Source organism: Nostoc sp. PA-18-2419 (assembly GCF_005869855.1).
In the GTDB taxonomy this organism is placed as follows: domain Bacteria; phylum Cyanobacteriota; class Cyanobacteriia; order Cyanobacteriales; family Nostocaceae; genus Nostoc.
The window spans coordinates 115,344-230,686 of the sequence record NZ_SZNH01000009.1; the positions used below are offsets into that span (position 1 = coordinate 115,344).

General features: G+C 39.6%; 105 protein-coding genes, 1 tRNA gene, 2 pseudogenes, 1 CRISPR repeat array and 3 riboswitches (2 of these 112 cut by a window edge). Of the genes and pseudogenes, 57 read left to right on the top strand and 51 right to left on the bottom strand.

The genetic code is table 11. The features are described 5' to 3' along the window. Together FCR06_RS11755 and FCR06_RS11760 are read right to left on the bottom strand one after the other, a co-directional pair. A protein-coding gene (locus FCR06_RS11755; RefSeq protein WP_138499792.1) for an alpha/beta fold hydrolase crosses the window boundary here: on the bottom strand, positions 1-782 show its 5' portion. Its footprint begins 40 nt before the window's first position; the window shows 782 of its 822 coding nt (coding positions 1-782); the start codon lies at positions 780-782; the stop codon falls past the left edge of the window. Positions 783-906: 124 nt separating this feature from the next. Then, positions 907-1,299 carry a carboxymuconolactone decarboxylase family protein gene (locus tag FCR06_RS11760; RefSeq protein WP_138499794.1) on the bottom strand — a complete coding sequence of 131 codons (393 nt, stop codon included), beginning with the start codon at positions 1,297-1,299 and terminating at the stop codon, positions 907-909. A 230-nt stretch (positions 1,300-1,529) separates the two neighbouring features. On the opposite strand from FCR06_RS11760, the gene FCR06_RS11765 reads away from it, so the two are divergent. The 4 genes from FCR06_RS11765 to FCR06_RS11780 all read left to right on the top strand — a co-directional run bounded on the left by FCR06_RS11765 (position 1,530) and on the right by FCR06_RS11780 (position 4,730). After that, on the top strand, positions 1,530-2,522 hold the full coding sequence (locus FCR06_RS11765) for an ATP-binding cassette domain-containing protein (RefSeq protein ID WP_138499795.1): 993 nt from the start codon (positions 1,530-1,532) through the stop codon (positions 2,520-2,522). A 132-nt stretch (positions 2,523-2,654) separates the two neighbouring features. Continuing rightward, complete coding sequence (locus FCR06_RS11770) at positions 2,655-3,020, top strand: hypothetical protein (protein ID WP_138499797.1); 366 nt, start codon at positions 2,655-2,657, stop codon at positions 3,018-3,020. Between the two features lie 72 nt (positions 3,021-3,092). Continuing rightward, positions 3,093-3,911: an ABC transporter permease gene (locus FCR06_RS11775; protein ID WP_138499799.1), complete on the top strand. Its 819-nt coding sequence runs from the start codon at positions 3,093-3,095 to the stop codon at positions 3,909-3,911. 72 nt (positions 3,912-3,983) lie between these two features. Further along, complete coding sequence (locus FCR06_RS11780) at positions 3,984-4,730, top strand: ABC transporter permease (protein ID WP_138499801.1); 747 nt, start codon at positions 3,984-3,986, stop codon at positions 4,728-4,730. A 363-nt stretch (positions 4,731-5,093) separates the two neighbouring features. On the opposite strand, the gene FCR06_RS11785 is transcribed toward FCR06_RS11780, so the two are convergent. Continuing rightward, entirely contained in the window at positions 5,094-5,747 is a 654-nt protein-coding gene (locus FCR06_RS11785) for a DUF3386 domain-containing protein (RefSeq protein ID WP_138499803.1), read from the bottom strand. Between the two features lie 100 nt (positions 5,748-5,847). Here FCR06_RS11785 and FCR06_RS11790 point away from each other — a divergent pair, with 100 nt between their 5' ends. Further along, on the top strand, positions 5,848-6,519 hold the full coding sequence (locus FCR06_RS11790) for a LuxR C-terminal-related transcriptional regulator (RefSeq protein WP_138499805.1): 672 nt from the start codon (positions 5,848-5,850) through the stop codon (positions 6,517-6,519). Positions 6,520-6,733: 214 nt separating this feature from the next. Next, positions 6,734-7,156: a hypothetical protein gene (locus FCR06_RS11795; RefSeq protein ID WP_138499807.1), complete on the top strand. Its 423-nt coding sequence runs from the start codon at positions 6,734-6,736 to the stop codon at positions 7,154-7,156. Between the two features lie 206 nt (positions 7,157-7,362). Here the strand turns inward: FCR06_RS11795 and FCR06_RS11800 are convergent. Then, positions 7,363-7,692 (bottom strand): annotated as a pseudogene (locus FCR06_RS11800) (type III-B CRISPR-associated protein Cas10/Cmr2); the annotation flags it as partial. A 938-nt stretch (positions 7,693-8,630) separates the two neighbouring features. Here FCR06_RS11800 and FCR06_RS32545 point away from each other — a divergent pair. The 5 genes from FCR06_RS32545 to cas2 all read left to right on the top strand — a co-directional run bounded on the left by FCR06_RS32545 (position 8,631) and on the right by cas2 (position 11,993). Continuing rightward, positions 8,631-8,795: a hypothetical protein gene (locus tag FCR06_RS32545; protein WP_189523387.1), complete on the top strand. Its 165-nt coding sequence runs from the start codon at positions 8,631-8,633 to the stop codon at positions 8,793-8,795. A 616-nt stretch (positions 8,796-9,411) separates the two neighbouring features. Then, the gene (locus tag FCR06_RS32550; RefSeq protein WP_189523388.1) at positions 9,412-9,567 is read left to right on the top strand and encodes a hypothetical protein; all 156 of its coding nucleotides are present in this window, start codon (positions 9,412-9,414) and stop codon (positions 9,565-9,567) included. 48 nt (positions 9,568-9,615) lie between these two features. Beyond that, positions 9,616-10,022: direct repeats of the CRISPR family, unit length 36 nt; unit sequence GTTTCCATTAATTCCACTTCTCAGAAGAGAAGCGAC. 291 nt (positions 10,023-10,313) lie between these two features. Beyond that, complete coding sequence (gene csx18, locus FCR06_RS11810; RefSeq protein ID WP_138499809.1) at positions 10,314-10,595, top strand: CRISPR-associated protein Csx18; 282 nt, start codon at positions 10,314-10,316, stop codon at positions 10,593-10,595. 129 nt (positions 10,596-10,724) lie between these two features. Continuing rightward, on the top strand, positions 10,725-11,714 hold the full coding sequence (gene cas1, locus FCR06_RS11815; protein WP_138499811.1) for a CRISPR-associated endonuclease Cas1: 990 nt from the start codon (positions 10,725-10,727) through the stop codon (positions 11,712-11,714). Continuing rightward, positions 11,715-11,993 carry a CRISPR-associated endonuclease Cas2 gene (gene cas2, locus FCR06_RS11820; RefSeq protein WP_138499813.1) on the top strand — a complete coding sequence of 93 codons (279 nt, stop codon included), beginning with the start codon at positions 11,715-11,717 and terminating at the stop codon, positions 11,991-11,993. It abuts the gene before it with no gap. Positions 11,994-12,079: 86 nt separating this feature from the next. Here cas2 and FCR06_RS11825 read toward each other — a convergent pair whose 3' ends face one another. From FCR06_RS11825 to FCR06_RS11835, 3 genes are all read right to left on the bottom strand, one after another. After that, a complete protein-coding gene (locus tag FCR06_RS11825) occupies positions 12,080-13,060 on the bottom strand; it encodes an aldo/keto reductase (RefSeq protein ID WP_138499815.1) in 981 nt (326 codons plus the stop codon). A 440-nt stretch (positions 13,061-13,500) separates the two neighbouring features. Further along, positions 13,501-13,920: a thermonuclease family protein gene (locus FCR06_RS11830; RefSeq protein WP_138499817.1), complete on the bottom strand. Its 420-nt coding sequence runs from the start codon at positions 13,918-13,920 to the stop codon at positions 13,501-13,503. Positions 13,921-14,016: 96 nt separating this feature from the next. Beyond that, positions 14,017-14,562, bottom strand: a complete 546-nt coding sequence (locus tag FCR06_RS11835; protein ID WP_138499819.1) for an HD domain-containing protein — start codon at positions 14,560-14,562, stop codon at positions 14,017-14,019. 294 nt (positions 14,563-14,856) lie between these two features. On the opposite strand from FCR06_RS11835, the gene FCR06_RS11840 reads away from it, so the two are divergent. The 11 genes from FCR06_RS11840 to FCR06_RS11890 all read left to right on the top strand — a co-directional run bounded on the left by FCR06_RS11840 (position 14,857) and on the right by FCR06_RS11890 (position 27,712). After that, the gene (locus tag FCR06_RS11840) at positions 14,857-17,787 is read left to right on the top strand and encodes a filamentous hemagglutinin N-terminal domain-containing protein (protein WP_189523389.1); all 2,931 of its coding nucleotides are present in this window, start codon (positions 14,857-14,859) and stop codon (positions 17,785-17,787) included. Positions 17,788-17,945: 158 nt separating this feature from the next. Further along, a complete protein-coding gene (locus tag FCR06_RS11845; RefSeq protein WP_189523390.1) occupies positions 17,946-20,690 on the top strand; it encodes a CHAT domain-containing protein in 2,745 nt (914 codons plus the stop codon). 306 nt (positions 20,691-20,996) lie between these two features. After that, a complete protein-coding gene (locus tag FCR06_RS11850; RefSeq protein ID WP_138499825.1) occupies positions 20,997-22,157 on the top strand; it encodes a phosphotransferase in 1,161 nt (386 codons plus the stop codon). Between the two features lie 25 nt (positions 22,158-22,182). Beyond that, the gene (locus tag FCR06_RS11855; RefSeq protein WP_138499827.1) at positions 22,183-23,295 is read left to right on the top strand and encodes a T3SS effector HopA1 family protein; all 1,113 of its coding nucleotides are present in this window, start codon (positions 22,183-22,185) and stop codon (positions 23,293-23,295) included. Beyond that, complete coding sequence (locus tag FCR06_RS11860; RefSeq protein ID WP_138499829.1) at positions 23,292-24,305, top strand: aldo/keto reductase; 1,014 nt, start codon at positions 23,292-23,294, stop codon at positions 24,303-24,305. The genes FCR06_RS11855 and FCR06_RS11860 overlap by 4 nt, the downstream gene beginning before the upstream one ends. A gap of 41 nt (positions 24,306-24,346) precedes the next feature. Further along, positions 24,347-25,147, top strand: a complete 801-nt coding sequence (locus FCR06_RS11865; RefSeq protein WP_411267997.1) for a peptidylprolyl isomerase — start codon at positions 24,347-24,349, stop codon at positions 25,145-25,147. A gap of 837 nt (positions 25,148-25,984) precedes the next feature. Beyond that, positions 25,985-26,167: a hypothetical protein gene (locus FCR06_RS11870; protein WP_138499831.1), complete on the top strand. Its 183-nt coding sequence runs from the start codon at positions 25,985-25,987 to the stop codon at positions 26,165-26,167. A 118-nt stretch (positions 26,168-26,285) separates the two neighbouring features. Further along, positions 26,286-26,468 carry a hypothetical protein gene (locus FCR06_RS11875; protein ID WP_138499833.1) on the top strand — a complete coding sequence of 61 codons (183 nt, stop codon included), beginning with the start codon at positions 26,286-26,288 and terminating at the stop codon, positions 26,466-26,468. Positions 26,469-26,553: 85 nt separating this feature from the next. Then, the gene (locus FCR06_RS11880) at positions 26,554-26,760 is read left to right on the top strand and encodes a hypothetical protein (protein WP_138499835.1); all 207 of its coding nucleotides are present in this window, start codon (positions 26,554-26,556) and stop codon (positions 26,758-26,760) included. Positions 26,761-26,834: 74 nt separating this feature from the next. Next, on the top strand, positions 26,835-27,038 hold the full coding sequence (locus tag FCR06_RS11885) for a hypothetical protein (RefSeq protein ID WP_138499837.1): 204 nt from the start codon (positions 26,835-26,837) through the stop codon (positions 27,036-27,038). Between the two features lie 428 nt (positions 27,039-27,466). Further along, on the top strand, positions 27,467-27,712 hold the full coding sequence (locus tag FCR06_RS11890) for a hypothetical protein (RefSeq protein WP_138499839.1): 246 nt from the start codon (positions 27,467-27,469) through the stop codon (positions 27,710-27,712). Between the two features lie 123 nt (positions 27,713-27,835). Here the strand turns inward: FCR06_RS11890 and FCR06_RS11895 are convergent, their stop codons facing one another. The 9 genes from FCR06_RS11895 to aat all read right to left on the bottom strand — a co-directional run bounded on the left by FCR06_RS11895 (position 27,836) and on the right by aat (position 41,304). After that, positions 27,836-28,582, bottom strand: a complete 747-nt coding sequence (locus FCR06_RS11895; RefSeq protein WP_138499841.1) for a peptidylprolyl isomerase — start codon at positions 28,580-28,582, stop codon at positions 27,836-27,838. 162 nt (positions 28,583-28,744) lie between these two features. After that, positions 28,745-30,304 (bottom strand): HlyD family efflux transporter periplasmic adaptor subunit, encoded by a 1,560-nt coding sequence (locus FCR06_RS11900; protein ID WP_138499843.1) that lies wholly within the window; start codon positions 30,302-30,304, stop codon positions 28,745-28,747. A 31-nt stretch (positions 30,305-30,335) separates the two neighbouring features. Next, positions 30,336-33,107: a peptidase domain-containing ABC transporter gene (locus FCR06_RS11905; RefSeq protein WP_138499845.1), complete on the bottom strand. Its 2,772-nt coding sequence runs from the start codon at positions 33,105-33,107 to the stop codon at positions 30,336-30,338. 10 nt (positions 33,108-33,117) lie between these two features. Next, a complete protein-coding gene (locus FCR06_RS11910) occupies positions 33,118-33,708 on the bottom strand; it encodes a helix-turn-helix domain-containing protein (RefSeq protein WP_138499847.1) in 591 nt (196 codons plus the stop codon). Positions 33,709-34,072: 364 nt separating this feature from the next. After that, positions 34,073-34,819: a DUF928 domain-containing protein gene (locus FCR06_RS11915; protein WP_138499849.1), complete on the bottom strand. Its 747-nt coding sequence runs from the start codon at positions 34,817-34,819 to the stop codon at positions 34,073-34,075. 139 nt (positions 34,820-34,958) lie between these two features. Beyond that, positions 34,959-37,376 carry a CHASE2 domain-containing protein gene (locus tag FCR06_RS11920; protein ID WP_138499851.1) on the bottom strand — a complete coding sequence of 806 codons (2,418 nt, stop codon included), beginning with the start codon at positions 37,374-37,376 and terminating at the stop codon, positions 34,959-34,961. Further along, positions 37,373-38,587: a DUF1822 family protein gene (locus FCR06_RS11925; protein ID WP_189523391.1), complete on the bottom strand. Its 1,215-nt coding sequence runs from the start codon at positions 38,585-38,587 to the stop codon at positions 37,373-37,375. Before FCR06_RS11925 ends, FCR06_RS11920 begins: the two co-directional genes overlap by 4 nt. Positions 38,588-38,655: 68 nt before the next feature. Next, entirely contained in the window at positions 38,656-40,119 is a 1,464-nt protein-coding gene (locus FCR06_RS11930) for a sigma-70 family RNA polymerase sigma factor (RefSeq protein ID WP_189523392.1), read from the bottom strand. A 609-nt stretch (positions 40,120-40,728) separates the two neighbouring features. Next, on the bottom strand, positions 40,729-41,304 hold the full coding sequence (aat, locus tag FCR06_RS11935; protein ID WP_138499857.1) for a leucyl/phenylalanyl-tRNA--protein transferase: 576 nt from the start codon (positions 41,302-41,304) through the stop codon (positions 40,729-40,731). An 89-nt stretch (positions 41,305-41,393) separates the two neighbouring features. Here aat and FCR06_RS11940 point away from each other — a divergent pair, with 89 nt between their 5' ends. Continuing rightward, positions 41,394-41,723 carry a hypothetical protein gene (locus tag FCR06_RS11940; RefSeq protein WP_138499859.1) on the top strand — a complete coding sequence of 110 codons (330 nt, stop codon included), beginning with the start codon at positions 41,394-41,396 and terminating at the stop codon, positions 41,721-41,723. A gap of 48 nt (positions 41,724-41,771) precedes the next feature. On the opposite strand, the gene rpsN is transcribed toward FCR06_RS11940, so the two are convergent. From rpsN to FCR06_RS11965, 5 genes are all read right to left on the bottom strand, one after another. Beyond that, positions 41,772-42,074: a 30S ribosomal protein S14 gene (gene rpsN, locus FCR06_RS11945; RefSeq protein WP_138499861.1), complete on the bottom strand. Its 303-nt coding sequence runs from the start codon at positions 42,072-42,074 to the stop codon at positions 41,772-41,774. Between the two features lie 200 nt (positions 42,075-42,274). Continuing rightward, positions 42,275-42,946, bottom strand: a complete 672-nt coding sequence (gene nth, locus FCR06_RS11950) for an endonuclease III (protein ID WP_138499863.1) — start codon at positions 42,944-42,946, stop codon at positions 42,275-42,277. Positions 42,947-42,966: 20 nt separating this feature from the next. After that, complete coding sequence (rseP, locus tag FCR06_RS11955; protein WP_138499865.1) at positions 42,967-44,067, bottom strand: RIP metalloprotease RseP; 1,101 nt, start codon at positions 44,065-44,067, stop codon at positions 42,967-42,969. 140 nt (positions 44,068-44,207) lie between these two features. Continuing rightward, a complete protein-coding gene (serS, locus tag FCR06_RS11960; protein ID WP_138499867.1) occupies positions 44,208-45,488 on the bottom strand; it encodes a serine--tRNA ligase in 1,281 nt (426 codons plus the stop codon). Positions 45,489-45,961: 473 nt separating this feature from the next. Beyond that, a complete protein-coding gene (locus FCR06_RS11965; RefSeq protein ID WP_138499869.1) occupies positions 45,962-46,540 on the bottom strand; it encodes a DUF3611 family protein in 579 nt (192 codons plus the stop codon). Positions 46,541-47,342: 802 nt separating this feature from the next. On the opposite strand from FCR06_RS11965, the gene FCR06_RS11970 reads away from it, so the two are divergent. Continuing rightward, the gene (locus FCR06_RS11970) at positions 47,343-47,690 is read left to right on the top strand and encodes a PadR family transcriptional regulator (protein ID WP_138499871.1); all 348 of its coding nucleotides are present in this window, start codon (positions 47,343-47,345) and stop codon (positions 47,688-47,690) included. 52 nt (positions 47,691-47,742) lie between these two features. Further along, complete coding sequence (locus FCR06_RS11975) at positions 47,743-48,273, top strand: cofactor assembly of complex C subunit B (RefSeq protein ID WP_138499873.1); 531 nt, start codon at positions 47,743-47,745, stop codon at positions 48,271-48,273. Between the two features lie 452 nt (positions 48,274-48,725). Here FCR06_RS11975 and FCR06_RS11980 read toward each other — a convergent pair whose 3' ends face one another. Beyond that, positions 48,726-49,043 (bottom strand): DUF3155 domain-containing protein, encoded by a 318-nt coding sequence (locus tag FCR06_RS11980; protein WP_073642719.1) that lies wholly within the window; start codon positions 49,041-49,043, stop codon positions 48,726-48,728. A 286-nt stretch (positions 49,044-49,329) separates the two neighbouring features. Between FCR06_RS11980 and FCR06_RS11985 the strand changes: the two genes are divergently transcribed. Continuing rightward, the gene (locus FCR06_RS11985) at positions 49,330-50,682 is read left to right on the top strand and encodes an ATP-binding protein (protein ID WP_138499875.1); all 1,353 of its coding nucleotides are present in this window, start codon (positions 49,330-49,332) and stop codon (positions 50,680-50,682) included. Positions 50,683-50,723: 41 nt separating this feature from the next. Here FCR06_RS11985 and FCR06_RS11990 read toward each other — a convergent pair whose 3' ends face one another. The 4 genes and pseudogenes from FCR06_RS11990 to FCR06_RS12000 form a co-directional block, all read right to left on the bottom strand. Then, the gene (locus tag FCR06_RS11990; protein ID WP_138499876.1) at positions 50,724-51,965 is read right to left on the bottom strand and encodes an S-layer homology domain-containing protein; all 1,242 of its coding nucleotides are present in this window, start codon (positions 51,963-51,965) and stop codon (positions 50,724-50,726) included. A gap of 832 nt (positions 51,966-52,797) precedes the next feature. Then, a pseudogene (locus tag FCR06_RS32555) lies at positions 52,798-53,442 on the bottom strand (S-layer homology domain-containing protein); the annotation flags it as partial. Positions 53,443-54,941: 1,499 nt separating this feature from the next. Further along, positions 54,942-55,073, bottom strand: coding sequence for a hypothetical protein (locus FCR06_RS34235; RefSeq protein WP_262984663.1), 132 nt, complete (start codon positions 55,071-55,073; stop codon positions 54,942-54,944). Positions 55,074-55,091: 18 nt separating this feature from the next. Then, the gene (locus FCR06_RS12000; protein ID WP_138499878.1) at positions 55,092-55,772 is read right to left on the bottom strand and encodes a conjugal transfer protein TrbI; all 681 of its coding nucleotides are present in this window, start codon (positions 55,770-55,772) and stop codon (positions 55,092-55,094) included. A gap of 432 nt (positions 55,773-56,204) precedes the next feature. On the opposite strand from FCR06_RS12000, the gene FCR06_RS33515 reads away from it, so the two are divergent. From FCR06_RS33515 to FCR06_RS12025, 6 genes are all read left to right on the top strand, one after another. Continuing rightward, entirely contained in the window at positions 56,205-56,441 is a 237-nt protein-coding gene (locus tag FCR06_RS33515; RefSeq protein ID WP_138500019.1) for a hypothetical protein, read from the top strand. A 144-nt stretch (positions 56,442-56,585) separates the two neighbouring features. Continuing rightward, positions 56,586-56,739: riboswitch (cobalamin riboswitch) on the top strand. A gap of 487 nt (positions 56,740-57,226) precedes the next feature. Next, positions 57,227-59,059 (top strand): N-acetylmuramoyl-L-alanine amidase, encoded by a 1,833-nt coding sequence (locus tag FCR06_RS12010; protein ID WP_138499880.1) that lies wholly within the window; start codon positions 57,227-57,229, stop codon positions 59,057-59,059. An 82-nt stretch (positions 59,060-59,141) separates the two neighbouring features. Beyond that, positions 59,142-59,285, top strand: a riboswitch (cobalamin riboswitch). Beyond that, positions 59,259-59,468 (top strand): hypothetical protein, encoded by a 210-nt coding sequence (locus tag FCR06_RS32245; RefSeq protein ID WP_148671501.1) that lies wholly within the window; start codon positions 59,259-59,261, stop codon positions 59,466-59,468. Its footprint overlaps the riboswitch before it by 27 nt. Before the next feature lie 110 nt (positions 59,469-59,578). Next, positions 59,579-59,989 (top strand): DUF1636 domain-containing protein, encoded by a 411-nt coding sequence (locus tag FCR06_RS12015; protein WP_138499882.1) that lies wholly within the window; start codon positions 59,579-59,581, stop codon positions 59,987-59,989. A gap of 75 nt (positions 59,990-60,064) precedes the next feature. Further along, positions 60,065-62,320, top strand: coding sequence for a 5-methyltetrahydropteroyltriglutamate--homocysteine S-methyltransferase (gene metE / locus FCR06_RS12020; protein WP_138499884.1), 2,256 nt, complete (start codon positions 60,065-60,067; stop codon positions 62,318-62,320). Positions 62,321-62,530: 210 nt separating this feature from the next. After that, entirely contained in the window at positions 62,531-62,914 is a 384-nt protein-coding gene (locus FCR06_RS12025; RefSeq protein WP_138499886.1) for a DUF4346 domain-containing protein, read from the top strand. A 96-nt stretch (positions 62,915-63,010) separates the two neighbouring features. Here the strand turns inward: FCR06_RS12025 and FCR06_RS12030 are convergent, their stop codons facing one another. The 4 genes from FCR06_RS12030 to FCR06_RS12045 form a co-directional block, all read right to left on the bottom strand. After that, on the bottom strand, positions 63,011-63,403 hold the full coding sequence (locus tag FCR06_RS12030; RefSeq protein WP_189523393.1) for an ester cyclase: 393 nt from the start codon (positions 63,401-63,403) through the stop codon (positions 63,011-63,013). A 327-nt stretch (positions 63,404-63,730) separates the two neighbouring features. Continuing rightward, positions 63,731-64,381, bottom strand: a complete 651-nt coding sequence (locus tag FCR06_RS12035) for a cysteine hydrolase family protein (RefSeq protein ID WP_138499890.1) — start codon at positions 64,379-64,381, stop codon at positions 63,731-63,733. Positions 64,382-64,782: 401 nt separating this feature from the next. Then, positions 64,783-65,841, bottom strand: a complete 1,059-nt coding sequence (locus tag FCR06_RS12040) for a ribonucleotide-diphosphate reductase subunit beta (protein ID WP_138500021.1) — start codon at positions 65,839-65,841, stop codon at positions 64,783-64,785. 150 nt (positions 65,842-65,991) lie between these two features. Further along, positions 65,992-68,286, bottom strand: a complete 2,295-nt coding sequence (locus FCR06_RS12045) for a ribonucleoside-diphosphate reductase subunit alpha (protein WP_223280111.1) — start codon at positions 68,284-68,286, stop codon at positions 65,992-65,994. A 225-nt stretch (positions 68,287-68,511) separates the two neighbouring features. Continuing rightward, a riboswitch (cobalamin riboswitch) is annotated at positions 68,512-68,655 on the top strand. 279 nt (positions 68,656-68,934) lie between these two features. On the opposite strand from FCR06_RS12045, the gene FCR06_RS12050 reads away from it, so the two are divergent. From FCR06_RS12050 to sbcC, 7 genes are all read left to right on the top strand, one after another. After that, positions 68,935-69,135, top strand: a complete 201-nt coding sequence (locus tag FCR06_RS12050) for a hypothetical protein (protein ID WP_138499892.1) — start codon at positions 68,935-68,937, stop codon at positions 69,133-69,135. Positions 69,136-69,358: 223 nt separating this feature from the next. Further along, the gene (locus FCR06_RS12055; protein ID WP_138499894.1) at positions 69,359-70,363 is read left to right on the top strand and encodes a methyltransferase domain-containing protein; all 1,005 of its coding nucleotides are present in this window, start codon (positions 69,359-69,361) and stop codon (positions 70,361-70,363) included. A gap of 7 nt (positions 70,364-70,370) precedes the next feature. Continuing rightward, entirely contained in the window at positions 70,371-71,636 is a 1,266-nt protein-coding gene (locus FCR06_RS12060) for an FAD-dependent hydroxylase (RefSeq protein WP_138499896.1), read from the top strand. 26 nt (positions 71,637-71,662) lie between these two features. Next, the gene (locus FCR06_RS12065) at positions 71,663-72,127 is read left to right on the top strand and encodes a hypothetical protein (protein WP_138499898.1); all 465 of its coding nucleotides are present in this window, start codon (positions 71,663-71,665) and stop codon (positions 72,125-72,127) included. 18 nt (positions 72,128-72,145) lie between these two features. Then, entirely contained in the window at positions 72,146-73,018 is an 873-nt protein-coding gene (locus tag FCR06_RS12070) for a class I SAM-dependent methyltransferase (protein WP_138499900.1), read from the top strand. Next, the gene (locus FCR06_RS12075) at positions 73,015-73,464 is read left to right on the top strand and encodes a hypothetical protein (RefSeq protein WP_138499902.1); all 450 of its coding nucleotides are present in this window, start codon (positions 73,015-73,017) and stop codon (positions 73,462-73,464) included. The genes FCR06_RS12070 and FCR06_RS12075 overlap by 4 nt, the downstream gene beginning before the upstream one ends. Before the next feature lie 472 nt (positions 73,465-73,936). Next, a complete protein-coding gene (gene sbcC / locus FCR06_RS12080; RefSeq protein WP_138499904.1) occupies positions 73,937-76,963 on the top strand; it encodes an AAA family ATPase in 3,027 nt (1,008 codons plus the stop codon). Between the two features lie 78 nt (positions 76,964-77,041). Here sbcC and FCR06_RS33520 read toward each other — a convergent pair whose 3' ends face one another. The 4 genes from FCR06_RS33520 to FCR06_RS12100 form a co-directional block, all read right to left on the bottom strand. Further along, positions 77,042-77,215, bottom strand: coding sequence for a hypothetical protein (locus tag FCR06_RS33520; RefSeq protein ID WP_223280112.1), 174 nt, complete (start codon positions 77,213-77,215; stop codon positions 77,042-77,044). A gap of 243 nt (positions 77,216-77,458) precedes the next feature. Continuing rightward, positions 77,459-78,862 (bottom strand): peptidoglycan-binding domain-containing protein, encoded by a 1,404-nt coding sequence (locus FCR06_RS12090; protein ID WP_138499906.1) that lies wholly within the window; start codon positions 78,860-78,862, stop codon positions 77,459-77,461. Between the two features lie 214 nt (positions 78,863-79,076). Further along, on the bottom strand, positions 79,077-79,589 hold the full coding sequence (locus tag FCR06_RS12095) for an SH3 domain-containing protein (protein ID WP_138499908.1): 513 nt from the start codon (positions 79,587-79,589) through the stop codon (positions 79,077-79,079). A 157-nt stretch (positions 79,590-79,746) separates the two neighbouring features. Next, positions 79,747-81,258 carry an AAA family ATPase gene (locus FCR06_RS12100; RefSeq protein WP_138499910.1) on the bottom strand — a complete coding sequence of 504 codons (1,512 nt, stop codon included), beginning with the start codon at positions 81,256-81,258 and terminating at the stop codon, positions 79,747-79,749. A 588-nt stretch (positions 81,259-81,846) separates the two neighbouring features. Between FCR06_RS12100 and FCR06_RS12105 the strand changes: the two genes are divergently transcribed. Beyond that, positions 81,847-82,077: a hypothetical protein gene (locus tag FCR06_RS12105; protein WP_138499912.1), complete on the top strand. Its 231-nt coding sequence runs from the start codon at positions 81,847-81,849 to the stop codon at positions 82,075-82,077. 592 nt (positions 82,078-82,669) lie between these two features. On the opposite strand, the gene FCR06_RS12110 is transcribed toward FCR06_RS12105, so the two are convergent. The 7 genes from FCR06_RS12110 to FCR06_RS12140 form a co-directional block, all read right to left on the bottom strand. Next, a complete protein-coding gene (locus FCR06_RS12110) occupies positions 82,670-83,188 on the bottom strand; it encodes a YceD family protein (protein ID WP_138499914.1) in 519 nt (172 codons plus the stop codon). A gap of 204 nt (positions 83,189-83,392) precedes the next feature. Beyond that, positions 83,393-83,908 carry a protein jag gene (locus FCR06_RS12115; protein WP_138499916.1) on the bottom strand — a complete coding sequence of 172 codons (516 nt, stop codon included), beginning with the start codon at positions 83,906-83,908 and terminating at the stop codon, positions 83,393-83,395. After that, entirely contained in the window at positions 83,905-85,164 is a 1,260-nt protein-coding gene (gene yidC, locus FCR06_RS12120) for a membrane protein insertase YidC (RefSeq protein WP_223280113.1), read from the bottom strand. The genes FCR06_RS12115 and yidC overlap by 4 nt, the downstream gene beginning before the upstream one ends. 217 nt (positions 85,165-85,381) lie before the next feature. Next, entirely contained in the window at positions 85,382-85,774 is a 393-nt protein-coding gene (locus tag FCR06_RS12125; protein ID WP_138499918.1) for a PH domain-containing protein, read from the bottom strand. Then, positions 85,761-86,183 (bottom strand): ribonuclease P protein component, encoded by a 423-nt coding sequence (gene rnpA, locus FCR06_RS12130; RefSeq protein ID WP_138499920.1) that lies wholly within the window; start codon positions 86,181-86,183, stop codon positions 85,761-85,763. Before rnpA ends, FCR06_RS12125 begins: the two co-directional genes overlap by 14 nt. Before the next feature lie 24 nt (positions 86,184-86,207). Then, positions 86,208-86,342 carry a 50S ribosomal protein L34 gene (gene rpmH, locus FCR06_RS12135; RefSeq protein WP_073642693.1) on the bottom strand — a complete coding sequence of 45 codons (135 nt, stop codon included), beginning with the start codon at positions 86,340-86,342 and terminating at the stop codon, positions 86,208-86,210. A 188-nt stretch (positions 86,343-86,530) separates the two neighbouring features. Continuing rightward, the gene (locus FCR06_RS12140) at positions 86,531-87,043 is read right to left on the bottom strand and encodes a DUF2808 domain-containing protein (protein WP_138499922.1); all 513 of its coding nucleotides are present in this window, start codon (positions 87,041-87,043) and stop codon (positions 86,531-86,533) included. Between the two features lie 806 nt (positions 87,044-87,849). Between FCR06_RS12140 and FCR06_RS12145 the strand changes: the two genes are divergently transcribed. From FCR06_RS12145 to FCR06_RS12155, 3 genes are all read left to right on the top strand, one after another. Continuing rightward, complete coding sequence (locus FCR06_RS12145; RefSeq protein WP_138499924.1) at positions 87,850-89,025, top strand: Re/Si-specific NAD(P)(+) transhydrogenase subunit alpha; 1,176 nt, start codon at positions 87,850-87,852, stop codon at positions 89,023-89,025. A gap of 80 nt (positions 89,026-89,105) precedes the next feature. Then, entirely contained in the window at positions 89,106-89,399 is a 294-nt protein-coding gene (locus tag FCR06_RS12150; protein WP_138499926.1) for an NAD(P) transhydrogenase subunit alpha, read from the top strand. Beyond that, on the top strand, positions 89,396-90,799 hold the full coding sequence (locus tag FCR06_RS12155) for an NAD(P)(+) transhydrogenase (Re/Si-specific) subunit beta (RefSeq protein WP_138499928.1): 1,404 nt from the start codon (positions 89,396-89,398) through the stop codon (positions 90,797-90,799). The genes FCR06_RS12150 and FCR06_RS12155 overlap by 4 nt, the downstream gene beginning before the upstream one ends. Before the next feature lie 154 nt (positions 90,800-90,953). Here FCR06_RS12155 and tcmP read toward each other — a convergent pair whose 3' ends face one another. The 4 genes from tcmP to petN form a co-directional block, all read right to left on the bottom strand. Further along, positions 90,954-91,352 carry a three-Cys-motif partner protein TcmP gene (tcmP, locus tag FCR06_RS12165; protein ID WP_189523394.1) on the bottom strand — a complete coding sequence of 133 codons (399 nt, stop codon included), beginning with the start codon at positions 91,350-91,352 and terminating at the stop codon, positions 90,954-90,956. A gap of 491 nt (positions 91,353-91,843) precedes the next feature. Further along, positions 91,844-94,951, bottom strand: a complete 3,108-nt coding sequence (locus tag FCR06_RS12170) for a GAF domain-containing protein (RefSeq protein ID WP_138499932.1) — start codon at positions 94,949-94,951, stop codon at positions 91,844-91,846. A gap of 155 nt (positions 94,952-95,106) precedes the next feature. Beyond that, positions 95,107-95,271: a hypothetical protein gene (locus FCR06_RS32560; protein WP_189523395.1), complete on the bottom strand. Its 165-nt coding sequence runs from the start codon at positions 95,269-95,271 to the stop codon at positions 95,107-95,109. A gap of 4 nt (positions 95,272-95,275) precedes the next feature. Then, a complete protein-coding gene (gene petN, locus FCR06_RS12175; protein WP_012408302.1) occupies positions 95,276-95,365 on the bottom strand; it encodes a cytochrome b6-f complex subunit PetN in 90 nt (29 codons plus the stop codon). 257 nt (positions 95,366-95,622) lie between these two features. On the opposite strand from petN, the gene FCR06_RS12180 reads away from it, so the two are divergent. From FCR06_RS12180 to FCR06_RS12195, 4 genes are all read left to right on the top strand, one after another. Next, positions 95,623-97,506 (top strand): ATP-binding protein, encoded by a 1,884-nt coding sequence (locus FCR06_RS12180; protein WP_138499934.1) that lies wholly within the window; start codon positions 95,623-95,625, stop codon positions 97,504-97,506. Positions 97,507-97,536: 30 nt separating this feature from the next. After that, a complete protein-coding gene (locus FCR06_RS12185) occupies positions 97,537-98,796 on the top strand; it encodes a sensor histidine kinase (protein WP_138499936.1) in 1,260 nt (419 codons plus the stop codon). A gap of 131 nt (positions 98,797-98,927) precedes the next feature. Further along, a complete protein-coding gene (locus FCR06_RS12190) occupies positions 98,928-99,362 on the top strand; it encodes a hypothetical protein (RefSeq protein WP_138500024.1) in 435 nt (144 codons plus the stop codon). A gap of 162 nt (positions 99,363-99,524) precedes the next feature. Then, positions 99,525-100,082: a 3'-5' exonuclease gene (locus FCR06_RS12195; RefSeq protein ID WP_138499938.1), complete on the top strand. Its 558-nt coding sequence runs from the start codon at positions 99,525-99,527 to the stop codon at positions 100,080-100,082. 88 nt (positions 100,083-100,170) lie between these two features. Here the strand turns inward: FCR06_RS12195 and FCR06_RS12200 are convergent, their stop codons facing one another. Beyond that, positions 100,171-101,103 (bottom strand): serine hydrolase, encoded by a 933-nt coding sequence (locus FCR06_RS12200; RefSeq protein ID WP_138499940.1) that lies wholly within the window; start codon positions 101,101-101,103, stop codon positions 100,171-100,173. Between the two features lie 9 nt (positions 101,104-101,112). Here FCR06_RS12200 and FCR06_RS12205 point away from each other — a divergent pair, with 9 nt between their 5' ends. The 3 genes from FCR06_RS12205 to FCR06_RS12215 all read left to right on the top strand — a co-directional run bounded on the left by FCR06_RS12205 (position 101,113) and on the right by FCR06_RS12215 (position 104,262). After that, positions 101,113-101,841: a C40 family peptidase gene (locus FCR06_RS12205; protein WP_138499941.1), complete on the top strand. Its 729-nt coding sequence runs from the start codon at positions 101,113-101,115 to the stop codon at positions 101,839-101,841. 35 nt (positions 101,842-101,876) lie between these two features. Then, positions 101,877-102,881: a glycosyltransferase family 2 protein gene (locus FCR06_RS12210; RefSeq protein WP_138499942.1), complete on the top strand. Its 1,005-nt coding sequence runs from the start codon at positions 101,877-101,879 to the stop codon at positions 102,879-102,881. A gap of 148 nt (positions 102,882-103,029) precedes the next feature. After that, complete coding sequence (locus FCR06_RS12215) at positions 103,030-104,262, top strand: MFS transporter (RefSeq protein WP_138499944.1); 1,233 nt, start codon at positions 103,030-103,032, stop codon at positions 104,260-104,262. A gap of 134 nt (positions 104,263-104,396) precedes the next feature. Here the strand turns inward: FCR06_RS12215 and FCR06_RS12220 are convergent. Then, positions 104,397-104,470: transfer RNA gene (locus FCR06_RS12220), tRNA-Arg, on the bottom strand. A 34-nt stretch (positions 104,471-104,504) separates the two neighbouring features. Here FCR06_RS12220 and moaC point away from each other — a divergent pair. Continuing rightward, entirely contained in the window at positions 104,505-105,014 is a 510-nt protein-coding gene (gene moaC / locus FCR06_RS12225; RefSeq protein WP_138499945.1) for a cyclic pyranopterin monophosphate synthase MoaC, read from the top strand. Between the two features lies 1 nt (position 105,015). Here the strand turns inward: moaC and FCR06_RS12230 are convergent, their stop codons facing one another. After that, a complete protein-coding gene (locus tag FCR06_RS12230) occupies positions 105,016-105,213 on the bottom strand; it encodes a DUF2795 domain-containing protein (RefSeq protein WP_138499946.1) in 198 nt (65 codons plus the stop codon). A 206-nt stretch (positions 105,214-105,419) separates the two neighbouring features. Between FCR06_RS12230 and FCR06_RS12235 the strand changes: the two genes are divergently transcribed. The 3 genes from FCR06_RS12235 to FCR06_RS12245 all read left to right on the top strand — a co-directional run bounded on the left by FCR06_RS12235 (position 105,420) and on the right by FCR06_RS12245 (position 106,454). Continuing rightward, complete coding sequence (locus FCR06_RS12235; RefSeq protein WP_138499948.1) at positions 105,420-105,677, top strand: 2TM domain-containing protein; 258 nt, start codon at positions 105,420-105,422, stop codon at positions 105,675-105,677. A gap of 120 nt (positions 105,678-105,797) precedes the next feature. Continuing rightward, on the top strand, positions 105,798-106,106 hold the full coding sequence (locus FCR06_RS12240) for a DUF3181 family protein (protein WP_138499949.1): 309 nt from the start codon (positions 105,798-105,800) through the stop codon (positions 106,104-106,106). A gap of 132 nt (positions 106,107-106,238) precedes the next feature. Beyond that, positions 106,239-106,454, top strand: coding sequence for an acetyltransferase (locus FCR06_RS12245; protein ID WP_138499950.1), 216 nt, complete (start codon positions 106,239-106,241; stop codon positions 106,452-106,454). Positions 106,455-106,567: 113 nt separating this feature from the next. Here the strand turns inward: FCR06_RS12245 and FCR06_RS12250 are convergent, their stop codons facing one another. Further along, positions 106,568-109,543 (bottom strand): ABC transporter substrate-binding protein, encoded by a 2,976-nt coding sequence (locus FCR06_RS12250; RefSeq protein WP_138499952.1) that lies wholly within the window; start codon positions 109,541-109,543, stop codon positions 106,568-106,570. A 22-nt stretch (positions 109,544-109,565) separates the two neighbouring features. Next, positions 109,566-112,583, bottom strand: coding sequence for an ABC transporter substrate-binding protein (locus FCR06_RS12255; protein ID WP_138499953.1), 3,018 nt, complete (start codon positions 112,581-112,583; stop codon positions 109,566-109,568). Positions 112,584-112,993: 410 nt separating this feature from the next. On the opposite strand from FCR06_RS12255, the gene FCR06_RS12260 reads away from it, so the two are divergent. Further along, entirely contained in the window at positions 112,994-113,485 is a 492-nt protein-coding gene (locus FCR06_RS12260; protein WP_189523396.1) for a hypothetical protein, read from the top strand. A 58-nt stretch (positions 113,486-113,543) separates the two neighbouring features. On the opposite strand, the gene FCR06_RS32565 is transcribed toward FCR06_RS12260, so the two are convergent. Continuing rightward, a complete protein-coding gene (locus FCR06_RS32565) occupies positions 113,544-113,837 on the bottom strand; it encodes a hypothetical protein (RefSeq protein WP_189523401.1) in 294 nt (97 codons plus the stop codon). Between FCR06_RS32565 and FCR06_RS12265 the strand changes: the two genes are divergently transcribed. Both FCR06_RS12265 and FCR06_RS12270 read left to right on the top strand, forming a co-directional pair. After that, the gene (locus FCR06_RS12265) at positions 113,725-114,060 is read left to right on the top strand and encodes a DUF6464 family protein (protein ID WP_138499955.1); all 336 of its coding nucleotides are present in this window, start codon (positions 113,725-113,727) and stop codon (positions 114,058-114,060) included. The two genes, FCR06_RS32565 and FCR06_RS12265, sit on opposite strands and share 113 nt — an antisense overlap. A gap of 238 nt (positions 114,061-114,298) precedes the next feature. Continuing rightward, positions 114,299-115,343, top strand: the 5' portion of a protein-coding gene (locus FCR06_RS12270; RefSeq protein ID WP_138499956.1) for an ABC transporter substrate-binding protein. Its footprint extends 218 nt past the window's final position; only the first 1,045 of its 1,263 coding nucleotides appear in the window; the start codon lies at positions 114,299-114,301; the stop codon falls past the right edge of the window.

The following is a 115,343-nucleotide window of genomic DNA, read 5'->3' on the forward strand; positions in this document are numbered from 1 at the left end:
AAAAAATTAAGCATGGCTGAAACCACAACTTCTGAAGACTCAATCAAAAAGCCATGACCACCACTGTCGAGGACTACAAGTTCAGCCTTGGGAATACCTTGAGCAAGTTGCTGGGAAAATTTTAACGGGGTGAGAATGTCTTGTTTTCCAACCAGAACTAAAGTAGGACAATGAATTTGTTGGAGGCGTTTTGTTGTGTCAAAGTCAAGCATGGCTCGGCTGTGATGAGAAAGTGAGTGAGTTGTAGGTGGGAAAGGATATCTGATAGCAAATTCAATCAGACCTTCAATCATTCCAGGAATTGAGTAAAATGTATCTGTAAATATCCAAGGCAATACGATTTTTTCATAAAGTTTCAAGTCTACATTCATCAGAAGGTTGCCCCAAGTTTCAATGATACTGTTGAATAATTCATCGCCTTTTGCTAAAGATGAAAGTAGCATCAAACTTTGTATTCTTTTCGGATATGCTAATGCTAACTCTTGGGCAATTTGACCACCCATTGAATGACCTGCTAGATGTACCTTGTCAATACCAATGTAATCCAACAATGCTGCAATATCTCCAGCCATTTGTTTAATGCTATAAGGACTTTGGGGAGCAGAACTCCGCCCCATACCTCGATTGTCTAGGCGAATGACTTGATAGTGGGGAATCAACGATGGCATAATCAGCGACCAATAACTATGATCGCAAAGAAAGCCAGCTATTAATAGCAAAGGCTCACCTGTTCCCTTAATATCGTAGAACAAATCAACTCCGTTAATTTTAACTTTTGGCATAGTCAATAATTCTATAAGTAGTTAATAAAATTATCTAAAAAGTTATTCATCACAAGAAACAAGAAATGATTGTGAGTTTCGGAAAATTTATAAAAATTTATTTTTTATTTTTTTGGAGGAATTTTTATGTTTTGAATCGTTCATCTACGGGAATCTGGTAGCCGTTGGCGAGACGGTTGGTCATGTTGGCAGTGGCAGCGATCGCCATTAGTTCCCCAAACATGGTATCATTCATTCCCTTGGCACGCGCTGCTGCTGTATGTGAGGCGATGCAATACTCGCAGCCATTTGTTGCACTCACGGCAATATAAATCAGTTCGCGCATCAATGGATCGATTTCACCCGGACTGGTCATCACTTCTTTCAACGTTTGCCATGTTCGTTGCAAGGTGGGAGGATGGTTAGCTATAGCTTTCCAGAAGTTGTTAATATAGTCATTCTGACGTGTGGCGCGGATATCGTCATATACTGCACGTACTTCGTCGCTGGCTTCTTCGTACTCAATTAGTTTATTCATATTTCTATTTAATTTAATCTCCCAATCAGTGCGAATACCTAAATTGTAATATAGCAGTCCAAAATGATTTGTGAAATATTGCTACTGTTAGGTGTCATTAGTTATTTGTCCTTTGTAATTACAAATGATAAAGGACAATTGACCAAGGACGTTTACAACGATAATTTTTATAACTCAAATAAAATTGCTATATAGAGCGTTTGACTAACAATAAAAGACCAGAAATATATATGCCTCAGATTTTTGTTGAAGACCTGAAAAAGACTTTTTTTGTGTCTGAACGTTCCTCTGGATTTTTAGGTTCAATCCGAGGGCTTGTGCAAAGAAAAACCAGAGTTGTTCATGCTCTAAAAGGAGTTTCATTTTCGCTTGAGCAGGGAGAACTCGTAGGATATATCGGCCCAAATGGGGCAGGCAAATCGACTACTATTAAAATTTTAAGTGGTATTTTAGTCCCATCCAGCGGAAAATGTATAATTGGCGGACGAACTCCTTGGAAAGATAGAATTCGCCATGTTAGTCGTATTGGAGTAGTGTTTGGTCAGCGATCGCAACTTTGGTGGGATCTACCAGTAATTGAGTCTTTCGATTTGTTGCGGGATATTTATCGCGTTCCTGATTCAGAATATCAAAATACACGCCAAGAAATGATTGATTTGCTTGGTCTTGAGAGTTTTCTCTCTACCCCTGTCAGACAGTTAAGCCTTGGTCAAAGAATGCGATGCGATTTTGCTGCCGCAATGTTACACAGACCGGAAATTTTATTTCTAGATGAACCGACTATCGGGCTTGATGCGGTTTCCAAGCTTGCGGTGAGAAAATTTATCAAAACACTAAATAGAACTCATCAAGTAACTACTATTCTGACAACCCATGATATGGATGATATCGAAGCATTGTGCGATCGCGTCATTATTATTGGTGGGGGTGAGATTCTCTGTGATGGAACTCTGACAGCGTTGCGTTCTCAAGTTTCCTCGCGTCGATACTTAAGAATAGACCTCATAAATGATGATTTTTTCTTTGAGGAAGAAGGAGTTAGTATCATCTCTAAAGAAGGTCGCACTGTAACTCTAGCCTTCGACCCCACAAAGCTTTCTGCTGCATCTCTAATTAGCAAAGTTACCTCAAAACACGAAGTTGAGGATCTCTTTGTAGAAAATCCACCGATTGAGGAAATAGTTGCTGAACTTTATGCGAAGTCAGGAGGAATTTTAGATTAATTTTTTATTAGTCACTTGTACTGAGAGAAGCCGTTGGTGCAGCCTCTTGTAGAGAAGTATTGGTCATTTGTCATTTATGATAAAGACGCATTAGGATGTTATGACTCAAGCTAATTCTGAGGTAAAAGCAAGATGAGTCTCAACGTTTTTATCCAAAAGTTGACTGATACAATCAAAAATGGAACTGAATCAGACATATTAGAACTGATATATTTCTCTGAAAATGCATTTGAAGAGTTTAATAATTTAGGTGGAAGCAATGTATTTAAAAAAATGCTCTTACTTGCATTTATTGGCTTGAAGGATAAAGACTTGCAAGTAACGATAAGTGAAGTTGAACTCTCAGAGTCACAGAGAGAGAGATTTTTAAAGAAGCTTGCTGACAAAGTAGAGCTTGAGTGTATTGTTAATCTAACCTATAAAGATGAATACACAAATAGTTCAACTTCTGCTCCTATTGGTAAAATTGGTGATACATATAAGCTAGTATTTTTTTAAAGCATCTATAAATAATACCTCTTTTCTAAATTATGAATTATTCTCGTTATCTTTTATCAATTTGCTATTAAGATGAAAGCATATTGGTCACTATTTATTGCCAGATTTACGTTGCTGCTGCAATATCGTGCTGCTGCCTTGGCGGGGGTTGCAACTCAGTTGTTTTGGGGGTTCGTAAAAGTGATGGTTCTAGAGGCATTTTTCACTCATACAACCTCTGCTCAACCAATAACTTTTCAGCAGGCTGTAGGATATGTGTGGTTGGGACAAGCGTTTTTAATAGCGATCGTTCCTTGGTCAGGCGATCGCGAGATTCAAGACTCGATCCGATCTGGTGGAGTAGGCTACGATCTGCTGCGACCCACAGACCTTTATAATTTTTGGTTTACTCGTGCTTTGGCGCTTCGCACAGCACCGATTATTCTTCGTGCTATCCCTCTTCTTTCTGTGACAATTTTTATTTTTCCGGCGATCGGGTTTTCAGAGCGATCGCTTTCTTTTCCACCGTCCTTTGCTGCTTTCATTGCCTTTTTTCTCTCCTTTATTGGTGGAATTCTACTTTCATCTGCATTGACTATGCTTCTTACTGTATCGATGATGTGGACACTTTCTGGTGAAGGAATTAATAGTATTCTTCCCACTTTAATTATTATTTTTTCTGGGATGATTGTTCCTTTACCACTTTTTCCTGAGTGGAGCAAGCCTTTACTAAATGCACTTCCTTTCTCAGGACTTATCGACCAACCTTTTCGACTTTTTACTGGTAATCTTCCACCAAATGCCCTATTTAATGTCTTGCTGCATCAATTTTTCTGGATATTTGCGATAGTTATTCTTGGACGTTTGCTTGTGATTCATGGTATTAAAAAGCTTGTAATTCAAGGAGGATGAGATAATTTGAGGATATTGTTTAATAATTTTTTACTCTACTTTCGATATATCTCTGTATCTTTAAAATCACAAATGCAGTACAAAGTGTCCTTCTTGCTTCAAGTTCTAGGACATCTTTTAGGAACTGTAGTAGAATTTTTTGGAATTTGGGCACTTTTTAGTCGTTTTAGTAGTATTGGTACGTGGACTTTGAGTGAAGTTGCCCTTTTTTATGGAATGGTTAATATTTCTTTTGCCTGTGCTGATGCTTTAGGACGAGGGTTTGATTCATTTGGACAAATAATTAAGAACGGTGATTTTGACCGTTTACTTCTTCGTCCCCGCACTACAGTGCTTCAAATTTTAGGTACAGAATTTACCTTGAAGAGAATCGGCAGATTTTCTCAAGGATTTGTCGTTATCTGCTGGTCGCTTTCAACTCTCCATATTTCTATTTCTCTTCAAACATTGTGGCTTTTGGCAACTTCATTTATTGGTGCAGTTGCACTATTTGTAGGTATCGTTATTGTACAAGCAACCCTGACATTCTGGACTATTGAATCTTTAGAGATTATGAATATTCTTACTTATGGAGGGGTAGAAACTGCTCAATACCCTTTTGCAATTTATAGCAAGTGGTTTCAAAGATTTTTCACTTACTTGATACCGCTTGCTTGTGTAAGTTATTTTCCTTTGCTTGCAGTTCTACAAAAGCAAGATACATTTTTCGTACCTTTGTGGTTTTGTTACATCTCTCCACTGGCAGGTATTTTATTTTTGATAATTACGCTTCAGCTTTGGAAATTAGGAGAGCGATACTATTGTTCAACTGGTAGCTAAGTAGGTAAGTGTAAAAATTTGTCCTTAAAACATAGCAATTGTGGTTAACAGATTTTAGAAGATAGTTGCGTCATTCGTTACTATGCGCTGAATAGGGCAGTTGACTCTTATATTGATTATAAGTAGATAGACATGATTAAATCTAAAATGTCATTGCGAGCGGAGCGGAGCGAAGCAATCGCAAAGTCTCTGGGATTGCTTCGCTTCGCTCGCAATGACAGAACATATTATATTTATTTATATCCATCAACTTATCTGAGAGAATCGCCTTTCAATTTTTGTAAATAAAAGCAGCAAAAAATCAAAGCGATCGCTCCTACAAAATAAAGAGCGATCGCTTTGATTTATGATACAAAATCGAACTTAAGCAGCAGGTTCCAACAATTTAATATCAGAAAAGACAAACTCTTGAATCGATACTTGTCCATCTATTTGGGTACGAATTTCTCGACGATTTAAGACGAAATAATCACCAACTTTTTCATATTCATCGGTAAATTCGCTTCTACCGCCCTTTTGTTCGCCAGTTTTGGGGTCTTGGTACACAGAATCATATGTGTGGGACAAGTAACCTTCGCCAGTATCGTGACTGCTAAAAGTGTCAATTGTCACAAAAGTACCATGAATCAGACGGTGAACGTGGCAGACTTCATTGTTGCGGACTTTGTATTTATCACCCTCAGCCTTACCACCAACTAAAAGTTCAACTGCACCTGTTTCGTCAGTCTTACCATAGCGAAAAGTATTGGTGCTGTGGGTATCTTCAAAGCTGCGACGGACGCGGTGAATTGCGATTTCCCATGCTTGGCCGTGAATTGCTTGCTTGGCTTGCTCGTCATCTACGTCCAAAACTTCAGCTTTAAGATTGGCTTTGATAATTACTTTGCCGGTGAAGACTTTATCATCATACTTATAGGTAATATTTGCGGTATAACCAGGGAAATTCTTGTCCCAGGTGTAGCGGTTCTCATAAGCAGCCCGGAAAAGTTCCTGAGCAGAGAGTTGTGTAACTGTCATGTGCTTCTCCTAGTCGCTACTGTAATTAGCGTTTTAGTTTTCTTGGTATTAGCATAGAAGTAATTGTTGAGGCTTGGATAGTCCCCAACTGGGTACACTTATGGTTAATTCTCTTCACGCCGTATTTCATGCGATCGCTAATGTCCAAAACGAGCCAGAATTAAGGCTAGCTCTGGCGGACAAAATTAGCGAGCATTTTGGCGTGCAAAATTGGGGTATCTATCTCCTAGACGAAGAATCAACGGCTGAGATTGATATTGCGAGCATTCCGGCAGTATGCTTAGAGAGCAATCCAGTGGGACGGTACGTGGTTGAGCGTCACGCGCCTGCTCACGAGCAGTTAATACTATCTCCAGGAGACTGGAAGCATTTTTGTTCGCGCCATGACCACGAACATGTCATGACCGGGCCAATTGTTTGTGATGGTCGTTTGATTGGAACGCTTAACCTAGCCCGTAACAAGGGAAATCCCCCTTTTAATGGCAATGATTTAGCTGACTTAAGCGCTTTATGCATTCATTTGTCAGCTAAAATGGCAATTCTACGGGCGAAACCAAAAATATCCAATTCTCTTTTAGCAAGTCCTCTAACAACGCGTGAATTAGAAATTGCTGAATTAGTGGCGCAGGGATTAACGAATGCAGAAATTGGCGAAAAACTTTGGATTACCCAAAATTCTGTCAAGCAAGCTTTGAAGAGGATGTTTCGGAAATTAAAAGTTTCAGCACGTGCTGAAATGGTGGCAAAACTGCAAGATATACAAGTATCATAAAGAATAATTTTATTAGTCACCTGCGGTTGCAACATGGTACAAGCTATACGTTTAGCAAGTACTTTGAATTGCCATATACGCCAGCCGAGATTATTGTAGATTTTGATTGTCGATATGTATGCAAATGACTAAATTTATTAAGGTATGAATTAAATCTCAAGTATTTATGTTTTTTAATTCATAAATTGAATATTTGTGAGTGAGTAAAGATTAAATGAAATTAGTTAAAAAATTTTTAGCATTATTTTTTCTCTTATTTGGCATTCCATTTTCTGCTGTCATGCTCCTGGACATTCTTAATCCCAAAACTACCTCTAAAGACAAACAAGATGCTGTAGCTGCTTTAACTATTTTTACTATTCCGTCAACACTCATCGGAGGTTGGTTGAGTTGGTCTTTAGTGCAGCAGAATAAAAAAGAAAAAGCATTACTTATTGAATCTGAACAAAGGCGTCTTCAGGTGGTGTTTTTAGAGTTAGTTGAGAGTAATTCTGGAACGATAACAGTATTGCAAATGGCGAAAAATGCAGAGATATCAACCCAGAAAGCTCAAGAATATTTAGATGGTAAAGCCAAGGAACTAAATGCTAACTTTGAAGTGAGCGAAAATGGAAATATTTTGTATCAATTTTCGTAATTTGTTAAATATCGTTAGCTATTGCTTGTAATTCTTCATAAAAATTTCTTGGTTTATAAGTAAAATTTAATTTTTCTATTTCATTTAAAAATTTGGCTTTTACAGCTTGCTCATACACTTGCAAGACATCTTTTTCTGTAAACTTCTCTCGATTTACTAATAAATATTTAATAACTTGTTGTTCATTAACTCCTAATAAATTGTGTCCATTCTCTCTCCCAGTGATAGGTATAGTTAGGTAATTTCTTTTCTATCCAAGTACGACATTCATGTAATATTCGTTTCCATGCAGATAGAAGAGTTTTTTCTACTTGTGATTTGGAAAATTCTCCTTTTATCAGGATGCGATTTGGCATTCCTTTTTGAAGGTTGGGGAGTGCTGGGGATATGACTGTTGTGGTTTTTTGGGCTTCTTTTACTAACTGCTGGCTGAGATATGAGAGTATCAATGATGCACCGTACAAGTCTCGAAGTTTACGGGATTTTTCGATAAATCCTTGGACGGGAGCAAAGGTTATGGCTGTATATTTGGTCACGTTTGCTGTAGTCACTGGTTGCAGTCTTGTCTAAATTACTGTAGGATTTTTATTTTTTATTCAGTGGTTATACTTTGTAATAATTCTTGCTTTTTGTAGATGGCAATTCGCCACTACTTTGGGCAAATCCGTCTGTGCGGTAACATTTATATCTTCTCGAAAATTTTGAGGATGTAAATGCCTTTTCATGCGAATAACGAAATTTTCTAAGTTTTTTTATTTTTCCTGCGGCGGGGTCGGCAAAACTTGGAAATGCTTATATTCTCGTTGACCCTGCCGATATCCTACTGTACAAGGATTTCAACGTTTTTCTGTTTACTTAATGAGGTGAAAATTTCTGTTTTCTTCAAACCCGTCGCAAATGATGTCTGGACATCAAGCAGCATAGGGGTTTAAATAGGAGGGGTCGCTTCTCTTATGAGAAGTGGAATTAATGGAAACCTCACTAAATTTTCTCGGCGATCGCCACCTTTATGTGTCGCTTCTCTTATGAGAAGTGGAATTAATGGAAACTAGGCTGCAACGAAGCTTAACCAGCGGGAGATGCGATCGCTCACTTAAAATCGGACAATAAAAAATCCCCAACTTTCCTAAAAAGCCGGGGATTTTATTTTTTGAAGACGCGATAAATCGGGTCTCTACATGAGGTTTTGGGTTATTGGATTCAAATCTGATGGATTAAAATACTCATCATTTCGTCAGGGTTGCCGATTGGTATTAATGGACTCCAGTCGTCGGCGCTAGTGTAGCCAACGACTTGTAAACAGTGAATTGTGCTGGTAAGTGCTTTTGAAGAACCTATCAATATATGTTTAATCAGTTCTCTTTTGGGTAAGGAATTTTAAGCAAGTTAATTGACGTTAAGTATATTTAAATTATTATTGTCTAAATATTATTACAGTTGGGATTAATTTTGTACAAACTCTTATTGTTGTACCATGATGGTAATTACCTMCCAGAATAAAGGTTTAGCAAAAGGCGATGTTTGCGACGGGCTACGCCTACGTAGTTTCTTGGCGGAGGGCGATCGCCTTTCTCATTCTCATATAAAATATTTTTTTATACTCAATATTTACTTTAAGAAAAATAATCAGCATTTATAGCAATATTTTTAAGAACTTTATTTAAACTTTATATTTTGACTAGATTGAATAAGTAAAATCTGCAATTGCTTTCTCAAAATGTATAAATGCTTTCTCAAAATGCCATTTGACTTTCTCATTTAGGTATATTCAGCAAGTAAAATAAGCTTTGACTTTCTCAAATCCCAGTTTGCTTTCTGATTTTGGTGTTTTCCGCAAGTAAAATAAGCTTTGACTTTCTCAAATCCCAGTTTGCTTTCTGATTTTAGTGTTTTCCGCAAGTAAAACAAGCTTTTGCTTTCTCAAACCTCAGTTTGCTTTTTAATTTGGGTATATTCAGTAAGTAAAACAAGCTTTTACTTTCTCAAACCCCAACTTTAGAATTTGAAATCCACAAGGATTAAGTTTTACATGTTTACACCCGGTTTCTAACCACCCTTTTCACTAAAAATTGCAATTCCCAGATTACTTTATATGACTACAGTCAGCTGTTGGATTTTGAATGCTTGATGCATTTAATTTCTCTGATAATTCGTTATCCGGGAATTGGGAATTTGCAAACTACTCATCCGAGTTTCTTAAAAACCATTTTGGTAAGATTCCTGAGTTTGGTAATTCTTTAGAATAAGTTACCGCCTTGATGGAGAAATTGTGCGGTAAAATTTACGCAAATCTAAATGCGATCGCTTCTGATTTAAAGTGGTTACAAGAAAATTCCCTTATTGGTGTTAATAGTTTTGCTGCTATTACTGTGTTAGTTAACAGACACGATAAATCGCCGTTTCTACAATAGAGAAGCGACTTTCCTTAATTTTTCTGGGTTCAAATACATAAGACTTAAGTTTCCATTAATTCCACTTCTCACAAGAGAAGCGACATTTAGAGAAAATGCGGTAAGAGTTAGACATTATGGTTTGTTTCCATTAATTCCACTTCTCAGAAGAGAAGCGACTGTTCGTATAGCTAATTTTGAAGCTGAAACTAATGGTTTCCATTAATTCCACTTCTCAGAAGAGAAGCGACTATTACTCGTTTAACAAAAGATGTGCTTTGGTAATTGAAGTTTCCATTAATTCCACTTCTCAGAAGAGAAGCGACCTATTAGTTCAGTAGATGATGTAGATAAATTACTTACCGTTTCCATTAATTCCACTTCTCAGAAGAGAAGCGACGGAAGAGCATCTGGCTGGTGCCGGCGGGCGTCGCGTTCGTGTTTCCATTAATTCCACTTCTCAGAAGAGAAGCGACCCCTCCTATTTAAACCCCTATGCTGCTTGATGTCCAGAGGCGATTTGCGACGGGGTTGGAGAATAGAGAAATTTTCACCTGATTCACAAAACATAAAAACGTCAAAATCCTTGTACAGTAAGACATCGGCGGGGTCAACGAGAACATAGGCATTTCCAAGTTTTGCCTACCCCGCCGCAGGTAATGTCAAAAAACTTAGTAAATTTGGTCATTCGCATGAAACCACTAGCATAATTTGAAACCAGCCCGTAACTTTAAGGTATGGAGAAAACTACAACAAACATCAAATATATGTATATCTCTTCTCGCGCTGCATTAATCCGTAATTTTGGAGTAGCGTTACTCAATGGCACTATCACTCTGATTATCTTGTCGATAGCACCTTTGGGACTAGCAGCAGTAATCATCAATACAATTTTGGTGACCGTCGCCAGCTTTGTCAACGCCACAGCTGGCGATGCTGTAGTGAAATTTTTACAACCTTCGCAAATTAAAACAATGATTGAAAATTCCGAATTCAAAATTCAAAATCCAGAATCCAGAATTCGCAATCGAGAATCCAGAAGATTTTGATATCTAAGTTTAATAATTTCTAAAAAATCAACAAAACACAGTTGATTTTTCCATAATTGTGACAGATGCGATGAATCACAGACGCGATGAATCGCGTCTCTACTGGGCACTACTAACTCCCCAATTTTTATGCGTACACTCTACGTTTCTCGACAAGGTTGTTATATCACCCTCAAAGCTGAAACCTTAATTATCAAACAAGGAGAAATTATTCACAGCGAAGTACAATTACCATTGCTGGAACAAGTACTAATATTTGGTAAATCTCAAATTACTACCCAAGCAATTCGTACTTGTTTATGGCGAGATATTCCCATTGCTTACTTATCGCGCATGGGATATTGTTACGGAAGGTTAATGCCAATTGCCAAAGGATACCGTCAATTATCTCGTTATCAGCAACAATTAACAGCACTAGAACGGTTGTTAGTAGCCAGAAAAATTGTCCAAGCCAAACTCAAAAATAGCCGTACCTTTTTACTGCGACAACAACGGCGTAATCCTTCAGAAACTGCTGAAATTGCGATCAAAAGTTTAGAAGTTCTGGGACAAAAATCAGGAGAAGCTGAAACAATAGAACGATTGATGGGATTAGAAGGTGCTSGTGCTGCACAATATTTTTCAGCCTTTGGCGAATGTTTAAATAATCCCAATTTTGTCTTTTTAGCGCGTAGCCGCCGCCCTCCAGGAAACCCAGTCAACGCCATGCTCAGTTTTGGTTACCAAATTCTCTGGAATCATATATTAACAATTATTGAACTCCAAGGATTAGACCCTTATCACGCTTGTCTCCATCAAGGTACAGAACGCCATGCGGCTCTAGCTTCCGATTTAATTGAAGAATTCCGCGCCCCAATTATTGATTCTCTCGTACTTTGGTTAATTAATACTAAAGTCATGGATATTGAAAAAGATTTTGAATATCATGATGGTGGTTGCTATCTCAATAACTCTGGTCGCCCGAAATATATCAAATATTTCTTACAACGCTTAGAAGAAGAAGTGCAATCTCAGACCGAGAAACAACCTCGTTGGGATTTAATTACACAACAAATTAAATTGTTTAAAAATTTTGTTTATCAACCTAACCAATTATATAAGCCTTATCAAATTCGTTGAATGCTATTTTATATCATAGTATATGATATACCTTGCGATAAAAGACGCAAAAAAGTATCAGATTTATTAGAAGGATATGGTCAACGAGTTCAATATTCAGTATTTGAGTGTATTCTCAATCAAAAAAAATATCATGAATTACGAAAAAGACTTTATAAACAAATAAAATTATCAGAAGACAGCGTGCGATTTTATCCTTTGAGCCAACATACATTTAACCAAATTGAAACTTGGGGAGAACCACCAGTCACGGAACTACCAGGCTCAACAATAATTTAATTTAATGTTAGTTTGATGCGGGTGGGCGAGACACCCACCGCACAACAAAAGCAGAATCTAAAAAAATACTCCAACATTCGAATTAATCAACGATTAACGCTACTCATGTCAGGGTAGCGATCGCCTGCTGCGACATTTTTGGGTGCAGCTGCTTCGAGTCGATTCAAGTCTTGTTCGGTGAGGGTAATTTCGGTAGCTGCAATATTCTCCTCTAAGTAACTACGGCGTTTTGTCCCAGGAATTGGTACAATATCTTCTCCTTGAGCCAAAAGCCATGCTAGAGCAAGCTGACTGGGAGTTACTCCTTTTTCAGTGGCAATTGTTTTAACTTGCTCGACTAATTGCAGGTTTTTAGAAAAATTCTCACCTTGAAAGCGCGGAGAATTTCTGCGATAGTCATCAGGTGCAAGGTCGTCAGGGCTAGTAATTGCACCCGATAAAAATCCTCTTCCTAATGGGCTATAGGGAACAAACCCAATTCCTAACTCCCGCACAGTGGGTAAAATTTCATCCTCTGGTTCTCGACTCCAAAGAGAGTATTCTGTTTGTAGTGCCGAAATTGGGTGAACTGCTACAGCCCGTCGAATCGTCGCTGGGGCTGCTTCCGAAAGTCCTAAGTAACGCACTTTTCCTTGCTTGACTAACTCTGCCATTGCCCCCACAGTATCTTCAATGGGCACGGTTGGATCTACCCGATGTTGATAATAAAGGTCAATCACATCAACTCCTAGACGTTTTAAGGAAGCATCACAAGCTTGATGCACATATTCTGGTTTGCCGTTAATTCCTTTCCAACCACCATCTTCAGTGCGGACATTGCCAAATTTGGTTGCTAAGATTACTTGCTGGCGGCGGTCTTTAATTGCTTTGCCAACTAATTGCTCGTTAGTAAAAGGCCCATACATGTCAGCAGTATCGAGTAAATTCACTCCCAGTTCTAATGCTCGATGAATTGTGGCGATCGCTTCTTGTTCATCACGACCACTATAAAATTCAGACATTCCCATGCAACCAAGTCCAATATTTGAAACTTCTAATCCTTGTTTGCCTAGCTTTATGGTTTTCATCCAACAATCTCCTAGTCAGTTATTGCCAAGGGAAAATTAAGTCTTTGAGTATTATCCCCTTCTCAATTACTAAGTCATCTATTATTAGAAATACTCCCTGATATACATCTGCTTTGATTTGGATAACTTATATCTTTGTCAGGTGTGTTATGCAAGTTAGTTTTAACACACGATTTTTATAAACTATTGCAGACGTTAGGCGTTTCGCCATAACGACCCTACTAATTAATTTTTTGGCGTTGCTGAATTCAGATATGAATTTATTTCATGCAGAGACGCAGCGGAAAGTCTGAGCAGAGGTTTCCGACCATCAGAATTTTCTAAGACAGAGGCGCAGAGAGTAATAATTTGAGATATTGAGTTTTCAAATTTCATATTTAAATTCAGCAACGCCAAAAATATTTATGCAAGAGATTTAATATTTAAATCTTCAAGAGCCTCTAATTCTTATTTAATTGCCGCCACAATCCCAACCGCTTATTTTTAGCATTAGCTTCACCAATTAAAAATTGGGTTTTGGTTTCATAGCAATTATCTAAGGATTCTTGGTCAATTACAGCATTACCTTCTTGTACCAAAAGCAGATTGACTGAGCGATTATCTACAAACACCTCACCAACTGTGCGACTATTGTTGAGTTGTTCTGTGCTTCTAATAACCACACGACTTTCAGGTGGTAACAACTGTTTTAACCTTTGTGTGGCTGCTAAGCTTGATTTCTGGCTAATCGCCTTTGGTACATTAATACATGCTAGCTTTACTGTAATTGCTTGTCCTGCATTATCTTTAACCAAAATTGTATTTCCATCTGCAACACCAACTACTGTAGTTAACACCAAAACTAGTTGAAGTAATTCCATAATTTTGTTTCTAGTAATTTCTGATTTGCTTTATACAATTTCACACTAATTCTGATATCCAGAAATTTATTTTAGAGTTACAGTATTATTGTATTCCTACTTAATAAATACCTTGTAGTCTTCAATTTTGCTAGCCAAGCGCAATGCAAGAAACTGACTTGCACCTTTCAAAGCCTCATAAATCTGAATAGCTTCTTCTCGATATCGAATAATTTTTTCTTGATTCCAATAATATGGTGGTGTTTGGAGGTTAGTAATTCTATCAGCTAGCTTTACCATCCAGATTTCTGGTGGTTGCTTCCTAATCCTTCGTAAACTATCTGTCATTTGCAGATGTTTTTCTAAGGAATTATCTTTAGTCAATGCAAGTACACCGTTGGCGATTGATTCACTAAATTCAGTTTGAATTTCCTCAAATGTCGTTGCTGTATCTTCAATTACATCATGCAAAATAGCACATTGGATTGCTAAATTTCCATCACGTTCTTTTTCTACATTTAAAGCAGCAATTACTTCCATACTCACATAACTCAAATGAATAATGTAAGGTATTTCTGACCCTGGTATCTTCTGACCATGATGTGCTTGTGCTGCTTTTTTTAAGGCTTTGATATAAGTTTCTTGTGACCAGTTTTGTTGCATATCTAGAAACGCTCTGATTGAATATGCTTTGTTGTAATAGTGCAATTATTGCAATTTGGTGAAAGGATTGTGGGTAGATGTCGTCCAACTATAACTCAAAGAAAGCATCAAGATTTACGTAAGATTACGGAAGTATTTTTACTGACTATTGGTTTTAAATTGTGAAAATGCAAAAATCCAAAAATCCAGATTTTTTGGGTTGATTTTCGCGATAGTCGTAATATTGCTGATTATGGGTACTAGAAATTGAGAGTACTAAGTTTTTTCATCTTGATTACCGCGTTCGGTGCGACTGTGTTACAGATATTCGCTGGCACCCAGAACAAGGCAATAGCTCAAATTATCCCCATCACCCCAGATAATACCCTTGGGAGCGAACGTTCTACAGTCACACCACAAAATCAGTTGGTTGACAGAGTTGATGGCGGGGCAATTCGCGGTACAAATCTCTTCCACAGCTTTGAGGAATTCAATATTGGTGAAGGAAGAACTGCATATTTCGCTAACCCGATAGGAATTGAGAACATTATTAGCCGAGTTACAGGAAGAAGTCCTTCACAGCTTTTAGGAACCTTGGGTGTATTAGGAAAAGCTAACTTGTTTTTAATCAACCCCAACGGTATTATTTTTGGGGCAAATGCCAAACTGGATATTAGTGGTTCGTTTGTTGCTAGTACCGCCAGCAGTGTAGTTTTTGCTGACGGTATAAAATTTAGTGCAACTAATCCCCAAGCCCCACCACTATTAACGCTGAAAGTTCCCATTGGCTTGGAATTCGAGAATATCCCAGGGGCTATTAGTTTACAATCAGCACGTTTAGTTATGCAGCCAGATCAAACCCTAGCGTTGGTGGGTGGTAACGTTAGTTTAGACAAAGGTACAATCCTTGCACCGGGGGGTCGAGTCGAGTTAGGGGGAGTGGCGCAAAAAGGCACAGTAACACTCAATGGGGATGGTAGCTTGAATTTTCCTGTTGATGTAGTCCGCGCTGATGTTTCTCTAACAAATAATTCACTAATCAATGTCCGGGCTGGTAAGGGCGGTAGTATTGCCATCAACACTCATAATTTAAATATCGGTGAAGGAAGTACCGTTAGGGCAGGTATCGCTTCTAATCAAGGTACTGTTAACAGCAAGGCGGGAGATATTGAAATTAATGCTACAGAGGCAGTGACGCTGACTGGTAGTGGTAGCTTTATTTCTAATGCGGTGCTTCCTAATGCCAAAGGTAAAGGCGGTAATGTTAATTTAACAGCGCGATCGCTTGCCGTAACTAAGGGTTTTCAAATCTTTGCGGGCACTTATGGGAACGGAGATGTCGGCGATGTGAATATCAAGGTCGGCGATACGGTGCTGTTTGATGGTGTGGGAACGAATGGCATTAATACTGGTGGCTATAGTTCGATTGCCGATGGTGGTACAGGTCGAGGAGGTAATCTCAATATTACAGCCAAGTCCCTGGCTGTGACTAACGGCGCTATTTTGGAAGCTAGTACGGTGGGACGGGGTGATGCCGGTAGCGTGAATATCAATGTCAGCGATACAGCTTTATTTGACGGCGAGGCGGATGATTTTAAGCAGGTATCGACTTTTACATTTGGTAGCGGTGCATACAGTCGGGTTGACCCTCGCGCCGTGGGAAATGCTGGTAGCATCAATGTCACAGCCAGAACAGTGAAAGTAAGCAACGGTGCAGTTCTCACAACCAGTACTGATGGAAAAGGCAATGCAGGTAATGTGACTATTAATGCTCGTGATATCGTTTTTGATGGTGAGGGTCGCTTTAACGATACTCCGGGATTTGGCTTTTTTCAATCTAGTGGTGCATTCAGCAGTGTCAAAAGAAAAGGTGAAGGGATAGGTGGAAATATTGTTGTTAACGCTAATACACTATCTTTAAGCAAGGGTGCTGTTATCGTGACTAGCACTCGTGGACGTGGAGATGCAGGAGATATTTTGATTAATCGGGCTAATACTGTAACGGTCGCTGGTGTTGCAGGCGATGGATATTCCAGTGGACTTTATAGTAATACCGAACCCATTGGAATTGGTCAAGGAGGAGAAATCACAGTCAATGCAGCTACTTTACGGGTGGTAGATGGAGGTGTGATTAATGCCTTAACTGCAAATGCAGGTAGTGGAGGTAATATTGTAATCAATGCTCAGACCTTAGAAGCTGCTAATGGCGGACAAATTGTGACTTCTACTCGTAGCAGTGGCAATGCAGGCAATATCAAACTTAACGTTTTAGATAGTATAAACCTTGCTGGCAGTGATTTGAGTTATAGCGATCGCACTCTAAAAAATATTCAAATTGGTCTGGATACATTTACCAATCAAGGTGCTGCTAGTGGGATACTAGCTAGTACTGATGTCAATGCCACAGGGAATGGTGGTAATATCTTCATCCTCTCCAAGCAAGTAAATCTGAGAGACCGGGCTACAATTACAGTCAGCAGTCAAGGTTCGGGAGTCGCTGGAAATATTGAAATAGACGCCAGAGCTATCCACTTGCAAAATCAAGGTACGATTACAGGGGAAACGAAATCAGCTAACGGTGGGAATATTCTCCTACAAGTACAAGATTTACTCTTGATGCGTCAAAATAGCTTGATATCTACTACGGCTGGGACTGGACAGGCTCCTGGGAATGGTGGAAATATCAAAATTGATGCGAAAAATGGTTTTGTTGTTGCTGTTCCGGAAGAAAACAGCGACATTATTGCAAATGCTTTTGCAGGGCAGGGTGGAGTTGTTGAAATTAATGCCCAGCGAGTTTTTGGATTAGAGTCCCGCGAATTGCTAACTCAACAGAGTGATATTACAGCTTTTTCACAAACCAATCCGCAACTTAACGGTGTGATTGAAATTAACACACTCGGTATCGACCCAACTCAAGGATTAGTTAATTTGCCAAGCGAACCGCGTAGCGTTGAAATTAGTGAAGGTTGCCAAGTCAGACCAAGTAATGCAAGACGGTTACGGTTTGTCAATCGAGGACGGGGAGGAATACCATCGCGCCCCGAAGAACCGCAGAATGTGGAAATGTTTGTCGCCAGATGGATTGATTTGGATGACGATAAGGAACATGTCTCGAATAAGACTGTGCCTGAGAATGTTTCACTGACTCAGCGTTTAGATACACTCAATAATACGAGGGTAAATCGCTCAAATGGTGTAACAGATTCAGCAACGAGTCCTACTTCCATCTGCCAAGGAAAATAAATTTAAAATTTTGGCAATTTTTCCCACACCAGTTTCGTTTATAGCCTGAAAAACTAGGTTTTGGAGATTGCTTCAGATTACGCCTGATAAAACGTTAGCGATCGCCCATGATAAAACAATATAATAAGCTGCCTCGTAGGGTAGGATTTAAGTTCAAGTTGGTCAAGATACGGTATCGGCTGCTAGCTGTGAGCTTGATATTGCTGATATTTCTAGTTAAGATACCGTATGTATTTGCTCAGACACCCACCTTCCAAAGCAATTTAGTTACCACTGAAGTACAACAGTTGCTACGCCAAGGGCAACAAGCATATAACTCCAACAGCTACTCTCTGGCTATCAAGTTATTACAACAAGCATTGCAACTCGCCACAACTGCTAAGAGCGATCGCACTCAGGCTCTTATTCACAGCAACTTATCTCTAGCATATCAGCAGCTAGGCGATTGGGATGCAGCACAACAGCAGATATCAGCCGGTTTGCAACTTTTACATCCTTCCCAATCAAAGCCGACGCCAACGCTGCTGAAAATCTACGCGCAATCCTTGGATATCCAAAGTCGCCTTTGGTATATGCAGGGAAAACCAGAAGCCGCATTAAAAAGTTTGCAAGCAGCAGCGCAGATATATCTACGTCTGGGAGATGAAGCTCTAAGTATTGGTAATGCCATTAACCAAGCGCAATCGCAACAAGCATTAGGTTTATACCAGCAAGCATACAATACTCTCGAACAGATTCAGCAAAGGTTGATGGCAATACCCGACTCTGTGATTAAAGCTGAAGGATACTTGAGCTTGGGTAACGTTCTGCTGGCGATTGGTGAGTTAAAGCAATCGCAAATCTCATTTGAGAATAGTTTAGCACTGGCGCAAAACTTGCCGTCATCGTCTGCTAAAAGTGAAGTCAAAAGTGCTGCTTTGGTGAGTTTAGCAAATATGTTTTGGGCACAAGGAAACTTAGAGCGCGATCGCTACACAAATCGCAACTATAATAATCTTCCTTGGCAGTGCCAACAGCGAGCGCCAAGTGATTTTGAAGCAGTACCCAATAGTGCATTGCGATCGTATCAGAATGCAGCCTTGCAATACCAACAACTACTAGCTATACCATCGTCCCCATCAATACGAGTGCAAGCACAGACTAATTATTTCAATTTGTTGGTAGAAACTGGACAATTATCCGCAGCACAGGCATTATGGCACGAAATCAAACTTTCTGACTTGCCGAACAATCGTCAGGCGGTGTATGCAAAGATTAACGCCGCTAAAAATCTCGCTTGTCTCTCTCAAAAAACTGCTGCGGATAGTTCTGTCTCCCACGAAATTGATAATTTATTAGAGTCAGCGATTCAAGATGCAAAACAACTCCAAGACTCCCGCGCTTTATCTTATGCCCTTGGTAATCGTGGCGGGTTCTATGAATATCTTGCTGTAGCAGCGCTGCACAAATCAATATCAAAAGCAGATACAGATTATCTACTTACCAGCCAAAATCTGACGCAACAAGCATTACTCCTTGCTCAAGCCATCACTGCACCAGACATTGCTTATCAGTGGGAATGGCAGATGGGGAGAATATTAGCAGCGCAAACAAAAGACGAACGAGCGATCGCATTTTACCAAATGGCTGTAGAAAGCCTCAAATCTGTTCGTAGTGATTTGCTTAGCATTAATTCTGATGTCCAATTTTCTTATCGCGATAATGTAGAATCTGTCTATCGTGAATTAGTAGATTTGCTATTAAAAAATTCTCCTAATTCAGCAGCATCTCAAGAATATCTTCAGCAAGCGATTACAAATATAGACGCACTACAACTTGCAGAACTCCAGAATTTTTTGCGCTGTAATTTGGTACAGATATTACCTATTAATCGTGAAGTTACAACTATCGATCCTAATGCCGTCTTTATCTATCCCATTATTCTAGAAAACAGACTAGAAGTTATTTTTAAGTTCCCAGGACAACACCTTGAACACCATTTATATACCATCCCCCGCAATACAGTTCAAGATACTGTCATGCAACTCCGCAACGCCATATATACCCGCAACCCTAGTAAAATTCGGGCTAAATCACAAATTATTTATCGCTGGTTAATCAAACCTATCGAAGCATATTTGCAAGAACATAGCAACATCAAAACCTTAGTTTTTGTTCTCGATGGCGAACTTCGCAACATCCCCATGGCAGTATTGTATGACGAATCAAAAGACCAATATCTTATTCAAAAAAATTATGCTCTAGCCTTGCTGCCAAATTCCCAATTATTTGATTTACGTTCCTCACAACTTGAAAAACCAAAAATATTAGCTGGTGGCATAGGAGAACAACAAGAAAATGTAGAAACTCGTAACTTTTCCTCACTCAACATCGATGAATTGCAGCAAATTGCGAAGATATTACCTAGTAAACTATTAATTAATTCTCAGTTTACCCCAGCAAACATTCACAAGCAGTTACAGTCAAAAGCATTTTCCATTGTTCATTTTGTCACACATGGTAACTTTAGTTCTGACCCGGAAAATACATATTTACTTGCCTACCAACAACTTATCAAAGCTAAGCAACTAAATAACTTACTACGCGATGACACAGTTAATTCTAGAGATATCAAATTGCTGGTACTAAGTGCTTGTAAAACCGCAGAAGGCGACAATCGAGCAATCTTGGGCTTAGCTGGACTTGCTGTAAGGGCGGGGGCAAATAGTACCCTCTCAACGTTATGGCAAATCAACGATAATTCTACAACTCAATTAATGGTGCAGTTTTATACTGAGCTCAAAAAAGGTGGAGTTACGAAAGCTGAAGCATTACATCGGGCGCAAAAAGCACTTTTATTACAGCCTGAGTATCAAAATCCTTATTACTGGGCACCGTATATATTAGTTGGGAATTGGCAGTGATTGGTAAGCTAATCGGTATTTGAATTGTATAACGAACCTGCGACCACTTTTATGTTAGTGTCCTACTTAGTGTTTTCCATTATTTTCGCGAGATTCTGCGATCGCTATCAGCAAGTAATCCTTGCTATTACTAGAAAAATCCGCACAAATAACCTTGATACAGCAATCCTCAGCTGACTGAGAACAAAAAATAAAAAAATAACCAAAAATTATACATCACCCTCATATTGCTCTAGGCCTACTCCCAATAAAACCAATAAAGGACTCCAGTTTCCCCAACTTAGGGAGTAAGGTTTTAGTTGGCTTATGACACTATTATTAAGTTCAAAAAATGTCGGTGAGTATTTAGTTAACCTGGGTATCTGCACCCAATCAGAGCAACACACGCTTAAAATAGAGCCATTAGCAGCCAAGAATTTCAACTTGTTAGTGAGTTCTCTCGATGGACGCAAACTTTTAGTCAAGCAGGAACGACACAATCAAGAAGGGAAAACAGCAGGTGAATTTCTCCAAGAATGGAAAATTCAAGAATTTTTACAACAATTTCCAGAACTGAAGCATCTTAGTTCATTTTTACCGTCGGTACTCAATTTTGACCGAGAACACTCCATTTTGGTTTTCAGTTATCTGGATAATTACCGAGATTTAGTTGATTTCTACGGTAAAGAAAATATCTTCCCCCCAGAAATTGCATTCGCCATTGGAACTAACCTCGCCAGTATCCATCGTGCTACTTTCAACAATCAAGACTATCAACAGTTTTTGAATGAGAGCATTGATAACAAACAAGCTAATATGGTTCCTAGCTTCATTCATAGCCTAGAACGGATTACCCCGGAAATATTCGGTCTAGTGCCTACAGATGGGTTAAAATTCTTTGCTTTATACCAACGATATGACAGTTTAGGGCAAGCGATCGCAGAACTAGGTAATGCTTTCATACCCTGTTGTGTAACGCACAATGACCTCAAATTGAATAATATTCTTTTATCCAAAGATTGGGAGCATTCCCAAGCCCACATCGTGCGGCTAATTGATTGGGAGCGTTCTGGTTGGGGAGACCCTGCTTTTGATTTGGGAATGCTTATCGCCAGCTATCTGCAAATGTGGCTGGGTAGCTTGGTTATTAGTCAAGCACTCACTATCGAAGATTCTTTGCGCTTAGCCAATAGTCCCCTCGATGCAATTCAACCAGCAATTGCCGCCTTGAGCATAGCTTATCTCGAAAACTTTCCAGAAATTCTTCAGCACCGGCCTGACTTTTGGCGACGCGTTGTCCAATTTAGTGGACTAGCTTTGATTCAACAGATACAGGCAATGATTCAGTATCAAAAAAGCTTTGGGAATGCAGGTATTTGTATGCTCCAAGTGGCAAAAAGCTTGTTATGCCGTCCAGAACAATCAATGACAACCGTTTTTGGAACAGCCGCTACTGTTCTAAATCAAGCAAATTTTTCAGTTGCTTAAGACTTTTAGTAATAATTTGACTCTAATGCAATTACTCAATTCGCTTCCTACTCAAGATGTTTCTGTTACCAGCCAACACACACTAGATATATTGCAAGATATTATCAAAGTTCAAATCCAGTCGAACTTCTGCATTCTTCATCCAGATTACAAACCTTGGGAATTGCCATCTGAGGTAGTAGCTCGTTTTCAAGGAATGCCTGCGGAAGTTCAAAATCGCTATATGAGTTTGCAACTTCGCAGTTTTATTTACGGTATCCATTACAACGGCTCGATGAAAGCTGTCCTTGCTCTTGATGCTAATGCCAACAGTCAGCCAGTTAACTTAGAAAATAATACTGTTTTGGGAGTAGACCTGGGATTTTACGATCGCCTGCACAATAGCAATAATGGAGAAGGTTACTTTGACCCAGGTTGGTATGTACTAAGGCAAGAGACTGATGGGATGCTGGCCGTACATAAAGGTGGTTTAACTTTGCATATTGAGCGTGAAATACATCTCCAAGATGCGTCAAAATCTGCCGCCATTGGTGACACAGTTGCAATCTGGATGCCCAAGAATTTTGTCCAAAACGGTTTTTATATGGCTGTTGGGAATGCAGGGGCAGAAAGTTACCATCACCCAAGCCAAGCACCGCAACTCGTGCGCGTTTACTTCAACTTAACTCCTGAAGGCGCAGTTGCAGTCATGGCTAACGTAACACAGCATCTCAACGCGATCGCTATGCCTTTCACCTTTAAAGTACTTTATAACCCAGGTGATTACAACCGTCATGACTCAGGAGTTCTTTACTTCGAGAAAGATAGCTACGAAGTTGTTCGGGAAGTCCTGCAAAAAGTCTACATCAAAAATAAGTCACATTTTCAGTCAGAAATTCCCCTATTCACCAAATTACTTGCACCTGGGTTAGGACTGGCAGAAGAACCAGATAGTAAATTTGCTACCCAAGAAAGTTTTGGGATGAATCGATGCCAAATCATTGCTAACGCACTGTTAGAAACTTGGCATCAAGGAGATGATTCGCCACAAGCCAAGATGAAAGCGATTTTCCAGCATTTCTCACTTTTGCAACTGGATTGGCAACATGCTTACCTCAATGCCAAATCGAATAATATTTATACACTTTTGGAACTATGAAAATCGCTGATATTACCTTGCCACCAGTAGTTTTACCAACAATTAACCATACAGAAAATAAATTTCCTGCATCTGATTTGCCTTTTTATCGGCAACTCGGACGGACTGATTTAACAGTTAGTTGTTTGGGTTTGGGTGGCGGTGGTGGTATTTCCAGTGAGGATACCCTCTATGCTTTTGACCAAGGAATTAACTATTTTTTCTATTCCAGCGACCTGCACCACTATATATATAGTTCTATGTCTGATGCTCTGCGTCAATTGTGCGGACGTAGTTCTTCAGTCCGCGAGAAAGTGGTGCTGGCAACTGTAACTTACATCAAAAGTCCAGAAATGGCGTTGGCTGCGTTAATGGATCAGTTCGTGGAATTGGGCATTGATTATATAGATGTCTTATTTTGGGGATGGATTGGTGTTAATGATGGACAGGCATTACAGGATTGCTTACAGCTTTCCTCTGATTTGAGAGGTGCTAATTCTGTTTACCAACGCACCATGGAAAAGATGTTTGGCACATCAGAACGCCTGAAGAAAATGGGGGCTGTTCGTTATATTGGTGCATCCTTCCACGATATTAATCTGGCGCGACAGTGGTTGCATAGCCCCTTGTTAGATGTGGTGATGGTGAGACACAATCTTGCTCACCGTTCCGCTCAAAGTCAAATTTTGAAGCAGATTAATGCTCAAGATCCGCAAACACCGGGAATTGTCACCTTTAAATCTACAGGTTCTCATTCCGGCGTGCTTTGGGATACACCTGCTGGTTTACCTGCGGGTTGTTGGCGGCCTTCCGTACCAGATTTGTATCGCTACTCGTTGAGTCAAAACTATGTAGATGTTTGCTTAACCGGGTTGCGAAGTCGGGAGGAGATTAATCTAGCGATCGCCGGAGTCCAAAAGGGCAAACTCACACCAGCCCAATTAGATTATCTCAATCTATATGGCGATTTACACCGAAATAAATTGAAAGTTCAAGAAATTTCACCAGAAAGATTACTTTACTCTACTTGATTTACAGTACATCTCGTTTATGCCCAAAGGGTGGAAATGCATTGAGCGAACCTCTGCCTCGCTTTCATCTAACCTTACATCATAAAATCATGCAAGAAACTTTAGAAAAACTGGTACTACCAGAAATTGCTCCTGCAACTGATGAGGTAATAATTGCCTATCTACGTCAGTCTTACAAAATTGCAGAAATCGCAGTCCAAGCTGAACAGGACGCCTTAATTTTGGCAGTTTGCAAACAACTTAATATCACTGTAACCGAGGAGGAATTGCAAGCAAAGGGAGATGCCTTTCGCCTAGAATACAAGTTGCTAGGTGCTTCAGAAACTCTCGCTTGGCTGACGAAACAGCGAATCACCGTAGACGATTGGTCGCAAGGCATACGAGTATCCCTACTGAGGCAGAAGTTGAAACAACATCTTTTCGGCGATGCTGTTGATGCTCATTATATGAACAACCGGGACGATCACCGCCGTCTTGCTCTCTCTCAAATTTTAGTCCGTGACTTGACAGAAGCCTTTCAAATAGCCCAAGTGCTGCGCCAAGAAAACGCTTCTTTTTGTGCATTAGCGTTGCAACACTCCAAAGGTAAACAGTCTAAAGACAATGGCGGATTTGCTGGAGTCCGGTTTATAGCAGAACTATTACCGGAGATTGTCAAGGCTGTTGCCAAAGCTAAGGAAAGTGAAATCATAGGCCCAATTCAGACGAAGTTGGGTTATCACATATTGAGAGTCGAGAAATGGTTTCCTGCTGAATTTAACCAAGTTAGAGAGCAAGTCTTAGATTCGCTGTTTCAGGCTTGGTTGCAACGAAGAAGTCAGCTTGAACAGGATGGCCAATAGCGTCAATAATTTTATAATTGGGTAATTTAAAACGGTTGTGCAAAGTGTTTAGCTGCTTCTGAATCAACTCAGAAGCAGTTTTTTTATTGCCTTAATTTTTTCAGAAAGAATATTCCCCATAAAAATCAATACAGTTCATATAAGCCCAAAACCCTGATATAGAGAGGCGATTTGTCGCGTCTTGAAAGACCAATCATCTACACCAATAGCCCTTAACTGAACCGTATTGCCATAAAAATTAGATTTAATCCAGAAAAAATGTTTAGCTTTTTGTCTCAATCGAGACTGATATTACCTTACATCACTCATCTTTTTACCGTGAACTTACTCAAAGATTTTAAAGCAGCTTTATTCTTCATAATTAGGCTTTTATATTTAATGTATTTTCTGGCTATTACATTAATTTTTAAATAAATAACAAGTCATATTTGATACATTTTTGATTTTTTTACCTATTAATTTTATGTCTATTTCAGTTATTGAAAGATTACTTTTCTGTTACTTTCTGCGGAAGTACTTTCGTTTTTAGAGCGTAAGTYATATAGTCCTTGTAATCGAAGGTTGTTATTATATTATTAGCCATAATTTTTAGACAAAAAATTATCTTTTTGTCTCGATTTTTAATTAAAATAATATTTTTTTCATTTAATATCAAAAATCTAGCTTGTATTTTTATATTTTTATAAATTCGCCCCTAAAAAATTAGTTATTTAATGTCTCCAAAAGTAGTTAGTAAATATTGTCTGTTAAATATAAACAGGATTAAATAGTAAATAAGGGCGAGAAAAATAAAAACCTAACCCCAGCTAAAAAACTTAACTTTTGAGAAAATCAACAATGGCTACTATCAAAATATCTGACTTACATCCTGCTGGCTCTGAATTTTTTATCGATTCTGAAAGTTATCTAAATGATTTGACAGAAAATGAAATTGAAAATCTAACTGGCGCAGGTTGGTATATTCGTTTTTCATTTAATAATAGGGGTATACAAGTTTGCTTTAGTTGGGCGTGGGGTTAATTAACATCTAACAAAAAACAAAAATTTTACAATGATTTACTAGATTTAGTCACAAATATCTACTTTATCTAGTAAACCAATTTTAATTCATGATTTACAAACAATGGAGATTTGAAGAATGGCTACTATCAAAATCAACAATCTTAATGCTTCTGGATCTGACCTTTTCAATGATTCTGAAAGCTTCCTTAATGAGTTAACAGAAGATGAACTAAATGTAACAAAAGGTGGAAGTACTCCTTTCTGTATCACGATTGTTGTTAGTGTTGTTGTTTACGGTAAATACAGAGGTTGGTGGTAATCATATAAAGCACTATACAAGCACCATTCAGTATTGAATGGCTATATCTAAATCCTCCATAAATTACAAAAAAGGAAATTCAACAATGGCTACTATCAAAATTTCTGATTTGCATCCCGCAGGATCTGAACTTTTCGTTGATTCTGAAAGCTATCTCAATAATTTGACTGACGAAGAACTGAATAGGACACAGGGTGGAAGTAGCTTTGGATGCATTTGGATTTCTGTACAGGTTTCTATAGTGACATATAAAGCATATCAAGGCTATCAAGCAGGCAGACGCGCACGATGATAATGCAAGCTGCATATATTATGTCTAGCATTCCGTTAATATCACACTAAAGAGTTTTTTTGGAGCAAATATAAATGGCTACTATCAAAATTTTTGACTTGCATCCCGCTGGTTCTGAACTGTTTTTGGATTCCGAAAGCTATCTGAATGATTTAACAGATGATGAACTTAATTCAACACAAGGTGGTCTCTCACCGTTGACTATATCTAGTTGGTGGTGTGCGGGTGCTATTGCTTACAGTGTCACATATGCTTGGGGTCGTTGGGGTCCAAAGTGACAATTAAAAGAATTATCTAATCTAAGATTTTAAGATTTGAGTATAAAAACTATTAATAAATCCTCAAAAGATTGAATCTCAGATAATTTTTCAGTAACTTATAAGATTATGGATTTAATATTATAATCCTATTTGTTACATCCTAATTAATAAGAGTTTCTAACTTTTCAATATCCAGGTAGTCAAAATGCCTAAAATACCATTGAATAATTCATTGTTTTTCCCTGTTATTATATTAGCCCTTTGTGGTTTATTTGGGTATTTGCATGGAAAACATGATAGAAAGTCTTCATTCAACCATAACCAACAAATACAACAAGTTTATCCAACATCACTTACTCATAAAAATCAACTAGGCTAAAAACTAGAAATAGTGCTATTGATTTTAGAAAAAGTTTTGTTTACTAAGGTAAGGAAAGTATTCTCATATGGCTACAATCAAAATCAATAATCTGAATGTCACTGGTTATGAACTTTTCAATGATTCTGAAAGCTATCTCAATGATTTAACAGATGATGAAATCAGTTTGACACAAGGTGGAAGTAGCCTTCTGTGTTATTACGGTATTATAGCTAGTATGTATGCCGCTCGTTCTGGCATTGGATGTGTTAATGCTGCTAATGCTATTGTGATAGCAGGCTATAACTACGGAAAAAATAAAAAGTGGTGGTAAAGATAATTTTGTAATAACTTTGCCTCATTACAAGCTGAAATTTATACATAGATAAACAAAGCTCTCTGATAGTTATCAGAGGGCTTGTTATCTTAAAGAAAATTAGATTATCGATTAATCTATCTAATTTACTGACTCAATATTGCTCAAAACTTCTAGTTCCTCAACTTGTTGCTTTATCCATTCACTAAACAAATCTGACATAATCTGATAGCGCAACTTATCATCCAACTCTGGTTGAATAAGTTCCTCAACCAAAATCAGATGTATACCCTTAGAAGTCACTATTGGCTTAAGAACCTGCGGAGGCTTACTAGCAAACACAGCCGCCGAAATCTCCGCTTTTAACTCTTTACGTCGCACAATTCCCCGATATCCTCCTACGCGGCGTAATTCCTGATCTTGAATGTATTGATGAGCAACTTCAGGAAAACTCACCTCCCCTTCTCGTAATTCATAAAAAAGTTCCATACCCAAATCTTTGTCATCCAAGATTACTTCGTATATTACAGCCCCACCATAATCTAATTGATGTTCAAAAAACCAAGATTCTACTTTTTTGCCAAACAGATATTCTGCTAGCTTCCCAGAGATAACATTGGTATAAACCATCTCCTCAAAATCATCAACAGACAAGCTATTTTTCTGTAACCATAGCAAGGTTTCGTCAGCACTTCTGAGTTTGCTCAGTAACCGGATATTGTCTGCTGACTGTTGCAATTCTTCAGCATCTACTTCAATACCTGCCTCAGCAGCAGCAGAAATAATAATCTTACGGGTAACAATTTGTTCAATCAATGAGGGAATTTGACAAGAAAGTTTGACTTGGTGAAGAATATCATGTATGGAGATAGTAATAGCTTGTGGCATAAGGTAGATCCTAATTAATTGAAAAGAATTGAAAGCAGAGGCTCTAATTTTTTGAAGATATTACCAAGTAGAACCTAAAAAATGAAAGAGGTGAAGCCTACTTTTTAGGCTTTGTTTATATAGCCCCAGGCTTCTAGCCTATGAGCTTGTGTTTGAACACATTTACAGTTTTAAATCGCCTTGTTGTAACTTCTTAAATGGATCAATCAGTAAATCAATAATCCGACGCTGACGGATAATGACTTCAGCCGTTGCTGGTTGTCCTGATTTGAAGGAAATACATTTACTTTCTGGCTGAATGCAATTTTGACTGAGTTCAACTTCCAAATCATAAGTAGTTAAATTTCCTTCGGCTGTTTGTGTAATTTTAGAATCTGGTGAAACTCGACTCAGTTTACCTTGTACAACTCCATAATCTTGAAAGGGATATTCATCAAACTTTAGTTTAACTTTTTTGTGTTGATTACCTGACCGGATCGACTCACTTTCAGATGTAGGAATTTGTCCTCTAAACACCAGACGAGTTCCTTTTGGTGCAATTTCGGCAATTAGTTCTTTTGGTTGTACGACTGCTCCTTCTCGCTTAATTGGAAGTTGAAAAATTGTGCCATCAAATGGTGCATGAATGACATATTTTGCTAACTGCTCCTTCAACGATTTGATTTGACTTTTAGATTGTTCGATTTCTGATTGTAAGCTGGTAATTTGTGAGTTCAACTCATTAACTTGCTGTTGGCTCCTAGAAATAGCTAATTTTCCTGCTTCTAACAAACTTTGGTAGCTGCGTTTTTGCTCTTGCAGGCGTAAAGCGGCTTGTTGAATGTCTGACTCTGCTTGATGAATAATACTCGCATAGCGTCTTTGTTGTTCTTGCAAACGTAACTCAGCTTGTTTAATATCTGACTCTGATTGATTTAGCAAACGCAAATTTTCTTTTCTCATTGCTTCCATCTCTTTAACTTTGATGTAAGGAACGGCTCCTTGCAAAAAAAGGTTTTGGTAGCGTTCCTCTTCAATCTGAGCATCAATTAACCGACTAGTCGCTAATCTATAAACTGTTTGACTATCAAGAATAGCTTGTTTTGCTTGGTCAATAGGAGCAAGTTTTTCTACTTTTTGTAGGTTATAAGAGGCATTTACAGAATTGAGATTTTGCCGCGCTTGTTCTACTTGTGTAAGTTTTTCCAATTCTTGAGCTTTGTTTTGTTGCTGTTGAGAATTTAGAGCCAAAATTAACTGATTTTTAAACACATTTAACTGTGCTAATCTGTTCTGTTGACCTTCTAATTTTGTCCCTTGTTGTTGGAGTTCATCTCGTACTGATTTGGAGTCAAGTTCCATTAAAACTTGTCCGGCTTTGACATCATCACCTTCCTTAACATACACTGCCATAACTGCGATCGCTCCCGGTATATCTGCCTCTCGTTTGACAGTATCTCCATTTAGTTCTAATCGTCCTCTAGCAGTACCTGTTTCATCGACTTTATAAAGTATTGCCCAAGGCAAAATAATGGCTATAAATGCTACCAAAAAATACAGTAATCCCCGTGTCCAAATGCGTGGTAGAGTATCCAATAGTTCTTGAGTTGCACCAGACCAATCATCACTAGAAATAACTAAAGCATCATTTAAACGAGGATTGAGATTTGGATTGGCTAGATTTTCGTTGCTGTTATCTGAATTGAAATCTGGTAAAAAGTCAGAGTGAGAAATGTAAGTCATGGTTGAATTTCAAAATTGTTGATTGTTTTATTTAGTTCATCTCATCTCGTTGCTGCTGAGTGAGATAGAAGTAGTAGCCTTCTTTGACCATCAGTTGTTTATGGGTTCCGCTTTCAACTAAAACACCATCTTTTAGTGCCAAAATTAAATCAGCATTACGCACTGTAGATAGACGATGGGCAATAATTAACGTGGTGCGACCTTGACGAATTTTGTTTAAATTCGTTTGGATAATTTGTTCTGATTCAGCATCAAGGTGGCTAGTGGCTTCATCAAAAATCAATATTTGAGGATTGCCCAACAAAGCACGAGCGATCGCTATTCTTTGTCGTTGTCCACCCGATAACATTCCTCCACCTTCACCAATTCGCGTTTCATAGCCCATCGGCATTTGTTTAATAAATTTATGTGCCCCTGCAAAACGAGCTACTTCCATAATTTCTTCGAGGGTAGCTGACGGATAACTAATAGCAATGTTTTCTCGAATAGTACCGCCAAATAAAAATGTGTCTTGGTCAACTACACCGATTTGAGAACGCAGCGATCGCAATGATAAACTGGTGATATCTTGACCATCAATCAATAGTTTCCCATCAGTGGGTGGATAAAGACCCAAAACCAGTTTAGAAATTGTTGTTTTCCCAGAACCACTGCGTCCCACAAGCGCTACTGTTTGCCCAGGCTTTACCTGAAAACTGAGATTTTGCAAAATATTAATTTCACTTTCTACTTGATAGCGAAATGTCACATTTTCAAAGCAAACATCACCTTTTAAATTAGGTAAAGATTGACGGGGTGACAAATGCAAGTCTTCTTCTGGTTCTGCTTGAATAACATCATGGATGCGTTCAATCGCAATCACAACTTCTTGGATCTCATTCCACAATACAGCCAATCGTTGGAAAGGATGAATAATATTGCCAAGCAACATATTAAAAGCAACTAGCTGACCAATAGTCAGGTTTTCATGAATTACTTGCCAAGCACCAAACCAAAGCAACCCCGTATTTGCCAATGTTTCGATTACAGAACTGAACATCTGAAGCCGAATCTGAATCACTTGTCCAACAAAGTTACTTTTTACTGACTTATTAAGCAGTTCTTCCCAATGCCAGCGAACAGTTTGTTCTACTGCTAAAGATTTCACAGTACGAACACCAGTTAGAGCTTCGATCAGATAGCTACTTTCAGCAGAAAAAGTGGTAAATATCTCTCTGGAAACTCGTTGTAAAAAGGGTGTGGCAATCAATGCTATAAAAACAAACGGTGGGACGATAATTAACGCACCCAGTGCCATTTTCCAGCTATACCAAAACATTAATCCCAAGTAGATAAATACCGTGAGTAAATCAAGCAAAATTGACAGGGCTTCACCAGTTAGAAACCGTTGAATTTTACGATTTTCCTGCACACGAGAGATGATGTCTCCTACATAACGTGACTCAAAAAAGCTGAGTGGTAACCGGAAAGTATGTCGAATAAAACCAACAATCAATGACACATCTACCCTGTTGGCTGTTTGGTCTAGTAGATATTGCCGCAAACCAATCATGGCGACACGGAACAAGCTAAAAATCAGTAAACCTAATCCCACCGTTGTCAAAGTCAACTCAGATCGCTGTACAACCACACGATCTAAAATCAACTGGGTAAACAGTGGCGTAATTAATCCAAAAATCTGAATAAAGACCGAAGCAATAAATACTTCTAACAGCACAAGCCAGTGGGGTTTGACCAACTCAAATAACTGCCAAAAAGGAGTACTATCATTTTTAGTTTGTTTGACTAAGACTGTGGGTTCCAATAACAAGGTATTGCCAGTCCAGCCAGCTTTGAATTCTGCGTAGCTGAGGCTGCGTTGACCGATGGCAGGATCAGCTAAAATTACCTGTTTCGAGGTCACTTTGTAGACAACGACGTAGTGATTGCCTTCCCAGTGGGCGATCGCCGGCAAAGATTGTTCAGCTAGTTTGTCTAGGCTGGCTTTTACAGGTCGAGTTGAAAAACCGATGCTTTCTGCTGCTGCTACCAACCCCCGCAGCGAAGCACMATTGCGGTCAACATTAGCTAAGTCCCGCAACCGATTGACACTAAAACGCTTACCCCAGTAACGAGCAACCATAACCATACTTGCTGCACCGCAATCAGAAGCACTCTGCTGTGCAAAAAAGGGATAGCGCTGAGTCAGACCTTGCCATAAATGACCAACTTGTAAAGTTGGACTGGGGAAGTAAGCCTTACTAATCTTTTTCTGCTGACGTACAGACTCAGAAACTTGTAAAGATGTGGCTTGGTGCTGTTTAGTATCTTCCCATCTACTTTGGTTCTCCTCCACTTTAAAAGCAGGATGAGGATCGCTAAGATAATTGAGGCCATTTAGCGGCAAATTTCGGTGAACTGCTTGCTGATAAAGATGCTGACGGATAGCAGGATATTTGCGGTATAGCTTTATGAGACACTGTTCAGGAACAAAGCAGATAGTTGGTGCATCCTTAGCAGCTTTTACTGAATAAGGCTGCCAAGATTTTTCTGGGAACAATGTTAATTCACCAAATGACTCTCCTGTATTTAGTGCAATAGGGCGTGAATTATCATGACTATCGATTAACCTGGTCTTACCTAAAATAATTATGTGTATACCAGATTCAGCTTTTTCTGATGACCAGAATTCTTTTAATGCTGTAGGGTTTATGATTTTAATGTGTTGGTGCAACACTAAAAAATCTTTTTCAGTCAAAGACTGTCCTAATGCCTTTGCAATCAGGTCACTATAAACCAAGGAATTAGATGAATTTTCAAGCATAGTTGCAATCTCAATTGATTAAATGAAATTGCCACAGACCAGGATTGGGTTCTGAGGTTTCTGTTAAATCGTTAATCACAAGCCGATTATCACTGTTATTGTGTTTCAATTCATTGGCTTGTACAGGAGTAGGTCGAGTAGATAAACCCATGTCTTTGAGCAGACGATTGATGTGACGAACACCTACTTCAATACCCAATTCCTTTGCTAGATGCTTGCTTAACCATTGTGCTGTCCAACACCGAAATGGATAGCCAAAATCTTTTGGACTATGGCTTATTAATTCCTTCAATCGCTCCTGATACTGGTTACTGACTATTTTTGGTCTACCAAGAGGAAAGGAGTTCCAATTGTGAGCTTCACCTGATTTAGCTATCAAAAGCCAGTGTCGGACTGTCACCCGCGAACAGTTTAGTAATTGACAGATTTGACTCTGCGTTTTTCCTTCATCTGCTAACAGCATGATTTGGATGCGCTGACGGTATTTTTTAGATAAGTCTTCTTGTTCTAAAATTTTTTGCAGTGCTTTTCGCTGGAAGGAAGTCAGGTAATTTTGCTGAATAGAGAAATTTTCTGAGTTAAACTGATTGCTTTGCTCCATATTTCGGCTATATTTTATGTCCTACTACTTTATTTGGGGACAAAATGATAGCAATATGAGGGTAGTATGATTTTTAAGAAAACAATTTTATGCTCAACTTCCCCCGTTGACAAAATTTGTGTGCCATGGATTGCAATAATTTCAAGGATTTTGATTCAGAGTTTACTGTTATCACTCGAATTTACCTTGACAATACATTCTTGTTTAATTTGAGCTTGTTTCCAATCATCCTCATCAAATAAAATCAGAGCTAAATGAGAATGCATATGCCATTTATGCGAATATCAAAGCCTGTATTCCTCTCAACACAGGCTTTTGAGGTATATTTGGTACTTTCGTACAGGCGGAAGTTTAGATTAGTACATCACTGCTGAGTTGAAAGCATTATCGAACCAATGAATGCTTCTTGTGCTAATGATTCTTTGCCTAATTCTTTGAGTAAATTATTCCAAGCTGCTTGAATACCTGCATCATTTGGGTATTGGAAATGCAATTCTGCCACATCATTGACTGCATCATACCAAAGATTATTTTTAGTATAAAAAAGAAGTTTTTGTGACTCGTCTGTTTGGAGATTTTGCAAACGCCGAACGTCAATTATTTTGCGTTGTATCCAGCCATCGACAACGATATCCGGTTCATTACTACGACTGGTATAACAGTTGACCAGCAAATACCAACGGTAATTTTGGTTGAGATCTAGTAAGTTTTGGGAATTTGTGGGTAGGGTAATTTTGAGCAGTCCTGGTTTTGTAGTCAGCTTAATTGTTGTTTGGTAAATAGTTTTGTGTTCTTGCCCATCAAGTAGTAAAAATTCTGCATGTTTAACATCGTCCTGGCTGTAAGGGACGTAAAACCAAAAGCTGGGATATGGAGAGGCTGTAAAATCGTTACCATTGTTGGCGTTAAGCACTGTCAGGGGTTTGTTTGTTTGCTTGCACGTCGCTTCTGGGCGTGTTGTTCCGGGTGTCGAATTTCCTTTCGGCGTACCTGTAGTAGGTGGTTGTGGTGGCGGGGAAGTTGCAGATAAATTTGGTTGTTTAACTCCTTGTACAGCTAACGTCAAAATACCAGCATAAATAAACCTAACAAAAATCTCAGCTTGTTTCATGTCTGTTGTTTACTTTTGATGTCATCAGTAAATATGCATAAAATTTGAGCGGCGAAAATCAGCCTGCAGAAATTCATTAGCGCACAGATAATCTATCGGTGTTTATCTGTAGTTTTATTCAAAAATTAATGTTTTTTGTTTAGCGATACAGTCTGCTGTAAACCGCATTACTCACCCAGATAACACCCCAAGGTACGACCAAAGCGGTAATTCCTGGAATCAATGGTATCCATCCGCCCAAAGAGAAGATACTCCAGCAGATTCCGTATAAGATAGCACCGCATATACAAAGTGCCAAGCCTCGGTGAAGTGAGATTTTCACATGCCAAACCACAATACTTCCCGTCAGTGACCAGCAAAATATCCATAGGGTTTCACTCCATTTTGGTAGCCACCATAATAGTGGTCTGTGGTCTTCGACGGTACTGAGTAATTGACTAACGACATGGGCATGAATGTAAAGCGATCGCATTTCACCATAGGGTGTCTGATGCGGGTCTTTGACGCTTGGTGCAACAACACCGATGAGGACAACTCTATCTTTCACCCAAGCAGGGTTAAAGCGATCGCCATCGGCATTCAAAATATCTCTTATGGTGACTTGTTGAGCAATATGAATTGGGTCTAAAGTATGGCGATAATTAATCAGCAGTTGATTTCCCCGTGCATCTAAGTTTTGATATCCACCGCTAGATTTTTCTAGACGTTTGATGACAGATGTGCCTAATTTCCAATCATCTTTAAAGGTTGTTACTGGAATTTTTTTAGCATTGAGATATTGATATGCTAATTGCCAAGCAAACGAATATTTTGCAGTACAAGGAGAAGCTTCAGATATCGGATTTTCGCTCCGGGATAAAAGATAGCGCCGGACTGTTGTATCTTGGTTGTTAGTTTGCTCTTTATCATTGTATAAGTCAACAAAACCTACTTGAATTTCTGGACTTGGAGATGGAGGTGAAATGCTTTGTTCAGGACTATTATTGAATGTACATATACCGATTAAATTATGATTTTTACGAAAATGATTAATTAGTCCTTGATGATTAACTGTATCGTTAATCGGTACAGGTGAATCGCGGACAATGCTCAAGCCAACAGCTGCGGGTTGATGCTGCTGCAATTTGTCTAAAAGCTGATTTATTATAGTATCTGGCAGTGGATAACCATAGGTGCGGATATCCTTTTCATCTGCACCAACAATTAATAGACGACTATCTTCTGATTCCGGTGATCGCATCTGCATTAGATAGTCAAATGCTTTTATTTCTGCATACTGGAATAACCCTAAACATCTAATTAATATCACTACAATCGTGACAACTAAACTGAAAAATAATACTTTAGAATTAAGTTTTAACTGCTGTGAATAATGTGAAGTATATTTCTTGATTTCCTGGTTTTTATCTCTTAATTTTTCCCAAGTAGGTGAAATGACTGCTGGATTTTGACAAATTACTGGCAACCAACTTGCAGCCGGAAATTCACTTTCTAAACCCTGTAACTTTTCTCGTGCATGTCGTACTGATAAATAAAATGATTCACCTTGAGCAAAATTTATTAAAAAGTTCTTCAAAAACTCCTGCGCTACTTGATCCGGTATTCTTTCACGCATGATAATAATTTGGGGAATATGCAAATTCTCTAATTTTTGTGCTAATACAAAACCATCACAAGAGTTAAAAATTGCTATTTGTAAACCATTTTTCAAAGCTTTTTTTAAAGCATTAGTCAAATAACTGATATTTAGATATTCATTTTTATTGATATGTATATATCCACTATTTTTTTCATAACTACTATAACTATGACCAGCAAAGTATAAAATATTCCATCCTTGGTTATCCCAAAGAATTGTATCTAGTTCTGAATGTTTGGGTTCTACTAAAAATACTGTTTTAGCAGATGGTAAACTTTCTAAGATTCTCCTATCTGCATCAATATTTATTCCTTTACTCTCACCTAAAACTGCTAATATTTTTACTTGTTGCGTATATTTTGTCACCTGAGTTATAGTTTCAAATTCGATGGAACTTAAACCAACTTCTGCTTTAGGATAATCACTAAAAAAACACCAAAGATGCCAAGGAAGTTTTCTAAGCAATATATCTTCTGTTTGAATAATAAAACGGATTTCATCATCGCTGCTCAATTGCATTCGTAATTGGCGCTCAATGTGGCGAAACTCTTCAGCATCTAGCCAGATATCAATTTGCTTTTGTAACTCCTGACATACTTCATAAAAATCTACATCAGAAAAGTGAGTCACATCAGCATCATCAATTTTGATATCTTCATCGCTAGGCTGAGATTGACGTAAACCTACATTTATATAACGAAATTCGTAGATTAACTCATATAATAATTGCCAACGCCGATATAGGTCAACAAGAGTTAGGCTAGCTGGTAAATTACCTTGAAATTGGTTCCATTGTGAATTACCTTCTTCTTGTAGATGCCCGTCAAGTGACTTCTCATCGAATAACTGAACACTCACAAAAGGAAAGCCTGAGTGCAAGTTACCTTTTCCCAGGTTTAAGATAACTAACTTACTCATTGCTGTGTAAATGTAAGTGGTTCAATTAAGAATTCTTCAGTCACACTTAACTCATCAATACTCACCTGAATTTTAAATATTTTACCTGCTGGACAAATAAATCGTTTCAATTGAATAAAGTTATCTTGAGTCCGCGATTTAATTTCTTGAATTATAGAATCTGATTGAGAAATTAAAACTAGTTTGATATTAAATGGTAAGTAAGTTTTTCCTTGAGCTGGATGCAGTTGGACGCGCACAGCTATCCTATCATTTTCTGGTGTCAAGCCAATCAAAAGTGCAACTGATTGATTACTCAATCGCATTTCCAAATCTATGAGTTTGATAGCGTCTACAGATGTACCTTTAGCTGCTATCTCATGGTATCTGAAACTATAAGGTAAATTTCTAGATTCTTGATTAAATAGTGTGTTTAGAGATTGCCAACCATTATCGAAGGAATTTTGTAACCATTTGCTCAAGTTGTTTGTTTTTACTTGACTTTTTGTCACCAATCTACCTATCCGTCGCTGATATAACTGTTGTCGCCATTCATCATTATTGATTAGTGCTGCCCACTGTGCAAATGGAATATCGACTCGCAAACGTGGAGAATAAATAGATGCATCTCCTAACAACTCTAAGAAATTTTGAGCATCAAGCTCAGATAAAATTGGTAATTCTGGGATTTCCTCACGCATTTGCATATCTAATGTTAGCTGCATAACTGTGAGGCTTTTGGTTAACTTGTGTATTGGTAATATATAAGTGCGATCGCGTGGTTCGTACTTGCCCAACTGTTTGATTTGACGGTGTGTCGCAAACCCCTGTATTGTTAATGTACATTCCTCTGGATTTGGTTCTAAATCAACCTCTACGGCTAAGTAATAGTCACTTACTAAAGTGGGGATATCTAGCCACTCTTGAGGAACTCGCAGTGATTCTGAATCTATGTTTTCGTAAGGGATAAGTAGAATTCGCCGCCTACCAATCCCGATTGCAACACCATTTACTATTTCTAAAATGCTGTATAAGCCTTCTTCACTAGGATAAATTGAAGAATTAGAGAACGCTTCATCAGATTCGTAATTTAACCAGCTTAAAAATGTATATAAGCAAACTCGATTCAAATAAGCATTGTACTGTGCTATTTTATGAGAATGCTGTTGTGCCTCTTTCCAAGCTTGCTGTTGTATAGAGGTAGGTATTTGCAACAATAATTGGTTGTTCAAAGCTAATTTGGTTTGTTTATTATTGTATCTATTATAAAATGTATACATCATAACATTTTTGGTAAATTTTAGGTCAATGTTAACTGTTGAGCTTGTAAGCATATATTATCCTTGGGGATATATTTATATTGTTTAATTAGCCAGATTTTTAAAAACTTTATAATCATTAAATCCAGTTCTTTAAGTAATGCAAGTTCTAATTCATAATTTGTTTGGTAGAGTAATTCATTCACTATATCTGGGATAATATAAAGTTGTTTACTAATAGTATCAATATCTAGTTTGTACCCGTAGTAAAGTCGTAATAAATCCTGAGATTGAGTGTTCAGTCGTTTGACGGCTGTAACCAACGCTGCATGAATTAAATCAGAATGATCCGGAGTTTCGTAATTATACTTCAACCACGTTGTTACATATCCTGTAACCCATTGTGGCGGTTGCTTTAATGAATATATTGCATTAATTAGCCTACGTTCAATAGTTTGTAAACGGCGTGCGATCGCTCCTTGCGTAACTGCAAATTTGCCAGCAATTTGTTTTTGATTCCATTCCAATCCATAATACAAATATAGAATTTCTTGTTGGTCTTCATTAAGCGTTAGTAATTCATGTTTTAATATCGCCTGTGTTCGCTGACAAAGGCTTTCTTGCTCAGGTGGGGAATCTTCTATTTCCAGGTAAGAACTTTTATCTGACTCAATTTTATAACTAACTGCATCTATTACTTCCAAAGAAATACTTGGGGTAATTGATTGCGGATAATTTCGCAAAGCAGTAATGCAAATTTCCATCCATCCTTGCAGTTGTTCTCTAGTCACATCTTTACCGACTGCTACTTGATGCGGTGCTATAGCTAGTAGTTTTTCAGCATTGTAATATTCTGCTGCTTCTTGAAAGTCATTGCTGTCTGGTTCTACCCAACGTTGTCCGCTACGAGTTACAGGGTTTTGAATTTTATTGAATTGATAAATTTGTTTAAAATATTTACGCGCAAACAAAAATCTGGAAACCTCCGGTTCATATATACCATATCGAATTAGGGCTTCTTTAAGTTCTTTGTGACTTTTTTTACACAACAACCGCCATTTAGAAAATTTGGCAACTGCACCCTGCTCTTTAATAGTTTTTCGTAAAACTTCAATCATATAAGCGTAAAGTGGCGAAATAGTTGGGTTATACTTCGTCAAAATTTCCCGAAGTTTCACAGGGTCATAAACTAAGCATCTCGCGAAAAAAATATATTCTTCCCAACATTTAGACTGGTTCTCTTTCCATACTTGTGAAGCAGCACGATAGCAACTTTCCTCACAATACAAACTTAGATGCTCCCATGCTTTTTGGATACGGTTTTCTGGCTCCCAATTATACTTTGAGGGCAAGTTATTAAGCGCCATATCAAGCCAGAACTGAACTAAGCCTTGCTCACTTTTTTGATTCAATAATGCTGCAAACTGCTGATGTTGAGTTTTATATAAATCAATATTGCGCTGTAAATGTAGTTCAGGTCTCCATTGAATTGCTCTACGACTCATTGAATTATCTACAGTCATGTACATATAGAATCGATGAACTAAGTGCTCAAGGCGAGATAACACGGGTAACTGATTTAACATTTTGACCTAATTTACACACGCTTCAAGGTTGATTTTTCTGGTTTTTTTACTTAATAAACCGTATAAAAAATAGCCTAACTCTGGTGTGATCTAAAACCTTGCCAATATCTGTTAAATCGAATAGCAGGTATAGGTAGGTAGCCTGTGCTTACATCATGTTTGTCTCCTGCTAAGTGTCACAATTTGTCCAACATCAGGTAATGTTACGTTGTAACTATTAATATCAGTAAAAGTAATTAATTGTGACAGATGGAGAGTTCAAAGTGATTATCAGTAATACCAATTTAAAATAAGAATGTAACAAATCTATGGTTATAAATGTACACCTATCCGCTTCTACACAGATTTATTGCAAAGACTTTAATAACTAGTATAAAATCATACTAATTATTAAAGTCTGATGAGACTGCGGCTTGTTAAGCATGATATTCAAAACAAGAGTTAAGTTTCTTACTTTAATGTTGGGGCGACCTTAGAGGATTTATGCAGTGTCATCCAAAAAGCTACAAATTTAGCTTCTTTATATCTCTACACTAAAGTACAGCGACGATCCAATGCTTGCTGAAGTAAACCTTGATATTCTTCATCTCCTACTCGATAAGCGCCAAACCTTTGCAAATGGGGGTTCATCATTTGGGCATCAAAAAATACAAATTTCCTCTGGCGTAATCTTTCTACCAACTTGACCATTGCCACTTTTGAACCATCAGGAATGCGGTAAAACATCGACTCACCAATGAAAGCACCACCAATGACAATTCCTAAAATTCCCCCAGCTAGTTCATCACCTTGCCAAGTTTCAAAACTATAAGCGTAACCAGTCTGGTAAAGTAGCCAGTAAATCTTTTGCAATTCTGGTGAAATCCAAGTTACTTCGCGGTTAGCACAGCCAGCGACTACAGCGGGAAAATCTTGATTAATCGCCACACTAAAACGCTCTTGATTGAGAACACGCCCCAAAGACTTGGGGTAGCGAAACCTCTCATCCAACGGGATAAAAGTCCGCTCACGACTTCCGAACCAATTGAGGCGATCACACTCATCAGCCATGAGAAAATAGCCTTGAGCATAACCTTGAATAATGGCAGCGATATCATATTGCATAAGTATAAAAAATATTAGAGAAACGCAATTTGATACTAGCAGTCATTCTCTGCGTTCCTCTACATCCACTCTGCGTTGAAGATAAAAAAATGACTGAACCGATCCCACCTATCACCCTACCACGTCCCGAAAATCCGCAACTCGAAGGTGAATGGTTGCGAGAACGTCTGCTGCGGTGGCTGGATGAAGAATTTATTCCAGAAGCAGTTAACCAAAAGATTGCTCAACGAGCCGCACAGATTTTCGTGCGTCAACGGATGGAAGGAGAAAACGACCTTGGTTCTCTGGTAATTGCCATTGTCACAGAGATGCAGTCGTATGATTTTTCTAATAGTTTCTATGGAGAGTTTGCGATCGCTAACGCCGTCAGCGATCTACTCTTAGAAAGTCTGGGAATTGATAAGTGTTGTGGTCAATAATTTTTGTCAGTTGTCCATTGTCATTTGTCCTTTGTTATTGACTAATAACTACCAACTAGACTTAACCACTCCAGGTAAAAGACCTTCATGTGCCCATTCCCGTAGCACATTTCGAGACAGCCCAAAATCGCGGTAAACACCTCTAGAACGACCAGTCAACCAGCAACGGTTACGGCGGCGGCTGGGCGCACTATTCCGAGGTAGCTGTTGAATTTGCCGATGGATTTCTAGCTTATCAAGGGGAGATTCTGCACTTTTGAACTCTTCTAACAGAGCTTCCCGCTTGTCAGCATATTTTTCTACCAATTTGGCGCGTTTTTTCTCGCGCTCAATCATGCTCTTTTTTGCCATATATTCTCTAACTTATTTAAAGACAGCATTTTCCATTCTACAGTCTTCTTTTCAATTCTAGGTTACTTAATATTCTCCACTAGTCTGTCAAATTGAAATTCATCCAGACACAAGTCAACGCAAGGACATGCAAGAGGAGTTTTTTCTTAACCTCTCCCCGTCCCCGCGTCTTTCTCTATTTGCGTCCCCCCTGACCAAGACTACCCTACAATTACTGGCTTATTCGCAGCAGGACATAAATCAGCAAGTTCGCAAGCAATGCAGGCAGGAGAGCGGGCTTTACAAATAGTGCGACCGTGATAAATCAGTCGAATTGACCAATTCTCCCAATCTGATTGCGGCAATAAACCGATTAAATCTTGCTCAATCAAACCGGGATCTTTATGCTCGGTTAAACCCAAACGCTCGCTCAGACGCTTGACGTGAGTATCTACCGTCACCCCAGCATTAATACCATAAGCGTGAGCAAGGACTACATTTGCTGTTTTCCGCGCCACACCTGGAAGCTTTAACAACTGTTCCATTTGGTTGGGAACAACAGAGTCAAACTCGGTGACAATCATTCGACAGGCGGCTTGGATGTTTTTGGCTTTATTGCGATAAAATCCTGTGGAATGCACCAAGTTTTCTAATTCTCCTAAGTCGGCGATCGCTAAACTCGCTGCATCCGGAAACCGACTAAATAATGCTGGGGTGACTTTATTGACTCGCTCATCAGTACATTGAGCCGACAGAATCGTTGCCACCAACAATTGTACTGGTGTTGAGTAGTTCAAAGAGCAAGTAGCATCTGGATAAAGACGCTTCAGTCGAGAGAGAATCTCTACCGCCTTTTGCTTTAAAGATAAAACTTGCTTTTCCCTACTCCTCACTTCCTACTTTCACCTCACGCTTACTGGAGTAACTTTTGTACCCACTCTAATTGACTAGTTAATTGGGTAGTTTCTTTGACTATCAGAAAAATCCCTAGTCCTAAGAGTAGCATTAAACCAGTTTGCATCACACTTTCTTGAATCCGAGCAGGCACAGGCTTACCGCGCAGACCTTCAATTAATAGAAAGGCGAGTTGTCCTCCATCCAAAGCTGGTAAAGGCAAAATGTTAATAATAGCCAAATTTATACTGATAATTGCTGCAAAAGACAAGAGATTTGCGCTATTATCAGCAGCCAATTGTGCGCCTATTTTGACAATATTAACTGGCCCCGAAACTTGTCCTACAGTTTGTTGAAAGTTAGTAATCAACTGCCCAAAACCACTGAGTGTTCCCACAAATAATTGTTGAAACCTGTTGGCAGCAATTCCGAAAATTTCAAAAGGACTGTTAGGACGGCGATAAATTGCTGTAGCATTTGGACTAAGTGCCACACCAACTACACCTTTACCATCAGCTCCCAGTTTTGGTGTTAATTTCAGAGATTGTTGTTGATTTTGACGCTGAATTTTGAGTTCGATTTGCTGATTGGGATGAGTTTGAATTTCTTTTGTTAGCAAAGCTGTTGACTTATCAGAAGCAGGAAGTTCCTTCCCGTTTACAGCCACAATAATATCTCCTTCTCTAATCCCTGCTTGGTAGGCAATAGACTCTTGATTAACAGGCTGTACAATGACACCAGGTTGATAGTTTAATTCTTTGGGAATACCCACAATACCCAATTGCAGAGCTAATACTAAGTACGCAAATATTAAATTTGCTATCACTCCGGCACTGATGACGATCGCCCGATCTAAAATTGGACGGTTACGCAGCAGATTCGGGTCATTGGGTGGAATATCGCTATCGGGGTCATCATCCGGGAAGCCCACGAAGCCACCCAAAGGAAAAGCGCGGACAGCATATTCAGTTTGCGATCCTTGATACTTCCAAAGGACTGGCCCAAAACCCAAAGAAAAGCGGTTAACGAGAATACCTTGAGAACGTGCTGCAACAAAATGTCCCAGTTCGTGTACCAAGATCAGAACAGCCAAGACTGCGATCGCTGCTAAAACTGACATAGAGCAAATTAGTGAAAATATTAAGCTATAGTTATCTCCATTCTAATTGGGCATGAAGGATTGGGCATGAACCAAACAAGGCATTGGGCATTGGTTATTGTTAACTAACAAACGACAAATGACCAATGACTAATGACTAATTACAAAACTTCCCGTCCCAAATAAGGTTGCAGCGCTTCTGGTATCCTTACTGTCCCATCAGCTTGTTGATAATTTTCCAAAATTGCTGCCATCGTCCTTCCCACCGCTAAACCCGAACCGTTGAGAGTATGCACAAACTGAGTCCCCTTCTTCCCCGCTTGTTTAAAACGAATATCAGCCCGTCGCGCCTGAAAGTCGATAATATTTGAACAGCTGGAAATTTCGCGGTATTTTCGAGAAGAAGGCAACCAAACCTCTAAATCATAGGTTTTGGTAGAAGAAAATCCCAAATCTCCAGTACTGAGATTTACTACTCGATAAGGCAACTGCAAAGCCTGTAAAATTGCTTCTGCATTCCCCACCAATTTTTCTAGTTCATCAAAAGAACTGCTAGGTTCAACAAATTTTACCAGTTCCACTTTGTTAAACTGATGCAGACGAATTAAACCCCGCATATCTCGCCCATAACTACCAGCTTCCCGGCGAAAACAGGGAGTATAAGCACAGTAGTAGATAGGCAAATCTTCAGCAGCAATAATTTCGCCCCGATAAAGGTTAGTAAGTGGAACCTCCGCTGTGGGAATCAGCCACAAGTCGTCATCAGCGCATTTAAAGCTTTCTTCAGCAAACTTAGGTAACTGACCAGTCCCCGTCAAAGAGTCAGTATTTACCAACAGCGGTGGACTAACTTCCACATACCCAGCTTGAGTATGAATATTCAGCATAAATTGAATTAATGCCCTTTCCAGTGCTGCGCCAGCACCTATCAATGTCACAAAGCGGCTTTGGGCAATTTTCACAGATCGCTCAACATTAATAATACCTAGCTTTTCACCTATTTCCCAATGAGGAAGAATATTCGGGTTTTGGGGAATATACTCATCACCCCAACGCCGCACTTCTACATTATCTTCCTCATTCTTACCAATGGGTGTAGAGTCGCTTGGTAAGTTGGGAAGTGCTAAAACAAGCTGGACAATTTCAGCTTTCAAGTGTTTTTCCCGGGGTTCGAGTTCGCCCAATCTAGCTTTGACAGAGTTACCTTCATCCCGTAAGGCTTGGATTTCTGGGTCTTGAGCATCGATACCAGATTTTAGCTTTTGCCCAACAATTTTACCAATTTCGTTGCTACGGGCTTGGAGTTGACTGCGCGTTCCCTCTAGTTGCCGTTGTTGCCGATCTAACTGTAATATCGGTTCAATGTCGTATTTACCACTACGACTGTTCAATAGTTCTTGAACTAATTGCGGATTTTCCCGTATTTGCTTGATATCCAGCACAGATTTTTCTCAGTTTATAGCCTATTATCTTCCTGCCAACACCCCAGCATATACTGATTTTGCCTTGCTATGAGCAGAAAAGCAAACATAAAAATTTTGTTCTGCCAATCTTGCCACGGCTAGAAAATTTAAAATCAAAATTTAATGTTAATTCTCTGATTTTCTAAAGTGCGGAGTATTGGCAGGTGAAGGTAGCTATTGCAATCCTTGCATGAGAAAGTGAAAAATATCAGTGGTAGCTATTAACTATATAACAGGTCTGATAAAACTTCTGATATCAGCTTATAGGTGGATGTTAATATCAGCAACTAATGTTACCACTTACGCTATATTTTAAATATTTTGCCAAAGTACAGAATATACATTTGAATTATTTACTATTTAAGGTTTCAGTAAAAAGAGAAAATTAGTCCATAAAATCAGTCAAAAGAAGTATAGATTTTTGGCTAAACTTTTGATAAAAACTATACTTTTTACGCTTTGTTGATACGATTGAGTAACCAAAGCGACCCCACAAGTCCTGCAAAGTGGGCTGATACAGTGTTGGTATTTGCCTGTACAACAAGCATATCTAGACCGCTAATAATTCGGGTGGGATCAAAAAATTGGGTAGTTATCGCTTGGGGAGATATAGATCTTGCTACTAGCGTACCAACGATCGCCTGCGCTCCCAAAAGAGTCACCAGTATTCCTCCTAAATTCAGCCATAGTCCTAAGCGTAATATTTGCACAGTCTCGCTTTTGCGAGGGCGGTTGCTGGGATTGGAAGATTCCAGTTGTTTGCCAATTCTGGTGTAGCGGTAAGCTAAATAAATGCCTACACCTAAAATAACCAGTCCACAAACTGCTAAAAATACGCCAAAGCCAGTCCCAGGATTATTATTAGGACTGCCAGCTCTTTGATTAAAGATGCCAAACAGCAGCACAATTATGGCAGAAACAACACCTAACACTAGCTGAATCCAAAAGCTAATCCAGCCTGCAAGGCGGAAGGTTTGGGCAATTGCCCGGAGATTAGAGGAAGATGACGAGGCATTGGGAGTTTGTGACATGTTGAATCACCAATGTGCTGGGTGCTTTTAACAAAGACAAGCAGTAAAGAAAGAAATTGTTTTTTCATTCATAGTGAGGCTGCACTGTCCGTGTGGATATTTTGAATCCTATGACAGTTTGATGCAAAAAGTTCTTTAAAAGCAACTCCCTGACGCTAACTACAATCAGTTATGGATCGAACAAACACTTTCTTCCTCACTTACTGTGTTTCTTGAAAGCGTCAGAGTATCTCCTGGTGTATTCGTTTTGTTTTTCCTCACTTAGGCTGCTTTTGATAAATTTATTATCACATTTACTAGATAGCACTAGAGGATCTCAAGTCTAGAAAATCAGTAATAGTTACTGCTCAGCTATGTCCAAAGGCGTAGCACTTTGAACTAAACATATTTTTTCGCTTAAATTTTTAAAATTTGTTTTGGAAAAATCACTGTAAAACAAAGTGTTTATTAAGTTGTACAGACAAAATAGCATTTTACCTGTAAAATTTTTTGGATGGTATCTTATTGCTTAAGCAGTTCTAGCAAGCTCGGCATCACTTAACACCAAAACGGTGACTTCAACACTGTCTGTTCCCTCCTCAACATACCTGATTTAGTTTGAGTAGGAGTATACTATCCTGTCTTTAAAACTCACAAACTACTCCCACGATTTTCACAGGTGTGGGTAATAATTTGGTGTTTTCGCTTTGGAAATCTGACTTAAGTAGCTTTATATATATTACTCATTTTAGAGTAGCAGTATATACTGACTATGAAAATTGTAGACCTTACCCTAAGGCGCTTTTTTAGCCATTCACTAACTATGAAACTTGAGGATATATATCAATTCTTTGAAAATCCTCCGCCAACTTACCTTTGTCAGGAATTAGCACTTTGTTACATACTGTCCATTTTGTTAGAGGGCGAATCCTACGGAACTGAGTTAATCCAACGATTAGAAATTGAATATCCTACCTATAGACTTTCGGATACTGTACTTTATAGTGCAATTAAGTTTCTGGAAGATGAAAAGGCAATTAATGGATATTGGAAAAAACTCGAAGGACGGGGACGCCCTAGGCGGATGTACCAAGTTTCTCCAGAATGGCAAGTTCAAGCGCAGGATTTAGCTTTTCTTTGGCAAGACTACATCAACGTGCGAACAAAGTAACGAATAATTGATAATGAATAAGTCTCCTCCAATCAAATAATAACAATTAGTCATGGATACTCCTATTCTGCCATCTACGTTGCTATTAACGTTGTTGTTATCAGTTGGGCTGTTTTTCTTTATTCGTGCTTCGACTAAAGACCGCACACAAACAGCGCACTTGGTATCTGAGCAAGATGAAGCTGCTTTGATGTTTCAATTAAAAGAGTATTTCCAATCGCGGTCTTACCGAGTGGCAGCGGTAGACCGAGAACAAAACGCAGTCACTTTTGAAGGTAATGTTCGTCCTAGTTGGTTCTTAGCAATATTTCTCACTTTGCTAGCAGCTACTGGTATTGTTTGTCTGTCGTTGGTAGTATACCTACTTTTTCCTAGCCTCAGTAGCTTTGTTCTGGCTGTGGTACTGCTGTCGCCTTTGAGTGGTCTGTTTTATTGGAAAAAATCTGGAAGACTTGAGAAGGTGTTGCTCAAGGTAGAAACTACCCAGAGCGAACAAACCTCCTCAAGTAAGATTACTGTAGTTGCCCATCGAGATGAACTCACTGAGTTACGAAGGACTCTACAGTTAAAGGCTGATGAATAATTGTTGGTTTTGACGATCGTTTTTTAACTATGAGATGCTCCGTTTTTGACTGACCTGCTCTTGTAACAATGGAAAGTAGTAAGGAGAAAATGAAGACTGTTGCTTTGTCAGTTTTTTCAGAACTTAATTTCGTCCAAAAAATTTAAATTTAATTCATTTAAATTCTTTGACAAAGCTTGCTTTACAATCTACTAGGGTAAAGAACGCAACTTCACTAGCGCTTTTTACCACGCTTGGCTCTATACCCACTCCCTTCATGCATCTTTCAAACCATTACCAAGCCATACAAGCTAGCGTGGTTTGTAGACACCTTGGCTTTCCAATTACCTCAACTAGGTTGACTGGCAAATCACCTACAAACTAAAAAAATTAAATTTTGCATAAACTTAGCAATTTCGCCAGTTAATTATAGTCAGGAGCGATATTGAGTGTGTGAGATAACCATTTATAGCTCAGCGAGCAGTTAAAGCTAGAGCTTCTTGACCTGTAGGAGCTTCTAAAGTCCTTAAGCTGGGAAACAAGAAATGGTTTTCCTCTACGTATTGAGCACCAAACAGTCCCTTTTCTGCCCAGAAATAACGGTCTGTGGTGTGTTCGTTTCGCTTTACGAGTAGCAACGCAGGTGGCAAAATACCTTCAGCTTGAATGAACCTTCTCGCTGCTGTCACAGGTTTTTCTTCGCCACTTTCGATGCTATATTGAGGCACATGTTCCAGAATCCGCCGTCCTTCCTGGCGACGACGACTTTTTCTTTTGCGTCTCCTTGCCAACCTATTGTCCTCCTCTTTCAAGCTATAGATTGTAGTGATAGCTACAAAATCCGTCGTCATTATAGGAGTTCTAGTTCAAAAAATCAATAGTTTTTTAACTTTTGATCCCATAAAATTAATATATTTAGAAGTATAGATAAAGCAAAACTCTCTAAGGATATAATTCCCTGGTACAAAACACTACTCAGAAGATTTTCGTTAAGCTGTATTAAAAGAATAAGGTAAAAATTAATTGTCCTCTCTTCATCATGCCTCAAAATCTATAATCTTGACCAAGAGCTAAAAAATGTTAATGTCTGCCAGTTCTGATTTTCTTGCTTTGTGCCGAGAGCAAATAGCACTGCTGGCCCAAGGGCTGGGAGCAACTTTAAGTATTGTGTACCTAACACAAGAATTGGTAGAAACTCCCTCTGGTGAGGCAAAACTAATTCCTGTAATGATTTACCCGGAAACAGCATTATTACCGCAAGCACAAGAAACTGCCCAGACTACACTTCCTAAGAAGCTTAAAGTTGGAAATACATTAGTATTACCCCATCACCAAAGGTTACTGACAGCAGGATCAGAATCTTCAACCTCGTCACAGGAGTCTGGGATACCAGATGCGTCTCAACCTGATTTACAAGAGGAATATCTCCTAAGTGGTAACCAAATTGTTTTACCTCTAGTCTATGAGGGTGTGATGATGGGGTTATTAGTGACTGGTAGAGAAGACCGGGAATGGAACGAACACGAGCAAAGTCAGATTCAACACATAGCCCAAACACTGGCGATCGCTTGTATTTTAGATCAGCGACGTGCATGGTTACAGCAACAGTTGCACGAGCAACAAATTCTCCAAGAAAAACAGCAGGATTTGTTAGATAACCTGTTGCATCAGTTTCGTAACCCATTAACAGCGTTGCGGACTTTTGGTAAACTTTTATTAAAACGACTGCGACCGGCAGACACTAATCGGGATGTGGCAAATAGCATAGTCAGGGAAAGCGATCGCCTGCAAGAATTACTGCAACAATTTGAGCAAGTAATCGACTTGACAGAGGCAGATTTAGCACCATTACATCTGCCGGAAAATGAAGTATTTGTAGAAGCAACTGTCCAAAAAGATGCTGAACTGCCTTTATTATTGCCGGGTATCGGAGATAAAGTAGTTGAGTGTTCGCTGGCAGATATTTTAGAACCATCATTAATATCAGCCAGAGCAATAGCACAAGAGCGAAAGCTGAAATTAATAAGCGAAATTAAGCAAAAATTGCCCTTAGTACGTGCCAATATCAAAGCATTACGAGAAGTGTTAAATAACATTATCGATAATGCCTTGAAATACACTCCCGCTGGTGGTAAAATTTTAATCCGGGCTGGGCAACAAAAAGCTAATTTTCTAGGAATTGTTATTAGTGACAACGGTCCTGGCATTCCACCCGAAGATTTAAAGCATCTGGGAGAACGGCATTACCGGGGTGTGCAAGCACAAACCCAAATCCCCGGTACAGGTTTAGGCTTAGCGATAGCTAAACAGTTAATAGAACAAATGCAGGGTGAAATCGAAGTTTTCAGCCCTGCAATCGATTCTGACTTAACTTCACCTAATAGACCGGGAACTACGTTTATTATTTGGTTGCCGGAGGTTGAGAGTTAGTGATTTGTCAATTGTCATTTGTAAATACTAATGACCAATGACTATCTAAGTGAAACCAACAAGTTTTGATTGATTGTCATTTGTAAATCGGTATTTGGGTCAATTGCAATTAAATCAACACTCTTCTTACCAAAGAACAGACCAACTAATGCACCGATACCAGCACCACCCAAAACTTCTTCTGTGGCAATGGCGCGATCGCCAGTGACGCCAGATACCGCAGCTGCCGCTCCTGCACCCAATACAGTATCCTTGATAATTGCTCCAGTACTAATACCCTTTTTGATGGTTTGAGTTTTGGTAATCACTTCAGAACTAGCGTTAAGTTGATATTCTTGACCTGTGGCCAAAACTAATTTTTCAGCAATGAATTGAGAACCACCTGTAGCAGGTTTGAGTTCACCGATAACTTGACTACCAGCTGGAATTACTACAGATCCTTCTGGTGTAACAACATTTTGGGATACTGTCAGTGTCAAAGGTGCTGTTTCGTCCTTTGTCACCAGAATTTTTTCTGCCTTGTCATACTTTACGGGGATAGTAGTCCCTTGGGGAATTGTCACAGCTACAGGTGTTGGGGTAGTAGACCCAACAGCCACGATGTAGGGTGAGTTAATTGCTGAGGCTTGATTAGAACTAACCAAAGCTTGGTAAATAAAAGCTGCTACTTGGGCGCGAGTGGCGGTTGCAGTTGGATTCAGGAATTTCACATTTGGATAGTTCACCACGATTTGCTTCTCAGTTGCCGCTGCAATGGGGCTACGGGCATAGCTTGCAATATTAGAAGCATCGTTGAAGTATTGCAGAGTGCTTTCGGTATTAGCACTAGCAGTATAGTCCAGACCATTAGCGAGGGAAACTAAAACCTGTTGCCGAGGAATAGCTTGGTTAGGCTCAAAGCGATTACCGGGATATCCTGATAAGAAACCAATGGTATAAGCTTGCTCAATCGCGCTGTATGCCCAATAGTTGCTAGGCACATCAGCAAAATTGATTGGTGATCGCTGTTGTGATTTTTGGAAAGCTTTGTTGACCATAGCAGCAAATTGAGCGCGTGTTACTGCTTCTTCAGGACGAAAACTACCATCAGGAAATCCGGCAATCACACCTCGTTGTGATAATTGTTGAATAAAATCTGCTGCCCAATAATTAGATGAAACATCAGAAAAAGTACTTTGAGCAAAAGAAGGTGTAGCTATTATCAAGGGTGCTACAGTTCCGACCGTGACGCTTAAAGCCATGAATGCAGCTGTTCCAGATTGCCAACTTTTTAAAGTAAACATTAGTTTTTTACTCCATTTAAATTAATTATTTACTGTTAATTAATCAGACATAAATTCAAATTCCAGGTTCCCCAAAATTTATTTGTTTAAAAGAAGTATTACTTTAGTAATGAATAATTTTAAAATCCCTCTTAATAAACTTTAAAACAGGTAATACTCTAATCACCTAATATATTGATGTTAATAAGAATTTTAGATTTATTTCATCTAGTGAAACAAATAAAATATATTAAATAAGGTAAGTTTAGTTGCTCGACTAAGCTTATCTAATTTAATGTTTTTAGCGATTAAAACTATTAAATAAGTCTTTATACTAGCAATGCTTAATAAGACGATATAGAGATAGAATAGTTGCAATAAAATACAATTATCAGGTTAAAAATGAAGGTGATCGCCTTGGGAGCATCCCAAATGTGTAAAAATACATTTTGTCATTGTGAGCGTAATGAAATGGAGCGTACCACTTTATAGAAGCAAGCTACGCAGAGCGTATTGTAGAGAAGCAATCGCAAAGTCTAGATGTTGCGATTGCTTCAATCTGCTTCGCTTTATTGGCAAAGACAATCTATTATCAGGGAAAATCTGCAACAATAAGATGCTCCCCATCGCCTTTGGAGAATGATTAAAATTACAACTTGAATTAAATTAAATCTAATAACAAAATTGTATTAATAAATTCAAGTGAAAATTCAGTTTGCTCTTGAAATTCTATGCAAGTTTAAAGACGAAGATAAGTCATAATCAGAACTATTCAACCAGCCATGATTATCATACAGGTATTGGGCTAACAGACCTGACAACCATGATATAGAGCAACTTAATTGCTGAGGTTTGACACGACATAGGGCGAGTTAATTGGTGAGGCTTGATTAGAACTAACCAACGCCTGGTAAATAAAAGCTGCTACCTGAGCGCGAGTGGCGTTTGCTGTTGGATTCAACAACTTCACATTCGGATAATTCACCACAATTTGCTTGTTAGCTGCTGCGGCGATCGGGCTACGGGCATAGCTAGCGATGCTAGAAGCATCGTTGAAGTATTGTAGAGTGCTTTGGGTATTGCTGTTAGGAGTATATTTTAGACCGTTAGCTAGAGAAACTAAAACCTGCTGACGGGGAATAGCTTGGTTAGGTTGAAAGCGATTACCAGGATATCCTAATAAGAAACCAATGCTATAGGCTTGCTCAATCGCGCTATATGCCCAATAGTTACTAGGCACATCACTAAAATTGATTGCCGAACGTTGTTGTGCTTTTGGAAAAGCTTTATCGATCATAGCGGCAAATTGAGCGCGTGTTACCGGTTCTTCGGGGCGGAAGCTACCATCAGGAAATCCGGCAATTACACCTCGTTGAGATAATTGTTGAATAAATTGTGCTGCCCAATAGTTAGATGAAACATCAGTAAAATTAGCTTGAGCCAAAAGTACTGGAGAGCATCCCACTTTGATAGCTTTGCCTTCTAAAGGATAATTCACTGATTCACAGGCAAAATTTCCCGACTTAGACTCTACAAAAGTTTGTATTGAGCGATCTTGTCTATTTTGCTGTGATTGCCAATCATTAGCTATCTTTTCTATTGTCGGATGCTTACTTAAAAACTGTGAGTCTGCAACAATATCATGAGGTCCTTTAACATTTATCTTAGAAGCGTTAATGTATATATTGTCATCATAAACAACGTTGTCATTTTTGCCGTTATCATTAATCTGCTTACCAGGATAAGCATAAAGAATATTTCTTAAAATTTTGACATCAGACGAGCCATGAGCAAATATTTGTCCATTATCAATTTCTGGACTTTGATTATTTGAAATAGCTGTATTATTGACAATATCAACATGAGCGCTTAAAAATGCATGAATGCCTGAACCACCGTTATTATATGTCAGATTGTTTTGAACTAAAGTACGTCCTGTATATGCACTCAAATTTAAGTTACTTTGAGAATTTCTGGAACTATCGATAATAATTCCATTACCGTCTGTAATCTTTCCAACTTTAATCCAAGGGATATACATGCGATTGTTGTAGGTCTTATTGTTGGTAACATACATCTTGTATCCCTGGTTGCTGTCAGAATTCCAATTATTCAACATTGAAATACCACTGGAACCATAAACACCATACCAAGCATTATTAAAGACCACGTTATTATCTATTGTCACATAGTCGGATTGCATGGCTGAGATACCTGTTCCTCCACAGTCATGCACTTTGTTGTTCAAAATGCGAATGTGATGAACATGACCACTAGTTCGTCCATCAACGTTGATGCAGTTGCCATTCGTCAGTGGGTTTGATTTGTTACTCTTCTGACTCATGGCATAATCAAGGGTTATATTGGCATTGTTTCCTACAACTTCCAGCCCGTTGATCTCGATATATGAAGCTCCACTAGATATCAGGATACCGTTCCATGTATTATGCTGAATTTTAGGGAAATGTCCAGGATATGCTTTATATTTAATCCATGCATTTGCAGTTCCAGAACGTTTGATACTAACTACACTTTTATCTTTGGATGAATTTGTGTAGACTCCGTTCATAATCAATACTGTATCGCCAGGGTTGGTAAGGTCTGCTGCCTTTTGAATTGTCCTAAAGGCAGATGAAGCAGAAAGTCCGCTGTTATTGTCATTACCATTACCACTAACGTAGTATATTTTCGGTGTTGTATTGGCGCTGATTACTTCACGGCTGGATAAGCTCATTTCCTTATTAGTGGATATCTGAGAGACGTTTTTAACTGAAGATACTTTTATGCTTTCTCCGACAGCTAAAAGAATTAATACTACAGGAATTGCAAGAGATGCTTTTAGACCGAAATTTTTAATTCCCACAACAAAAGCCTCCTTTGATCGCCACTAATTAACAAAAATATGAAGATATTCTCTAATCTGGAATACTCTTTTGAATAAAGAATACAATAAAACGGACTTTTTTAGCTCCTTCAAGAGCGTAATTAAATTTTTAATCAATCTCGATACTGATTAAGACGAGACAGAGATAGAATAGTTGCTGTTAAGAATGGTTTGTGGTTAAAAATGAAGGCGATCGCCACTTTAACTATAGTGGGTGATCGCCTATAGGGGATGATTAAATTCACCACGTAAAGTTAAACCTATTAACGGGATAGGATCAAGTTAGAATTGAGTGTCAGCCTCAAATCTTGTGCGGGTCTGATAACGAAAGCATTCACTTGTTTTTTCCGCAACAGCACACTTGCTCCTGCACCTGCGGCTGCACCAATCACTGGTTTTAAATCATCGACTTTGTTGTTACCAGTAATTAGCGAACCCAAAAGACCTGCACCTGCACCAATACCTGCGTCAGTTAACACTTGACCTGTGTTAGGGCCTTGTGAAACCCTTTGAGTTGTGGTGTATGTGCGAGAAGTTGCATTAATCGACTGACGGCGACCATTAGAAAATTCTAATTCTTGAGCTACAAATCGCACGCCTTTTCCTTTGTTATCATCATTTCTGGAATAACCGTCTAGGTCAACAGGCTCTAACCGTCCAATCACTTTAGTACCTGCGGGAATCAAGACATTTCTATTTCTGTCGATAATGTCATTTGATATTCTCAAGGTTATAGATTTACTTTCCCCAGGAACGATGGAGATTGTTTCTTTTTCGTAGGTAACAGGCAAATTCACTCCAGTAGGAATGGTAACATTTCCATATTGCCCGGTATATTGTGCATTAGCAGGAGCGAAGGTAATCATGGGGGTAATGACACTAGTGGTAACAGCCATTGCCATAAGTGCAGCAGTTCCAGATTTCCATCGATGTATGCGAGTCATAGGTGAGTTGACCTTAATCTATGTGATATGTGTAATGACGCTGGCTTATTGAGTTTGTTTCTGACTATTGTTAAACGTGACTTTAGGCATATTACAAACCTAAAAGTACTTATTTGACGTGAAGTATATGTGTTGGCGTAGCCATTGGAGATATCGCTCGTCAAGGCTTTTAGTCTGTTGATCTGCCTTAATAAATCAAAGACAAGATACTCTTAATGACCCCAAATTAGTTTAGTTGTTTTCTAACTTTGTTTAATTGGTTACGTTCATATACTTACGCCATTGCCAACTATTACTTCCATTCTATAAAAGTCCTATTTAATTTTTTCTCTCGCTAGGTACAACTTGAAAAGTTTCTTCCCCCTTCCCTCACACGATTATCATTTTCATTTAGTACATTTGAGTATTTTAACTGATTAACAAAGGTGCTTCATTTTAAACTCTCACGGTTGCACTGAGACTAATTGTGCCAGTTGCGTAAGTCTTGCCGATTTCACCAACTTTGAACAAATCAATCTCAACCAAGCTTGGTCATTGTTTTTCACCGCAGGTCAAGACGACAAAGCACTGGGAAAAGAAATTGAATTACGCAAGTTTTTCACTAACCTTTTAATTGTTGTGGGAGTAACTGGAATCCTTTGGGGAACTTTCTTCAGTAATTTGGAATAAGCAATGTGTAAGCGCGTCAATCGAATAAATTCACTCTTCAGTCTTGGTTGTCATAACTAAGACTTCTTTAATGTCATGAAATCTTCAAAGAAAAGTGGCTGTTAATTAAAACTTTATCTTGTATTATTTTCACAATTATGCTATATAATGGGTCGATTAGTCGGTTCTAGTGGGGAACAGCCATTAGAGGAAACGGGGAAAGTCCGGTGTGAATCCGGCGCTGTCCCGCAGCTGTAATGAGATTGTGTTCAAACATCCTCTCAAAGTCAGAAGACCCACCGATGTTAATACACCTAAAAAATCTGCGAGGTACAGATGTTGCAAAATTTTCTCCACTCAGAGTTAAGACTAATATTATCCATAGTTTTTTGTATCTGCGCTAGTAAAAGTCCATAGGTAGTGGATTTTCTCAAACAACAACGATCACGATATCAAAAGCAAAAATGTACAGCTATTAACTATGCTTTATGAAAACTCAGCATGGCTAACATTTGGATGACATTTATTTAATTAAGTTAATTCAACTGTAATTAACTCAATTAAAGATTCGAGTGTTTCTGCTAGATTTTTTGGTTAATTGTACACCAGATGATCAGAATTTTTGTGTTTTTTTTGAGCGAACAAAATTAGATAGTGTGGGTAATATTTAAAGCAGTTTAATTGCTTTTAAATACTCAGATAAACGAACATTCAGCAGCAAAGTATTTGTGCTGGATTAGTACTGGTGTGAGTAGAAACAAATACAAATTGTTTTATGTTATAAAATCGAAACAGGAGAGTACTCTGTGAAAATACACTGGTTGCTACCCAGTACAATATTAAGTATTGCCATACTTACATCTCCCGCACTTGCTGCAAAACTAGAATCTTGGCGGTTTGATGGTGTCTCCAAGCAGCTGGAATTTACGACTGATGATACTGTACAACCCCAGGCACAGTTGATTTTTAACCCAACTCGTTTGGTAATTGATTTACCAGGAACTACTTTAGGAAAACCTGGTTTTACTCAATCTGTAGGTGGTGCAATTCGTGCTATCCGCTTCGGGCAATTTGACGAACAAAAAACTCGCATTGTTGTAGAACTGAATCCAGGTTACACTCTCGATCCGCAACTTGTAAAATTTACATCGAGAACTGGCAATCAATGGATAGTACAGTTACCATCGCCACAACAGGTAGAGACAACATCACCTGCAAGTGGAATTTACAGTGCGGTAACTGATGGAATTGCACAAACTACATCCGAGACAAATATTATTGAAAATTTACTAGTCACAGGAGATGGATTTTTTATCCGCACTCATGGCAGTAATCATTCACAAATTGAGGTAAATCGCAGCGACAATCGTAGCGTTATAGACATTAATATTAAAGGTGCAATCTTATCACCTAGTCTGCAACAACAGCAATCAATCAACCGATACGGTGTCAACAGTATCCAGTTTACTCAAATACAAAGTGTGATACCCACCGTCCGTATGACCTTACGCATAGATAAAAATAGTCCTGATTGGCGGGCAACAGTTAGTGGTAGCGACGGTATAGTAGTGTTACCTAACAATGGAGTAGTCAAGTCACAACAAAGCAATAATCAACCTGACTCAGTTACCCAATTGCCTACTTCCCCTTCCACAATTGAGTCTGTAGAACTAGCAAGCAATGGTACACAACTGCTAATTAGAAGCGATCGCAGTTTATCAAATGTCACGAGTAACTGGGATAGACAAACAGCCCTTTACCGAATCGCTATCCCGAATGCTAAACTTGCAAGCAATATTACCGGGCCGACTTTGAATGCAAATAGTCCCGTGTTGAGAGTACGCCTACAACAGCAAGAAAGAGAAACGGTAGTAATTTATATTCAACCTGCGTCTAGAGTACAAATTAAGCAACTTAACCAAATTAGCTCTCAAATATTAGCATTAGAATTTCAGCGCGATCGCTTAGTTTCACCACTCTCTACTTCTATAACAAAAATCCCAATTCCTATTCCTCCTTTACCTATAACATTTCCAGACCCCGACTCTCCACCAACGACTGCATCCGAAACATCACAACCGATACCTCATCCTCCCAAAGGACGAATAGTCATAATTATCGACCCCGGACATGGAGGAAAAGATACGGGTGCTATTGGTCTTCAGGGACTCAAAGAAAAGGATATCATCTTGAGAATCGGTAAAAAGGTAGCCTCACTTTTAGAGCAAAATGGTATTAAAGTCATTATGACAAGGGATGCTGACTATTTTGTAGACCTTGCTCCGAGAGTTGTCATGGCAGAACATGCTCATGCAGACTTATTTGTGAGCATTCATGCAAATTCAATTGATAACAACCCGAGTGCAAATGGTTTAGAAACTTATCATTATGACCGGGGTTATCGTTTAGCACAAGTGGTTCATAAAAGCATTCTTCAAGGCATTCCGACATTAAAAGACCGAGGAGTAAAACGAGCTAGATTTTATGTGTTGAGAAAAAATTCTATGCCCGCAATTTTAATCGAAACTGGTTTTGTAACAGGTTCTGAAGACAACCCCAGGCTGGCGAACCCAGACTATGATAATCGGATGGCTGAGGCGATCGTTCGCGGTATTCTCCAGTATTTACGGCGAAAGTAAGTAATTTTTTTATTGAATTAGGGTTTTATACCAATTACAAAATAAGTGATTGAATTTTGCATTAGACAGTAAACAATGATATAGTTTAAATTTACAAGTCGGTTCTAGTGGGGAACAGTCACTAGAGGAAACGGGGAAAGTCCGGTGTAAATCCGGCGCTGTCCCGCAACTGTAATCAAGGTTCGCCTTGTGAGTCAGAATGCCCGCCGAAATTAACACACAAACTCATACCCATCTGCGAGGTACAGGTGAATACTCCTATAAATATTTCAACGATACATCAGTTTCACGTTTTCATAATCCCAGAGATACGCCACAGACTACTCATGGCTGTGAAATCATAGGCGGTTTATTGATGATTGCAATTACGTGGTGTAACCGTCGTTTACACTGTGTTTCGCCTGGGTGAAAGCTTTTGCAAGATCATTTTTGCCAAATTTACAGTTATGTTGCAGTTGCACGACTGCAATAATTTGTCATATCTGCGATTCATAATTCTTTCTACAAACTTGAAAATTGATGCTCGACAAACAACATACTTTATTTGTTTGCACGACTTGCGCCAGCGTGTGGCAAAACGGCAAACGAGTTGGTGAAAGTAAAGGTGAACAACTACTACAGCAGCTTCAGCAACTTGCATTCAATTGGGAATTGCGAAATAAATTCTCTATTCAGGGAGTTGAATGTATGAGTGCTTGTAACCGTTCTTGTGTTATTGCCTTTACAGCAGAAGGAAAATCGACTTATCTCTTTGGCGATTTACCAGTTGACGGCTGTGCATCTGCTGTACTAAGATGTGCAACTCAATATTATACTAAGCCTGATGGTTTATTGCCTTGGTCAGAACGACCTGAACCTTTGAAAAAGGGGATTTTAGCAAAGATTCCACCACTAAATAAGTGGGCAAAATTAAATATCGGTTGTTGTTAATTGATGATTGGGTAAAATTTGTCAATTTTCAATCTCTAGCACCTAAATTATTAGTTTTCAAAGGAATAGAAAGTAATGCAGATTCAAACCGCAACATTAGGCTATCCTCGTATTGGTAAAAATCGGGAAGTTAAAAAAGCATTAGAAGCATTTTGGAGTGGCAAGTTAGAAGCAGAATCATTACTGCAAACTGTGCGACAAGTTGAAGAATCTAACTGGAAAACCCAACTGGAAGCAGGAATTGACCGTATTGGTATTGGAGACACAACTCTCTACGACCATGTGCTTGATTGGATATTTCGTTTTGGGCTAATTCCTCAAAGATTTCAGCAATTTAGTGGGTTAGAACGCTACTTTGCGATGGCGCGGGGTCAAGAAGGAATTCCAGCCTTGGAAATGACTAAGTGGTTCGATACTAACTACCACTATCTTGTCCCGGAAATTGCAACAGATATATTATCAGCCGATTTCAGTGATTTTATAGAAACTGTATCTCGCGCTCAAAATATATTGGGTAAAAAAGCAGTTCCTATAATATTGGGGCCATGCACTCTACTACGTTTGAGCCGACTAGAACTAAATATAGACGAGGCAGTATCAAAGCTATTGCCGCTCTATGTTAATCTGCTTACAGAACTGAAGAATCTGGGAATAGCAGAAGTACAAATACATGAGCCAGCACTTGTTTTAGGTGATGCTAATTCTTGGAAAGAACATTTTCAAACTGTCTATAATTCACTCGATGCAGTAGGAATATCTTTGCATTTAGTTACTTATTTTGATGACTTAGGTGAAACTTACCCCTGGGTAATAGATTTACCAGTTGCTGCTATTAGCTTAGACTTGACACGCGGACGCAACTCAGAGTTAATCAAAACTCACGGTTTCCCACAAAATAAGCGACTAGGAGTAGGGATTATAGATGCAAGAAATATTTGGCAAGTTCGTCCAGAGAAAGTTATTCCCATATTACAAGAGATTGTACAGACATTACATGGAACATCTCTAGATATTCAACCATCCGCTTCCTTACAGTTCGTTCCCTACGATGCCAAACGAGAAAAACGATTACCATCACAGCTACGCAATGTCTTGAGTTTTGCCGAACAGAAACTTCAAGAAGTGGTTTTCTTGGCTCGAACAATAAAAAGTGACGACACTAAAACAGAGCAAGAATTTATTGAGTCAACCTGGAGTACATTCGAGGAGTTTAGTCCAGCCAATCAGTCAGTTCAAGAAAGACTAAAAACTCTGAAGATTGATGATTTTCAGCGTTCATTATCCTACGGATTGCGGCTGGATTCTCAAATTTATCTGCCTCTGTTTCCAACAACCACAATTGGTTCCTTCCCCCAAACTTCTGAAGTTCGCCAACTCCGAGTCCGTTATAAACGAGGTGAATTGAATCAGTCAGAATATGAAGCTGCTATTGATGCTCAAATTGCCGAAAGCATTAAACTACAAGAGGAATTAGGGTTAGATGTTTTAGTACACGGTGAATTTGAACGCACCGATATGGTGGAATTTTTTGGACAGCAGTTGTCAGGTTTTGCTTTTACTGAAAATGGCTGGGTACAAAGCTACGGTAGCCGTTATGTCCGTCCACCAATTATTTACGGCGATGTGGTTCGCACTGCACCAATGACGGTACGTGAGTTTAAAGTGGCTCAATTGTTGACGGAAAAACCTGTAAAAGGGATGTTGACGGCTCCTGTAACTATCTTAAATTGGTCTTACCCTCGGATAGATGTTTCCAGGTCAGAACAAGCTTTCCAAATTGCTTTAGCACTGCGGGATGAAGTAGCGGATTTGGAAGCTGCTGGTGCAAAGGTAATTCAAGTAGATGAACCAGCGCTACGTGAGGGTTTACCTCTAAAGCCTCAACGGTGGAGTGAATATCTTTCTTGGGCTGTAGATGCATTTCGGTTGGCGACAGCAGTAGCCCAACCCCAAACCCAAATTCACACTCACATGTGCTACTGCGAATTTGGTGACATTATCAAGGATATCGAACGGTTGGATGCTGATGTGATTTCGATTGAAAATAGTCGCAGCAATAATCAAACTTTGCGAGAAATAACATCAGGTGGCTACTCACATCAGGTTGGTAATGGAGTTTATGACATTCATAGTCCTGTTGTGCCGACAACTGAACAGATTTTACAGCAATTGCGGACTGGAGTTGCTAATTTACCAGTGAAACAAATTTGGGTAAACCCAGATTGCGGTTTGAAAACTCGTCGTTGGTCAGAGGTGATTCCAGCTTTAAAGAACATGGTGGAAGCGACGAAAGTATTGCGAGAGGAAGCAAACGCAACTATGAAATCTTAGTAAAAGTATGCCCAGAAGTTAGTTTGAGAGTTTTGCTCTCTTGCTTATTGTTGAACTCAACGGTAACGCCCAATTATCTACACTATTCATTTGTGCGTTCACCTACCCCTACAAGAAGCAACCTACGTCTACGGTCTTTGATAGGAGTAAATTTGAAGCTTAGGCTTCTGTTTATGTATGGAGCAGTACTTTTTGTTTTGGAGTTGAAAAATGATATCGACAATAGAAACGATCGCAGCAATTGACTACAAGCTATCCAAGCGATTTTTAGAACTCGATCCGGCGGGTTACTTTATCATCTACTTAGATCGGGAAGCAAGCTTGATCTGCGCGAAACATTTTACCAATGAAGTTAATGAGCAAGGATTAGCTGTCGACCCAGAAACCGGAAAGCCTATTCCTGCAACCATCAAAGTGGAGCGACAACCAACTGCCACCTTTACAGGAAGAACTGCTAAAGAAATTTGCATTCAACTGTTTGAGTCAATAAAACCTTCTCCAGTCAGCCGATTGGATCATGCGGCTTATTTGGGGCGTGAGTTGATGCGAGCAGAACTGGCATTGGTGACAGGACAAGACTACGTACAGGATTAAATAGGCTTGTGATGATTTAACGGTTGCGCTCACTGGACGTAGATAGCTATTGCAACTCAATCGAAAAACTTTGTACGTTCCGGTGCAGCCCGGTTGTTAGGTTGCTACGCCCAGCTGCTTAAAGTGAGAGGCCGAGTCTCTTACTCCCCATCTGCGCTTAATCAAACCGTCTTCCATGTGAAACCATTCTATAGCTATGACTTCAGATGTTCGATTTGTAGGTCGCTGACCACGAAAATCATTCACAAAGTGTCCGCGCTCCGTAAACCTAACAATAATGTCTTGCCCACTTTCAACAGTCTGTTCTACTTCTAACTTCATGTTGAATGAGCTGTGAAGCTGAGTCCAGATCGGAGCAATCTGATCAAACTGGCCCCAACCTAGAGCTCCATGTATGAGTGCGTCTGGAGTAAATACTTTCCGGAGAGCTTCGATATCCCCTGCATTAAATGCGCGTATATATTCTTTCACTGTTTCTTGGTTAGTCACAATATTGTCTCCATGCAACCTAGCTATTTATTATACGTAAACTTTCCGTATAATCTTTTAATAGCCAACTAGCAAAGTCGGCTGAAAAGTGTTCGGCAAGGAATCGGCAAATATCATCGTTATAGATAGGAGAGATTGTACAACTGATTATACCGATTTAATTTTGAGCAAATTTAACATTTGATGAACAGTTGTGGCGGGGCGATCGCTCCGCCAAAAATCATAAACTTGTGTGCGGCGATCGCTCGGAATCACCGTCTCAATGATGTGTTGATCAGATTGATTTTGAGATTTTCCTTAAAGAAAGGAGCTAACACTGAAACCGCTTTAGATTTTAGCTTTCTTGCGAAGAATTAAGCTTATTTCTTCTACAGTTGTGAAGAAKGCGTCTCCCATAAACTTAAGGCTAGCAACGGCTCGCTGACCAGCTTCTTCATTACCCGCTCCACAAGCATCAGTCACCATGACTGGAATATAGCCAAGATCGGCAGCATGGCGAATTGTCGGCTCAATCCCGATTTCAGTTGCTACACCTACTATAATTACAGTGTGAATGCCACAGTCACGTAAGGCAATGTCAAGAGGCGTTCCCTCAAATGCAGACATCGTGATTTTATTAAAAATTCCTTCGGAAGGAAGTGGAGTTATTTCAGGAATTAATTGAAATCCGGGCGAGTCAGGAAGAAACCAAGGTTTTACATCATCAACTGAGGTTACTCTTTGCCATGCCTTAGCTGTCTTCAGTTGAAAGACACCCGACAATTCTTTGGGTAATGACATATGACGCATAAAGAATACGCGCAAACCAACTTCTCGCGCTGCTTGAAGAACTTTTATGACTTGGGTTTTTATGTTAGAGCCGTCATTTAACTGGCTAAAAATGCCTATCTGCATATCATAAACGATCAAAGCTGTTCGATTAAGTTCGCAGGCATCCTCCAAATTTTCAGGAACTTCTAGCCCAAATGCCTTTTCCATTTTTCTTAACTCCTGAACCTTACATATAGAGGGTAGCAGGTTAGTCATAGACAGGTTCAAGTTAGGCTAACTATTTATTATAGAGAAACTGCCCGTATAATCTTTTTCTCAATACACAATATATCAAGCATTACGACGAACTTCTATCTTAATATACGGAAAACTTCTTTTTTACACCATTATTTGAGTATAATACCGAATTTTTCTGTATAACTACCTTTTACGGGAGGATTATACAGAATTTTTCCGTATGTCCTTGGTGTTGGTGTTGTACAGAATTTATTGTCATAACATCCTTAATTGAGTTTTGTATTTAACCGGATTTACGAGCGAGCACAGCAGGAATGCATTTTTAAAGACGCGATATATCGCGTCTCTACATCTAAACTAATAAGCCCCTCTTAGAAATCATCCCAACCTTCAATGCTAGAGGACATGACATAACTAGTTACACTCGCCTCAAAGAAGTTTGCTTTTGTATTCGCTTCTTTCTTAGTATCTGAAAAACGCTCCAAGTGAGTATAGGGGCTTTTCTTATAGATAGCTTCTGGAAATAATGACTCTAAACCGATAGCCTTTAAGCGAGCATTTGCCAGATATTTTGTGTAGTGTTGTGTACTATCAGCTGTAATGCCGAGAATATCATCTCCAACAATATGTGCTGTCCACTTGTATTCATGCTCAACAGCAAGAGCAAACATTTCATAAATTTGTTCGCGGCTGTGGGGGAAAACTTGCATCGCTTCTGGAATCAATTTTTGATATAGCCGCACATGAGAAAGTTCATCTCGGTTAATCATTCTAAAGATATCGGCACTCCCAGACATGAGCATCCGTGATGACAGATTGTAGAAAAATATAAACCCATTGTAGAAATACAACCCTTCCAACAAATAATCTGCCAACAGCGATATGAAATAATTCTCTGGTGTGGGGTTATCGACATACTTTTGGTATAGTCCAGCAATGAATTCGCATCGTTGTTTGAGAATGCGATCGCTCCGCCAAAAATCATAAACTTGTGTGCGGCGATCGCTCGGAATCACCGTTTCGATAATATATTGATAAGACTGATTGTGCATTGCTTCTTGGGAAATTTGTTCCGCCATACATAATGCAATTTCTGGTGCAGTGACGCTGTTTTTGATATGAGGCACATTACAGGTTTGCACTGAATCGAGAAAAGTCAGGTAACTGAGGATACCATCAAATGCACGTCGTTCTCCAGGCGTGAGATTGATGTAATCTGTTACATCCTGAGTAATATCAATCTTTTCGGGAACCCAAAAGTTCTCTCGCATTTGACGGTAGAGAGACACAGCCCACGAGTAGCGAACATCATTTAATTGCATTAAGTTTGTAGTCTCTCCGAACCAGATCAAACGGTTTCGTGTATCATCATTTCCATTTGGATTGAAAACGGGATTAATCGGCATTAATGATTGTCTTGGTTGGTACATTTCAATTCTGTTTTGATTAGTTTTCACTTCTTTATTGGGCAATAGGCAATGCCTATCGCCTATGCTTAATAACTGATATTTCGACTTCGCTCAGTACAAGTAACTGTTTACCGGAGGCGGAGCATCTCCGGCTCCGCTGTTGACTGGTATTCAGTTTGCACAAGCAACACATTGCTCGTTCGATTCTTTGAAACTGTCTTTTTGGACAGTGCGAATGTAATAGATTGCTTTACAACCCAATTCCCAAGCCAGCATTAGGGTTTCAAAAATATCGATAGCAGTAAGACATCGCTCAGGTTCATCGGGTAAATAGACTCCAGCGTTCAAATTAAAGAGCAATTCCATTGAAATTCCTGTATCAATCCATTGTTGGATTGTAGCGATCGCTTTGACGACTTTTTTCTGATCCAGTGTCTTATTTTCGACATAAAACCATAGATTATCCCGAATGTAAGGCGGTGCGATGGGTACTGAACCCTTTGCCCACTTTTCATAGAAGAATTTGCTGTAAACGGGCAAAACACTAGCTGTACAACCTTGAACTAAAGATGAAGAAGTATTAGGTGCGATCGCAGTAATATGTGAATTGCGAATACCATGTCGTTTGATATCTTGACTCAATTTTGCGAAGCGTTCTGGAAGATGAGCGTGTTGCAAAAACCATTCCACAGGTTTTGCTCCGATTAAATGTCCTTTGCTCCATTCACTACCCCCAAAAGCAGGATACGGACCCCGTTCCTTCGCCAATTCCATTGATACTGCGGTGCAATAGTAACCGATGTCTTCAAATAAATCGCTAATTTCTTGAAGATGGGTGTAAGTGAGATGACGTTTTGCTAACCAGTCGGCTAATCCCATACAGCCCACTCCAATTGTGCGATATTTGGCGTTGTGGGTGGCACTCGCAGCAAACGGCGGTGACGTAAGTTCAATGGTGTTATCTAATATACGTACTGCAATTTGACAAATCTCTTCTCGCTGTTTGTCTTCTAAATTGGCTAAATTGATACTTACGAGATTGCACGTATGTGCTTCTTCACCAGGTTTCACGTTTGACCAACTCTCCTGGCACAGATTTCCTCCAGGAATATATCCCTCATGCTGATTGGGGTTAGCTCGGTTGACGGTATCTTTGAACCATAGATAAGGCATTCCGGTTTCTAATTGGGTTCGCATCACCTGTTTGAATAAAAGACGCGCATTTACCCGTTTGTAGAGCGTAATTGATTTATCTAAACTGGCTTCGATTTGAAGATAGGCATGTTCAAATTCTTCACCCCAAGTTGAAGCTAGTTCAATCCCTAAACGAGTTCGCACCTCATAAGGATCTACTAACGTCCATTCTGTATCTGCTGCTACCCGGCGCATAAATTCGTCACTGACAACCAATTGTGGGAACACGTCATACGCTTTGCGTCTCCCGTCTCCATTCTCGGTTTGCATTTCCAAAAATTCAGGTAAGTCTAAATGCCAAATATCCAGACTCACAGTAACAGCACCTGCTCTGCGTCCACCTTGATTAACTGCGATCGCTGTATCATTCAATAACTTAATCCAAGGAACGACACCACCAGAGGCGTTCTTCTTCCCCATCACCCAACTACCAGTAGCCCGAATCCGAGACAGATTCACGCCCACACCGCCGCCATTTTTAGAAATCCGCGCTGCATCGTGAATACTGCCAAAAATGCTTTCTAAATTGTCGTCCATTGCCGTAATGAAACAACTGGCTAGCGAACCATTGGGAATCCGTAAGTTTGCTAAAATCGGCGTTGCTAAAGATATTTGACGACGAGCGATCGCTTCATAAAATCTCCGTGCCCAAGTTAAGCGATTTTCTGGTGTTTCTACGGAAGCAATCAACAATGCACAACTTAAAAATGCTTCTTGGGGTAACTCGTTTGCCAACAGATATCGCTTTGTCAGTAATACTGCTCCTGCATAATCATAGTCAGCATCCCAATCGGGATCGATCCAGGTGTTGGCAATTTCTAACTCTTGTTGAGTGTAGATTAAGATGCGGCGATCATATTCTCCCAAGAGAACTTTTGCTTTTACAGTCTGAGGATAGTAACTGTACCGATAGCCACGACTAACTTGAGTATCTTTCCACAAACTCCAAATGTGTAATCGCCCTGCGACATACCGCCAATCAGGTTCTTCAGGACTACACAAATCCAAGGCACAGCGAATTAAATTATCTTGAATTTCTCGCGTGGTAATACCGGGGCGCAATCGAGTTGTTAAATGTGCTTCTAGAGCAATAGAATTTGTTGAAAGTCCGCAACAAGCCCAATTAACTACTGTGCGAATTTTATTAATTTCTAACGGTGTCGTCGAACCATCACGACGAACAACATAGATATCCGTTGTAGAATTTTCAAATAGTTTGGATGGAGCTTGCATACTGGATAAGTTAATAAATTGGAGAAAAATAATTGCCATAATGGAAAACAATTGTTAACCAGATTTGGCAATGCAAAAAAATGTCAATTTATGTCACAAAACGCTGGCAATCCTAATAAGTTATAGGGTTGAAAAATTGTTATAAGAATTGTCCAATAAAAATCCAGAGCAAGTTTTGGTAAAGAATTGAACTTGCCCCGATTGATGACGAATGCCAGTATAGATCGACCATTGATTTTTACGCAAGCAAATCACAGTTGTGTTAATATGCAAAGGAATCTCGGTTCTGGTGGGGGTCAGCCATCAGAGGAAACGGGGAAAGTCCGGTGTAAATCCGGCGCTGTCCCGCAACTGTAATCAAGGTTTACCTTGTGAGTCAGAATGCCCGCCGAAGTTGACTTGTAAATTTTTTACATCTGCGAGGTACGGATGGTTTATTACATAATGCTCGTCAGGTCTGAGATTTTGAAAGCACCGCATATTAAAACGCTACAAATTGCTGCTTTCCATGAAATAGATAATTAATATGAAATTTTGATTAGCAATTACTTTGTCAAGAGTCAGGTCATTATTTGAACTTGGAAATCTAAGCAATTTTCGACAAGATATTGCACTAACTTTTGATGGCTACATCTAGCGCGCATATACTCAGCGTATTTTCGTTAAATTCTGACTCGGTTAATCATCATGCCGAAATTTTATCTTCACCGAACTGGGAAGATTCCTACTGCTGTTCATCCTTTTGTCAAACAAATGGGTTTTAGAGAAGATAAGCAAAAACCCTTTCTAAATCCCAGGGAAATAATTCGAGGTTGGCAAAATATCGCAAGTTCAACGTATAGGAAGATTAACATTGCCATCGCTCGTCTAATTCGTGATGAACCTTGAATCAATTCAAAATTCAAAATTCAAAATTAAATACAGCCACTTACAAGGGGGAGCCAGTCTCGTGGGCGGGTTTCCCGACTTGAGAGAACTGGCGTTGGGGTTTACACCTGCTTTGTGAGACAAGGATTTTTTTGCCCATAAGGGGGGAGGTTTTGAATCTAGGTTTTTTTATAAACAAATCAAAGTCTATCAACTGTTAGCTACATAGAAAGATTTCACAACAATGTCAACTCTATTGCTTTATTTTGTAATTGGTTTTGTTCTAGTTTTACTAATTGGAATTGCGGTTTATTTCCTAACTGCTCGTAAGTACCAATCCTCAGGCACAGTCGCCAATTCCTACGACCAATGGACGCTTGACGGCATCTTAGAGTTTTACTGGGGGGAACACATTCACCTCGGTCATTACGGTTCGCCGCCACGACGTAAAGATTTTTTGGCTGCTAAATCTGACTTCGTGCATGAAATGGTCAAATGGGGTGGTTTAGATAAATTACCGAATGATACTACCGTTTTAGATGTTGGCTGTGGGATTGGCGGCAGCAGTCGCATTTTAGCGCGAGATTATGGGTTTGCTGTCACAGGAATTACCATCAGCCCACAACAAGTAAAACGCGCCCAAGAGTTAACACCCCAAGAACTAAACGCCCACTTTGCAGTCGATGATGCAATGGCATTGTCGTTTCCAGATGCCAGTTTTGATGTGGTTTGGTCAATTGAAGCAGGCCCCCATATGCCTGATAAAGCTGTTTTTGCCAGAGAATTAATAAGGGTGCTAAAACCTGGTGGAGTATTGGTTGTCGCTGACTGGAATCAAAGAGATGACCGCCAAAAACCGCTAAATTTTTGGGAAAAACCAGTAATGCGGCAACTCCTAGATCAGTGGTCTCATCCAGCTTTCTCTAGCATTGAGGGATTTTCTGAGCTTTTGGTAGCAACAGGATTAGTGGAAGGGGAGGTAATTACGGCAGACTGGACGCAAGAAACTCTACCTTCTTGGTTAGATTCGATTTGGCAAGGGGTGGTTCGACCAAGCGGATTTCTACGTTTTGGACTGTCTGGTTTCATCAAGTCTGTACGCGAAGTACCGACTTTATTGCTGATGCGTCTAGCATTTGGGGCAGGACTGTGCCGATTTGGCATGTTCCGCGCTGTGCGGGCGAATTCACGTACAGAATTGATGAATAGAAACCTTGCTAAGGGAACTCCCTCAAGCTTGGTTAGGTAGGGGTTGCATGACGATTAATTTTGAGTTCCCGGTAATCACCCCATCGCCAAATCCATCTTTGGCGAACTGCGATGTAGTTATTGTCGGCGGAGGTATTTCGGGTTTGACGCTAGCCTGTGGACTGCAATCGTCAGGTTTGCGAATTTTAGTAGTGGAAGCACAACAACAGCACCAAGCAACAGAGCGATCAAGAGCTTATGCCCTGTCGCCGATGACCAGCAAAATTTTTCGTTATTTAGGGCTGTGGTCGCAAATTGCGCCAAAAATTAGCCATTTTTCACGAGTGTTACTGTCAGACGCAGACTATCCTCACCGAGTCGAATTTTGCCCAAAGGATTTGGGAGAAGCAGCAGTTTACTACTGTGGTGAACATGGGGTGCTGATAGCGGCACTCCAGCAACGAGTAGCAACAGCAGCCAACATCAGCTGTTGGTATGAGACTCAAGTGGTTGAGGTGCGCTATGGAGCCGAAACCGCAGAGGTGGTGCTAAAGAATTCCCAGGGTCAACAACGGTTGCAATCGAAGTTGGTGGTGGCTGCTGATGGCATCAACTCGCAAATTCGCCTACAGGCTGGCATCGAAACTAACGGCTGGGCTTACTGGCAATCCTGCATCACAGCTTTTGTTGCTCCAGAGCGATCGCATCAAAACATCGGCTACGAGCGTTTTTGGTCTAGCGGCCCTTTTGCAATTTTGCCCTTGCCTGATAATCGCTGCCAAATCGTCTGGATTGCCCCCCATGCAGAGGCTCAAGCAATAGTTGCTCTGCCAAGCGACCAGTTTATGACCGAACTGCAACGACGCTACGGCGACCAAATGGGGAAACTAACCTTGTTGAGCCAACCCTTAGTGTTTCCGGCACGATTGATGCAGAGCTGCCGCTATTGCCAACCACGTTTAGTGTTGCTGGGGGATGCTGCCCACTGCTGTCATCCGGTGGGCGGTCAGGGGCTAAACATGGGTATTCGTGATGCGGCTGCCCTAGCCCAAGTGCTGCAAACTGCACAACAACACAAACAAGACCCAGGTTCTCTAGCAGTGCTAAAACGCTACGATCGCTGGCGACGCTATGAAAACTGGGTGGTGCTAGCCTTTACTGATCTTCTCAACCGCAGCTTTTCTAATCAATGGCTACCAATGGTTAAACTACGGCGGCTAGTACTGCGGCTGATAATTTACTGGTCTTTCCCACGAAGGCTACTGCTGCGACTGATAACCGGGCTGTGGGGTCGCCGTATTGATTGGACGAGAGTTGGAGCAGGTTCGCATTGAGTCAATTGTATTGGGAGAGGAAGTCAATGCGACTATCCAATAGTGTTTGGCAAGGAAATTTCGGCTACTGGCAAAACAGCTTTATCCATAACAATATATTGCTAATCGGTTACACAGGATGGAAAGGATTTCAGTCATTTGGGCGGGGAGTTGTTATTTGTGATGTGGATACTAAAATTACTCACCCTACAAATACAAGGGTTCATACAGTTCCCTTCACTCTCCAATTTCTCCCTTCCGATTTGATTAGGTTTTACTTGCGTTCGTTTCAAGATGGCGGATTTATATCGCAATCAATCTGCTCATCGATGATTTCATCAATTTCCCCAGCAGTCGCAACATACAATCCCCGTCAAGATATTCTTCTAGTCCTAAAGGCTGAACCTCAAATTGAGGTGAATTTTTTACATCAACTAAAAATTACTCCACCCAATTGCTACGAACAAGTTTGCAAGCGATGGTCAGAATTTAACCCAAGCCTAATACCCTAAAACTTACTTTATTGATGAATGCTCAAGCCAAAATCAAGCAAAATTCCCAAAGCAACTCGCTACCAAAATGCAGCGATAGATTATTACATGGGACTTACAAATTCCGACTATCTCCATTACGGGTATTGGGAACCACTACCTACTGTGGGTGAAGAATTAACTCTAACTCGCCTGCGTGCGGCGCAAGTTGCATATACAGCCAAACTTTTGAGTTTTATCCCAGAAGGGATAAAAACTGTGCTTGACGTAGGCTGTGGGATTGGAGGTAACGCAGCATATTTGTGCTCACGCGGTTTCAGTGTTGAGGGATTAGCACCCGACCCACTCCAGCAAGAGAGATTTATTCACAATACCAACGGTCAAGTACCTTTTTACTTAACGAGATTTGAAGATTTTTACAAATCATACTCCTACGATTTAGTTCTGTTCAGCGAAAGCAGTCAATATATTGCTGTTGACGATTTGGCTCAAGGTGCAGCTCGTTTACTGAGTAGTGGTGGCTACTTGCTGCTTGCTGATATGATGCGTTCTGATGCCGAATACCGAGAAGGTATTTTTTCTAATTGTCATGTCGCCAGTGAGCTTCAAACAGCGTTGATGCAGACTGGATTCAAGTTAATTAAGACTGAGGACATCTCCACTCAAGTTGCACCAACGATCGACTTGTGTGTTGATAACTTTCGTACTTTTGGGCTGACAACGGTCAAATATATTGCTGATGTTGTAGCGATAGCGTTTCCTGCATTACACGCACTTGGTCGTTGGATATTTAAGCGTTGGCTAGAAAAGCCAATTGCTGAGGGGTTAGCAGCACGCACTATTTTTGAGAGCCATCTGCGTTATTCTATCCAACTTTGGCAGTTATCAATTCATGAGGTTAATTTGAGATGACTACAGAAATCAACACTCAAGATTGGCAACAAGATTTTATCGCCACTAATTTACTGGCAATTGGTTACAACGCTTGGGTTGGTTATTTAGGAGGAGAACGTGGTGTCGTGATTTGCAGTACCAATTCTCCGCATTTAAGTATGACTGGTGAAACATTTAGAGCGCATTTTATCCCACGTCAAAATCTCGCAGCTTTCTTAAATGCTTGGTTAGCAGCATCCGATACTGTACTCTTACAAAGACACTTTATGAATGCTCATATTCTCGAAGCTGTAGATAAGTATAATCCTCATATAGATGTTGTATTTTTATTGGAATACGGAAATCAAGCTGGGTTTTTCTATTTAACTAATTTACCTATTACACCACCGCAATGTTACCAAGCTATATGCAAAGAATGGGCAGAATTTCAACCTCCCCTTTCAATAAGAGCAAAAATACAATGATACTCATCTTAAATAACAAGAAGCCTTCTAAAGGCGATCGCAATTAGTCAAAATTATATATTGGCGTTTAATACTCGCACCATACAAATGAAACCTGTGTTGGGAAATTTTAATATTTGAAGATTACTGCTTTTTTTAGATAAATATGGCGAAGCAAGTTCCTAGCTAATTTTCTACTCAAATGTAGATAATAAACAGAAATTATTTCCCTCAATTGTAAGAGCAACTCTTGTGTCAATTTTTAATTGTCAGTTAACAGCAGTAAATATAGGGGAGCCTGAAGGACAGTTGAATTTTTCTCTGAATAGAACAAAAAATTTTTATAAAACAAGAAAAATTCACTCATTAAATTGTAAATTTTTGTAAATTTGATATCTTCAAGACTAGAAACCTGTTGTCTAGATAGCTAAACTAACAAACAGTGCATCTGTACTCTTAATTATTAAAAGTAGATGTAGGCGCTATAGGGTGAATGATCCCAGTACAACTTATTCTCAAAAACTTTCTCAGTTACCGTGATGCAACTTTAGATTTTCGCGGTTTGCATACGGCTTGTATTTCTGGCTCCAATGGTGCGGGTAAATCCTCCCTTTTAGAAGCAATCACTTGGGCAATTTGGGGTGAAAGCCGCGCCAATGCTGAAGATGATGTTATCTATTCTGGTGCCAAAGAAGTTCGGGTTGATTTTATTTTTCAAAGTAACCAGCAAACATATCGGGTGATTCGCACGCGAATTCGGGGAGCTAGTAGCGTCCTGGAATTTCAAATAGAAACACCCTCTGGGTTTCGTCCACTCACTGGCAAAGGGCTAAGGGCAACCCAAGATTCAATTTTAGAATATATTAAGCTCGATTATGATACTTTTATTAATTCTGCCTACTTACGTCAAGGTCGAGCGGATGAATTCATGCTCAAACGGCCTACCGAACGCAAAGAAATTTTAGCCGAGTTGTTGAAACTCAATCAGTATGATGATTTGGAAGAACGGGCAAAGGAATCTTCTCGTCAGTTCAAAGCACGGGCGGAGGAATTAGAGCGTTCTTTGGATGCGATTAAAATTCAGCTACAACAACAAAAGACAACCGAAGCCCAAAGAGAGCAGTTAGAAGCTGAACTCAATCAACTGCAACAGGTACAAGCTTTTGACAATATTCAATTACAAAGTTTGCAAGTTGTCCAACACCAGCGCCAAAATTGGGAACAACAACTGAACTTTGTCAAGCAGCAACATCAAAATCTTAATCAAGACTGCGATCGCCTGCAACAAGAACAGTTAGCAGTTGGCTCTCAGCTATCAGATTTAGAAAAAATCTTAGATCGAGAAGCTGAGATTAAAGCTGGATACGCTCAATATCAAAGTCTGCAATTTCAAGAAGAAGCTTTTGCTGCCAAATTTGAAGAATACGGCCGAACTCAACAAACTCGCCAACAAAAACAACAACAGCTTAGCAAACAAATTCAGGAAATCGAACGACAACTGCAACAAGCCCAAGCTCAAATCGAAGCTTTGCACCAACAAGAGCGAGAAGTTCAGCAAACTCTCACCAAAGCAGGTGAAGTTGAAGCTGCTTTGTCACAATTGGGTGCAGCACGTCACCATCTTGCTCATTTAGATGGATTGCAAATGCAGGTGACTCCATTGTTGCAAGAGCGAACAGCTTTGCAGAGCCAATTAGATCGGACTCATGCTGGTTTAGTTGCGCGGCTCGAACAACTGCAAAATACACAAAACCAATTGCAACGCCAACAACGACGCCAACCGCAACTACAACAGGCGGTAATGGATGTAGCAATCCAAATTGAAGAACTGAATAAAAAGCGGGTTTATTTGCAACGAGTCCAGGAAAAAGGGCAAGAAAGGCGTCACTTTATTGAACGTCTCCAAGCTCACCAACGGGATTATGAAAAACTGCTAGGAGAATTAGAGCAAAAACTGCAAATGCTCCAAAATCCCAATGCTCTTTGTCCGTTGTGCGAACGTCCTTTGGACGAACATCATTGGAGCCGTGTAGTGGAAAAAACCCAAACTGAGATCGATGATACTCAAGGACAGTTTTGGGTAGTGCGGGAACAAATGGCTGTCTCTGATAAAGAAATTCAAGTACTCAGGCAGGAATATCGGGAAATATCGCAGCAATTAGCGATTTATGAAGGTTTACGTGAACAGCGGGGACAATTGGCAGCACAGTTAGAAGCGACGACTGATGTCCAACTTCAATTAGAACAAATTGTTACTGAAAAGCAACATTTAGAGCGATCGCTACAAGCTGGTGATTACGCTCCTGACAAACAAGCCGAACTGCGAAAGTTAGACCAATATCTACAACAAGTTAATTATAATGAGCAAGACCATGCCCTAGCTCGCAGCGAAGTTGAGCGGTGGCGCTGGGCAGAAATTAAACAAAGCCAGATTAAAGACGCTACTAAACGACAAGCGCAACTAGCAGCCCGAAAACCAGAACTGCAAGCTACTATTGCCGAATTACAAGCCAGAATTCAGCAAGAACAAACTAATTCTGAATCTGCCAAACAAATTGCGGCTCTGGAACGTCACATTGTTGAAATTGGCTACAGTTTAGAACTGCACAATAATCTCCGCATGGCTGTCAAGAAAGCTCAATCTTGGCATTTGCTGTATCAACAACTCTTAACAGCCCAACAGCATTACCCCCAACTCCAGATGAGATTACAAGAATTAGAAGAATCTAGAGGCGTTAGAATAACGGAGCTGCAAAAACTCGCCAATCAAATCGAAAGCATAATTGAGCAACTACAAGCAACAGCCAACCCATCTGCCCAAATTCAGTCCCTAGAGCAGCACCTAGCAATACGCAGACGCCAACTGGACGAACAAATTGCCAAGTTAGGGCGTTTAGAGCAGTTAGTACATCAACTCCAAACGCTGCAAATTCAGTACGAACAACAATACAAACAACTACAATCTTGCAAGCACGAACAGCGTGTTTATCAGGAATTAGCGCAGGCTTTTGGTAAAAATGGTATCCAAACATTGATGATTGAAAATATATTACCTCAACTGGAAGCTGAGACAAATCAATTACTTTCGCGGTTGAGCGCTAATCAATTTCATGTACAATTTATTACTCAAAAAGCTGGACGTAGTGGGAAATCAACTAAGAAAAATGCCAAGTTGATAGACACCTTGGATATTTTAATCGCCGATTCCAGAGGAACGCGGGCTTATGAAACTTATTCTGGTGGAGAAGCTTTTAGAATTAACTTTGCTATCCGTTTAGCCTTGGCGAAATTATTAGCACAACGGGCGGGAGCGGCATTGCAATTGTTGATTGTGGATGAGGGTTTTGGTACACAGGATGCTGAAGGATGCGATCGCTTAATTGCAGCGATTAATGCGATCGCATCTGATTTCGCTTGCATTCTCACTGTTACCCACATGCCCCACCTCAAAGAAGCTTTCCAAGCCAGAATTGAGGTGAATAAAACTCAGCAAGGCTCGCAGTTGAGTTTGTCAATTTAATAAGGTGCACCCCAACTTAGGCATCGTTAACAAGTCTCTAACTTTCTTGATTGCCTCGCCTTAAATAGCGGACTTCTTCTAACAAAATATAAATCTTTGGTCGTTTTCTTGTTGTCGCTGCTTAACTAATTCCATATCTCGTTGGCTTTGAGCAGCGACTTGCAACAAAGCTTGAACAGTTACCCTCAGACCATCAACACCATCACGCACCTCAGTTACGCTTTGGTGCAGTTTTGTAACGCTTTGACGCACCTCAGTAACGCTATCGTGCAGCTAAATAACACTTTCACGCAGTTCACTAACACTTTCGCGCAGTTTAGTGACGCTGGAAGCCAATCCATCCAGCATTTCATCTGTCCATCTCTCAACCATCATTTAATTTTTCTAACCAAATTTAATCTAGTTTAGTTTGATTCTACTTTATGCTTTTATTCGCGTTGAAAGGGTTCGATCTGAGTACCTGATACTCTTGATTCTGACTTGGAGAATTCTTGCTCAATTGTATTTTACTCTTGCATCTAGACCATAGGAGCGAAGCATTTTCGATAGCCTTTCGGCTTCGGCGCGATCGCTAAATGCTCCAGCATTCACATAATCCCCCAGATTGGATTGCTCTGTCACAGCATGAGGTATGTATTGTTGCACTTTATTCAAAGTATCATTACTGAAAACTGGGACGATAACTGTATAACGATTGTTAGCAGCTAAGATATTACCGTTAGTCTCAGGCAATAAATAATTATTACTAACAGGTGCTACATAGCGATTAGTTTCAACAGAATTGTCTCCAGTTGAGTTATTTAATCCTAATGCTTCCCAAGTTCGCCAATCTACATTTCCAGTAGAACTGAGTCGGGAAGATTGTTGGAATGCCATTACAGATTCTCTAGTGTAATCGCTGAAATAGCCATCAGGATTGGCATTAGAGAAACCCAACTGCGACAAACGTTCTTGAACTAATCTGATATTATCTCCACGATCGCCAACAGTCAGATAATTTCTAGTTGGTTGTTGAGTAAAATATCCACTACTTGAGGCTCTACGTACTGCTGCCAAAGTTTGGGTATTAGCTGTGCCATTCACAGGTAGTCTATAAGCTTGTTGGAATTTAGCGATCGCTTGTTTGGTAACTGGGTCAGTATTGCCAGTCGGATTAGCTTTAAAGTAACCTAGTTGTCGTAAACGCTGTTGCAATTCTCTAATTTGTTGAGTAGAAAGATTCGATTTAGCTGGAGTCTGAGAAGAACCTAGTAGTGCGTTCCAAGTTTGTCGATTGACAATTCCATTGGCAGATATCCCAGAATTTCGCTGAAATGCAATCACAGCATCTTTAGTGATTCGCCCAAAATTTCCCGTAGGATTAGCATTAAAGTAACCGCGCTGCTTCAAGCGCTGTTGCAACTTAGTCACGGCTGCACCAGCCTTGCCTTGGGAAAGAGTAGGATATTGATTGACTGGCGAGCGCGAATTTCGATTAATATTTTTACTAAAGGTTTTACTCTGACATGCTCTTTGCAAAGCTCTTTGAGTATTAGCACCTAGAACCCCATCCGCTGGCAGTCTATTGACTTGCTGAAATTTGATCACAGCATTCTGAGTCAAGGTAGCAAACTTACCTGTCACCGGGCCTTTAAAGTAACCTAACTTTCTTAAACATCTTTGACTATTGGTGACTTGTGATCCGTTAGTTCCAATTTTCTGAAGTGCTAAAACTTGCCCAGCACTACTTACAAGCCCCATAGTTAATGCTACAGGTAAAAGACGCATTACAACAGGGCTAGATAAATTTTTCCAATTCAAAAATTTTAAAATAAGTGCGAGAGGAACAACCTTGATGGTTTCAGATGCCTCAAAGACTGAGGCTAGCTCGGTTAAATAGCTATCTACCTCTGTTTTCACTTGTTTTTTCAAGTTATCACCATACAAGATAATACCACGTAGTCAGTGTAATCTTGAGTTTTCGTATGATTATTGACAACTAATTGACCTGGGAAGTGTGGAGGTAGGGGAGGTGAGGAAATAAAAAGACAACGGGACAAGGAGAATAACTCTTCATGTCTTGCTTGAGAATTCCCAGCAAGGCTCAACAGTCAACGCTCCCAATCCCCAATAGCTATTGTTCATTAGTTTTTTCAGTATTACCTGCTTTCACCCAACCTTCTTGTTCGGTATTTTCCAAACGAATTTTTTGCCAGGCTTTATCCTCACTTTCTTCCAAGACAATAATTTTCTGATTAAAACCAACGCTACCAATACGTTCAGCGTCTTGATTTGGTTGTGCCCGCAAAATCAACCCTTGAGCCCAACTCACACGCCCTCGGTAAGCTCCTGATGGCAGTGGTTTTGGGGATGGGGTAGGCTTAGGAGATTCAGTCGTGTTAGGAGTAGAGGTTGATTTTGGAGATGATTGAGTTGTCGCCCCTGGTGTAGAGGTGGATTTGCTTCCAGGCTCGGTTGCTTTTGGAGCTTGGGCTTTCACCGAGGGGCTATCGTTAGAAAAAATCGGTTTGGCAGGGGCTATGCCAGTACGATTCATGAAATAAAGTGCAACTGCAACACCACCACCTACTAACACAGCGAGCGCCAAGAAAATCCCAAGTATATACTTTATCAAGCCAGACAGCATAATTAAAACCTGATTATCAAAGATTAAGAGTCAACGGCTACAAGCACAAAAGCAATTTAAGGCATTGGTATCAGAATCAATAGTCCATGATAATTGATCGTTAACTATTGACCTTAGACTGTTGACTAATCGATTATTCTAGCTGTCAGTGAATGCGTCAACGTAGCTTACCGAAGGTATCGCTCAAAGGGCTGTGTTTCGATGCTAAACGCGCTCTCCCCGCAGCAGCCCATTCTTGAAGTTGCTTAATTTGTTCTACAGCGGTTCGTGCTAAGGGAATGATTTGGCTAGCAGCCTCTAAAATATCGTCTTTAGTGAAATCACGGTTTTGGCTAAATCCAATATGCATCGCTTCAATTAAAGTTTGCTCAATTTCTGCCCCAGAAAAATCGGGTGTCTCGTATGCTAACCTGTCGATGTCATAACTTTTTAAGTTATGGGGGCGTAGTCGAGATAAATGAACGTTAAAAATAGCTTTTCTCTCTTCTTGGGTAGGCAAACCGACAAAGAAAATTTCATCAAATCGCCCTTTACGCAGCATCTCTGGCGGTAGGGCTTGGATATCATTGGCGGTAGCGACGACAAATACGGGTGAAGTTTTTTCGGCTAGCCAGTTAATAAATGTACCAAATACGCGGCTAGTTGTGCCTGCATCACCTTTACTACCAAGTCCAGAAAAGGCTTTATCTATTTCATCAATCCATAAAATACAGGGGGCGAGAGCTTCAGCTACCTGAATCATTTGGCGAGTGCGAGATTCTGATTCACCCACCAAACCACCAAATAACCGCCCTACATCCAAACGTAGCAGGGGTAAATGCCAGTGATGAGCGATCGCTTTTGCCGTTAACGATTTACCAGTTCCCTGAATACCCACCAACATTAAACCACGAGGGTGCGGTAATCCGTACTGGCGCGCTCGTTGAGTAAATGAGCCTCCCCGACGAATCAGCCAGTCTTTTAAGTTATCGAGTCCGCCAATATCAGAAATTTGCTCAGTGGCGGGGTAGAAGTCCAGGATTTGAGTTTGGCGGATAGTTTGGCGCTTTTCTTCCAAAACCAAATCTACGTCTTCTGGCTGCAATTCGCCGTGGCTAGCGATCGCTCTTGCCAAAACCCGGCGAATCCGTTCCATCGAAAGTCCTTGACAAGAGCGCACCAAGTCATCTACAAATTTGCTTGAAAGCGAGTTACCAGTACTTTGCAGTAAGCGTTCCACCTCAGTTTTTATTTCTGGGGCGCTGGGTAAGGGAAACTCGACGACTGTCAGCACTTCGGTTAAATCGTCAGGAATGGCAATGCGGGGCGACAGCAATACAATATTTTTGGGTTGCGACTTCAGCAATCGAGCCAGATTGCGAAGTTTGCGGGCGATCGCTACATCATCTAAAAAGCGATGATAATCTCGTAAAATTAATACCGCAGGTGCGGAAGCTGGTAATTTATCGATAAATTCCAAAGCTTGCAGGGGGTTACGCCGCCCAAAACCAACATCATTGGGGTTTCCTTGGTAGCCATCAACAAAATCCCAAGTATAGACTGGGCGATTACCCTGGTTGGCTGCTTCTTCGCGGATAGCTGCTTCTACTCGCTCCTCTTCGTAAGTGGGAATATAAATCAAAGGGTAGCGAGCACGTAGCAGTAGTTTAAACTCGTCACGGAAGTTCATATGTAGCTGTGGTTATTAGTCCTTCTCTCATTGTTCAGGTTTGTATTGTCTATCACAACCTTATTACCTTCTGGGACTAAATTTTTACATCAATATAATTAATATTATTTAATATAAAATATCACTCAAAAATCTTAATAACTCAATTACTTCTAAATTTTAGATATATCAGAGTTATAGAGTGTTTTTTTCAAACATTCTTTTTTGGTACAGCCAATTTAAAATTTTAGCTGTTTTTGACATATTTCTTAACGTTAATTCTAATACACTTAGAGACTTTCAGAAAATAAATTATCCAATTTCATGCCCATCAAAACGACTTTCTCTCCCCCTGCTCCCTGCTCCCCTGCCCTCAAGGCGATAGAATATTTTTTTAATTGGAAGTCCCTTAAAGGTAAATACCTCGACTAGTTTAATTCACCATAATCCTCACATAAATACTTATGGAGAAGTGTGGTTTCATCCAGAGCGATCGTTTTTAGATGATGTGATTGCTCCTGACTATCAGAAACTAAAACTCCTATTAACGCTTCTTACGAACCTAAAGAAGGCGATCAACCTCTCTGACATATTTTATTGTTTCTCATTATGTTTTTTTTAGAAAATAAGAAAGAACTTCTTCAAGAAGAACAACAGAATTTAGAAACACTTACAAGTGAGCTTGGAAGGGATAAACAAAAGCTAGATGCTACAAAAAAAGAATTTGATGAAAAACAAAGACTCTTAAATCAACGCAATAATATATGGTGGTTTGCTAGAGCTATAATCAATATTTTTGATGATACAGAATACCGTATTATGCAGCCCAAGGAAAACTAGAACAAAAACAAATAGAGCTTCAAGAAACACAATCAAATTTTCAATCAACTTCGCTCAAAGTTGAGGCAACTCAAGAACCAATTAATGCATTCAATAATGCCTTACATTAAATTTGCGTAGACGTAGCCTGCCGCAGGTATCGCTTGTAAAAATAATGATAGGTTTGCAATTATTCAATGATGGCGTTTTAATTGTTGTGACAGAAAATTTAAAAAAAGAACTATTCTGCACAAAGCTGGTGTCTGAGGAGGTTTGGCAAATAATGTGGAAAAACCGGTAAAATAAGTCGTTGAATTACTGCAAAAAAACGAAAATATTACCTTCAGTGGAGAGATTTTGCCGGAATAACCTCAAGTACTCCATAAAATTTTCAAGTGTTCGCATAACTTAATTAAAGATATTAAACTTCTATTTATCTAATAATAAACTTAGTATAAAATCGCTCTAATTTGCAAGCGTATAGTTAGAAAAAAGCGATCACTTTTTATAAACTTCATATATTTACCACCCATGCTATCTCTGTTGAGTTAATTTCCCAAAAGCGATCGCACGGGCGCAAAGTCAGAGAATTTTAGCGATCAGTAACAAGCTGTTAGCCCGGAAGTTGCTTTTTCAGTGCTTCCAGAGAAGCCCAGCGGTTGTCAACTGGAGTTTCGGAACTGTCAGAACTATCAACAGTACTACTTGCAGGAATACCTGGGCAATTGCGATCACACAGCTGGCGTTGAGGTATTGCTAGGCACATTTGCTCGTACAGCCATTCGCTGGGATAAAAATAACCATCGGGTGGTAGAGTCTCTACTAAATCTTCCATAGTCACTTCCCTTTCTAAAGGCAAGTCTTGTTGCTGATTTGCAGTTTCATCTAACCAAATGATTTCCTTAGTATCAATCCCTAAGCGCTGATTGTATTGCTGCAAGCAGCGGTTACAGGTACAAGTAATAATTGCTTCTGCCTGACCAGACACTTGCAGATAATTGCCATGATGCTGCACGCGTACACGACCGCGAACTGGTGTCAAAGTTTCCAGACCAGGCAGAAATTCCTTAACTTGAACTTCCTCTGTCCGCTCCGATGCTCTAGTTAGCTGCGGAATATAAATTGCGTCCATAGGATTTGTGAGACATCCTCACGAAAATTTATCTTGATTATCAGTCGAATCGCTGATAATACATTTTTATTTTAGCTTTTAGGGATAATCGAAATTTTGAAATTATCTAGTTATAAGTTGTGAATTAACTCTTAACTCCTGTAGAGACGCAATTAATCGCGTCTCTCTTGTACAGACGCGATTCATCGCATCTCTACTCCTAATTTATTCCAAAGCAGCCGGACGTACAACCAAATGACGATGTGGTTCTTTGCCACGACTGAAGGTTTCTAAATCTTCAAAGTCTTTCAAGAAAGTATGAATTTGACGCCGTTCTGCAGAACTTAGGGATTTGATTTCCACTTCTCTACCAGAAAAGCGCACTTCATCGGCTGCTGCTTCTGCTAATGCCCGAATTTCGGCTTGTCTTTTAACACGGTAGCCATTTAACTCAATAGTGTAAGAAGCTTGTCCCTCGTGGGATTGGCTCAAGTTGAGAACCGAATTCGCTAGATACTGAATTGCATCTAGCACAGAACCATCGGCACCAATTAATACCTGGGTTTGTTCTGGTGTCAAATTCGTTTCATCAATTGTCAACCAGTAGTTATCTACTTCTGGCGAATCCTCATCTAGAGTTTGGGCAGTTTCTAAATTAGTGTGAATCTCAGTAGATATCCCACTGAGTTCCAGCAGTGTTTTTAACCACTGCTGACCTCGCTCCATGGGAATATTGCTCATGAACCCCCTGTAGCCTTTTTCTTAGGACTTTCCTCTGTAGCTTTTTTCTTAGGACTTTCCTCTGTAGCCTTTTTCTTAGGACTTTCCTCTGTAGCCTTTTTCTTAGGACTTTCCCCTGTAGCTTTTTTCTTAGGACTTTGCGGCTCAAAAGGTAATGCTTTTTGTTCTGCGACTGCTGCTTGTTTTTCTTGAGTTGCTACGATTTTTTGCAGTTCTTCTGGTAATGGTTCGCGGGAGAGAATATAGGTTTGYAGTGTTTGGAAAATATTGCCAATTACCATATACATCAGTACCCCAGCTGGTAGGGGAAAGAACAAAAACATCCCAGAAAAGATGACTGGGGTAATTTTGTTAACTGTGTCTTGCTGAGGATTCCCACCACTGGAATTTTGCCCGGAAAGCATTTGGCTAACATAAAGGCTAATTCCAAAAAAGACAATCATGGCAACGATATCCCAGTGGATTGTGCCATCTGGATCTTGTGCGCCAACTCTACCTAAGGCATCAATAAATAAAAAGCCTTTATCGGCTGCTAGTCCAGGAATTGTTCCTTGAATAGTCACCTCTCCAGGCTGCAAGGCTTCTAAATTGCCTTGGGCATCAATTTTAACCTTATCTTCGCCTTTAGTGACTTTCCATTGAGGAATCAGCTGATTTTCCGGGTGTTCTGCTAAGACCACCTGAAATGGTTTGCCTTCAGTAGTCTGATATTGTATTTTGGTATGTTCGCCTACGGCTAGTTTGTTACCAGCCGGAAGGATTGCAGCTACCTTAACGTGTTCGCCATCAGCAATATAAATATTTTGAGGAGGAGTGGCAAAGGCTTGCGGTTGAATTTGTTCGATTTGTTGTGCGGGAAAGATTTGCAAGTTAACGCTATAGTTAACACCTGCAAAAGGCGAACCTCGCAAAGTGGCGAACAGCGCTAATAAGACTGGCATTTGTATTAGCAATGGAAAACAGCCTGCCAAAGGGTTGCCAAATTCTTTTTGGACATTGACCATTTCTTCTTGCTGCTTCTGCGGATCGTCCTTATAGCGCTCTTTGATTTCCGCCATCCGCTTTTGCATCAGAGGTTGTACAATTCGCATCTTCCGCATATTGCGAATTGAGCCAGCACTCAGGGGATAGAGCGCAAAGCGGACTATCAGTGTCAAAGCAACGATCGCCAATCCATAGCTGGGTACAATCCCATAGAAAAAATCTATGATTGGCAGCATCACGTTGTTCGAGAGAAAGCCGATACCAAAATCCATTATTCTGAATTTAACCTGAGGTACTGTAAACTGATTGAATCTAATTTATCTAAATCATGACTTATGTGCGACTATCCTTCGCTACGGATAGCCGCACAAATTCGGGTATGGGGTATTAGAAGTGTAAGTCGATGGGGTGGTGGGGTGGTGGGATGAAATTCTCTCCCCATTACCCCTTATACCCAGAGGGCACCCCACCTTCGCCAGTCTCTTGCCATTACTTGTTAGTGGCGCCGCTATATTGGGGATTTTTTGCCGCAATTTTTTCATTAATGTAATCATATACTTCCCGAAAATTGGGAATTGCACGCAATTCGAGACGACTGCCGTTTTTTAAAGTTAATACCATATCTCCCCAAAGACCAATGCCACGGGGAACTTTGACAACTTTGACAATTTCTGAGTAAATTACGTCGGTGCGATCGCGTCCTTGCCAACCTCCTGTTACAGTAACTCGGCGATCGGTGATGCGGAAGCGCAGCCATAATGCTCTGACAATTGCCCCGACTGTCAAGGGTATGCCAACAACGCTTAGCCCAATTAGCAGATTTATAATTAGATCCCCAATATGGGGACCACCTTCATAATAAACTTCTTCACGAATGCCCATCGAACACCTCGGCTTGTGCCAACAACTGCTCTAATTCTTGCAGAAATTGTGGGCTTACGCACTTCGATTCTACTGCTGTGGCTTTGACAACCACCACTAGCCGCCATCCCGGTAATAATTTGGGCAGTAGGTTATACAAAGCAGCAGTAATTTGCCGTTTGATCCGGTTGCGAACCACTGCTCTCTTACTAACTTTTGTGCTAATCGAAATGCCAATCTGCGTGCTGGCAAAATGTGTTGCGTCAGTTACTTGTGCAGTCTTACTGGCGCTGTCCAAAGAAGGATTTATTGAAGATAAAGGTTTTAAGGCTCTCAATGTTAAATAAGAGCCATGACGTCGAATTCCTTCCCGGAAAACTGCCTGGAAATCTTTTCGGGATTTGAGCCGATTTGCTTTGGGCAAAGCCACAGATACCTTTTAGCTTGATATGCCCTAAACGCTCAGACGGTGACGCCCCTTTCTTCTTCTTGCCCTAATCACGTTTCTGCCATCTGGTGTCCGCATCCGAGCGCGAAAACCAGAGGTTCTTTTTCTCTTACGGCAAGTGCCGCCTAGCGTTCTTTGCATACTATTCTCCTGTTAAGTGATTTTTATAAAAACTCACAATCTCTAATTTTATCACTTTAACAGTGAATTGGAAATGGAGCATTGCGGTCATTGGGGTGGGGTACTGGGGTGATAAGGTGTAATTCTCTCTCCATTACCCCCTATCCCCAGAGGGGGCCCCACCTTCCCCATTTCCCGACTCTCTAGACTTAACTAATGCTCAAAATCCAGGTTCCTACGTAGCGTAGTAGTGGTACATCGCCAGGCGAGAGAACTTGACAGTTAAAATAATACGTTCCACCAAAGGAGGGGTTTTTCACGTTAGATAACACTAACTCTACTTTGCTACCTGCTGGCACTGGTTCTTCGGGAAAAATATTAATTAGCTTACCTTCTTTGTCCCACTTCACTTCAGAAAGCTTCACTGATTTACCTTTAACCCGTACTTCAATTTTTTTGGGGTCAAAAGTTCCTTTGTAATAGTCAGGATAGGTAATGGCAAATTGAGCAACTGCCAGTTTCATTTTTTTAGTTGGAATCCTCAATATATAACGATCCCAACCATTGCTTTGTCCACCAAAATCTAACCGGAAAGGCAACTGATCTTCGCTTTTGACACCGCTAAAGAGCGTAAATCCAGGTAAGCTTTGCGCCCAAGTCAAAGCTGGAAATCCAGTCAGCAAACAGCTAGTCACGGCCAAAGCAGAAAGTAAACGTCGCATAGTTAGGCTCCCTCCACCAAAATATAAATCTGCGATTTAAATAACTGTGTGTTAGTATTCTTTACTAAACTTTACTACTGACTTCCTGACAATAGACGTTGAATAATAAAAAAAGTGCCATTTTTTGTCGGTTTTGGCTGACAGTAATTTTGCTTAGTAAAAAATTTAACGTTTAATTAATTCACTTTATTATCCTTACAGAGTCTTGATTTGATTGCTAAGTTGGTCAAACTAGGAACTGGATGAAAATACAGTTGAGATGAGATTGTGTTTCCGAATATGTACAAGTGTATCTAAATTTAAGAATTTTGTTATAAAAATTGAGCCGTGGAATTAGCGATCGCCAGTTAACTTGAGATAAATTGATTAAAATAAGTTGAAATGAAAGTCGTAATTATTAAAATTTAATTTGAAAATTATCAAGCTTCAAAAATTTGGTCAATATTGCTCTATAAGAAAAGAATAGCCAATTTCTCAATCCCGAAAATAATCTGAAGATAAAGATGCAAAATTTGGGAATCAACATAATATGTGCAAAACTAACCCTATTTGCAAATATCTGAAAATCTCAACTTAGCAAGCAGCAAAGCAGACAGTATAAGCAAAGGGAAACTTCGCTTATAACTTGACAACAAAGTGAGGCTTTGCCTGAAGAGCTAACAGTGGGAGAGGAAAAATTCAAGGTTCAATCTACGAGTAAAAGTCATGGCTGATGTTCCTGCCTCGGTACTCAAAGTACAAGATAACCCCAATCGGGGCGATCGCTTAGTTGGCAGAGATATAAGTATTTATCTTCAGGAGATTTCATGAGAATAGCAGTTGCTAAAGAAATTGAAGTTTGTGAACGTCGTGTGGCATTAATTCCTGACACCGTTGCCAAATTGGTAAAACAAGGTTTGGAAGTTTGGGTAGAATCAGGTGCAGGAGAGCGAGCTTTTTTCAGCGATCCTGCCTATGAAGCAGCGGGAGCCACAATAATCAACGATTCTGTCAAATTATGGAGCGAAGCAGACATCCTGCTCAAAGTCAGTCCACCCCAAGAGCGAGAAGATGGACGCTCAGAAATTGACTTATTAAAGGAAGGAGCTGTATTAGTCAGCTTCCTAAATCCTTTGGGAAATCCTGTAGTAGCGCAGCAATTGGCAAATCGCCAAGTCACAGCCTTGAGTATGGAAATGATTCCCCGTACTACTAGGGCGCAAAGTATGGATGCTTTATCTTCACAAGCTTCATTGGCAGGTTACAAAGCAGTATTGATTGGTGCAGCTGCATTACCGAAATATTTCCCGATGCTGACAACAGCCGCAGGCACCATCGCCCCAGCCAAAGTATTTATTATGGGTGCTGGTGTAGCTGGATTGCAAGCGATCGCCACTGCCAGACGCTTGGGAGCAGTGGTAGAAGCCTTTGATATTCGTCCTGCTGTCAAAGAAGAAGTGCAAAGCTTGGGGGCAAAATTCGTCGAAGTCAAACTCGAAGAAGAGACTGTCGCCGCAGGTGGTTACGCCAAAGAAATTTCTGAGGTTAGTAAACAACGTACTCAAGAAGTTGTCGCCGAACACGTCAAAAATGCTGATGTAGTGATTACCACTGCCCAAGTACCTGGGAAACAAGCGCCACGACTCGTGACAGAAGAAATGGTGGCACAGATGAAACCCGGTTCAGTAATTGTAGATTTAGCCGCCGAACAGGGTGGTAACTGCGCCTGCACCGAACCTGGCAAAGATATTGTCTGGAATGGCGTGACAATTATCGGTCCCATCAATTTACCATCCTCGATGCCAGTTCATGCCAGCCAATTGTATGCCAAGAACGTGACATCGTTAATCCAACTGCTGATTAATAAAGAGAAAGCTTTGCAAGTGGACTTTGGCGACGACATCGTTGATGCAGCTTGCGTTACTCATGCTGGTGAAATTCGCAATCAACGAGTGCGGGATGCGCTACAAGCATCGAATACTCAACAACCGGCGGTTAATTAGGGACTGGGGACTGGGGATTAGGGACTAAATAAGAGTTTTCCCAATGCCCAATGCCCATTTATACAAGGAGTTTTGATTTCATGACAGAGGCATTACTTGCTGCTTTGTTTGTATTTGTTTTGGCATCTTTTATCGGCTTTGAAGTTATCAACAAAATACCACCGACTCTCCACACACCTCTAATGTCAGGCTCAAATGCGATTTCTGGCATTTCGGTACTTGGGGCAATAGTAGCTTCAGGTGCTAGAGAAACAACTGTGTCAGTAATTCTTGGTTTAATTGCTGTAGTACTAGCTACAGTCAACGTTGTAGGTGGCTTTCTAGTCACAGATAGAATGCTGCAAATGTTCAAGAAAAAGGAGATTAAGGCGTGAGCGACTTTTTACCAACTGGCATTCAGCTGACATATTTAGTCGCTGCATCCTTATTCATTTTTGGTTTGAAAAAGCTGGGTTCACCGGCTACAGCGCGAAACGGTAATGTGGTTGCATCTGTGGGAATGCTGCTAGCAATTGTGGCGACAATGCTAGATCAGCATGTGTTGAACTACGAGATGATATTGTTGGGCTTGGCGATTGGATCGGGAATTGGGGCGATCGTTGCCTACAAAGTCCAAATGACGGAAATGCCCCAAATGGTGGGTTTACTCAACGGTTTGGGTGGTGCGGCTTCTGCATTAGTCGCCGTTGCCGAATTTTGGCGATTATTGGATTCTGGCGCACCTGTACCTCTAGATGTGAACATTTCCATGCTATTGGACGTGTTAATCGGTGGAGTTACCTTCACAGGTAGTTTTTTAGCCTTTGCCAAATTGCAAGGTTTAATTAGCGGTTCCCCGATTACATTTCCTTTCCAGCAACCATTTAACCTCTTACTTCTGGGTGCTTATTTGGTAGGCAGTGCCTATTTAATCATCACACCAGATAGCTTACCCATATTCTTGGGAGTGGTAGCTGTTTCTTTAGTGTTGGGTGTGATGTTCGTCATCCCCATTGGCGGCGGCGATATGCCGGTGGTAATTTCGCTGTTGAACTCTTTGTCAGGTGTAGCGGCGGCGGCGGCGGGTTTTGTGGTGATGAACAATATGTTAATCATCGCTGGGGCTTTGGTAGGAGCATCCGGCTTAATCCTCACCGAAATTATGTGTAAGGCGATGAACCGCTCTCTCTTCAGTGTGCTGTTCAGTGCTTTTGGTACAGGAGCTACTTCTGGTGGTGCTGCTGGTGGTGGTGCAACCGATCAAACTGTCCGCAGTATCGATCCCGAAGAAGGGGCGATGATGTTGGGTTATGCCCGTTCTGTGGTAATTGTGCCTGGTTATGGTATGGCAGTTGCCCAAGCGCAACATAGCGTCCGGGAATTGTCAGATCAGTTAGAAAAAATGGGTGTTGATGTCAAGTATGCCATTCACCCTGTTGCTGGGAGAATGCCGGGACACATGAATGTGTTGCTAGCAGAGGCAAATGTGGCTTATACCCAGTTGTACGACATGGATGATATTAATCCCCAGTTTGAACAAGCGGATGTGGCTTTGGTAATTGGGGCAAATGATGTAGTAAATCCGGCAGCGCGGAGTGATGCAAATAGCCCAATTTATGGTATGCCTATTTTGGAAGTAGATCGGGCGAAGCAGACGATTGTGATTAAGCGCGGGATGAGTACAGGTTTTGCCGGTGTAGATAATGAGTTGTTCTACAAGGATAAAACTACGATGCTTTTTGGTAGTGCAAAGGATATGGTAGCGAAGTTGGTTTCGGAAGTGAAGCAGCTTTAACGAACCACAGAGGCGCAGAGAGCGCAAAAAGTAGAGACGTGAAATTTTGCGTCTCTATTTTTTTAAGTATGTAAAGCTATCCCACTTTTCCACTGTTGGCTTATACAACCAAGAATCCAGCTTGATATCATCAACAAGCCCTCTAAGTTCAGGATCAGGCCAAATGTGAAGCCGATCCTCGCATCCAACCCGCTTTTGGCATGGAATAATTCTTAAGACAAGCTAAATGTTCTCGATTATTATCTATAAAAATAAATTTTACATTTAAATCATACTGGCGTTTTGATTTTTTATAGCCTGCACGAATAGCTTCTATAATTCTAATAGGTGAGCCTTCGCACTCTGTCTTATTATTCCGATCATAATACATACCACCTCCACAAAATCCATCAACAAAAGTAAACGTTGTTTCTCCATATCTACCTTTGCCATAAAGTGTGTAAATAAGATTTTCTAGATATGTTTCAATAACTTGATGCTTAGCTTTGGTATGAGGATTTATATCAGGAATATAGCTTCCATCAGCACTCCAATTTGCTTGTGATTTGCTCACGTTGACTGTCTCCAGAGTAATATTAAATACTAATATAAAACAAGTATATTGAAAAGCAATCATACATGCCAAGTTCTCTCAAAAAGACTATCGCCCCTCAAATCTTTACAGTAAAATCGCTCTTTCTACTCTTCATCTATGCCTCTGCGTGAGGTAAAAAAGCATTGCTCCACCTCTTCTTCTTCTGTGTCCTCTGAACCTCTACTGTTGTTAAAAAAAGTGGTCGTCCCTTAAATTTTCACAGTGCGATCGCCCTTTTTCTTATTCTTTTGCGTTTTCGCGCCTTTGTCTGAGATAAAAAAGGTTATTATGATTAATTTGAAAAATTATAATTTAAGATTCTATCAACAGAAAAAGGATAGTTTTTAGGAAAAATAGACAGGGTAAGTCCTGTTTCAATAAGCGCACTTGTGAGCAATAAGATATGTATTTTACAAACCGATGCAGGGTTGGGTTTTTCTACCAGAAGCTACACCGACACCAACGCTTTTTTAATTAACTCTTCGTTTCAAAGGAATTTCTATCCACAACTCACAGCCTCTACCAGGTTCAGAAACACACTTAATATTACCGCCATGTTTTTCGACAATAATTTGATAGCTAATAGATAGCCCCAAACCAGTACCTTGACCAGGTTGCTTAGTAGTAAAGAAAGGTTCAAAAATGCGCGATCGCAGCATCTCTGGAATCCCACAACCATTGTCTGCAATGCAAATGAGAATAGTATTCCATTCTCGAACTTTTGTCCGAATCCATATTCTGGGATTATCAATTATTTGACCATAATTTACTGAGTATTCCAAAGCATCGATCGCATTATTAAGAATATTCATAAATACCTGATTCATCTGCGCTGCATAACAAACTACTGGAGGCAAATCACTATATTCTTTAACTACTTCTATGGCAAAAGAATTAGTCTGTGGTTGCAGTCGATGTTGTAAAATCAATAAAGTACTATCAATACCTTCATGCAAGTCAACGGGTTTCATTTCGGCTTCATCCAGTCGAGAAAAACTTCTTAAGGACAACACTAATTGAGAAATGCGCTCTGCACCCATTCTCATTGAGGTAAGAATTTTTGGTAAGTCATCGCCAATAAAATCTAAATCTAGTTCGGCTGCTTGCTTTTGAATTTCCTCTGTTAGTTCGGGATACTGAGCATCGTAGAGTTGCAGTAATTTTAGTAAATTTTCGGCATGTTCGGTAACATAAGTAATATTGCCGTAAATGAAACTAATTGGATTATTAATTTCATGTGCTATACCAGCAACTAATTGTCCTAAACCTGCCATTTTTTCACTTTGAATCAACTGGCTTTGAGTCTGCCGTAATTCTTTGAGAGTGTGGGCGAGTTCTTCTTTTTGGCGTTGAGTTTGTTCGAGTAATTCCGCTTGCTGAAGTCCGACACCTAACTGAGTACCAATCTGCATCAGCAAATCTACTTCATCTTCTTGCCAATCACGAGGTTTAATATTTTGATAAGCTGCTAATAATCCCCAGAGTTTCTCGCCCTGAAAAATCGGCACAATCATATATGCCCTAGCCTCAATCAGCTCGATTAGGGGAATATGATAGGTAGAATAATTGACCTTGGAAATATCTTTAATGACAAGAATTTTACCATAAGCAAAGTCTCCGCCTTGGGTATTTTGCAAATCATCATCTGCGATCGCACCTACAAGTTCTTTAACTGGTATCCAGCCCTGGGCTAAAGACTCAGCGACAAATTCGCCACTCCAATCAGCCTGGAATCGATAGATTGTCACTCTATCAACTTCTAATAGCTGTCTGACTTCTTCTGTACTGGTAGCAAAAATTGTATCAATATCAAGAGATTGGCGAATTTTCTCCACAGTTGCGGCTAAGGCTTTCTCCCTTTCGGTGGCTTTGGCCAATTTCTGGGCTTGCGCCTGCACCTGTCTCAAGGATTCAGCTTGCTGTAATGCTACCCCCAATTGAACCCCGACTTGTGCCAGCAAGTTGACTTCTTCATCTTGCCAATAACGCGGTTGGGAGTTTTGATAAGCTACTAGCAATCCCCAAAGCTTCTCGCCCTGAGAAATAGGTACAAAAACTTCATGACGTGCATACTTACCTGCTTGCGTTCCTTGCACAAGAACAGTTTCCGTCACAGGCTGCGGCTTAACTACTGGCGTCCAGCCATCAACAATCGAATCAGCAACAAATTCACCACTCCAGTCAGGATAAAACCGATAAATTGCCACTCTTTCTACTTCTAATAGCCGTCGGACTTCTTGAGTAGTGGTTTTAAAAATAGCTTCAATGTCAAGTGACTGACGAATTTTTTCAACAGTATTCGCTAAAGCTCTTTGCCTTTCAGCAGCTTTGGCCAGCTGTGCTGCTTGGAGTTGCATTTGTTGTAAAAATTCTGCTTGCTGCAAAGCCACACCTAGCTGGGTACTAACTTGGGTGAGCAAGTAGACCTCATCTTCTTGCCAATCACGGCTACTAGCATTTTGGTAGACTGCTAGTAAGCCCCAAAGCTTTTGACCGTGGTAAATAGCAATGATCGCATAAGCTCTTGCTTGATAAATCTCTAAAATTTTAATGTAACAGTCGCTAAAACCTGCATTGTAAATATCATTACAGATACGGTATACTTCGCTTCTGCTAAAGCGACCACCTGCTGTTTCTTGTAAGTAAGTATCTGCGACTGGAGGTTTACCTAAATCTTTAGCGCTACATTCGCTAATGTTTTCGCTCAATTCTGGTCGTCGGAATTGCTCATCTATCAGCGAAATCCAACCCTGTGCCACTGATTCAAACACAAATTCACCGCTCCAATCTGGATTAAAGCGATAGATACCCACGCGGTCGGCATTTAGCAGCTGCCTCAGTTCTGCGGTGCTGGTGCGAAAAATACTTTCTAAATCTAAGGACTGACGAATTTTCTCAATGGTTATGGCTATAGTTCTTTGCCATTCTGCTGCTTTTTCTTTAGCTTTTGCTTGTGCTAGTTGTGCAGATTGTAGTTTCACTTGCTCTAGGTAATCTGCTTGCTGTAGAGCTACTCCTAGATGTTCTGCAATCTGTTGCACAAACTCAATTTCTGATGCTTCCCATTGCCGAGGACTATTACACTGATGAATACACAACAATCCCCATAAATCCTTACCTTTGATCAAAGGAGCAACTATATTAGCACGTACCTGAAATCTTTCTAAAATCTGGATGTAGCAATCACTGGCACTAACCTGATAAATATCAGCTGTTGCTTTAATTCGACCTTGCTGATAAAGTTCGGCGAACTCTTCGGCAAAGCAGTGATCCCGTAGTTTGGCTGTTAGTGCCGAACCCCATTGTATTCCCACATCTTCATAGATAAATTCTCCTTCCCACGCCAAATCAGGATAAAAACGAAATACACCAACCCGATCGCTTTTCAAAAGCTGGCGGACTTCAGTAACCGTAATTTTAAAAATGGCGTTTATATCTAAAGATTCACGAATTCGGGCAATAACTCCAGATAAAGCTTTTTGTTGCTCATTCTGACGCGAGGAGAATGTTACATCACAATGAGATTCTTGCTGTTGTGAATTTGGTTCTATGGGTTGAATAATAGAGGAGTTTTCCATTCCCTGCGGAATTTTAAATTATAAAAGTTCTTCATTTCATAATTCCCTTAATCATTGCCAAGGTAACAATTATCTACTTTGAATGCTGCATAAAATAATCTAGGGACACGATAGATATCGTATCCCTACAAAAATATTTTTCAGCTACAAAGAAATTATCGCCGCTTGGGAGTGGTGGTGCGAGTGGTACGTTTTTCTTCATCTCGACGACGGCGATCGCGCCAATCTGCCAAGGTCAAATAACCAATGCCACCAGTCACCGCTACCAGCAGCACTATAGCAACTAAAGCCAAAATACTCAGGAATGGACTTTCTACCATACCTCTATAGTCCGTTACGTCCCCAAACTACCATTGCAATTGACCAAGTGAACACGACTAGTAGCGATACCCAGCCCAGTGTCAAAATTTCCATAGTCCCGCTTTTCAAAAAATTACAAAAGGTTTCTAATGTTTATCATACCGGGAAAGGGCAGGCTGAGATTTTTTTAGCAATCATATTGTAAGTTTTTTAAGCAAACGCCAATATCTACGAGCTTTTGTTGATACCTTACTACTTTAAGTAATTATAAACAATAACCTAAAAATAATAGCGATCGCGCTTTTCAGCTTGCTGGTTTGGGAATACTCGATTATAAGTATATATTTCAAATTCCCTAACCCTTGGTATCAATGCCGACATTTCTCGACTACGCTTTCCACTCTGACGGTTTTATTCCCCACGGACATTGTTATCTCTGGAAAACTGGATTAGTTTGGCTGCATATTATTTCTGATGCCACGATCGCTTTTGCCTACTATTCTATTCCTTTTCTATTAATTTACTTTATTTCCAAGCGCCAAGACGTTCCTTTTAATGGAGTCTTTCTATTATTTGGTGCATTTATTATTGCGTGCGGTACTGGACATTTAATGGACATTTGGACGCTGTGGTATCCAGACTATTGGATTGCAGGTAGTTTAAAAGCTCTAACTGCGATTATTTCGATATACACGGCATTTGCATTAATTTCTCTGATGCCTCAAGCTCTGATGCTACCGAGTCCAGCCCAGTTAGAAGCTATCAATCAAGCGCTTTCGAGTGAAATTGTAGAACGCAAACGCATCGAGATAGAACTACGCCAAGCCGAACAAGTCGCTCAAAATTCCAGCCAAGCCAAGAGTGAATTTCTGGCCAATATGAGTCATGAACTACGTACACCCCTGAATGGCATCTTAGGGTATACACAAATCCTCCAACGCACAGAATCTTTGAGTGAGAAAGGACGCAAAGGAGTCAGTATCATTTATCAATGTGGTTCCCATCTTTTAACCTTGATTAATGATGTTCTCGACCTCTCCAAAATCGAAGCTCGCAGACTCGAATTGTATCCTGTTGATTTTTACTTGCCTGCCTTTATCGATAGTGTGACTGAAATTTGCCGCATCCGTGCAGAACAAAAAGTGATCAGCTTTGATGTCCAACTCGATCCTAATTTACCAACAGGCATTTATGCTGATGAAAAACGCTTGCGGCAAGTACTGATTAACTTGCTTGGTAATGCAATTAAATTTACCGAACAAGGCAGTGTCACCTTCAAAGTTCAGGTTATTGGTGAAGAAGCAAATGCTAATGAACAGACTAACTACAAAATTCGCTTTGAGGTATTAGATACCGGTACGGGTATAAATCCCGAACAAGCCGAGAAAATCTTCCAGCCTTTTGAGCAAGTGGGAAATCAAAAACGACAATCTGAAGGTACAGGCTTGGGATTAGCAATTAGTCAAAAAATTGTTTTGTTGATGGGTGGTCAAATTCAGGTGCAAAGTACTTTAGGCAAAGGTAGTACTTTCTGGTTTGAGGCAAAATTCCCAGAATCTAAAGACTGGGCAAAGGTTTCTAGAGTAGTTGAGCAAGGAACGATTATTGGTTATCAAGGACAAAGGCGCACGATTTTAATTGCAGATGATAAATGGGAAAACCGAGCAGTAATTGTAAATTTACTAGAGCCAGTTGGCTTTACTGTTGTAGAAGCTAGTCAGGGTTACCAAGCATGGGAACAGGCTCTAGCGCATAAACCAGATTTGATTATCACTGACCTAGTGATGCCGATATTGGATGGATTTGAGTTAATTAATCGTTTGCGTTACTCAGAGCAATTTCAAAAGATTGCTGTTATCGCTTCATCAGCCAGTGTGTTTGCAGCCGACCAGCACAAGAGTATTGATGTTGGTGCAAATGCATTTCTACCAAAACCTGTAGAAGCGGAAACGTTACTAGAAATGCTACGACAATTTTTACAATTGGAATGGATTTTTGACGGTCAAGTAGAGACAAAAAAAAATCAAATAGATAGTTTGGAGCAACCAAATAAGATAATTTATCCTCCCAAAGAGGTTTTGCAGCAGTTACTCGAACTCGCACAAGACGGCGATATTCAAAAAATTATCGAACTGGTTGAACAACTTTCTGTATCTGATAAACATCTGGGCGTTTTTACTCAGAAAATTGTCCAACTTGCTAGTAATTTCCAACTCAAGCGTTTGGCAATTTTTCTTGAACAATGTATCAATTAATTGGAGTTGAGTTTTACTTTCTAATCCATTATGAACAAGAACCAAAATACTGGATTTATTTTGATTGTGGATGATAATCCAACAAATTTATCTGTCGTGTGTGAAGCCCTCAATAGTGAGGGTTTGCGTTTCCGTGTTGCAATGGATGGAGAAAGTGCGATCGCTCAAGTTGAACGCAATCAACCAGAATTAATTTTGCTGGATGTACAAATGCCGGGTATTGATGGATTTGAAACTTGTCGTCGCCTGAAAGCCAATCCTGTTAGCCAAAACATTCCGATTATTTTCACTACAGCCTTAGCGGATAGCGATAGCAAAACTAAGGGATTTTTATTGGGTGCAGTAGACTATATCCCCAAACCGTTTGCCCAAGAGGAAGTTATTGCTAGAGTGCGCGTACATTTACAACTCAAACAATTGACTGAATCTTTGGAACAACAAGTCAGCGATCGCACCAAGGCTTTGCAACAAGCCAAAGTCAAACTGGTGCAGCAAGAAAAACTATCAACATTGGGAGAGTTAATCGCTGGTATTGCCCACGAAATGAACAATCCCATTAGCTTTATTTCCAACAATATTCCACCTTTAAAGGATTACATTGCCGGAATTACCAAGCTTCTCCTACTTTATGAACAAGAGTATCCCAACCCAACAGCCAAAATCATTACTGCGATCGAAGAATTGGATCTAAAATTCGTTCTCGAAGATTTGGCAAAAATCTTGAGTTCATTTGAGATAGGATCGGAACGAATTCAAAAGCTATCCAATTCACTCCGTAGCTTCTCTCGCTCTGATAGTGATGAAAAAATCCTTGCGAATTTGCATCTAGGATTGGACAGTACACTAATGATTTTACAACACCGCCTCAAGGGTAATGGCGATCGCCCCACCATTGAAGTTATTAAAAATTATCGAACATTACCACTGGTAAATTGCTATGTCGGCGAGATGAATCAAGTATTCATGAATATTCTTGCAAACGCAATTGATGCCTTAGATGAAGCTATTATCCAAGGCGAAATGAGCAATAAACCTCAAATTCAGATTGCAACAGAAATAGATTCTGAACAATTGGCTGTAATTCGGATTGCAGACAATGGAATGGGTATTCCCGAACGGGTTAAAAAACACTTGTTTGAACCTTTATTTACCACAAAACCTGTTGGTAAAGGCACTGGACTCGGCTTATCAATCGTCTATCAAATAATTGTCGAGAAACACAAAGGTGTATTAGACGTGAATTCTCAACCAGGTATGGGAACCGAGTTTATCATCAAAATTCCCACATGAAAGCAGTCTTTCAATTAAAAAATTTCAATATGATATATCATACTGGGCATGGCTAGACTTTCAATTCTTAATTATTAATCACCAATTTCTAATTTCTATACACAGTGAACATAACTTCAAATCCTCAATTAATGGCAGAACGCCTAGAATCTCTCAAGGCTGGGATAATTGGAGGTTTTTTCCTGTTTTTTAGTTTTGCGATCGCTAATCTTTTAAATACTTTAATACTGGCAAAGTATTTTCAGATACTCCAAAGTCTGCAAAGTGATGTTAATTGGCACTTTTTAGTGAGTGCTGTTGTTGCAACTTTTACTGGTTTCCTATTTGGTGTCACTTACCGCTATATCATCCGCTCAGATATAAATCCTCAGCTCAAAGCCGGTGGTGTGCTGGCTTTTGGCTTAGTGCGCGGATTAACCCAAATAGAACTGGGGTGGAATTCTAATAGCACGATTTGGCCTTTTTTAGTATTGGCAGCAGAAAGTATATTGTGGTTTGGAATAGCAGCGATCGCTTTTGATATCGCTATGCAACTGAATTGGGTTAAACCTTTTCCATCAAGCTAAATAGGGTACACAGCAGTGCTACTTTAGAGGGGATTGTGCTTCAAGTAGATGAAAACTGTAAGCATTTTATTTTTGTATTATGATTAAGAAATAAATTACAAAAACTACAAAACTAAGTATAAATAATTACTAAAACTTAATTAATATTTTTTATTATCTAATATGAAAGCTCAAAAACACCACTATTATTTGATAGTTGATTTAGAGGCTACATGCTCTGACAGTGGCACTGTTCCGCGTCAGGAAATGGAAATTATCGAAATCGGTGCAGTGATGCTCAATCGGACAACATGGGAAATTGATTCGGAGTTTCAGCAATTTATCCAACCTACCAGACATCTGCAACTGACGACTTTTTGTACAGAACTAACTACTATTCGGCAGCAAGATATTGATGAAGCACCAAAATTTATAGAGGCAATTTCTCGCTTTCAAGAATGGATTAATTTATTTCCAAATCATATTTTTTGTTCTTGGGGTAATTACGACAAAAAGCAATTTATTCAAGATTGTGCGTTTCATCATTTTCCTTATCCTTTTAGTTCAGAACACATAAATATCAAAGAGGAATTTTCTAAATATCTTGGCGCGTCTAAAAAATTTGGTATGGCGCAAGCTCTTAATGAGTTGGGAATAGAATTGAAAGGCACACATCATCGTGGCATTGACGATGCCCGTAATATTGCATCTATCTACAGACATATTAAAACTAAAAAATGAAATTTATAATTAGGGTTAGGGAATGGGAATAAGAAAATGAAAAAACAAAAGGACAAGGGAATAACCAATCCCCAATTCCCAGTCACTTTTATAGATTACTAATTGCTTGTGCAACTAGCTTAGAAATGAAGGGCAAAATATCGCGGTTCTTAGCTTGGGCTTTGCCTTCAGTAAATACTACTAAAAGGTAGGGGCGCTGGTTTGGTAACTCAATATACGCAATATCATGGCGAACTTGACTTGTCCAACCAGCCTTTGACCAAATTTGGGCATCTTGAGTGAGTCCACCGCCTAAAAAACCTGTTATCTGATTTTCTTCGCTGTCAGTGGGCAAATCTTCAAGGCTACGTTTGAGCAAAGCCATCATTGCTTGCGATCGCGCACTTGAAACTGCTACCCCACCGACAATACTATGCAGTAATTTGGCGATCGCATTTGTGGTCAACATATTACGGTTTTCCAATAACTCTCCTACAAATGCCCGCTCGCGTCCATAGGGGCCATCACCCCAAGTTTTTTGACAGATGTTAATCGTCTCTATTTCTTGCCATCCCAAGGATTGGTAATAGCGGTTAACGATATTACGCTGATATTTCCAGGTTTCAAAAGGGGCTGATGCTAGTTCTGGGCCTGAGGTGGTGCCAGTCAGAATGTCCACAACCAAGCTGGTGGCATCATTACTAGAATCTATAATCATATCCCGCAAGGCTCGCTCCAATTCCTTAGAAGTTTGGCTCATACCTTTTTCGAGCCATTCATTTACCGCCACTAAGTAAAATAATTTGACTAAACTTGCAGGGTAAATCCGCTCAACTCCCCGATAAGAAAAACCGCGAACTGGGTGATTCCAAAAAGCGTCGGGAGTCAGGGCGCCACCAGTGTTTACTGGTACAGGTGGATCGTAAACAACCCAAGTCAAGGCAATTTGGTTGCGGGCTAAACTGGGAAATGCTCCCCAAGTCGCATCTAAAATGCCTAACCCAAGATTTTCGAGTTGTTCGTCTTTATTAAAAAAAATCATTCTCGAATAATGTCCTTCAATCTAAAATCCAAAATTCAAAATCTAAAATCAGCAGAGTATCAGTGTCTAGCTAACCTGAACTTATACGATTCTCCTGGGTGTACGCGCTTAGCAACTCAAGCCGCATCTGGGCGACATTTATGGGTAACATCAAATCATCAAGATTTGGCGGTTGAGGTGTATTTGCGTGAAGATGACTATCCCGGATGGGCATCTTTTTCAGATTTAGGTTTATTACAACCTGCTACTGTACTTTATCAGGCTGCAAGATTTTCTGAATCTGAAATTAAAAAACTGCTCGTAGAGGTTATCGCTTTTACCCAAAAAGCGATGCAACAATCGAATTATTATCTTTGGGGTGGTACGGTAGCACCAAATTATGACTGTTCTGGGTTAATGCAAGCGGCTTTTGCTTCAGTAGGTATTTGGTTACCCAGAGATGCTTATCAACAGGAAGGATTCACCCAACCAATTACGATTGCAGAATTAGCAGCTGGCGATTTAGTATTTTTTGGAACCAGCCAAAAAGCAACCCATGTGGGACTTTATTTGGCGGATGGTTATTATATCCACAGTTCTGGAAAAGAACAGGGACGCAATGGGATTGGGATTGATATTCTCTCGGAACAGGGGGATACAGTTAGTCAGTCCTATTATCAACAGCTGCGAGGTGCTGGTAGAGTTATCAAGGGTTACGAACCACAAACAGAAGTCACCAGCGGCGGCTTTGGCCGTTGAGAACTTCTCTCAAGACACTGAGGACGCAGAGGAAGATGGGGAGTGGGTTGGTTTATCAAGGGTTGAATGAGGCGATTTCGGCAATTGTCCCAGATGTTTCGGTAGTGGTGCCGATACATAACGAAGTGGAAAGTTTGCCGCTTTTAATAGAAGCGATCGCATCTACATTATCTTCGAGTCAGATAAGTTATGAAATCATTTGTGTTGATGATGGTTCTAATGATGGTTCCGGGGAATTTCTTAGACAAGAGGCGCAAGCACGTTCTGATTTAAAGGCAGTGATTTTACGTCGCAACTACGGCCAAACTGCGGCGATGGCTGCTGGATTTCATTATGCATTAGGTAAAGCGATCGTCTCTTTGGATGCTGATTTGCAAAATGACCCGGCTGATATTCCGATGTTATTGGCAAAACTGGATGAAGGTTACGATTTGGTGAGTGGTTGGCGACAAAAACGCCAAGATGGTGCTATAAATCGCTTACTTCCCTCCAAAATTGCCAATTGGCTAATTCGCCGTACTACTGGTGTGAATATTCATGACTATGGTTGTTCCCTCAAAGCCTATCGTGCAGAACTACTGGCAGATATGAACCTCTACGGAGAATTACATCGCTTTTTACCTACTTTGGCCTATATTGAAGGAGCGAGAATTACCGAAATACCCGTGCGTCATCACCCTCGCCGCTTTGGTCGCAGTAAGTATGGGATTTGGCGCACATTCCGGGTGTTAATGGATTTATTAACCATTTTGTTTATGAAAAGGTTCCTCACCCGCCCGATGCATGTTTTCGGGTTGTTAGGCTTAATTTCAATGGTTTCAGGAACGCTAATCGGCATTTATTTGACGTTCATCAAATTAGCTTTCGGTGAGATGATTGGCAATCGCCCTTTGCTAATTTTGGCAGTTCTGCTGTTAGTGACTGGAGTACAGTTGTTTTGCTTCGGTCTTTTAGCAGAGTTACTGATGCGTACATATCATGAATCCCAAGGACGGCCTATCTATCGTGTGCGAGAGGTGGTAGCAAAAAACGTTAACTAAAGTAACAATAGTAATGATTTGTTATTGGTCATTGGTCATCAGTAAATAGTTAAAAGTAAATATTTGATTGATTTTAAACAATCGGACTTTGGACAAATGACAAATAACCGATAACAAAGGACAAAAAACTCATTCAATCGCATCTACTTTGAAAGTATTTAATACATTTGATACCGAATTGCGGTACAACCTGCTGATTCTATTCACAGCAGGTTTATTATTCTGGTCGAGCGTGGCTTCGCTGTTACCAACTCTACCGCTTTATCTTGAGTATGTAGGCGCAACTAAGCAACAAATTGGGATTGTAACAGGTAGTTTTGCCGTTGGTTTATTGCTAACTCGGCCGATACTGGGACGATTGGCCGATGAACGTGGTCGAAAACTTGTCTTGTTGATTGGTAGTATCGTAGCTGCGATCGCACCTTTTGGTTACTTAGCAACTCAAGGCATTGGGCTGTTAATCCTGGTACGGATTTTTCATGGCGTTAGTATCGCTGCTTTTACCACTGGTTACAGTGCTTTAATCGCAGATTTGGCTCCAACCGAAAAACGTGGTGAAGTTATTAGTTACATGAGCCTTGCAACTCCCATTGGTTTAGCAATCGGCCCTGCCTTGGGAGGGTTTTTACAAGCTACAACTACTTATGGGGTGTTATTTTTATTTTCTGCTGAGTTGGGTTTTGTGGCTCTGTTAGCAATTGTCCAAGTCACTAATCCGCCACTACAGACACAGGAGTCAACTCTAGACAATAATCACAAATTTTGGCAAATTCTCAATAGCCCACGGGTGAGAGTGCCAACTTTAATTATGTTACTGGTAGGTTTGTCTGTAGGTACTGTACATACCTTTGTGTCTTTATTTATCAAATCAACTCAGATAGACTTTAATGGTGGATTATTTTTTACAGTTGCGGCAATTTCTAGTTTTAGTACCAGGGTATTTGCTGGTAAGGCAAGCGATCGCTTCGGTCGTGGTTTGTTTATTACCTTTGGTATAATTTGTTACATTTTAGCATTGTTGCTGCTGTGGCAGGCTAACAGTGTGATTAGTTTCTTACTGGCAGCGATTTTTGAAGGTAGTGGTGGTGGTACAGTTATATCGATGGTTGTAACTATGATGGCAGACCGTTCGCTGCCACAGGAACGGGGTCGAATTTTTGCTATTTGCGTAACTGGATTCGACTTGGGGATTGCGATTGCTGCTCCTGTTTTGGGTTCTATTGCCGAACAAGTCGGTTATCGCAGTATGTTTGGCTATGGTGCTGCAATTACTTTTTTGGCACTTGTGATTTTCTTCACTAAATCCAGCAAAGATTTATCTAAGTCCTTGCGCTTTGCCTTGGGTCGTACCCCAGATACTTATGCTTTGAATAAGTTATAAGGAACTGAGAAATAAAAAATATCTGACTGTTGCTAGTCATCAATCACCAATCTGAAACAGGAAAATTTATTTTTTTGAGTTCCTTAAATTAATGGTTAAAAGTTTTTATTGTGGTCACTCATAACTCTAAAAAACGGGCGAGGAGGGATTCGAACCCCCGACACCGTGGTCCGTAGCCACGTGCTCTAGTCCACTGAGCTACACGCCCTTGACAAGAAACTATATTAACACTTTCTCACTAAATGACGCAAGACAATTTTCCATCTAATTTTGCCAATTTAACCCATCTAGATTACCAAGGACAAGCACAGATGGTAGATGTGTCTGTGAAAGAACCTACTGTCCGCCAAGCAGTAGCCGCTGCTAAGGTGCGGATGCTCCCAGCAACTTTCGCCGCAATTCAAGCCGGAAATGTCCCAAAAGGCGATGTGTTGGGGACTGTGAGGTTAGCTGGGATCATGGCAGCCAAGCAAACAGCTGCTTTAATTCCCCTATGTCATCCCTTACCTTTACAGAAAATTGCGATCGAGGTAATTCCCGATCCCCAACTACCTGGTTATGAAATTCAAGCCACAGTCAAAACCAAAGCTGAAACTGGCGTAGAGATGGAGGCTCTAACTGCTGTTTCTGTTGCGGCTTTAACTTTATACGATATGGCTAAAGCATTAGAAAAGTCGATTCAAATAGAATCGATTCGCTTAATCAGTAAAAGTGGCGGGAAATCAGGAGATTATTCCCCGCCAGAGCAATAACCTACACTATCTCGCCCAAAGCTTTATTGAGAGCCGTTGGACTTTGAAACTCTTTGTCTTCTGGCACTTTTTCTAACAAAGAGATAATTTGCTGATCTGCTCCTTGCTTTTTAGCGTGTTGAATTAAATCTTGCTTTTTTGCAGGATAGTCAACACCTTTCAAGTGTTTTTGGATTTCAACTGGGTTTGCCTTGGCCATTTTTATCCACCTCTAAAGGTAATTCCCATCTTCACAAGTGGATATATTTACTCCCTCTATCAAACAGATGAATCATTTGTAACTTAAAAAATCCAAAGGTCATCCACTAGGTTGATGAACCAGGCTTTTAACTTTGAGTAATAGCGATCGCACTCCCAAAAACCTTAGAATGAGTAGGGTGTATTTAATATCTGTAACAAATATTTATGCCTCCTCGTTGGCCTCGCAAACCTGATCGCAAAGACCCAGAGTACCGCAAAATCGATGACCGAATGAATTTTGCGATGCATGTAGCGATTGCTGCTACTATTAATTCTGGATTGTGGTTCTTCCACAACTTGAAAGGCACTAGTTGGGAGTGGCTGCCCTGGTTTACAGTGAGTTGGCTAGTAATACTGTTGGTACATCTAATTTATATTGCTGCGATCGCCAACTACACCGAAACACCACCCAAATCCACCTGAAGATGGACTGCTGATACTGGGGCGATTGTAACTTGTGGCAGTAGAATCAGCCTTGTTGATTGAGCAATAATCCAAATAAACCGGAAATTTCGCGCTCTTTCTCAATTTAGGATTATTTTTATGGCTAAAACTAACACCGCAGAACTACTGGAAGCCCTAGCAGCTGAAATTGGTGAAAACGTCTACATAGATGTTGCTAAATGGCATCTTTATTTATCTAATGCCAAACTGCATACCCTTGTCGCTGAGCAACTGTATCCTTTAATTACTTCCAATGCTGTAAATGAAGACCAAGTTACACAAGTTTTATCATCTATTTCAGTAAAAATTGGCGGCGGCAAACGCGAACTTCCTTTAATTGATTTTCTCCCAGTCCAATGCCAAGTTAATTTAGTAGATATTTTGGAAAAATTTCAACGCGAAAATTAATCGCTAAAACCAAAATTCTATTTAAGAAAAACAGAGTTTATAAGTCACAATTCTAAATAAATTCTGTAGCTTGGGCGATTTGATATTGAGAGTCGCTAAAAATTTTCATGCAAACTTATTGAGGCTAATTATATGCTTTTACAACTCAAAGACACGGGTGAATTAGTAAAAATTCTGGAAATTCAAGAATTAATTGACCCTAATAATGATGTTGTTCATGCACGAGAACAACAAGGTGAAGAAGAACAGCAACCTGATTCTTTCAAAAAAGAAAATCTCGTTTTTCCCTCTGGCGAAGATTTACCACGCTGTTGGTTAGATGCTAATTACCGGGGTGGCAATGCTTAATTAGTTTAGAATTAGTGGGTTGGGTTGTAGTTTACTTCCTGAGGGGTACAAAACCCAATCTTCTATGTTAGAAAAAGTGGTAGAATTATTCATATTAAAAAGCTACCTATCTTTTAAGGTGAACATTTATTCAAGCACGTAAACTTACCTGACTCAACCTTCACTAAGACAGCTTGACTCTGGCGTTCCCCCTTCTGAAATTTCAGTTCATTTCCTGATGTTACTGTGGCGGAAAGATTTATCAGTGGTAATTTTTGTAAAATTGTTTCTCTCGAAGGTTGGGGTGACAGAGAGTTGATAAGAGCTTGAGTAGCATCATAACTAGTGGCTGTGCGCCAACTAATGTCTCCTCCCCATAGTTGCTTTGCAGCTTGGGAAAAGTCTCTAGCTTGTGGCGCTTCTCTAAACCAAGGCACAGCAACAACTAAGCCTTCAACGGCATTTCCACCATCTTGTAAGGTTTTCGGATTATATAAACTATCACTACTTAACAACTTTAGTGGTAACTTCTGATCAACATTGACTTTAGCAATATCGACTGCTGTGGCTGTATATTGTACATCTGGAAATAATATAATCGCCTGCACCTGTTTGGATGCAATAACTTTAAATTCTCGCTCAATATCAAGTGTTGGATCTGTCAAATTTATTAGACTAACAATCTGACCTTTAAAGTTAGTTTTAAACTCTTCCCTCAAACTATTGCTATAAAAACTTCTGGGATTATAAACAATCACAACTTGATTTAAACGAGAATTAATAGCATATTGCGCTAACTTTTTACTAAATGCAGCATCCGAAGAAGTTGTTCTAAAGAAATTGTTTGCCTGCAAGTTGTTGGTGCTGTTAGTAGGAGAAATGATAGGTGTATGTGCTTGTTTGTATATAGGAAGAGCTGCTTGTGTGGTCTGGCTAGAACTATGCCCGATTACTCCCAATACAGATTTATCGTTAACCAGTTGTTGAGCTATTTGTTTGGCTTGCTCTGGGTTGTTAGCATCATTAGCAATAGCAACTTCTAATAATCGATCATTTAAGCCACCATTAACATTAAATTGCTGTTGCGATTGTGCGACTCCACGCAAAATTTCTTGAGCTCTATCTCGTCCATTGTCTGCGGGTACGGCCACTGCTAAAGTGAACGGATTACCTTTTTGACGAGCTATTGCATTATTGTAGTAAATCCGTACTTCTGGATCGTTGCGATTAGCCGTTATAGCTCGTTGAAATAATTGAACGGCTTCACGGTAATTACCTTGTTTAAATGCTTCTATACCTTGGTCGCGGTAAGTGTTAGAGATAGTGAAAAAGAGAGTGCGATCGCCACGACTAATATTATCCAGAATTAATCGATCCTGATTGGAAACACAACTACCATCAACTTTTTGTTGACCGCGATCGCAGGAAGTTGAAAATAGACGAACACCAATACTACCTATTATAAAAATAACTAGTAAAATTATACTCAAGATAAGTGGACGATGAATCAAAGGTTTTTGATTTTCTAATGATTCAATTTTTACTAACTTTTGTTGATAATTTTTAAGTTTTATCTCTAGACTTTTTTGTTGTTCAATTTCTGCTTCAATTTCGCGTAGTTTATATTTTGCAGATTCTCTCTCAGGCTCAATTGTTAAAACTTTCTCAAAGGGTTCTTTTGCCTTAATATACTTTTCTTGGTTTATCAAATTATTTCCATAAGCTTCTAGTCTGACTAAAAAAGCTTCTTGATTACGTATATAATCTATCTGGTAGGCTCGTTCATAGAGTTCTAGAGCTTTTTCAAAATTGTAAATCTCCAAGTATTTATCAGCTAAAACAGTTAGAGTACTAAAGTGATTAGGATTGATTTTTAAAATTTCCTCATAAGCATCTAACAAATCTTGATTGTTATCATTTTGATGCAGTTTCGTTACTTCTTCGTTAATTATATCGATTTCTTGTTTTCTAAGTTCTTCTAATCCCCATATTGCTTTTTTTAATGGGCGGCTTTTCACTAACCAACGACGGACTAATTCAATTTTTATTCGCCGCTCGGTTTCATCTAAAAAACCATTTGCTGTTAGTTTTTTAGCAGCCTCAATCAGTTCCTTTGTTGCAATCACTCCATATTCTTCTAGCAGTATTAAAGGATCTTCCGGAAATGAATTTCCTTGCTCAATAGCTATTTGTTGAGCATCTGCTACAGCTGAAAAGACTACTTTTTCATCAATAGATAATCCATCCCAAAATCCTATTAATCCAGCTTCTACACTTTCAATAGTTTTGTCTACAATACCTTCGACATCAAAACGAGTAACTCTCCATTGGTGTGCAAGTTTTGCTTGCAGAAAAAGATTAAAACAGATAGCTTGGGTAAAATATGGATGCCCTGATGAAAGTTCAAAAACTGCTTTTATTGCATCTTCCTCATATTCCAGCATACCTTGTGCTGGTTTAATAATTAGTTGTTTAGTAGTTATTTCATCAAGTAAATCAACTTTTTGATATGGTGGACTGTTAAATAAATTAATTAAATTTTTTAAATCATTTTTATTTCGCCTTACTACAGGTATAATAGATAATTTTTCTTGTTGCTTTAGAAGTGATTGTAAATATTTTAAAAAATTATTACTATAATTTAAAATGTTATCATCGTTACTGATAACATCAAATTCATCTAGTAATATCACTAAATTTTTCTCGCCTAATCTTTGATAAACTCTCGGTAAAAAATTATCGGAAAATATATCTAGATTATTTTGTAACTGTTCCTCAGAAGGAAATGGGCTAATATCTGAATTTAGCTCTAAAGATTCTGCGATCGCTTCAGATAATTTGTGTAATATATCACTCAAAGAAGATTGACTGTAACTTTGCAAGTCAAAAGTAATAAAAACAAATTTCTTCTGAGCAAGTTTGTGGGGTATCTGCTGAAGTACGGAAGATGTGCCAATTCGTCGTTGACCGTGCAATAAAATAATTCTTATATTACTATTGAGACAATCTTCAATGAACTTGAATACATTTTCTCGTCCGAAAAACTTTTCCGGTTCATAGATTGAACGACCAATGATGTAAGGATTTCTACGAGCAGTAGAATTATTCATATAAAAAAGCTACCCTCGTCTTTTAAGGTGAACATTGCTGCAAGCATTTAAACTGACCTTGCTCAATTGTCACAAGAATGGCTTTACTTTGGCGTTCTCCGTTCTTAAATTTCAGATCGTCTCCTGATGTTACTAGCTTATCTTCCGATATTCCTTTAGGGGAAAGATTTAAGTTTTGCAGTCGTTGTAGAATTGTTGCTCTCGAAGGTCGCGATGACAGAGATTTAACAAAAGCTTGAGTAGCATCATAACTGGTGGCTGTGCGCCAACTAATTTCTCCTACCCATTGTTGCTTTGCTTCTTGGGAAAAATCTTTTGCTTGTGGTGCTTCCCTAAACCAAGGCACAGCAAGAACTAAGCCTTCAACATTTTTACCATTATCTAATGTTTTTTTATTGTATAGGCTGTCACCTCCTAACAACATTAGGCCTAAATTTTTATCAAGATTGACTTTAGCTACTTCAAGTGCTGTGGCTGTATATTTTATGTCTGGGAATAATATAACTGCTTGCACCTGTTGAGATGCAGTGTCTCGAAGTTCTTTCTCTATATCTAGTTGCGGATCTGTCAAATCTATCAAGCGAACAACCTGACCTGCAAAATTCTTGATAAATTCTTCCCTGATACTGTTACTATAATTACTTGTAGGATTGTAAAAAATTACAACTTTCTTGAAAGGATAATTTGTAGCATATCTATCTAAAGTTTCACCAAATGCAGCATTTGAAGGAGTTGTTCTAAAGAAATTTTTTCCCTGTAAAGTGCTGGCAGTGCTGGTAGGAGAAATAATAGCTATATCTGCTTGTTTGTATATATTAAGAGCTGCTTGTGTCGTCTGGCTAGAGCCATGGCCAATTACCCCCAGTAGAGAGTCTTTCTGAACCAGGTTTTTAGCTATTTTTTTGGCTTTCTCTTCGTCGTCAGTATCGTTGGCAATTAAAATTTGTAGCAATCGACCATTCTGACCGCCATTAACATTAAATTGCTCTTGTGATTGTGCAACTCCACGCAAAATTTCTTGAGCTTTGGATTGGTCATTTCCGGGTACAACCACTGCTAAAGTTAAGGGACTATACTCGTCTCCCGTTTTAGCCTTGTCACGAGCTTTGGCATTGTTGTAGTAAATCCTTAGTTCTGGATTGTTGCGATTGTTAGGATTATTCGTTATGGCCTTTTCAAATAATTCAACGGCTTTAGAGTAATTACCTTCTTTAAATGCTTTTAAGGCTTCGTCGGGGCGAGTGTTGTTATTAGTGAGCAATAAAATATGATCGCCACTACTAATATTACTCTGAATATTATCATCTGCTTTTGGTGTAGTCGTTGGAGTTGTTGTTGGTAAAGGGTTAGGAATTGAAGAAGACAGATTAACAGCAATACTACCACCTAAGAGGGCAATCAATCCTACAATCATACCTAATATAACTCGCTGGTGAAGGGGATTTTTTGAGTTGTTTATATCAGGTTTAGTTAATTGTTCCTCAAGTTGTTGTATTTGGAGTACTTCCTGTTTTTCAAGTTCAGTGTTAATTTCTGCAAGTTGTTCTTTTACTGATTCCTTCTCAGGCTCAATTTCTAAAGCTCTATCAAACTGAATTTTTGCCTTAGTTAATTTTCCTTGTTTCCTCAAATTTTTTCCATAGGCTTCTAGTGCTTGTAAAAGATTTTCTTTATTCTCGATACGGTTATAGTGATAGGCTCGGGTGTAAAGTTCCAAGGCTTTCTCAAAATTTTCAATATCCAAGTACTTTTTAGCTAGACGAGGTATAGTCTTGAAATGATTTGGATTGAGTGTCAATATTTTTTCATAATGGTTTATTATATCTTGAGTACTATTATCGCGATACAATTCTAATTCTTGTTTTGCAATTTTATCTATTTCTTCTTTGTTAATTTTTTCCAATTCATTTATTTCTTGATTTAATGGGTGATATTTGATTAACCAACGCCGAACTAATTCAATTTTGACTCGTCGTTCTCGCTCTGTGCCTTCCAAATAACCTTTCTTAACTAACTGCTTTGTAGCTTGAATTATTTCTTCTGTCTGGATAACTCCATAGCTTTTCAATAGTGTAAATGGGTCTTCTGAAGATTTTACTTGCTCAATAGCTATTTTTTGAACCTCTGCTACTGTTGCAAAAAATACTTTTTCATTAATAGATAATCCATTCCATAAACCTTCTAATCCACCTCCAAGATTGTCAATGGTTTCGTCTACAATTTTGTTTACATCTTCATGATTAACTTTGCTTTTTATCGCCGATTTGGCTTGGAGAAAAAGATTGAAGCAGATACCTTGGATGAGATAGGGATGGCATGATGAAAGTTCAAAAATTGTATTGATTGCATCTTCTTGATACTCCAGCATACCCTTTGCTGGATTAGTAATTAGTCGTCTAGCACTTATCTCATAAAGTAAATCAATTTTTTGAGTTGGTGGACTGTCAAACAACTGAAACAGGTTTTCCAAATCATCATCGAACCGCCCTAAAACTGGAATAACAAACAATTGTTTTTGTTTGATTAAAACTGTTTTTAAATATGGAAAAAAGTTATTATTTATATTATCATTATTAATAATTGCAACATCAGATTCATCCAATAACAGCACTAATTTTTTATTACCTAATTCCTGATTGCAAACTGTTGGTAAAAATGTATCACAAAATATATCTAAAATATTATTATTTTTTTTATCGTTAGGAAATATACTAAGATATTCATATCTGTCTAATTCTTCGCATATTGTTTGAGCTAATTTATATATAATATGGCTCACAGATGATTTACTGTACATTTGCAAATCAAAACAAATAAAGACAAAGTTTTTCTGATTTTCCGGCTTAATTTTATGGGGAAACTGTTTAAGTAGGGAAGATTTCCCAATGCGCCGTTGACCGTGCAATAACTGAATTTGTATATTATTGTTGAGATTATCTTCAAGAAACGCAAATAAATCTTCGCGTCCAAAAAATTTTTCCGGTTCATTAATTGTCTTACCGACGATGTAAGGATTTCTCCAATGACTTATATTCGTCACATTCTTTCTCTCCACAGGGTTACCTGATTAACTTACTGTTTTATATTTCCGCCCCACAAAAAATTATGACGAAACTGCTTTTCTAATAAAAAGGGGATTGTTTCAGATATTGGGGTTAGATATTTAATTAGAAAATAGTAAAATTTTTTATTTAATTATAGTATAAAAAAATTATTGACTGTATGTATAAATTACATCAAATTTGTCTATTTTTCGTAAATTTTACGTAAAACTATATTTTTATAAGTATTTTTACGTTATGTAAAATTTTTAACGAAGTCGCTAATGATAAATGAATTGGTATAACTACTGATTTTTTTTCAGATTGAACCTCACACTCAAAAATAGTACATATTTACTATACTGGTGTTAAAATGCCTTACAAGTCAGCTAGCCTTGCTTGAGGTAGTATGAAAAAAATCCAAGACAGCCGCAAACAGCCTGTTTCAGTCAATGTTTCACTTTTGCAGGCGACACCTGTGACTACTGCCATATTGCCACTGCAACTGCAAGAGGAAAAAATTATCAGCAAACGAGAGCGTTTAACCKCGCAAGTTGAGCGTGTCAATCGGATGGCAGGGGAGCTAGAAGCAGCGATACTGGAGTTGAAAGCGATCGCTAATACGTTCAACACTCAAAAACGTTACCCACTGATCAAGCCAAAACTATGCAAAAATATTTGTCAGTATTTAGCAGTTAGCGTCCCTTGGGTAAGACAAAAATCAGACCAGTCTTTTATTTTGACAACACGAAGAGTTGATTTATTCCGAGCAGAAAGGGAAGCCGCACTGCTAGCACAGCAGTTACGTCAGCAAACTAAAAAAAGATTAGCATCGCAGCGACATAGAAAAAACAAGGATAGGGCTAACWCCAACATAAAACGATTCTTCAAAAAATATTAGTCAACAAATCTTAAAGCGATCGCCATTTAAAGGTAACCCACCTCCGAGGTTGTAACAGTTATGCTGATTGAAGTGGTAGAAGGAAGATATTATCAAAATTGCCAGTTACCACACTACCATTGCTAATTGCCACCAAAATTGGTTGCAAAAGGCACATCTGCCCCCAGATTTGCACTTGTGTAAAATCAGAGTGCAACTTTAGGGACGATGAATCAGCGCTCAAAAGGGGTAAAAAGAAGGTGTTAAAGACACTTTTAGTGATTGCCGTTGGTTTTTTACCGTCCCTATTTTCATTGTGGGTAATCCGGAAAACCCGATCGCGATCGCGCTTACGAATGAGGCAAGCAGCCATGAATTTTCCTCGGGTGCGGGAAGCGCAAAACTTCAGATCGGCTGAAGGCGATCGCTATTATTTAGAAGGAGTGGGTTACCTGATTGGCGATATCAGCTGCAAATTTAATGCTCGATCCGGCTACATCCGCTGTGCAGTAAATCCCGACGGCCCATGTAACGGTTGTCGTCACTACGAGCCAAAACAATTAGCTGGTAATGAAAAAAAGCTTGATAGTCTGTAACAATCCAGAAGTCAGAATAATTAAAGAATCATCAGAATATTAGTACTATATTTGCTGCTTGAACCTGGGAATGATAAAATCATTGCCTACTACAATAATTTGTATTTACAAACACTTTGAATATTTGTCTTTGTATGCTCAAATAAAAATAATTTAATATACAGCAGATTTCAATGTTCTACTTAATCTTTACCTTTAGCTTTTGCAAACTATCTAATAACTAGATGATTATTTAACGATGAAAAAAATTTTCTCTAAGATAACAGCATTATTATCAAGTTGCACTTTACTACTCACAGGCTGCGGTGGTGGTACTACTACTGTGACAAATTCTCCAAGTAATAGTCCAGATACTACTACGAATAACACTGCAACTAACACCGCAGCAACGACGGGTATATTATCCGGTGCGATTCCCATCGGTATTGCCGTTGCCCAAACTAGCAATGTGGCATTATTGGGTCAAGAAGAAGTGGCTGGAGTCAAAATTGCTGAGAAGTACTTTAATGCTAAAGGTGGAGTCAATGGTACTCCAATTAAATTGGTGTTTCAAGATACTGGCGGTGATGAAGCAGGAGCAATTAACGCTGTTCAAACTTTAATTAATAAAGATAAAGTTATTGGGATTGTTGGCCCAACTTTATCACAGCAAGCTTTTAGTGCCGATCCGATTGCTGACCGTGCAAAAGTACCAATTATTGGCCCATCAAATACTGCAAAAAATATTCCCGAAATTGGTGATTATGTGGCTCGTGTTTCCGCACCAGTTTCCGTTGTCGCTCCTAATTCGGTGAAGGCTGCACTCAAGCAAAACCCCCAAATTAAAAAAGTCGCAGTTTTCTATGCTCAAAATGATGCATTTAGTAAGTCAGAAACGGAAATTTTCCAGCAAACAGTCAAGGATCAAGGACTGGAAGTAGTAACAGTTCAAAAGTTTCAAACTAGTGATACAGATTTTCAAAGCCAAGCTACCAATGCGATTAATCTTAAACCAGATTTGGTGATTATTTCTGGTTTGGCTGCTGATGGTGGTAATTTGGTGCGACAATTACGCGAACTGGGTTATAAAGGTTTAATTGTTGGTGGGAATGGTTTAAATACATCGAATATATTGCCAGTTTGTAAGGCACTTTGTGATGGTGTATTGATTGCTCAAGCTTATAGTCCAGAACATCCAGGAGAAATTAATACGGCATTTCGTAAAGCCTATACTGAGGAATATAAAAAAGAACCACCCCAATTTAGTGCCCAAGCTTTTGCAGCAGTGCAGGTTTATATCGAAG

What these genes read in the sequence shown, in the direction of transcription:
- FCR06_RS11920 (WP_138499851.1), bottom strand. Translation starts at nt 37,376, where the DNA reads ATGAGTAAGTTAGTTATCTTAAACCTGGGAAAAGGTAACTTGCACTCA.
- FCR06_RS12060 (WP_138499896.1), top strand. Translation starts at nt 70,371, where the DNA reads ATGACGATTAATTTTGAGTTCCCGGTAATCACCCCATCGCCAAATCCA.
- FCR06_RS12240 (WP_138499949.1), top strand. Translation starts at nt 105,798, where the DNA reads ATGGCTAAAACTAACACCGCAGAACTACTGGAAGCCCTAGCAGCTGAA.
- FCR06_RS12040 (WP_138500021.1), bottom strand. Translation starts at nt 65,841, where the DNA reads ATGTACCAACCAAGACAATCATTAATGCCGATTAATCCCGTTTTCAAT.
- FCR06_RS12095 (WP_138499908.1), bottom strand. Translation starts at nt 79,589, where the DNA reads ATGCTGTCTGGCTTGATAAAGTATATACTTGGGATTTTCTTGGCGCTC.
- FCR06_RS12180 (WP_138499934.1), top strand. Translation starts at nt 95,623, where the DNA reads ATGCCGACATTTCTCGACTACGCTTTCCACTCTGACGGTTTTATTCCC.
- FCR06_RS12105 (WP_138499912.1), top strand. Translation starts at nt 81,847, where the DNA reads ATGTTTTTTTTAGAAAATAAGAAAGAACTTCTTCAAGAAGAACAACAG.
- FCR06_RS32565 (WP_189523401.1), bottom strand. Translation starts at nt 113,837, where the DNA reads ATGGCTGCTTGCCTCATTCGTAAGCGCGATCGCGATCGGGTTTTCCGG.
- rpmH (WP_073642693.1), bottom strand. Translation starts at nt 86,342, where the DNA reads ATGCAAAGAACGCTAGGCGGCACTTGCCGTAAGAGAAAAAGAACCTCT.
- FCR06_RS11785 (WP_138499803.1), bottom strand. Translation starts at nt 5,747, where the DNA reads ATGACAGTTACACAACTCTCTGCTCAGGAACTTTTCCGGGCTGCTTAT.
- FCR06_RS11940 (WP_138499859.1), top strand. Translation starts at nt 41,394, where the DNA reads ATGACTGAACCGATCCCACCTATCACCCTACCACGTCCCGAAAATCCG.
- FCR06_RS11885 (WP_138499837.1), top strand. Translation starts at nt 26,835, where the DNA reads ATGGCTACTATCAAAATTTTTGACTTGCATCCCGCTGGTTCTGAACTG.
- FCR06_RS11870 (WP_138499831.1), top strand. Translation starts at nt 25,985, where the DNA reads ATGGCTACTATCAAAATATCTGACTTACATCCTGCTGGCTCTGAATTT.
- cas2 (WP_138499813.1), top strand. Translation starts at nt 11,715, where the DNA reads ATGCTATTTTATATCATAGTATATGATATACCTTGCGATAAAAGACGC.
- FCR06_RS11760 (WP_138499794.1), bottom strand. Translation starts at nt 1,299, where the DNA reads ATGAATAAACTAATTGAGTACGAAGAAGCCAGCGACGAAGTACGTGCA.
- FCR06_RS11975 (WP_138499873.1), top strand. Translation starts at nt 47,743, where the DNA reads ATGGATACTCCTATTCTGCCATCTACGTTGCTATTAACGTTGTTGTTA.
- FCR06_RS12235 (WP_138499948.1), top strand. Translation starts at nt 105,420, where the DNA reads ATGCCTCCTCGTTGGCCTCGCAAACCTGATCGCAAAGACCCAGAGTAC.
- FCR06_RS11875 (WP_138499833.1), top strand. Translation starts at nt 26,286, where the DNA reads ATGGCTACTATCAAAATCAACAATCTTAATGCTTCTGGATCTGACCTT.
- FCR06_RS12150 (WP_138499926.1), top strand. Translation starts at nt 89,106, where the DNA reads ATGACAGAGGCATTACTTGCTGCTTTGTTTGTATTTGTTTTGGCATCT.
- aat (WP_138499857.1), bottom strand. Translation starts at nt 41,304, where the DNA reads ATGCAATATGATATCGCTGCCATTATTCAAGGTTATGCTCAAGGCTAT.
- FCR06_RS11790 (WP_138499805.1), top strand. Translation starts at nt 5,848, where the DNA reads ATGGTTAATTCTCTTCACGCCGTATTTCATGCGATCGCTAATGTCCAA.
- FCR06_RS11930 (WP_189523392.1), bottom strand. Translation starts at nt 40,119, where the DNA reads ATGAGTCGTAGAGCAATTCAATGGAGACCTGAACTACATTTACAGCGC.
- FCR06_RS11895 (WP_138499841.1), bottom strand. Translation starts at nt 28,582, where the DNA reads ATGCCACAAGCTATTACTATCTCCATACATGATATTCTTCACCAAGTC.
- csx18 (WP_138499809.1), top strand. Translation starts at nt 10,314, where the DNA reads ATGTATATCTCTTCTCGCGCTGCATTAATCCGTAATTTTGGAGTAGCG.
- FCR06_RS12170 (WP_138499932.1), bottom strand. Translation starts at nt 94,951, where the DNA reads ATGGAAAACTCCTCTATTATTCAACCCATAGAACCAAATTCACAACAG.
- FCR06_RS32560 (WP_189523395.1), bottom strand. Translation starts at nt 95,271, where the DNA reads ATGGTAGAAAGTCCATTCCTGAGTATTTTGGCTTTAGTTGCTATAGTG.
- FCR06_RS12070 (WP_138499900.1), top strand. Translation starts at nt 72,146, where the DNA reads ATGCTCAAGCCAAAATCAAGCAAAATTCCCAAAGCAACTCGCTACCAA.
- FCR06_RS12145 (WP_138499924.1), top strand. Translation starts at nt 87,850, where the DNA reads ATGAGAATAGCAGTTGCTAAAGAAATTGAAGTTTGTGAACGTCGTGTG.
- rseP (WP_138499865.1), bottom strand. Translation starts at nt 44,067, where the DNA reads ATGTCAGTTTTAGCAGCGATCGCAGTCTTGGCTGTTCTGATCTTGGTA.
- FCR06_RS11985 (WP_138499875.1), top strand. Translation starts at nt 49,330, where the DNA reads ATGTTAATGTCTGCCAGTTCTGATTTTCTTGCTTTGTGCCGAGAGCAA.
- FCR06_RS12190 (WP_138500024.1), top strand. Translation starts at nt 98,928, where the DNA reads ATGGCAGAACGCCTAGAATCTCTCAAGGCTGGGATAATTGGAGGTTTT.
- FCR06_RS12195 (WP_138499938.1), top strand. Translation starts at nt 99,525, where the DNA reads ATGAAAGCTCAAAAACACCACTATTATTTGATAGTTGATTTAGAGGCT.
- FCR06_RS12015 (WP_138499882.1), top strand. Translation starts at nt 59,579, where the DNA reads ATGCTCGACAAACAACATACTTTATTTGTTTGCACGACTTGCGCCAGC.
- FCR06_RS11850 (WP_138499825.1), top strand. Translation starts at nt 20,997, where the DNA reads ATGACACTATTATTAAGTTCAAAAAATGTCGGTGAGTATTTAGTTAAC.
- FCR06_RS12140 (WP_138499922.1), bottom strand. Translation starts at nt 87,043, where the DNA reads ATGCGACGTTTACTTTCTGCTTTGGCCGTGACTAGCTGTTTGCTGACT.
- FCR06_RS11780 (WP_138499801.1), top strand. Translation starts at nt 3,984, where the DNA reads ATGCAGTACAAAGTGTCCTTCTTGCTTCAAGTTCTAGGACATCTTTTA.
- FCR06_RS12185 (WP_138499936.1), top strand. Translation starts at nt 97,537, where the DNA reads ATGAACAAGAACCAAAATACTGGATTTATTTTGATTGTGGATGATAAT.
- FCR06_RS11775 (WP_138499799.1), top strand. Translation starts at nt 3,093, where the DNA reads ATGAAAGCATATTGGTCACTATTTATTGCCAGATTTACGTTGCTGCTG.
- FCR06_RS12125 (WP_138499918.1), bottom strand. Translation starts at nt 85,774, where the DNA reads ATGGGCATTCGTGAAGAAGTTTATTATGAAGGTGGTCCCCATATTGGG.
- FCR06_RS11915 (WP_138499849.1), bottom strand. Translation starts at nt 34,819, where the DNA reads ATGAAACAAGCTGAGATTTTTGTTAGGTTTATTTATGCTGGTATTTTG.
- FCR06_RS11825 (WP_138499815.1), bottom strand. Translation starts at nt 13,060, where the DNA reads ATGAAAACCATAAAGCTAGGCAAACAAGGATTAGAAGTTTCAAATATT.
- rpsN (WP_138499861.1), bottom strand. Translation starts at nt 42,074, where the DNA reads ATGGCAAAAAAGAGCATGATTGAGCGCGAGAAAAAACGCGCCAAATTG.
- FCR06_RS12115 (WP_138499916.1), bottom strand. Translation starts at nt 83,908, where the DNA reads ATGAGCAATATTCCCATGGAGCGAGGTCAGCAGTGGTTAAAAACACTG.
- FCR06_RS12045 (WP_223280111.1), bottom strand. Translation starts at nt 68,286, where the DNA reads ATGGCAATTATTTTTCTCCAATTTATTAACTTATCCAGTATGCAAGCT.
- FCR06_RS12075 (WP_138499902.1), top strand. Translation starts at nt 73,015, where the DNA reads ATGACTACAGAAATCAACACTCAAGATTGGCAACAAGATTTTATCGCC.
- sbcC (WP_138499904.1), top strand. Translation starts at nt 73,937, where the DNA reads ATGATCCCAGTACAACTTATTCTCAAAAACTTTCTCAGTTACCGTGAT.
- FCR06_RS12210 (WP_138499942.1), top strand. Translation starts at nt 101,877, where the DNA reads ATGGGGAGTGGGTTGGTTTATCAAGGGTTGAATGAGGCGATTTCGGCA.
- FCR06_RS11880 (WP_138499835.1), top strand. Translation starts at nt 26,554, where the DNA reads ATGGCTACTATCAAAATTTCTGATTTGCATCCCGCAGGATCTGAACTT.
- FCR06_RS12000 (WP_138499878.1), bottom strand. Translation starts at nt 55,772, where the DNA reads ATGACTCGCATACATCGATGGAAATCTGGAACTGCTGCACTTATGGCA.
- FCR06_RS11970 (WP_138499871.1), top strand. Translation starts at nt 47,343, where the DNA reads ATGAAACTTGAGGATATATATCAATTCTTTGAAAATCCTCCGCCAACT.
- moaC (WP_138499945.1), top strand. Translation starts at nt 104,505, where the DNA reads ATGACGCAAGACAATTTTCCATCTAATTTTGCCAATTTAACCCATCTA.
- FCR06_RS11830 (WP_138499817.1), bottom strand. Translation starts at nt 13,920, where the DNA reads ATGGAATTACTTCAACTAGTTTTGGTGTTAACTACAGTAGTTGGTGTT.
- FCR06_RS12230 (WP_138499946.1), bottom strand. Translation starts at nt 105,213, where the DNA reads ATGGCCAAGGCAAACCCAGTTGAAATCCAAAAACACTTGAAAGGTGTT.
- petN (WP_012408302.1), bottom strand. Translation starts at nt 95,365, where the DNA reads ATGGAAATTTTGACACTGGGCTGGGTATCGCTACTAGTCGTGTTCACT.
- FCR06_RS11770 (WP_138499797.1), top strand. Translation starts at nt 2,655, where the DNA reads ATGAGTCTCAACGTTTTTATCCAAAAGTTGACTGATACAATCAAAAAT.
- FCR06_RS12250 (WP_138499952.1), bottom strand. Translation starts at nt 109,543, where the DNA reads ATGAATAATTCTACTGCTCGTAGAAATCCTTACATCATTGGTCGTTCA.
- FCR06_RS11795 (WP_138499807.1), top strand. Translation starts at nt 6,734, where the DNA reads ATGAAATTAGTTAAAAAATTTTTAGCATTATTTTTTCTCTTATTTGGC.
- FCR06_RS11910 (WP_138499847.1), bottom strand. Translation starts at nt 33,708, where the DNA reads ATGGAGCAAAGCAATCAGTTTAACTCAGAAAATTTCTCTATTCAGCAA.
- FCR06_RS12100 (WP_138499910.1), bottom strand. Translation starts at nt 81,258, where the DNA reads ATGAACTTCCGTGACGAGTTTAAACTACTGCTACGTGCTCGCTACCCT.
- FCR06_RS12050 (WP_138499892.1), top strand. Translation starts at nt 68,935, where the DNA reads ATGCCGAAATTTTATCTTCACCGAACTGGGAAGATTCCTACTGCTGTT.
- FCR06_RS12205 (WP_138499941.1), top strand. Translation starts at nt 101,113, where the DNA reads ATGTCCTTCAATCTAAAATCCAAAATTCAAAATCTAAAATCAGCAGAG.
- FCR06_RS11900 (WP_138499843.1), bottom strand. Translation starts at nt 30,304, where the DNA reads ATGACTTACATTTCTCACTCTGACTTTTTACCAGATTTCAATTCAGAT.
- FCR06_RS12055 (WP_138499894.1), top strand. Translation starts at nt 69,359, where the DNA reads ATGTCAACTCTATTGCTTTATTTTGTAATTGGTTTTGTTCTAGTTTTA.
- FCR06_RS12200 (WP_138499940.1), bottom strand. Translation starts at nt 101,103, where the DNA reads ATGATTTTTTTTAATAAAGACGAACAACTCGAAAATCTTGGGTTAGGC.
- FCR06_RS11965 (WP_138499869.1), bottom strand. Translation starts at nt 46,540, where the DNA reads ATGTCACAAACTCCCAATGCCTCGTCATCTTCCTCTAATCTCCGGGCA.
- FCR06_RS12025 (WP_138499886.1), top strand. Translation starts at nt 62,531, where the DNA reads ATGATATCGACAATAGAAACGATCGCAGCAATTGACTACAAGCTATCC.
- metE (WP_138499884.1), top strand. Translation starts at nt 60,065, where the DNA reads ATGCAGATTCAAACCGCAACATTAGGCTATCCTCGTATTGGTAAAAAT.
- FCR06_RS11990 (WP_138499876.1), bottom strand. Translation starts at nt 51,965, where the DNA reads ATGTTTACTTTAAAAAGTTGGCAATCTGGAACAGCTGCATTCATGGCT.
- FCR06_RS32245 (WP_148671501.1), top strand. Translation starts at nt 59,259, where the DNA reads ATGCCCGCCGAAATTAACACACAAACTCATACCCATCTGCGAGGTACA.
- FCR06_RS11835 (WP_138499819.1), bottom strand. Translation starts at nt 14,562, where the DNA reads ATGCAACAAAACTGGTCACAAGAAACTTATATCAAAGCCTTAAAAAAA.
- FCR06_RS11860 (WP_138499829.1), top strand. Translation starts at nt 23,292, where the DNA reads ATGAAAATCGCTGATATTACCTTGCCACCAGTAGTTTTACCAACAATT.
- FCR06_RS11890 (WP_138499839.1), top strand. Translation starts at nt 27,467, where the DNA reads ATGGCTACAATCAAAATCAATAATCTGAATGTCACTGGTTATGAACTT.
- FCR06_RS12065 (WP_138499898.1), top strand. Translation starts at nt 71,663, where the DNA reads ATGCGACTATCCAATAGTGTTTGGCAAGGAAATTTCGGCTACTGGCAA.
- FCR06_RS11855 (WP_138499827.1), top strand. Translation starts at nt 22,183, where the DNA reads ATGCAATTACTCAATTCGCTTCCTACTCAAGATGTTTCTGTTACCAGC.
- FCR06_RS11765 (WP_138499795.1), top strand. Translation starts at nt 1,530, where the DNA reads ATGCCTCAGATTTTTGTTGAAGACCTGAAAAAGACTTTTTTTGTGTCT.
- FCR06_RS12245 (WP_138499950.1), top strand. Translation starts at nt 106,239, where the DNA reads ATGCTTTTACAACTCAAAGACACGGGTGAATTAGTAAAAATTCTGGAA.
- FCR06_RS12110 (WP_138499914.1), bottom strand. Translation starts at nt 83,188, where the DNA reads ATGGACGCAATTTATATTCCGCAGCTAACTAGAGCATCGGAGCGGACA.